Source organism: Streptomyces sp. NPDC051133 (genome assembly GCF_040682635.1).
Classification (GTDB): domain Bacteria; phylum Actinomycetota; class Actinomycetes; order Streptomycetales; family Streptomycetaceae; genus Streptomyces.
Genome location: NZ_JBFBBK010000026.1, coordinates 31730 through 140715 on the forward strand (window position 1 = coordinate 31730; position 108986 = coordinate 140715).

The 108986-nt window shown below is 69.6% G+C and carries 98 protein-coding genes, 1 tRNA gene and 2 pseudogenes; 67 read left to right on the forward strand and 34 right to left on the reverse strand.

All coding sequences use genetic code 11. The features are described from left to right. The 5 genes and pseudogenes from AB0N17_RS25715 to sodN all read right to left on the reverse strand — a co-directional run. Positions 1-86, reverse strand: a pseudogene (locus tag AB0N17_RS25715) (VOC family protein); the annotation flags it as partial. 107 nt (positions 87-193) lie between these two features. After that, the gene (locus AB0N17_RS25720; RefSeq protein ID WP_366013836.1) at positions 194-949 is read right to left on the reverse strand and encodes a VOC family protein; all 756 of its coding nucleotides are present in this window, start codon (positions 947-949) and stop codon (positions 194-196) included. A 43-nt stretch (positions 950-992) separates the two neighbouring features. Further along, a complete protein-coding gene (locus AB0N17_RS25725; protein ID WP_366013837.1) occupies positions 993-1409 on the reverse strand; it encodes a VOC family protein in 417 nt (138 codons plus the stop codon). A 66-nt stretch (positions 1410-1475) separates the two neighbouring features. Beyond that, positions 1476-1874, reverse strand: a complete 399-nt coding sequence (locus tag AB0N17_RS25730) for a helix-turn-helix transcriptional regulator (protein ID WP_366013838.1) — start codon at positions 1872-1874, stop codon at positions 1476-1478. Between the two features lie 131 nt (positions 1875-2005). Further along, positions 2006-2401: a superoxide dismutase, Ni gene (gene sodN, locus AB0N17_RS25735; protein ID WP_023546844.1), complete on the reverse strand. Its 396-nt coding sequence runs from the start codon at positions 2399-2401 to the stop codon at positions 2006-2008. 145 nt (positions 2402-2546) lie between these two features. On the opposite strand from sodN, the gene sodX reads away from it, so the two are divergent. Then, positions 2547-2981 (forward strand): nickel-type superoxide dismutase maturation protease, encoded by a 435-nt coding sequence (sodX, locus tag AB0N17_RS25740; RefSeq protein WP_366013934.1) that lies wholly within the window; start codon positions 2547-2549, stop codon positions 2979-2981. On the opposite strand, the gene AB0N17_RS25745 is transcribed toward sodX, so the two are convergent. Further along, positions 2885-3514: a CGNR zinc finger domain-containing protein gene (locus AB0N17_RS25745; RefSeq protein ID WP_366013839.1), complete on the reverse strand. Its 630-nt coding sequence runs from the start codon at positions 3512-3514 to the stop codon at positions 2885-2887. The genes sodX and AB0N17_RS25745 overlap by 97 nt on opposite strands. A 99-nt stretch (positions 3515-3613) precedes the next feature. Between AB0N17_RS25745 and AB0N17_RS25750 the strand changes: the two genes are divergently transcribed. Continuing rightward, on the forward strand, positions 3614-4372 hold the full coding sequence (locus tag AB0N17_RS25750) for a class I SAM-dependent methyltransferase (RefSeq protein ID WP_366013840.1): 759 nt from the start codon (positions 3614-3616) through the stop codon (positions 4370-4372). A 104-nt stretch (positions 4373-4476) separates the two neighbouring features. On the opposite strand, the gene AB0N17_RS25755 is transcribed toward AB0N17_RS25750, so the two are convergent. The 3 genes from AB0N17_RS25755 to AB0N17_RS25765 are packed head-to-tail and all read right to left on the reverse strand — an operon-like array spanning position 4477 to position 7210. Continuing rightward, on the reverse strand, positions 4477-5229 hold the full coding sequence (locus AB0N17_RS25755) for an amino acid ABC transporter ATP-binding protein (RefSeq protein ID WP_366013935.1): 753 nt from the start codon (positions 5227-5229) through the stop codon (positions 4477-4479). A 50-nt stretch (positions 5230-5279) separates the two neighbouring features. Further along, complete coding sequence (locus tag AB0N17_RS25760; RefSeq protein WP_366013841.1) at positions 5280-6212, reverse strand: amino acid ABC transporter permease; 933 nt, start codon at positions 6210-6212, stop codon at positions 5280-5282. A 38-nt stretch (positions 6213-6250) separates the two neighbouring features. Next, positions 6251-7210, reverse strand: coding sequence for an ABC transporter substrate-binding protein (locus tag AB0N17_RS25765; protein ID WP_366013842.1), 960 nt, complete (start codon positions 7208-7210; stop codon positions 6251-6253). A 567-nt stretch (positions 7211-7777) separates the two neighbouring features. Here AB0N17_RS25765 and AB0N17_RS25770 point away from each other — a divergent pair. Next, the gene (locus tag AB0N17_RS25770) at positions 7778-9001 is read left to right on the forward strand and encodes an NADP-dependent malic enzyme (RefSeq protein WP_366013844.1); all 1224 of its coding nucleotides are present in this window, start codon (positions 7778-7780) and stop codon (positions 8999-9001) included. A 192-nt stretch (positions 9002-9193) separates the two neighbouring features. Then, the gene (locus tag AB0N17_RS25775) at positions 9194-10159 is read left to right on the forward strand and encodes a zinc-binding dehydrogenase (RefSeq protein ID WP_366013845.1); all 966 of its coding nucleotides are present in this window, start codon (positions 9194-9196) and stop codon (positions 10157-10159) included. Positions 10160-10394: 235 nt separating this feature from the next. Here AB0N17_RS25775 and AB0N17_RS25780 read toward each other — a convergent pair whose 3' ends face one another. Together AB0N17_RS25780 and AB0N17_RS25785 are read right to left on the reverse strand one after the other, a co-directional pair. Next, positions 10395-11420 (reverse strand): helix-turn-helix transcriptional regulator, encoded by a 1026-nt coding sequence (locus AB0N17_RS25780; protein ID WP_366013846.1) that lies wholly within the window; start codon positions 11418-11420, stop codon positions 10395-10397. 1 nt (position 11421) lies between these two features. Further along, positions 11422-12348: a DUF4097 family beta strand repeat-containing protein gene (locus AB0N17_RS25785; RefSeq protein ID WP_366013847.1), complete on the reverse strand. Its 927-nt coding sequence runs from the start codon at positions 12346-12348 to the stop codon at positions 11422-11424. A 179-nt stretch (positions 12349-12527) separates the two neighbouring features. On the opposite strand from AB0N17_RS25785, the gene AB0N17_RS25790 reads away from it, so the two are divergent. Beyond that, a complete protein-coding gene (locus tag AB0N17_RS25790; RefSeq protein WP_073491365.1) occupies positions 12528-12707 on the forward strand; it encodes a DUF6104 family protein in 180 nt (59 codons plus the stop codon). A gap of 75 nt (positions 12708-12782) precedes the next feature. Here the strand turns inward: AB0N17_RS25790 and AB0N17_RS25795 are convergent, their stop codons facing one another. The 4 genes from AB0N17_RS25795 to AB0N17_RS25810 all read right to left on the reverse strand — a co-directional run bounded on the left by AB0N17_RS25795 (position 12783) and on the right by AB0N17_RS25810 (position 19574). Then, positions 12783-16592: a multifunctional oxoglutarate decarboxylase/oxoglutarate dehydrogenase thiamine pyrophosphate-binding subunit/dihydrolipoyllysine-residue succinyltransferase subunit gene (locus AB0N17_RS25795; protein WP_366013848.1), complete on the reverse strand. Its 3810-nt coding sequence runs from the start codon at positions 16590-16592 to the stop codon at positions 12783-12785. A 302-nt stretch (positions 16593-16894) separates the two neighbouring features. Next, positions 16895-18046, reverse strand: a complete 1152-nt coding sequence (locus tag AB0N17_RS25800; protein ID WP_366013850.1) for a HAMP domain-containing sensor histidine kinase — start codon at positions 18044-18046, stop codon at positions 16895-16897. Continuing rightward, positions 18043-18783, reverse strand: a complete 741-nt coding sequence (locus AB0N17_RS25805) for a response regulator transcription factor (protein WP_366013852.1) — start codon at positions 18781-18783, stop codon at positions 18043-18045. The genes AB0N17_RS25800 and AB0N17_RS25805 overlap by 4 nt, the downstream gene beginning before the upstream one ends. Positions 18784-18896: 113 nt before the next feature. Further along, positions 18897-19574: a spermidine synthase gene (locus AB0N17_RS25810; RefSeq protein WP_366013853.1), complete on the reverse strand. Its 678-nt coding sequence runs from the start codon at positions 19572-19574 to the stop codon at positions 18897-18899. Positions 19575-19929: 355 nt separating this feature from the next. Here AB0N17_RS25810 and AB0N17_RS25815 point away from each other — a divergent pair, with 355 nt between their 5' ends. The 3 genes from AB0N17_RS25815 (at position 19930) to AB0N17_RS25825 (ending at position 23789) form a co-directional block, all read left to right on the forward strand. Next, a complete protein-coding gene (locus tag AB0N17_RS25815) occupies positions 19930-20649 on the forward strand; it encodes a rhomboid-like protein (protein WP_366013936.1) in 720 nt (239 codons plus the stop codon). 464 nt (positions 20650-21113) lie between these two features. Next, positions 21114-23534: an endopeptidase La gene (lon, locus tag AB0N17_RS25820; protein WP_366013854.1), complete on the forward strand. Its 2421-nt coding sequence runs from the start codon at positions 21114-21116 to the stop codon at positions 23532-23534. A 123-nt stretch (positions 23535-23657) separates the two neighbouring features. Then, entirely contained in the window at positions 23658-23789 is a 132-nt protein-coding gene (locus AB0N17_RS25825; RefSeq protein ID WP_366013855.1) for a hypothetical protein, read from the forward strand. 202 nt (positions 23790-23991) lie between these two features. Here AB0N17_RS25825 and AB0N17_RS25830 read toward each other — a convergent pair whose 3' ends face one another. Continuing rightward, complete coding sequence (locus AB0N17_RS25830; protein WP_366013856.1) at positions 23992-26346, reverse strand: SpoIIE family protein phosphatase; 2355 nt, start codon at positions 26344-26346, stop codon at positions 23992-23994. 160 nt (positions 26347-26506) lie between these two features. Further along, positions 26507-27331: a lysozyme gene (locus AB0N17_RS25835; protein WP_366013857.1), complete on the reverse strand. Its 825-nt coding sequence runs from the start codon at positions 27329-27331 to the stop codon at positions 26507-26509. A gap of 240 nt (positions 27332-27571) precedes the next feature. On the opposite strand from AB0N17_RS25835, the gene AB0N17_RS25840 reads away from it, so the two are divergent. Next, positions 27572-28063 (forward strand): MarR family transcriptional regulator, encoded by a 492-nt coding sequence (locus tag AB0N17_RS25840; RefSeq protein WP_366013858.1) that lies wholly within the window; start codon positions 27572-27574, stop codon positions 28061-28063. A 714-nt stretch (positions 28064-28777) separates the two neighbouring features. On the opposite strand, the gene AB0N17_RS25845 is transcribed toward AB0N17_RS25840, so the two are convergent. Further along, complete coding sequence (locus AB0N17_RS25845) at positions 28778-29566, reverse strand: protein phosphatase 2C domain-containing protein (protein ID WP_366013859.1); 789 nt, start codon at positions 29564-29566, stop codon at positions 28778-28780. A gap of 385 nt (positions 29567-29951) precedes the next feature. On the opposite strand from AB0N17_RS25845, the gene AB0N17_RS25850 reads away from it, so the two are divergent. The 5 genes from AB0N17_RS25850 to AB0N17_RS25870 are packed head-to-tail and all read left to right on the forward strand — an operon-like array spanning position 29952 to position 35626. Next, a complete protein-coding gene (locus AB0N17_RS25850; protein WP_366013860.1) occupies positions 29952-32852 on the forward strand; it encodes a nitrate- and nitrite sensing domain-containing protein in 2901 nt (966 codons plus the stop codon). Beyond that, complete coding sequence (locus AB0N17_RS25855) at positions 32849-33352, forward strand: roadblock/LC7 domain-containing protein (RefSeq protein ID WP_366013862.1); 504 nt, start codon at positions 32849-32851, stop codon at positions 33350-33352. The genes AB0N17_RS25850 and AB0N17_RS25855 overlap by 4 nt, the downstream gene beginning before the upstream one ends. After that, a complete protein-coding gene (locus AB0N17_RS25860) occupies positions 33349-33756 on the forward strand; it encodes a DUF742 domain-containing protein (protein ID WP_366013863.1) in 408 nt (135 codons plus the stop codon). Before AB0N17_RS25855 ends, AB0N17_RS25860 begins: the two co-directional genes overlap by 4 nt. Then, complete coding sequence (locus tag AB0N17_RS25865) at positions 33737-34348, forward strand: ATP/GTP-binding protein (RefSeq protein WP_366013865.1); 612 nt, start codon at positions 33737-33739, stop codon at positions 34346-34348. The genes AB0N17_RS25860 and AB0N17_RS25865 overlap by 20 nt, the downstream gene beginning before the upstream one ends. 24 nt (positions 34349-34372) lie before the next feature. Then, on the forward strand, positions 34373-35626 hold the full coding sequence (locus AB0N17_RS25870; RefSeq protein ID WP_366013866.1) for a styrene monooxygenase/indole monooxygenase family protein: 1254 nt from the start codon (positions 34373-34375) through the stop codon (positions 35624-35626). 1123 nt (positions 35627-36749) lie between these two features. On the opposite strand, the gene AB0N17_RS25875 is transcribed toward AB0N17_RS25870, so the two are convergent. From AB0N17_RS25875 to AB0N17_RS25890, 4 genes are all read right to left on the reverse strand, one after another. After that, positions 36750-37802: an NlpC/P60 family protein gene (locus tag AB0N17_RS25875; RefSeq protein WP_366013867.1), complete on the reverse strand. Its 1053-nt coding sequence runs from the start codon at positions 37800-37802 to the stop codon at positions 36750-36752. Positions 37803-37914: 112 nt separating this feature from the next. Further along, the gene (locus tag AB0N17_RS25880; RefSeq protein ID WP_366013868.1) at positions 37915-38217 is read right to left on the reverse strand and encodes a hypothetical protein; all 303 of its coding nucleotides are present in this window, start codon (positions 38215-38217) and stop codon (positions 37915-37917) included. A gap of 10 nt (positions 38218-38227) precedes the next feature. Next, a complete protein-coding gene (locus AB0N17_RS25885) occupies positions 38228-38878 on the reverse strand; it encodes a TetR/AcrR family transcriptional regulator (RefSeq protein WP_366013869.1) in 651 nt (216 codons plus the stop codon). Between the two features lie 393 nt (positions 38879-39271). Then, a complete protein-coding gene (locus tag AB0N17_RS25890; protein ID WP_366013870.1) occupies positions 39272-40210 on the reverse strand; it encodes a diiron oxygenase in 939 nt (312 codons plus the stop codon). 122 nt (positions 40211-40332) lie between these two features. Between AB0N17_RS25890 and AB0N17_RS25895 the strand changes: the two genes are divergently transcribed. Further along, on the forward strand, positions 40333-41484 hold the full coding sequence (locus AB0N17_RS25895) for a ferritin-like domain-containing protein (RefSeq protein ID WP_366013871.1): 1152 nt from the start codon (positions 40333-40335) through the stop codon (positions 41482-41484). Positions 41485-41628: 144 nt separating this feature from the next. Further along, positions 41629-42483 (forward strand): hypothetical protein, encoded by an 855-nt coding sequence (locus AB0N17_RS25900; RefSeq protein ID WP_366013937.1) that lies wholly within the window; start codon positions 41629-41631, stop codon positions 42481-42483. An 83-nt stretch (positions 42484-42566) separates the two neighbouring features. On the opposite strand, the gene AB0N17_RS25905 is transcribed toward AB0N17_RS25900, so the two are convergent. The 5 genes from AB0N17_RS25905 to AB0N17_RS25925 form a co-directional block, all read right to left on the reverse strand. Then, complete coding sequence (locus tag AB0N17_RS25905) at positions 42567-44024, reverse strand: penicillin-binding transpeptidase domain-containing protein (protein ID WP_366013938.1); 1458 nt, start codon at positions 44022-44024, stop codon at positions 42567-42569. Positions 44025-44059: 35 nt separating this feature from the next. Beyond that, entirely contained in the window at positions 44060-45421 is a 1362-nt protein-coding gene (locus tag AB0N17_RS25910; RefSeq protein WP_366013872.1) for an FtsW/RodA/SpoVE family cell cycle protein, read from the reverse strand. Between the two features lie 150 nt (positions 45422-45571). Further along, positions 45572-46816 carry a HAMP domain-containing sensor histidine kinase gene (locus AB0N17_RS25915; RefSeq protein ID WP_366013874.1) on the reverse strand — a complete coding sequence of 415 codons (1245 nt, stop codon included), beginning with the start codon at positions 46814-46816 and terminating at the stop codon, positions 45572-45574. Further along, on the reverse strand, positions 46813-47673 hold the full coding sequence (locus AB0N17_RS25920) for a hypothetical protein (RefSeq protein WP_366013875.1): 861 nt from the start codon (positions 47671-47673) through the stop codon (positions 46813-46815). The genes AB0N17_RS25915 and AB0N17_RS25920 overlap by 4 nt, the downstream gene beginning before the upstream one ends. Positions 47674-47792: 119 nt before the next feature. Beyond that, positions 47793-48302, reverse strand: a complete 510-nt coding sequence (locus tag AB0N17_RS25925) for a protein phosphatase (protein ID WP_366013877.1) — start codon at positions 48300-48302, stop codon at positions 47793-47795. Between the two features lie 99 nt (positions 48303-48401). On the opposite strand from AB0N17_RS25925, the gene AB0N17_RS25930 reads away from it, so the two are divergent. Beyond that, positions 48402-49208, forward strand: coding sequence for a nuclease-related domain-containing protein (locus AB0N17_RS25930; RefSeq protein WP_366013878.1), 807 nt, complete (start codon positions 48402-48404; stop codon positions 49206-49208). A gap of 147 nt (positions 49209-49355) precedes the next feature. Here AB0N17_RS25930 and ligD read toward each other — a convergent pair whose 3' ends face one another. Then, complete coding sequence (ligD, locus tag AB0N17_RS25935) at positions 49356-50243, reverse strand: non-homologous end-joining DNA ligase (protein WP_366013879.1); 888 nt, start codon at positions 50241-50243, stop codon at positions 49356-49358. A gap of 72 nt (positions 50244-50315) precedes the next feature. Between ligD and AB0N17_RS25940 the strand changes: the two genes are divergently transcribed. From AB0N17_RS25940 to AB0N17_RS25970, 7 genes are all read left to right on the forward strand, one after another. Further along, positions 50316-51404, forward strand: coding sequence for a Ku protein (locus tag AB0N17_RS25940; protein WP_366013880.1), 1089 nt, complete (start codon positions 50316-50318; stop codon positions 51402-51404). A gap of 415 nt (positions 51405-51819) precedes the next feature. Then, positions 51820-52305, forward strand: coding sequence for a hypothetical protein (locus AB0N17_RS25945; protein WP_366013881.1), 486 nt, complete (start codon positions 51820-51822; stop codon positions 52303-52305). 152 nt (positions 52306-52457) lie between these two features. Next, complete coding sequence (locus tag AB0N17_RS25950; protein ID WP_366013882.1) at positions 52458-54980, forward strand: DUF4132 domain-containing protein; 2523 nt, start codon at positions 52458-52460, stop codon at positions 54978-54980. After that, positions 54980-57325 (forward strand): DUF4132 domain-containing protein, encoded by a 2346-nt coding sequence (locus AB0N17_RS25955; protein ID WP_366013883.1) that lies wholly within the window; start codon positions 54980-54982, stop codon positions 57323-57325. Before AB0N17_RS25950 ends, AB0N17_RS25955 begins: the two co-directional genes overlap by 1 nt. Further along, complete coding sequence (locus AB0N17_RS25960) at positions 57325-57717, forward strand: hypothetical protein (protein WP_366013884.1); 393 nt, start codon at positions 57325-57327, stop codon at positions 57715-57717. The genes AB0N17_RS25955 and AB0N17_RS25960 overlap by 1 nt, the downstream gene beginning before the upstream one ends. Before the next feature lie 282 nt (positions 57718-57999). Next, complete coding sequence (locus tag AB0N17_RS25965; protein WP_366013885.1) at positions 58000-58932, forward strand: exonuclease domain-containing protein; 933 nt, start codon at positions 58000-58002, stop codon at positions 58930-58932. A 214-nt stretch (positions 58933-59146) separates the two neighbouring features. Continuing rightward, positions 59147-60763: a serine/threonine-protein kinase gene (locus AB0N17_RS25970; RefSeq protein ID WP_366013939.1), complete on the forward strand. Its 1617-nt coding sequence runs from the start codon at positions 59147-59149 to the stop codon at positions 60761-60763. Between the two features lie 322 nt (positions 60764-61085). Here AB0N17_RS25970 and AB0N17_RS25975 read toward each other — a convergent pair whose 3' ends face one another. After that, positions 61086-61415 carry a hypothetical protein gene (locus AB0N17_RS25975; RefSeq protein ID WP_366013886.1) on the reverse strand — a complete coding sequence of 110 codons (330 nt, stop codon included), beginning with the start codon at positions 61413-61415 and terminating at the stop codon, positions 61086-61088. Between the two features lie 404 nt (positions 61416-61819). Next, positions 61820-62620 (reverse strand): hypothetical protein, encoded by an 801-nt coding sequence (locus AB0N17_RS25980; protein ID WP_366013887.1) that lies wholly within the window; start codon positions 62618-62620, stop codon positions 61820-61822. A 313-nt stretch (positions 62621-62933) separates the two neighbouring features. Between AB0N17_RS25980 and AB0N17_RS25985 the strand changes: the two genes are divergently transcribed. From AB0N17_RS25985 to AB0N17_RS25995, 3 genes are all read left to right on the forward strand, one after another. Next, entirely contained in the window at positions 62934-64718 is a 1785-nt protein-coding gene (locus AB0N17_RS25985; RefSeq protein WP_366013888.1) for an N-6 DNA methylase, read from the forward strand. Positions 64719-64839: 121 nt separating this feature from the next. Continuing rightward, on the forward strand, positions 64840-65538 hold the full coding sequence (locus AB0N17_RS25990) for a hypothetical protein (protein ID WP_366013889.1): 699 nt from the start codon (positions 64840-64842) through the stop codon (positions 65536-65538). 346 nt (positions 65539-65884) lie between these two features. Next, on the forward strand, positions 65885-66400 hold the full coding sequence (locus tag AB0N17_RS25995; protein WP_366013890.1) for a hypothetical protein: 516 nt from the start codon (positions 65885-65887) through the stop codon (positions 66398-66400). 94 nt (positions 66401-66494) lie between these two features. Here the strand turns inward: AB0N17_RS25995 and AB0N17_RS26000 are convergent, their stop codons facing one another. Further along, the gene (locus AB0N17_RS26000; RefSeq protein WP_366013891.1) at positions 66495-66809 is read right to left on the reverse strand and encodes an endonuclease domain-containing protein; all 315 of its coding nucleotides are present in this window, start codon (positions 66807-66809) and stop codon (positions 66495-66497) included. 944 nt (positions 66810-67753) lie between these two features. Further along, positions 67754-68851 (reverse strand): DUF1152 domain-containing protein, encoded by a 1098-nt coding sequence (locus AB0N17_RS26005; RefSeq protein ID WP_366013892.1) that lies wholly within the window; start codon positions 68849-68851, stop codon positions 67754-67756. Positions 68852-68931: 80 nt separating this feature from the next. Between AB0N17_RS26005 and AB0N17_RS26010 the strand changes: the two genes are divergently transcribed. The 14 genes from AB0N17_RS26010 to AB0N17_RS26075 all read left to right on the forward strand — a co-directional run bounded on the left by AB0N17_RS26010 (position 68932) and on the right by AB0N17_RS26075 (position 79464). Then, positions 68932-69672 carry a GntR family transcriptional regulator gene (locus tag AB0N17_RS26010; protein WP_366013893.1) on the forward strand — a complete coding sequence of 247 codons (741 nt, stop codon included), beginning with the start codon at positions 68932-68934 and terminating at the stop codon, positions 69670-69672. Positions 69673-69949: 277 nt separating this feature from the next. Next, a complete protein-coding gene (locus AB0N17_RS26015; RefSeq protein WP_366013894.1) occupies positions 69950-70387 on the forward strand; it encodes an ATP-binding protein in 438 nt (145 codons plus the stop codon). 88 nt (positions 70388-70475) lie between these two features. Continuing rightward, on the forward strand, positions 70476-71204 hold the full coding sequence (locus tag AB0N17_RS26020; RefSeq protein ID WP_366013895.1) for a GntR family transcriptional regulator: 729 nt from the start codon (positions 70476-70478) through the stop codon (positions 71202-71204). Positions 71205-71328: 124 nt separating this feature from the next. Continuing rightward, the gene (locus tag AB0N17_RS26025; RefSeq protein WP_366013896.1) at positions 71329-71679 is read left to right on the forward strand and encodes a hypothetical protein; all 351 of its coding nucleotides are present in this window, start codon (positions 71329-71331) and stop codon (positions 71677-71679) included. Positions 71680-71683: 4 nt separating this feature from the next. After that, positions 71684-72994 carry an FtsK/SpoIIIE domain-containing protein gene (locus AB0N17_RS26030; RefSeq protein WP_366013897.1) on the forward strand — a complete coding sequence of 437 codons (1311 nt, stop codon included), beginning with the start codon at positions 71684-71686 and terminating at the stop codon, positions 72992-72994. A 195-nt stretch (positions 72995-73189) separates the two neighbouring features. Further along, positions 73190-73807: a DUF2637 domain-containing protein gene (locus AB0N17_RS26035; protein ID WP_366013898.1), complete on the forward strand. Its 618-nt coding sequence runs from the start codon at positions 73190-73192 to the stop codon at positions 73805-73807. Between the two features lie 19 nt (positions 73808-73826). Next, entirely contained in the window at positions 73827-74018 is a 192-nt protein-coding gene (locus tag AB0N17_RS26040; RefSeq protein WP_366013899.1) for a hypothetical protein, read from the forward strand. Then, positions 74018-74209, forward strand: a complete 192-nt coding sequence (locus AB0N17_RS26045) for a mobile element transfer protein (RefSeq protein WP_366013900.1) — start codon at positions 74018-74020, stop codon at positions 74207-74209. Before AB0N17_RS26040 ends, AB0N17_RS26045 begins: the two co-directional genes overlap by 1 nt. 9 nt (positions 74210-74218) lie before the next feature. Next, entirely contained in the window at positions 74219-74413 is a 195-nt protein-coding gene (locus AB0N17_RS26050; RefSeq protein WP_154823309.1) for a hypothetical protein, read from the forward strand. A gap of 14 nt (positions 74414-74427) precedes the next feature. Then, complete coding sequence (locus AB0N17_RS26055) at positions 74428-74685, forward strand: SpdD protein (RefSeq protein ID WP_366013901.1); 258 nt, start codon at positions 74428-74430, stop codon at positions 74683-74685. A gap of 133 nt (positions 74686-74818) precedes the next feature. Further along, positions 74819-76138, forward strand: coding sequence for a replication initiator (locus tag AB0N17_RS26060; RefSeq protein WP_366013902.1), 1320 nt, complete (start codon positions 74819-74821; stop codon positions 76136-76138). After that, positions 76114-76308 (forward strand): helix-turn-helix domain-containing protein, encoded by a 195-nt coding sequence (locus AB0N17_RS26065; RefSeq protein ID WP_366013903.1) that lies wholly within the window; start codon positions 76114-76116, stop codon positions 76306-76308. Before AB0N17_RS26060 ends, AB0N17_RS26065 begins: the two co-directional genes overlap by 25 nt. Next, the gene (locus tag AB0N17_RS26070; protein ID WP_366013904.1) at positions 76305-77678 is read left to right on the forward strand and encodes a site-specific integrase; all 1374 of its coding nucleotides are present in this window, start codon (positions 76305-76307) and stop codon (positions 77676-77678) included. The genes AB0N17_RS26065 and AB0N17_RS26070 overlap by 4 nt, the downstream gene beginning before the upstream one ends. 508 nt (positions 77679-78186) lie before the next feature. Next, on the forward strand, positions 78187-79464 hold the full coding sequence (locus tag AB0N17_RS26075; protein ID WP_366013905.1) for a hypothetical protein: 1278 nt from the start codon (positions 78187-78189) through the stop codon (positions 79462-79464). A gap of 172 nt (positions 79465-79636) precedes the next feature. On the opposite strand, the gene AB0N17_RS26080 is transcribed toward AB0N17_RS26075, so the two are convergent. After that, complete coding sequence (locus tag AB0N17_RS26080) at positions 79637-80368, reverse strand: hypothetical protein (protein ID WP_366013906.1); 732 nt, start codon at positions 80366-80368, stop codon at positions 79637-79639. Between the two features lie 557 nt (positions 80369-80925). On the opposite strand from AB0N17_RS26080, the gene AB0N17_RS26085 reads away from it, so the two are divergent. Both AB0N17_RS26085 and AB0N17_RS26090 read left to right on the forward strand, forming a co-directional pair. Beyond that, positions 80926-81831 carry a nuclease-related domain-containing protein gene (locus AB0N17_RS26085; protein ID WP_366013907.1) on the forward strand — a complete coding sequence of 302 codons (906 nt, stop codon included), beginning with the start codon at positions 80926-80928 and terminating at the stop codon, positions 81829-81831. 181 nt (positions 81832-82012) lie between these two features. Then, positions 82013-82390 carry a hypothetical protein gene (locus tag AB0N17_RS26090; protein ID WP_366013908.1) on the forward strand — a complete coding sequence of 126 codons (378 nt, stop codon included), beginning with the start codon at positions 82013-82015 and terminating at the stop codon, positions 82388-82390. Positions 82391-82612: 222 nt separating this feature from the next. Here AB0N17_RS26090 and AB0N17_RS26095 read toward each other — a convergent pair. After that, a tRNA-Arg gene (locus tag AB0N17_RS26095) sits at positions 82613-82684 on the reverse strand. A gap of 166 nt (positions 82685-82850) precedes the next feature. Here AB0N17_RS26095 and AB0N17_RS26100 point away from each other — a divergent pair. The 24 genes and pseudogenes from AB0N17_RS26100 to AB0N17_RS26215 all read left to right on the forward strand — a co-directional run. Then, a complete protein-coding gene (locus AB0N17_RS26100; protein WP_366013909.1) occupies positions 82851-83405 on the forward strand; it encodes a response regulator in 555 nt (184 codons plus the stop codon). 222 nt (positions 83406-83627) lie between these two features. Then, positions 83628-84833: an ArgS-related anticodon-binding protein NrtL gene (gene nrtL / locus AB0N17_RS26105; RefSeq protein ID WP_366013910.1), complete on the forward strand. Its 1206-nt coding sequence runs from the start codon at positions 83628-83630 to the stop codon at positions 84831-84833. A 52-nt stretch (positions 84834-84885) separates the two neighbouring features. After that, entirely contained in the window at positions 84886-86277 is a 1392-nt protein-coding gene (gene lysA / locus AB0N17_RS26110) for a diaminopimelate decarboxylase (protein WP_366013911.1), read from the forward strand. A 156-nt stretch (positions 86278-86433) separates the two neighbouring features. Then, entirely contained in the window at positions 86434-87726 is a 1293-nt protein-coding gene (locus AB0N17_RS26115) for a homoserine dehydrogenase (protein ID WP_366013912.1), read from the forward strand. Between the two features lie 6 nt (positions 87727-87732). Continuing rightward, positions 87733-88791, forward strand: a complete 1059-nt coding sequence (gene thrC, locus AB0N17_RS26120; RefSeq protein WP_366013914.1) for a threonine synthase — start codon at positions 87733-87735, stop codon at positions 88789-88791. A 236-nt stretch (positions 88792-89027) separates the two neighbouring features. Next, positions 89028-89945 carry a homoserine kinase gene (thrB, locus tag AB0N17_RS26125; protein WP_366013916.1) on the forward strand — a complete coding sequence of 306 codons (918 nt, stop codon included), beginning with the start codon at positions 89028-89030 and terminating at the stop codon, positions 89943-89945. A 404-nt stretch (positions 89946-90349) separates the two neighbouring features. Beyond that, positions 90350-92356: a transcription termination factor Rho gene (rho, locus tag AB0N17_RS26130; RefSeq protein WP_366013917.1), complete on the forward strand. Its 2007-nt coding sequence runs from the start codon at positions 90350-90352 to the stop codon at positions 92354-92356. A 156-nt stretch (positions 92357-92512) separates the two neighbouring features. Further along, complete coding sequence (locus tag AB0N17_RS26135) at positions 92513-94273, forward strand: trypsin-like serine protease (protein WP_366013940.1); 1761 nt, start codon at positions 92513-92515, stop codon at positions 94271-94273. 199 nt (positions 94274-94472) lie between these two features. Then, on the forward strand, positions 94473-95609 hold the full coding sequence (locus AB0N17_RS26140; protein WP_366013918.1) for an LCP family protein: 1137 nt from the start codon (positions 94473-94475) through the stop codon (positions 95607-95609). 150 nt (positions 95610-95759) lie between these two features. After that, positions 95760-95981 (forward strand): 50S ribosomal protein L31, encoded by a 222-nt coding sequence (gene rpmE / locus AB0N17_RS26145; protein WP_030740744.1) that lies wholly within the window; start codon positions 95760-95762, stop codon positions 95979-95981. Between the two features lie 108 nt (positions 95982-96089). Next, positions 96090-97157: a peptide chain release factor 1 gene (gene prfA, locus AB0N17_RS26150; RefSeq protein WP_366013919.1), complete on the forward strand. Its 1068-nt coding sequence runs from the start codon at positions 96090-96092 to the stop codon at positions 97155-97157. A 63-nt stretch (positions 97158-97220) separates the two neighbouring features. Continuing rightward, positions 97221-98066 (forward strand): peptide chain release factor N(5)-glutamine methyltransferase, encoded by an 846-nt coding sequence (prmC, locus tag AB0N17_RS26155; protein ID WP_366013920.1) that lies wholly within the window; start codon positions 97221-97223, stop codon positions 98064-98066. A gap of 52 nt (positions 98067-98118) precedes the next feature. Further along, positions 98119-98766 carry an L-threonylcarbamoyladenylate synthase gene (locus AB0N17_RS26160; protein WP_366013921.1) on the forward strand — a complete coding sequence of 216 codons (648 nt, stop codon included), beginning with the start codon at positions 98119-98121 and terminating at the stop codon, positions 98764-98766. Next, positions 98763-99440: a protein-tyrosine-phosphatase gene (locus AB0N17_RS26165; RefSeq protein ID WP_366013922.1), complete on the forward strand. Its 678-nt coding sequence runs from the start codon at positions 98763-98765 to the stop codon at positions 99438-99440. The genes AB0N17_RS26160 and AB0N17_RS26165 overlap by 4 nt, the downstream gene beginning before the upstream one ends. 107 nt (positions 99441-99547) lie before the next feature. Then, positions 99548-100786: a serine hydroxymethyltransferase gene (glyA, locus tag AB0N17_RS26170; protein ID WP_366013923.1), complete on the forward strand. Its 1239-nt coding sequence runs from the start codon at positions 99548-99550 to the stop codon at positions 100784-100786. A 151-nt stretch (positions 100787-100937) separates the two neighbouring features. Continuing rightward, a complete protein-coding gene (locus AB0N17_RS26175) occupies positions 100938-102272 on the forward strand; it encodes an MraY family glycosyltransferase (RefSeq protein ID WP_366013924.1) in 1335 nt (444 codons plus the stop codon). Positions 102273-102573: 301 nt separating this feature from the next. Beyond that, the gene (locus AB0N17_RS26180) at positions 102574-103011 is read left to right on the forward strand and encodes a hypothetical protein (RefSeq protein ID WP_366013941.1); all 438 of its coding nucleotides are present in this window, start codon (positions 102574-102576) and stop codon (positions 103009-103011) included. 273 nt (positions 103012-103284) lie between these two features. Further along, positions 103285-104055 carry a F0F1 ATP synthase subunit A gene (atpB, locus tag AB0N17_RS26185; RefSeq protein ID WP_366013925.1) on the forward strand — a complete coding sequence of 257 codons (771 nt, stop codon included), beginning with the start codon at positions 103285-103287 and terminating at the stop codon, positions 104053-104055. A 76-nt stretch (positions 104056-104131) separates the two neighbouring features. Next, complete coding sequence (gene atpE / locus AB0N17_RS26190; RefSeq protein ID WP_366013926.1) at positions 104132-104377, forward strand: ATP synthase F0 subunit C; 246 nt, start codon at positions 104132-104134, stop codon at positions 104375-104377. Between the two features lie 39 nt (positions 104378-104416). Beyond that, complete coding sequence (locus AB0N17_RS26195) at positions 104417-104968, forward strand: F0F1 ATP synthase subunit B (protein ID WP_366013927.1); 552 nt, start codon at positions 104417-104419, stop codon at positions 104966-104968. Next, a complete protein-coding gene (locus tag AB0N17_RS26200) occupies positions 104965-105780 on the forward strand; it encodes a F0F1 ATP synthase subunit delta (RefSeq protein ID WP_366013928.1) in 816 nt (271 codons plus the stop codon). Before AB0N17_RS26195 ends, AB0N17_RS26200 begins: the two co-directional genes overlap by 4 nt. A gap of 133 nt (positions 105781-105913) precedes the next feature. Further along, positions 105914-107506, forward strand: coding sequence for a F0F1 ATP synthase subunit alpha (gene atpA, locus AB0N17_RS26205; RefSeq protein ID WP_366013930.1), 1593 nt, complete (start codon positions 105914-105916; stop codon positions 107504-107506). A 21-nt stretch (positions 107507-107527) separates the two neighbouring features. Continuing rightward, on the forward strand, positions 107528-108445 hold the full coding sequence (locus AB0N17_RS26210; RefSeq protein WP_366013931.1) for a F0F1 ATP synthase subunit gamma: 918 nt from the start codon (positions 107528-107530) through the stop codon (positions 108443-108445). Next, a pseudogene (locus AB0N17_RS26215) lies at positions 108446-108986 on the forward strand (F0F1 ATP synthase subunit beta); the annotation flags it as partial.

Here is a 108986-nt window from a genome sequence, read left to right on the forward strand (position 1 = left end):
CCACCCGTCTCCGGGTCCCGCCCGGTGAGGCAGTACGTGCCGCCGGCCGGATCGCGCATCACCGCCCAGTGGGCGCCCTCCCGGAGGAGGACGGCCCGCGGCACGGCTGCCCGCCGGAGTTCGCGGCCGCTTCGGCCCCTGGGTCTGCCACCGGTTCGGCCGCGGAGCCGTACGGCACCCCGCTCGTGTGCGTCTACGCCGGCACGGACCGCTGACCGCCGGCCGGCAGGCCACCCGTCTCCGGGTCCCGCCCGGTGAGGCAGTACGTGCCGCCGGCCGGATCGCGCATCACCGCCCAGTGGGCGCCCTCCCGGAGGAGGACGGCCCCCTGCCGCTCGTGCCGGGCACGGACCGCGGCGATGTCCGCGCAGGCCAGGTCCAGGTGGGCGGAGGCGGGGCGCTCGTCGTCGAGCCGCTGGAGCAGGATCCGGACGGGCAGCCCCGCGGGGGGCACGAGCGTGACGAACTCGGGCCGGGAGCCCGCGCGTCGCTCCCAGCCGGTGAGCCGGGCCCAGAAGGCGGACTCGGTGCCGTACGCGGACGGCGGGATGTCGAGGCACACCTGGTCCAGCCGGCTGCCCGCCACGACGGGCGGCCGTACCGACTCCCCGTGCCAGGGCACGGCGCAGAACAACTGCCCGGCGGGTGACCGCAGCACGGCCCACGCGCCGTGGTCGGCCACGACCTCCGCGCCGAGGTCACGGGCCGTGCCGACCAGCTCCCGGACGTCCTCGGCACACAGGTCGAGGTGGGCGCCGCCGTCCGCGTCGGCGACGCCCTGGAGCTTGCCGCAGGCGTCCGCGCCCTCGGGCAGCAGGGTCATGAACTCGCCCTGCGCGCCGCGCGGTTCGGACAGCCGGGTACCGGTGACGGCCGTCCAGAAGGCGCCGGCCTCGGGCAGGCGGGCGGCGGGGCGGTCGGCGAAGACGTAGGTCCAGCGGATGATCATGGAGGGGAGTGTAGGGGCCGGCTCCCCGGCCCGCCGGGGTGATTCAGCCCGCCGGGCGCTGCAGGAAGCGGAGCTGGTTGCCGGCCGGGTCCCTGAAGGCGCAGTCGCGCACCCCGTACGGCTGGTCCGTCGGCTCCTGCAGCACATCGGCGCCGGACTCCCGCACCCGCTCGTACAGCGCGTCGCAGTCCTCGGTGGTGAAGATCACCCCGCGCAGCATGCCCTTGGCGAGCAGCTCGGCGAGTGCCTGCCGGTCGGCGGGGGAGGCGTCCGGGTTGGCGCCCGGCGGCTCCAGCACGATCTCGACGTCCGGCTGGAGCGGCGAACCCAGGGTGACCCAGCGCATGTTCTCGAAGCCGACGTCGTTACGGATCTCCAGGCCGAGCACGTCACAGTAGAAGGCGAGGGCCTTGTCGTGGTCGTCCACGGCGATGAAGCACTGCTTGAGTTTCACGTCCATGACGTCACGCTAGGCCTCTTCGGGCCGCGATGCGCGGGTGTCGGGACGCGAGGACTCGGTGCGGCCTCAGTAGGGCCGCCGGCGCGGGCGGGTGAAGGTACGGGCCACGCAGGACGGGATCACCGCGCTCTCCTGATGGTCGCGGGCCCGGTAGGCGCTCGGCGTCTCGCCGACCAGCTCGGTGAACCGGGAGCTGAAGGAGCCCAGCGAGGTGCAGCCGACGGCGAGGCACACGTCGGTCACGCTGAGGTCGCCCCGGCGCAGCAGCGCCTTGGCCCGCTCGATCCGCCGGGTCATCAGGTAGCTGTACGGCGTCTCCCCGAAGGCCTTGCGGAAGCTGCGCTGGAAGTGACCGGGGGACATCAGGGCGTCGCGGGCCAGCGCGGCCATGTCGAGGGGCTCGGCGTACTCGCGGTCCATGCGGTCGCGCACCCGGCGCAGCCGTCTGAGGTCCTCCAGGGTCATGCCCTTCAGCTTGGCACAGACGGCTCTCCGCGAGGACCGGCCGAGGTTGAACGCCGCCCACACAGGCAAGCACACAGGCAAGGGGCCCGACCGGAGAACCGGTCGGGCCCCTTTCAGGGGAGGAGAGGGCCTCAGGCCTTCTTGGTCTCCCAGAAGATCTTGTCGATCTGGGCGATGTAGTCCAGCGCCTTCTGGCCCGTCGCCGGGTCGGTCGACGCCTTGGCGGCCGAGAGGGCCTTCAGGGCGTCGTTGACCAGCTGGTGCAGCTCCGGGTACTTCTCGAAGTGCGGGGGCTTGAAGTAGTCGCTCCAGAGGACGGAGACGTGGTGCTTCGCGAGCTCCGCGCGCTGCTCCTTGATGACAGTGGCGCGCGCCTGGAAGTGGGGGTCGTCGTTGCCGGCCATCTTCTCCTGGACGGCCTTCACCGACTCCGCCTCGATGCGGGCCTGGGCCGGGTCGTACACGCCGCAGGGCAGGTCGCAGTGGGCGCTGACCTTGACCTTGGGGGCAAACAGGCGGGAAAGCATGGAGCATTCCTTCCTCGTGATCGTCTTCTCAGGTGCGACATTACTCCCTGAGGGACCGGTTTTCGTGAGTGCCCCCTAGGGCTTAGGACAAAAGTCCAGGGTGAGACTGAGACTGGTGGAGGAACGGACCGGGGAGGTGCCGGGGATGCCGGAGCTGTCGCAGGAGACCGAGCGGGGGAGGGCCGCTGCGCCGTTCGGGCTGGCCGAGGTCACGGGGCCGTCCATGGTGCCCACGCTCCGGCACGGGGACCAGCTGGTGGTGCGGTACGGGGGCGTGGTCCGGGCCGGCGACATCGTGGTCCTTCGGCACCCGTTCCAGCAGGACCTGCTGGTCGTCAAGCGGGCCGTGGAGCGGCGCGACGGCGGCTGGTGGGTGCTCGGGGACAACCCCTACGCGGGCGGGGACAGCACCGACTACGGCGTCGTACCGGAGGAGCTGATCCTGGGCCGGGCCTGGTTCCGGTACCGGCCGCTGCGGGCCGGTCAGCGCTCGCCGCTGGCGCTGGCGCGCTGGGCGCTCTCGGCCGCCAGGCCGCTGCTGCCCGACCGGTCGGCCTCCAGGCGCTTGCGGGCGCGGTAGGCGGCCACGTTGGCGCGGGTGGCGCAGCGGTCGGAGCAGTAGCGCCGGGAGCGGTTGGTGGAGGTGTCCAGGTAGGCGTTGCGGCAGGGGGTCGCCTCGCAGACGCCGAGGCGGTCCACGCCGTACTCGGTCAGATGGAAGGCGAGACCCATCGCCGCGATCGCCGCGTACCCGGCGGTGGCGTTGGACGGGTGGTCGGCCAGGTGCATGTGCCACAGAGGGCGGCCGTCCTCGTCCCGGAAGTCGTGCCCGGAGATCTGGGGGCTCACCGGGAACTCCAGCAGCAGCGAGTTCAGCAGGTCCACGGCGAGCGTCTCGTCGCCCTGGTCGGCCGCCTCGAAGACCGAGCGCAGCCGGGACCGCACCGACCGGAAGCGTGTGACGTCGGCGTCGGTGGCACGGCGGGCCGCCGACGCGTTGCCGCCGAAGAGGTCGCGGACGGCCTCGACCGAGGTCAGGGAGTCCTTGCCCCGGGCCGGCTCCTCGCTGTTGACGAGACGGACGGCGTAATCCGAGTAATAGGCCAGTTCCACTTGTTGTCCTTACGAGGGCGCTTTATGGTCGAGTCTGCGGTCGGGTAACAGCCGGTCGTGTATCCAGGGTATTACGCGCTCCGGAGGAGAGAGGGTTCCATGGCCACGAGTACCGGAACCGACTGGCAGGCCTGGCAGCGGAGCTGGGACCGCCAACAGGAGTGGTACATGCCGGACCGTGAGGATCGCTTCAGAATCATGCTCGACCTGGTCGAGGCGCTCGTCGGTACCGCTCCACGCGTGCTCGACCTCGCGTGCGGCACCGGCAGCATCACGGCCCGGCTGCTCACCCGCTTCCCCCAGGCCACCAGCACCGGCGTCGACCTCGACCCGGCCCTGCTCGCCATCGCGCGCGGCACCTTCGAGGGCGACGACCGGGTCTCCTTCGTCACCGCCGACCTCAAGGAGCCCGAGTGGCCCGCGAGGCTGCCGTACGACTCCTACGACGCCGTCCTGACCGCCACGGCCCTGCACTGGCTGCACAGCGAACCCCTCGCGGCCCTCTACGGTCAGGTCGCGGGGCTGGTCCGCGACGGCGGTGTCTTCATGAACGCGGATCACATGATCGACGAGAGCACGCCCCGGATCAACGCGGCGGAGCGGAGCCGGCGGCACACGCGCATGGATCAGGCCAAGAAGGAGGGTGTCCTGGACTGGGCCGAGTGGTGGCAGCTGGCGGCGCAGGACCCGGTCCTCGCCGAGCCGACCGCGCGCCGCTTCGAGATCTACGGCGAGCACGCCGACGGGGACACGCCGTCGCCGGCCTGGCACGCCCGCGCCCTGCTGGCGCGGGGCTTCGGCGAGGCCCGGCCGGTGTGGTGCTCGCCGTCGGACACGCTGCTCCTCGCCCTGAAGTAGACCGCCGTACGACCGCCGTACGACGAAAAGGGGCGGTACGCGTACGCGTACCGCCCCTTTTCAGCAACCGCTCTTCCAGCACCGCACGCCGTCCCGGCGCGGCGTCACAGCACCTTGGACAGGAACGACTGCGTCCGCTCGTGCTGCGGGTTCGTCAGGACCTCCCGCGGATGGCCCGACTCGACCACCACGCCCTCGTCCATGAACACCAGGCTGTCGCCCACCTCGCGGGCGAAGCCCATCTCGTGGGTGACGACGACCATGGTCATGCCCGACTCGGCGAGGTCCCGCATGACGTCCAGGACGTCACCGACCAGCTCCGGGTCCAGGGCCGACGTCGGCTCGTCGAACAGCATCAGCTTCGGGTCCATCGCGAGCGCCCGGGCGATCGCCACGCGCTGCTGCTGGCCGCCGGAGAGCTGCGAGGGGTAGTGCCCGGCCCGGTCGGCCAGGCCCACCCGCTCCAGCAGCTGCATCGCCCGGTCCCGGGCCTGCGTCCTGGTCACGCCCTTGACCTGGACCGGCGCCTCCATGACGTTCTCCACGGCCGTCATGTGCGGGAACAGGTTGAAGCGCTGGAAGACCATGCCGATGTCCCGGCGCTTCAGGGCGACCTCGCGGTCGCGCAGCTCGTAGAGCTTGTCGCCCTGCTGGCGGTAGCCGACCAGCTCGCCGTCGACGTACAGCCGGCCCGCGTTGATCTTCTCCAGGTGGTTGATGCACCGCAGGAAGGTCGACTTGCCGGAGCCGGAGGGGCCGATGAGGCAGAAGACCTCGCCCGGCTTCACCTCCAGGTCGATGCCCTTGAGCACCTCGACCTGGCCGAAGGACTTGTGCACGCCCTCGGCCCTGACCATCGGGACGCCGGCCTTCGGCGGGGTGTCCTGGGTCTTGCTCAGCTTGTCGGTCATGCCGTGACCTTCCTGCTGGAGAAGGTCGTCAGATGCGCCCGGACCTTCTGCCACGGGGTGGGCGGGAGGCTGCGGCTGGAGCCGCGGGCGTAGTAGCGCTCGATGTAGTACTGGCCGACGCTCAGGATCGAGGTCATGATCAGATACCAGGCGGCGGCGAGGAAGTACATCTCCACCGGGGCGCCCGAGTTCTGGCCGATGTCCTGGGCGTAGCGGAACAGTTCGGGGTACTGGACGGCCGCCACGAGCGAGGTCGTCTTCAGCATGTTGATGACCTCGTTGCCCGTGGGCGGCACGATCACGCGCATCGCCTGCGGGATGATCACCCGGCGCAGCGTCTTGCTGTGGCTCATGCCGAGCGCGTGGGCCGCCTCGGTCTGGCCCTCGTCCACCGCGAGCAGACCCGCCCGGCAGATCTCGGCCATGTACGCCGCCTCGTTCAGACCCAGGCCGAGCAGCGCCGTCAGCAACGGCGTCATGAAGTTCGACCACTCGTCCTTGTAGAGCGGCATCAGGTTGATGTACTTGAAGACCAGGCCCAGGTTGAACCACAGGAACAGCTGGACCAGGACCGGTGTGCCGCGGAAGAACCAGATGTAGAACCAGGCGATCGCCGAGGTCACCGGGTTCTTCGACAGCCGCATCACCGCGAGGAGGATGCCGCCGGCGATGCCGATCAGCATCGACAGGACCGTCAGCAGGAGGGTCTTGTAGACACCGGTCATGATCCGGTGGTCGAAGAAGTAGTCCGGCACCGCGTGCCAGTTGATGTCGCCCTGGCCGAACGCGTAGACGATCGCGACGAGGAGTGCGATGGCGACAACGGCGGAAACGTATCGCCCGTAGTGCCGGACCGGGATGGCTCTGATGGCCTCCGGGCCGGCCGGGGGAGTGCCCTGCGCCCCGGCCGTCTTCTCGATGTCAGTCACGGATGTTGCCTCTCAGTGGCCGCTCGTCGTGCCGCGGGTCACTTGCCGCCGTTGATCGCGGACTGCTTGACGGCGCCGTCCTGGGCGCCCCACTTCTGGAGGATCTTCGCGTACTCGCCGTTCTTGATGATCGCGTCCATCGCGGCCTTGAGGGCGTCGCGCAGCTGGGTGTCCTTCTTGGCCACGGCGATGCCGTACGGAGCCGCCTCGACCTGGTCGCCGACGACCTGGAAGTCCTTGCCGCCGCCGGAGGTCTTCACCGCGTACGCCGCCACCGGGAAGTCGGAGGAGGCCGCGTCCACGCCGCCCGAGCGCAGGCGGGTCTGGGACTGCTGGTCGTCGTCGAAGGGCTCGATGGTGAGCTTCTTGCCGCCCTTACACTTCTTGGCCTCCTGCTTGGCCAGGTCCTCCGAGACGGTGCCGCGCTCGACGGCGATCTTCTTGCCGCACAGGTCCGACCAGCTCGTGATGCCGTTGGTGTCGCCCTTGCGGGTGTAGATCGAGACACCGGCAGTCAGGTAGTCGACGAAGTCGACGCCCTCGCCGACCTTCTTGCCGGTGTCCGGGTCGACACCCTCCTGGCGGTTCTTGTTGTCCGTCATCGCCGACATCGCGATGTCGTAGCGGCCGGAGCGCAGACCGGTGAGCAGGCCGTCGAAGGTGCCGTTCTGGAACTCCAGCGTCACGCCGAGCTGCTTGCCCAGGGCCGCGGCGAGGTCCGGGTCCAGGCCGGAGACGTTGCCGGAGGAGTCCTTGAACTCCACCGGGGCGTAGGCGATGTCCGAGCCGACCTCGATCTTGCCCTTGTCCCGGATCTCCTTGGGGAGCTTGTCGGCCAGCGGGGCGGTGTTCGCGGCCGCGCTGCCGGAGTGCTTGTTCTTGTCCTTGGTCTGGTCACCGCAGCCGGTGAGCAGCAGGGCGCCTGCGACCGCTATCGCACCGGCCGCGGCCAGATGAGAGCGCGCGGCGGTCGTACGACGGGTGGAGCTTGCGGTCATCGTGGTTCCTCCGGCGGATGGGAAGAGGGCCGATGGGTCGAATCAGACACACACCTTCGGGTGTCGCGACCTCGTGGGTTTACCGCATCTTGCCATTCGGACTACGCCGTTCAGGTGCGTCGCTATGTCAAAATCGGATAACGGGTCACCCCCGAACCCCGTCAGCGCGGTGCACCCCCGGCAGTTGACCCCGCACCATCTGCGGGAATCCCGTCCCGTGGCCGGAAAATCTTCGCCCCGTCTCAGGATGTGGTCGAACGCAGCCGTGGCCTTTCCCACCACGCAAGACCCTTGCCGACGCGCGTTGTCGTCCTGTCAGACGCATGTCATGCGCTCGTGGCATTCCGGTCCAGTGATGTGACCTTGCACCTATTGGACTCGTCGCGGGCACCGTCCGTCCGGTAAGAAGGTTCTTTACACCCCTCATCCGGGGCTCAGGGCGCGTGTGCGGCGCGCCCGTCGCGTATGACCCGTACGTATCCGCAATCGGGCCGTGCGCGGTGCCCGCCCACCCCTCACCAGGAGTGGTCGACCCTCAAACCATGCATAGCTAAGGGGTAATACAAAGTGGCAGCGGAGATCGTCAATCCTCGCAGCGACAGCAATACGGATCAGGACGGCGGGGCCGAGCCCCTCGATTCCTTCGATCCGGCGTTCGCGCTGCACCGCGGTGGCAAGATGGCCGTGCAGGCCACCGTGCCGGTCCGCGACAAGGACGACCTTTCCCTCGCGTACACGCCCGGCGTCGCGCGCGTGTGCACCGCGATCGCGGAGCAGCCGGAGCTGGTCAACGACTACACGTGGAAGTCCTCGGTGGTCGCCGTCGTGACCGACGGTACGGCCGTGCTCGGACTCGGGGACATCGGTCCCCAGGCCTCCCTCCCCGTGATGGAGGGCAAAGCGATCCTGTTCAAGCAGTTCGGCGGGGTCGACGCGGTCCCGATCGCGCTCGACTGCACCGGCGTGGACGAGATCGTCGAGACCGTCGTCCGGCTCGCCCCGTCCTTCGGCGGAGTGAACCTGGAGGACATCTCGGCGCCCCGGTGCTTCGAGATCGAGCGCCGGCTCCAGGAAGCCCTCGACATTCCGGTCTTCCACGACGACCAGCACGGCACGGCCGTCGTGACGCTGGCGGCGCTCCGTAACGCGGCCCGGCTCAGCAGGCGCGAGATCGGGCAGCTGCGGGCCGTCATCTCGGGCGCCGGCGCGGCCGGTGTCGCCATCGCCAAGATGCTGATCGAGGCCGGCATCGGGGACGTCGCGGTGACGGACCGCAAGGGCGTCGTCTCGGCCGAGCGGGAGGACCTGACGCCGGTCAAGCGCGAGCTGGCGGGGTTCACCAACAAGGCCGGCATCACCGGCTCGCTGGAGGACGCCCTCGCGGGCGCCGACGTCTTCATCGGCGTCTCCGGCGGTACGGTCCCGGAGGAGGCCGTGGCCTCCATGGCGAAGGGCGCCTTCGTGTTCGCGATGGCCAACCCGAACCCCGAGGTGCACCCGGACGTCGCCCACAAGTACGCGGCGGTCGTCGCGACCGGGCGGTCGGACTTCCCGAACCAGATCAACAACGTGCTGGCCTTCCCGGGCATCTTCGCGGGCGCGCTGCAGGTCCGGGCGACCCGGATCACCGAGGGCATGAAGATCGCCGCCGCCGAGGCACTGGCCGCGGTGGTCGGTGACGACCTCGCCGCCGACTACGTGATTCCTTCGCCGTTCGACGAGCGGGTCGCTCCCGCCGTCACGGCCGCGGTGGCCGCGGCCGCCCGCGCCGAGGGCGTCGCGCGTCGCTGACGTCGCGCCTCGCCGGCGTCGGGTGTCACCGGCGTCGCGCGGAAAGGGCCCCGTCCGGTCGGACGGGGCCCTTTTCCTGTCCCGTTCCTCCCGCCTGCCGGGCTGCGCTGGACGGGTGCCCCTGCGCAAGAGGGCATGTGTCACAGCCCCGCGCCGTTCCGTCGGTTGATCAGTACCCCTATCGTCGGCTGCATGTTCGCTGCCTACGCCGCCCGCATCGACCGCGACCAGCCGCTCAGCGGCCTCGAGTTGGGGGAGCGTCCGGCTCCCGAGGCCCGCCCCGGCTGGAGCACCGTCACGGTGCGCGCCGCCTCCCTCAACCACCACGACCTCTGGTCCCTGCGGGGCGTCGGCCTCCCGGAGGGCCGGCTGCCGATGATCCTCGGCTGCGACGCCGCGGGGATCGACGAGGACGGCAACGAGGTCGTCCTGCACTCCGTCATCGGCCAGACCGGCCACGGCGTCGGCCCGGACGAGCCGCGCTCCATCCTCACCGAGCGCTACCAGGGCACCTTCGCCGAGCAGGTCGCCGTGCCGACCTGGAACATCCTGCCCAAGCCCAAGGAGCTGTCCTTCGCCGAGGCCGCCTGTCTGCCGACGGCCTGGCTGACGGCGTACCGGATGCTCTTCACCAACGCCGGCGTACGCCCCGGGGACTCGGTCCTCGTGCAGGGCGCGGGCGGCGGTGTCGCCACGGCCGCGATCGTGCTCGGCAAGGCGGCGGGGCTCCGTGTCTTCGCCACCAGCCGGGACGAGGCCAAGCGCAAGCGGGCGCTGGAGCTGGGGGCCGTCGAGGCGGTGGAGCCGGGGGCCCGGCTGCCGCAGCGGGTGGACGCCGTGATCGAGACCGTCGGCGCCGCCACCTGGTCCCACTCGGTGAAGTCGCTGCGGCCCGGCGGGACCGTCGTCATCTCCGGCGCCACCAGCGGGGACCGGCCCTCGCACGCCGAGCTGACCCGGATCTTCTTCCTGGAGCTGAAGGTCGTCGGCTCCACCATGGGCACCAAGGACGAGCTGGAGGACCTGCTCTCCTTCTGCGCCGCGACCGGTGTACGGCCCGTCATCGACGAGGAGCTGCCGCTGGACCGGGCCCGCGAGGGCTTCGAGCGGCTCGCGTCGGGGGAGCAGTTCGGGAAGATCGTGCTGACCAACTCCTGAGGTGGCGTCAGGGGTGGACCGCTGAGGCGGGTCCGGTCACCGGGCCCGCCTTTTCCGTACTCTCGATGTCAACACAGGTTGACGGGGTGCGGAGCGCCGGGAGGCGGTACGGCAGGCCCTGGGCGAGGCGCGCCGACGCGCGGGACTGCCCGCTGCCTCCCGCCCTGCCCTTCCGGCTCATCCCTTCAGGCTCGCCCCCCTTCCGTCTCACCCCTTCCGGCTCGCCCCTCCCGGCTCACCCCTTCCGTGTTCGCAGGAGTGCGCCGATGCGGGCCGCCGCTGTCGACAGGTGGTGGCGGGCCTCCTGGAGTTCGTCGGAGGTGACTCCGTGGTCGCGGGCCGCGTCGCGGATGTCGTCGCGGAAGCGGTCCAGGAGGCGGTCCAGGTCGCGGGCCGGGTCGCCGGTGGGCTCCTCGTGGGACCAGGAGGGTTCGTACGCGGCCGGGAAGTCCTCCGGGGTGGCGGAGTACTGCGGTGCCGCCGGCTCCGCCGCGGGAGTGCGGCCGAAGGCCCAGTCCTTGCCGAACTCGCCGAACTCCTTGGCCATCTCGGTCAGGCCCTCGCGGACACCGGTCGGCCAGTCGCCGCGGGCGAAGTGGTCCTGGACGCGGTCCTGGACCCGCCGGGCGATGCGCTGCATCTCCTCCTGCGCCTGGACCCGCGCCCGCGCCTGCGCCTCCTGGGCCTGCCGACGGGCCCGCTGGGCCTCCTCACGGGCCCGGCGGCTCTCGTCCTTGGCCCGCCGCGCCTGTTCCTTCCACTCCTGCTTGACCCGGCGCATCTCCTCCTTGGCAGCCTGCCAGGCCTCCTTGTCGCCCAGGTCGCCGTACTCCCCTTGGGTGCCCGGCGCGCCCCGGCCGTTCTTCGCGCCCCGGCGTGCCTCGGTGGCGGCCGCACGCATCTCACGGCGCAGATCACCGGCCGCGCCGCGCACGTCGGCCCGGATCTCGGCGGCAAGTTCCGCGACCGACTCCCGGATCTCCAGCTCCAGGTCCGCCAGCTCACCACTGCGGTCGGCCAGCTCGGCCCGGCCCGCCTCCGTGATGGCGTACACCTTGCGGCCGCCCTCGGTGGTGTGCGTGACCAGACCCTCGGCCTCCAGCTTGGCCAGGCGGGGGTAGACCGTGCCCGCCGAGGGGGCGTACAGCCCCTGGAAGCGCTCCTCGAGGAGCCTGATCACCTCGTAGCCGTGGCGCGGAGCCTCGTCGAGCAGCTTCAGCAGATACAGGCGGAGGCGGCCGTGGGCGAAGACGGGAGGCATGTCAGAGCACCTTCTTGTCGGTCGTGCCGTCGGCCGGGGCGCCGGTGGCGTCGGAGCCCTTGCCGGAGGCGGAATTGTCCCCCGAGGCGGTCTCCCGCCCGGTCGCCGGGTCCTCCTCGTCCTCCCGGGGCGGACGGCGCAGCAGGGCAATCGAGCCGGAGACAGTGGTGGCGCGGAGTCTGCCGGTGCCGGCGCCCAGGCGGCCGGTGATCTTGTGCGCGCCCCAGTGGCCGTGCACGCGCAGTCCGTCGAAGGCGTTGGAGATCGTGCCGCTCGCCGTGTTCGCCTCCACCTCGGCGTCCGCCGGGTGCGGCAGGCGGATGGCGATCTCGCCGGAGACGCTGGTGAGGCCGACCTCCGTGGGACCGTCCGGGTCCAGGTCGACGATCATGGAGCCGCTGACGGAGTCGGCGCGGACGGAGGGGCCGGAGCCGTCGACCACGGTCAGGTCGCCCGAGACCGAGTTGAACCGCAGGTCGCCGGTGACCGCCTGGGCTTCCACGTTCCCGGAGACGGTGTCCGCGCGGACCGGGCCCGAGATGCCGACGAGGGTGGTGTCGCCGGTCACTCCCTTGACCACGGCGGGGCCGCGGATGCCGGAGACGACCGCGGCGGCGCCGACCACACCCACCTCCACACGGGTGCCGGCGGGGACCGCCAGGGAGACGACCGCGCTGCGGCGCCAGCCCTTGCGGTCGAGCCACTTGAGGAAGCCCTTCCAGGGGAGGTCCTCGTAGGCGACGGTGAGGGTGCCGGACTCGTGAGTGACCACGAGGGGTGGGCCCTCGATGTCGGAGACCTCCAGGCGGGGGGTGGGGTCGTCCGTGCCCACCACGTTGACCGCGCCGTTGACCACGCGGACGTGGAGCTCGTGCACGGGGGTGTCGAAGCTGAGCTTGCGGGGCTCGGTGACGGACCACTCGGACATCGGGGCCTCCTCGGCACGGGCACAGGGACACGCCATATCGCGTCCCCGGGAAACACGATATATCGTGGCGAGGGGAAGTCAAGGTCCCGTGAGGGTGAATGACCGCGGGGGCGGCGCGTTGCATAGGCTGGTGGGGAAGCCATCACCGGCCTGGATGTATACGCAGGAGACGCAACCCCATGTACTTCACCGACCGTGGTATCGAGGAGTTGGAGAAGCGGCGTGGCGCGGAAGAGGTCACCTTCGAGTGGCTTGCCGAGCAGCTGCGCACGTTCGTGGATCTGAATCCGGACTTCGAGGTGCCCGTCGAGCGGCTGGCCACCTGGCTCGCCCGCCTCGACGACGAGGACGACGAATAAGCAGGCAGGCGAAGGGCCCGGCACCGAGTGAGAACTCGGTGCCGGGCCCTTGGTGTCGGCGGAACCGCCGGAGGCCTACGCCTCGAACACCTCACGCACCAGCTGCTCCTGCTCGGCCTGGTGGCGCTTGGCGGAGCCCACCGCCGGGGACGAGCCGTGCGGGCGCGAGATGCGCCGCAGCCGCTCGCCGGCCGGGATGTCCGCGCCGACCGCCAGGTCCAGGTGGTCGATCAGGTTGAGCGCGATGAACGGCCAGGCACCCTGGTTCGCCGGCTCCTCCTGCGCCCACAGGTACTTCTCGGCGTTCGGGTACTTGTTGACCTCCGCCTGGAGCTCGGCACCCGGCAGCGGGTACAGGCGCTCGATGCGGATGATCGCCGTGTCCGTGACGCCCCGCTTCTGCCGCTCGGCCTCGAGGTCGTAGTACAGCTTGCCGGCCACGAAGACGACCTTGCGGACCGCAGCCGGGTCCACGGTGGCGTCGCCGATGACGGGGCGGAACTGACCCGACGTGAACTCCTCCGTCTTCGACGCGGCGGCCTTCAGGCGCAGCATCGACTTCGGGGTGAAGACCACCAGCGGCTTGTGGTGCGGGTTGTGCACCTGCCACCGCAGGAGGTGGAAGTAGTTCGACGGGAGGGTCGGCATGGCGACCGTCATGTTGTTCTGGGCGCAGAGCTGGAGGAACCGCTCGACGCGGGCCGAGGAGTGGTCCGGGCCCTGGCCCTCGTAGCCGTGCGGGAGGAGGAGGGTGACGCCGGACGTCTGGCCCCACTTCTGCTCCGCCGCCGAGATGTACTCGTCGACCACGGTCTGCGCGCCGTTGACGAAGTCGCCGAACTGCGCCTCCCACATGACGAGCGCGTCCGGGCGGGCCAGCGAGTAGCCGTACTCGAAGCCCATGACGGCGTACTCGGACAGCAGCGAGTTGTAGACGTTGTAGCGCGCCTGCTCCTCGGCGAGGTACATCAGCGGCGTGAACTCCTCGCCCGACTCGCGGTCGATGAGGACCGCGTGACGCTGGCCGAAGGTGCCGCGCTGGGAGTCCTGGCCGGACAGACGGACCGGGGTGCCCTCCAGCAGGAGGGAGCCGACCGCGAGGGTCTCGCCCATGCCCCAGTCGATCGTGCCGTCCTCGACCATCGTCGCCCGGCGCTGCAGCTGCGGCAGCAGACGCGGGTGGACGTGGAAGGAGTCGGGGATGTTGACCTGGGACTCGGCGATCCGCTTGACGATCTCCGTGGAGATCGCGGTGTTCACGGCGACCGGGAAGTCCGCCTGCGGGTCCGGCACCGGGCCGTCGGCCGGCTGGGAGGTGGCCTCGCGGACCTCCGTGAAGACCTTCTCCAGCTGGCCCTGGTAGTCCTGCAGGGCCTGCTCGGCCTCTTCCAGGGTGATGTCGCCGCGACCGATCAGGGACTCGGTGTAGAGCTTGCGCACCGAGCGCTTCTTGTCGATCAGGTCGTACATCAGCGGCTGGGTGAAGGCCGGGTTGTCCGACTCGTTGTGACCGCGGCGGCGGTAGCAGATGAGGTCGATCACCACGTCCTTGTTGAACGCCTGGCGGAACTCGAAGGCCAGCCGCGCGACGCGGACCACGGCCTCCGGGTCGTCGCCGTTCACGTGGAAGATCGGGGCCTCGATCATGCGGGCCACGTCCGTCGCGTACATGGAGGAACGCGAGGACTCGGGGGCCGCGGTGAAGCCGACCTGGTTGTTGATGACGATGTGGACCGTGCCGCCGGTGCGGTAGCCGCGCAGCTGCGACATGTTCAGGGTCTCGGCCACCACGCCCTGGCCCGCGAAGGCCGCGTCACCGTGCAGCGCGACGGGCAGGACCGTGAAGTCCGTGCCGCCCTTGTTGATGATGTCCTGCTTGGCGCGGGCGATGCCCTCGATGACCGGGTCGACCGTCTCCAGGTGGGACGGGTTGGCGGCCAGCGAGACCGTGATCTGCTCGCCGTCCAGGCCGGTGAAGGTGCCCTGGGCGCCCAGGTGGTACTTCACGTCGCCGGAGCCGTGCATCGACTTCGGGTCGAGGTTGCCCTCGAACTCGCGGAAGATCTGCGCGTACGACTTGCCGACGATGTTGGCGAGGACGTTCAGGCGGCCGCGGTGGGCCATGCCGATGACGACCTCGTCCAGGCGGGACTCGGCGGCCGAGTCGATCACCGCGTCGAGCAGCGGGATGACGGACTCGCCGCCTTCCAGCGAGAAGCGCTTCTGGCCGACGTACTTCGTCTGCAGGAAGGTCTCGAAGGCCTCCGCCGCGTTCAGCCGGCGCAGGATCCGCAGCTGCTCCTCGCGCTCCATCTTGGAGTGCGGGCGCTCCACGCGGTCCTGGATCCACTTGCGCTGCTTGGGGTCCTGGATGTGCATGAACTCGATGCCGGTGGTGCGGCAGTACGAGTCGCGCAGCACGCCGAGGATGTCGCGCAGCTTCATCATCGACTTGCCGGCGAAGCCGCCGACCGCGAAGTCGCGCTCCAGGTCCCACAGGGTGAGCCCGTGCTCGGTGATGTCCAGGTCGGGGTGCTTGCGCTGCTTGTACTCCAGCGGGTCGGTGTCGGCCATGACGTGGCCGCGGACCCGGTAGGAGTGGATCAGCTCGAAGACGCGGGCGGCCTTGGTGACGTCGTCGTCGTGGCTGGCGTCGATGTCCTTGAGCCAGCGGACCGGCTCGTAGGGGATGCGCAGCGCCTCGAAGACGTCGTCGTAGAAGCCGTTCTCGCCCAGCAGCAGGTTGGCGACCTGGCGCAGGAACTCGCCGGAGGCGGCGCCCTGGATGACGCGGTGGTCGTAGGTCGACGTGAGCGTCATGACCTTGGAGACACCGAGCTTGTTCAGGGTGTCCTGGCTGGTGCCCTGGAACTCGGCCGGGTAGTCCATGGAGCCGACGCCCATGATCACGGACTGGCCGGGCATCAGGCGCGGTACCGAGTGGACGGTGCCGAGGCCGCCGGGGTTGGTCAGGGACACCGTGACACCGGTGAAGTCGTCCATCGTCAGCTTGCCCTCGCGGGCGCGGCGGACGATGTCCTCGTAGGCCTGCCAGAACTCGAAGAAGTTCAGCGTCTCGGCCTTCTTGATGGCGGCCACGACGAGCTGGCGGTCACCGTTCGGCTTGACCAGGTCGATGGCCAGGCCGAGGTTGACGTGCGCCGGCTTGATCAGGGTCGGCTTGCCGTCCTTCTCGCCGAACGACCAGTTCATCGACGGCATGGCCTTGATGGCCTGCACCATCGCGTACCCGATGATGTGCGTGAAGGAGATCTTCCCGCCGCGGGCGCGCTTGAGGTGGTTGTTGATGACGATGCGGTTGTCGAACAGCAGCTTCACCGGGACCGCGCGGACCGAGGTGGCGGTCGGCAGCTCCAGCGAGGCGTTCATGTTCTTCGCGACGGCGGCGGCCGGTCCGCGCAGCGTGATCAGCTCGGGGCCCCCGGGGGCTTCCTGCGCGGGGGCGGCGGCCTTGGACTTCGGCTGAGCGGGCGCCTGTGCGGGTTGCGCCGGCTTGGCCGGGGTCGGGGCCGCGGCCTTCGCCGCGGGAGCGGGTGCCGGAGCGGCAGCCGGAGCAGGGGCCGCGGCGGGCTTCGGGGCCGCGGGAGCAGGCGCGGGTGCGGCCTGGGCCTGAGGGGCCGGGGAGGTGGTCTCTGCGGCCCCCGCGGCCGCAGTACCCGCCGGAGCCGGCGTGGCAGGAGCCCCCGGCTTGTAATCGGCGAAGAAGTCCCACCAGGCACGGTCTACCGAATTGGGGTCCTGGAGGTACTGCTGATAGATCTCGTCGACGAGCCACTCGTTCGGACCGAACGCGGCCGCGGGGTTCTTCCCGGCCTGGTCGTCGGTGGAGACGCTCGTTGAGTTACTGGGGGACTGTGGCGACACGGCGGCAACCGCCCTCTTCCGCTTCACAAGGTGATGGACAGCGGAAATAAAGGCTACGCCCCCAAGACCGTGAAGGTCAGGTCGGGCCCGTTCATCGTCGCGTAAGTCACATCAGAAATCTTGTTTCAGGGCTTGATATGGCGGGAAACAAGCGTGGTTCCGGATGCGGAAGGGTGTGCCGACCGGAGCCCGTCGCACCCACGTGCGACGTGCTGCTCGGGCCTGCCGCTGATCACACGTGTCCAGCTGCGCGGAACGGCGCGGACGCTCGTGGATCTTGGGCTTCCGGTTCGAACCTTACGTCAACTTGACGAGGAAGACAGTCCCGGAAGAGTGACGATGATCCGGCAGCCCCGCTCGGATTCGGCCACACCGATCCGGCCGCCGTGCAGATCCACCGCCCACCGGGCGATCGCCAGCCCGAGCCCCGTACCGCCGTCGCTGCCGGGGCCGTGCGGCCGGGTGGCCGCGCCCCGGTTGAACCGCTCGAAGACCCGGTGCCACTCCGAGCGCGGGATGCCGGGGCCCTCGTCCAGGACCTCCAGCTCCAGCGACTCCGGCTGCGCGCCGCGCCGCGCCTTCACGGTCACCCGGCCGTGCGGCGGGCTGTGCTTGACCGCGTTGTCGATCAGGTTCGCGACGACCTGGTGGATGCGCTCGGGATCCGCGTGCGCGGTCAGCTCCGGCGGGGAGACGTCCAGGTGCAGATGGACGTCCGTACGCGTGTGGCTCCCGGACCCGGAGGCGATGCCCGCGCGCGCGGAGGCGACCATGTTGGCCTCCTTCAGCACGCCCGACAGGTAGGGCCACACCTCGAACCGGCGCATCTTCAGCGGTACGACGCCGTTGTCGAGCCGGGAGAGGTCCAGCAGGGTCTCCACCAGCCGGCCGAGCCGCTCGGTCTGTTTCAGGGCCGTCCGCATGGTCTCCGGGTCGGCCTCGGTGACCCCGTCGACGATGTTCTCCAGCACCGCGCGCAGCCCGGCGATGGGGGTGCGCAGCTCGTGCGAGACGTTCGCCACCAGCTCCTTGCGCTGGCTGTCCTGCGCCTCCAGCTCGTCCGCCATGACGTTGATCGTCTGGGCCAGATCGCCCAGCTCGTCCCGGCGGCCATCCCGGACCCGGCGCGTGTAGTCGCCCTGCGAGATGGACCGGGCCACCGTGTTCATCTCGTCCAGCGGCATGGTGAGCGAGTGCGCCACGAACTGCGTGATGAGCAGGGTGGCGATCATCGAGAAGACCGTGATGAAGCGCAGCTCCGTCTTGGTGTGCACCGCGACGATCGACAGGCCGGTGGTGATCAGCACCGCGATGACGACCAGCGCACCCAGCTTGGTCTTGATCGAGAACGGGCGTACGCCGCCCCAGGGGTCCCCTCCGGCGGCCTTGAAGGCTCCGGAGTGTCCGGGGAGCCCGGGGCTCCTCCGTGCGGCCTGGCGCCCGTCACTGCTCATGGCGTCGGCGTCTCCAACGCGTATCCGACGCCGTGCACCGTGCGGATCCGCTCGGCGCCGATCTTCCGGCGCAGCGCCTTGATGTGGCTGTCGACCGTACGGGTGCCGGAGGCGTCCGCCCAGTCCCACACCTCGGCCAGCAGCTGCTCCCGGGAGAGCACCGCGCGCGGGGTGTTCGCCAGGCACACCAGCAGGTCGAACTCGGTGGGCGTCAGGTGGACGTCCTCGGACTTCACCCGGACCCGGCGCTGGGCGTGGTCGATCTCAAGCTCGCCGAGCCGCAGGATGCCGGAGCGGGGCGTGGTCGCGGCGACGGCCGCCCGCTCCACCCGGCGCAGCAGCACGTGCACGCGTGCCGCCAGCTCCCGCATCGAGAACGGCTTGGTCATGTAGTCGTCCGCGCCGACCCCGAGCCCGACCAGCATGTCCGTCTCGTCGTCCCGCGCGGTCAGCATCAGGACCGGCACCGGCCGCTGGGCCTGCACGCGCCGGCAGACCTCCAGACCGTCGAAGCCCGGCAGCATGATGTCGAGGATCAGCAGGTCGGGCTGCCAGGCCTCGGCCGTGTCGACGGCCGCCGGGCCGTCCGACGCGGTTTGCACGAGAAATCCCTCGGCACGCAGCCGGGCCGCGATGGCGTCGACGATCGTGGGGTCGTCCTCGACGACCAGCACCCGGCGCTGTGCGCCCTGGGTGGTCGCCGCCGCGCCGCTCTGGGAGGTGTGTGTCTGCTCCATCGCCCGCCCCTGCTTGTTGCTTTCCGGAACCCGTGGGGTGATCCCATGTCTGCGATTGACGCTTGAATGATCCGCGTCAGGGCAGCACCCTACGGGGATCGACCGCGCTGTCGCTATCCAGGGCGGACGCCGAGGTGCACGGCGTCCGGAACGCCCCGGGCAACGGGCACCTCTTCGGTACGCACCTGCTGGAACCCGGCATTCCGCAAGCTTCCTTCAAATTCCGGAGAGGGCGTCGCCGACCACACCGCCAGCACGCCGCCCGGTCTCAACACCCTTGCGCAGGCGGCGAGTCCGGTGGGTGAGTAGAGGCTGTCGTTGTCCCCGGTCACGGTCCAGCCCGGGCCGTTGTCGATGTCGAGGCACAGGGCGTCGAACGTGTCCGATGTCTCATTGACGTACCCCACCAGATCGGTCTGAACGATCGCGGTCCGGGCGTCGGCGAGGGCACCGGCGGTCAGCTCCGCCAGCGGTCCGCCGCGGTGCCAGTCGACCACGGCGGGCTCCCGCTCCACGACGGTGATCCGGCCCCACCGCGCGTCGCTCACCGCGTGCGCCAGCGAGAACCCCACTCCCAGCCCGCCGATCAGCACCTCCGGCTCCGGCCGCCCGTCCAGCGCGTCGTACGCGGCGTCGACCAGAAGCCGCTCGGAGCGGCCGTCGGAGGTGTCCATCAGGAAACAGCCGTTGGCGATGATCTGCAGCAGCGAACCGTGTCTGCGCAGCACCACTTCGCCGTACGGGCCGTCGCGCCGGTCCAGGACCACGGGAGAGTCGTACGCGGCAGTCATGAGCCCATCCTGCTTGAACGCGGCTTGGCGTACACGGCAATTACCGATGACGGGCCGCCGACGCGCGGACGGCCGGGGTGCGATGCACTCGTTCGTGGGACACCCGTGCGCCGGGCGGCGCCCCGCCCCGACGCAGCCGCGATGTAGGAGGTTGCTGTGAAACCGCTCTCGCGTGGCGTCGGTCATAGACACGGGGCCGCCGAGGACGAAGGGTGGGGCGCGACGGAAGGAGCGCCTCACCGTGGAACGGACCGCGACGGGCCCCGCGGGGGCCGCGTCCGTGCCCCTCGCGGGCACGCCCCTTCCCGACGGCACGCCCGCCGACGTCCCGGGGATCGCCGAACTGCTGGACGGCATGCCACGCCAGCGCGGCACCGCGGCTGCCGAGGCCGTCCCCCTCCAGGCCTCTCCCGCCGCATCCCGCCCGTGGCCCCGGCGCCTCCTGCCGACGCCCACCGGCACTCCTTTCACCTTCGCCTACGCGGCCGTCCTGGCCGTCACCTCCGTGTTCGCGGCCCTGGCCGACCCGGGCCTGGTGCACAGCCTCTACCAGGGCTCCAGCACCGACGTGGCCCACCTGCTGCGCACGCCGGCGCTGGTGCTCCTGGCGAGCGCGCTGTGGATCGCGGGCGGGATCGTCTCGCCGTACGCCGCGGCGTTCGTGCTGGTGCTCACCGGGCTGGAGCGGCGGATAGGCGGGGCGCGGGCGGCCTGTGTGTTCCTGACCGGGCATGTCCTGGCCACGCTCGCCACCGAGGTCCCGGTGGGTCTCGCCGTCCTGTTCGGCCACCTCCCGGCCAGCTCGCTGCACCGCCTCGACTACGGCATCAGCTTCGGCGTGGCCGCCAGCACCGGCGCTCTGGCCGGTCTCCTCGCCCCCTGGCTGCGCTGGCCGCTGCTCACCCTGGTCGCCGGCATGCTCCTGGAGGACCTGGCCGCCTTCCAGGACCCGATGACCAACTGGGGCCACCTGATCGCCCTGACGACCGGCGTCGCCTGCTGGCCCCTGGTCCGGCGCTGGCAGCGGACGGCTTCGGCGGCTTCCCGGGCGCACCCGGTGGTCAGCACGGGCTGAGCCGTTCCCCCGGCGCCCGGGGCAGGAGCGTTTGCCGCATCCGCTCCACGCCCGCACGCCAGGAGGCGCCGACGGACCCCTCCCACAGCTCCAGGAGTTCGGAGGGCTCCTGCGTGAGCCGGTCCAGCGCCCAACGACACGGCGGCGGACTGGTGCGACGACCTGGACGAGGCCGCCGACGGCCGAGCGGGAGGGCATCGTGCGCCGCACGCTCGCGCGGGTGGCCGGCAGCGCGGGTCGAAAAGGCCCGTCCCCCAGGTGCCCCATGCGTCCTCCCCGTGCGGTCGGTCCACCCGTGTGCCGATCCACCGGTCATGCTGACAGCCCCCACTGACAACGCCTCCCACCTGCAAGGACGTTCGCGCCGCCCGGTGATCGCTCACAGCGAACAGGGCGCCGGGAACATTCGCCGACCGCCGTGCATTGAGTCGGCATAGCTCAAGTTGACTGCCTAAGGGGAGATCATGGCTGCTGAGTCCACGGCGTTCACGCTCGTCCTGCCCGTGCTGCCGCTCGACGACGAGGTCGTGCTGCCCGGCATGGTGGTCCCGCTGGACCTGAGCGACGCCGAGGTTCGGGCCGCGGTGGAGGCCGCCCAGGCCGCCGCCCGGTCGGCGCCCGGCAAGCCCAAGGTGCTGCTGGTGCCACGCGTCGACGGCACGTACGCCAGGACCGGCGTCCTGGGCACGGTCGAGCAGGTCGGCCGGCTGGCCGACGGCGATCCCGGGGCCCTGATCCGCGGCCGGAGCCGGGTCCGCATCGGCGCCGGCACCACCGGACCGGGCGCCGCGCTCTGGGTCGAGGGCGCCCGGATCGACGAGAGCGTGCCCGACCCGCTGCCGGGCCACGTCGCGGACCTCGTCAAGGAGTACAAGGCGCTCGCCACCACCTGGCTGAAGAAGCGCGGCGCCTGGCAGGTCGTGGACCGCGTCCAGGCCATCGACGGCGTCTCCGCGCTCGCCGACAACTCCGGCTACTCGCCCTTCCTCACCATCGAGCAGAAGGTCGAACTGCTGGAGACCGCCGACCCGGTGGCCCGTCTGAAGCTCGCCACGCAAGCGCTCCGCGACCACCTCGCCGAGCAGGACGTGGCCGAGACCATCGCCAAGGACGTCCAGGAGGGCGTCGACAAGCAGCAGCGGGAGTTCCTGCTGCGGCGTCAGCTCGAAGCGGTCCGCAAGGAGTTGCGCGAGCTGAACGGCGCGCAGGACGGCGAGGAGTCCGACGACTACCGCACGCGCGTGGAGGCCGCCGACCTGCCCGAGAAGGTCCGCGAGGCCGCCCTCAAGGAGGTCGACAAGCTGGAGCGGGCCTCCGACCAGTCGCCCGAGGGCTCCTGGATCCGCACCTGGCTGGACACCGTCCTGGAGATGCCGTGGAACGCGCGCACCGAGGACGCGTACGACATCCAGGGCGCCAAGGCGATCCTGGACGCCGAGCACGCCGGCCTGGAGGACGTGAAGGCGCGCATCACCGAGTACCTGGCCGTGCGCAAGCGGCGCACCGACCGCGGCCTGGGCGTCATCGGCGGCCGGCGCGGCGGTGCCGTGCTCGCCCTGGTGGGCCCGCCCGGTGTCGGCAAGACCAGCCTGGGGGAGTCCGTCGCGCACGCCATGGGCCGCAAGTTCGTCCGCGTCGCCCTCGGCGGCGTCCGCGACGAGGCCGAGGTCCGCGGTCACCGCCGTACGTACGTCGGCGCGCTGCCCGGCCGGATCGTGCGCGCGATCAAGGAGGCCGGGTCCATGAACCCGGTCGTGCTGCTCGACGAGATCGACAAGGTGGGCTCCGACTTCCGCGGCGACCCGGCCGCGGCCCTGCTGGAGGTCCTCGACCCCGCCCAGAACCACACCTTCCGTGACCACTACCTGGAGGTCGAACTCGACCTGTCGGACGTGGTCTTCCTCGCCACCGCCAACGTCCTGGAGGCCATCCCGGAGGCCCTCGCCGACCGTATGGAGATCGTCCGCCTGGACGGCTACACCGAGGACGAGAAGGTCGTCATCGCCCGGGACCACCTGCTCCCGCGCCAGCTGGAGCGGGCCGGCCTCGGCGAGGACGAGGTCGCGATCGACGAGAGCGCGCTGCGCAGGCTCGCCGGCGAGTACACGCGCGAGGCCGGCGTGCGCACCCTGGAGCGGTCCATCGCGCGGCTGCTGCGCAAGGTCGCTGCCCAGCACGAACTGGGCGAGCGGAAGCTGCCGTTCACCGTCACCGACGGCGACCTGCGCGGACTGATCGGACGCCCGCACCACGTGCCCGAGTCCGCCCAGGACCCGGCCGAGCGCCGTACGGCCGTCCCGGGTGTGGCGACCGGCCTCGCGGTGACCGGTGCCGGCGGCGACGTCCTCTTCGTGGAGGCGTCCCTCGCCGACCCGGAGACCGGCGCGGCGGGCCTGAACCTGACCGGCCAGCTCGGCGACGTGATGAAGGAGTCGGCGCAGATCGCGCTGAGCTTCCTGCGCAGCCACGGCGCCGAACTGGAGCTGCCGGTCGCCGACCTGAAGGACCGGGGCGTGCACATCCACTTCCCGGCGGGCGCGGTCCCCAAGGACGGCCCGAGCGCGGGCATCACCATGACCACCGCGCTGGCCTCGCTGCTCTCGGGGCGGCTGGTCCGCACGGACGTGGCGATGACCGGAGAGGTCTCGCTGACCGGCCGGGTGCTGCCCATCGGCGGGGTGAAGCAGAAGCTGCTCGCCGCCCACCGCGCCGGGGTGACCACCGTGATCATCCCCAAGCGCAACGAGCCCGACCTGGACGACGTCCCGGCCGAGGTGCTGGACAAGCTCGACGTCCACACCGTGACCGACGTCCGCCAGGTCCTGGAGCTGGCGCTCGCGCCCGCCGCGAACGGCGCGACGCCGGAGGTTCCGGTAGCGGCGTGACGGACGCTGCCGGATGAGCGAAGGCCCGGGTTCCGTGAGGGAGACCCGGGCCCTCGCCATGGGTGGGCACCGGGATCACCCGATGGAAGCCGGGCGTGCGTTGCCCCCCCGGCGAGCCCCTCGGTGCTGATCGCAGCCGAGAGCGCGACGGCGCATTCCGGCGCGGTCCGAGGCGACACGATCCGCGCGGGCGCCTGCAACGGCGCCCTGAACGGCACCGCCGAATCCGCCGGCGGCAGCCGAGCCGGGCTGTGACGGCGCCGAGGGCGGCAGGGGTGGGCGTCTGCGTCGACTCTGCGGCGGCAGTGGTGGCGTCCGGGGTGGCTTTGCGGCGGCAGTGGTGGCGTCTGGGGTGGCTTTGCGGCGGCAGCGTGAAGGGCGGCGACGGTGGGAACGGCCGCGACGCGGTGAGCACCGCAGAAGGCGGGAGGCCGTGGTCGCGGCGGCGGCGGTGGGCTCACCCGCCGGTTCCGGCGACCGACTGCTCCGCCCACACCGTCTTGCCGATCCGGTCGTGCCGGGTGCCCCAGCGCTCGGCGAGCTGGGCGACCAGCAGCAGGCCCCGGCCGCCCTCGTCGAAGATCCGGGCGCGCCGCATGTGCGGGGTGGTGCCGCTGGCGTCGTAGACCTCGCAGATCAGGGTGCTGTCCTGGTGGATCAGCCGGAGCCGGATGGGCGGGCGGCCGTAGCGGATGGCGTTGGTGACCAGCTCGCTGACCATCAGCTCGGTGGTGAAGGCGGCCTCGTCCAGGCCCCAGGTGGTGAGCTGGTCGGCGGCGAGGTGGCGGGCGCGGGCGACCACGGTGGGCTCGTTCTCCAGCTCCCAGGCGGCCACCCGGTCCCGGTGCAGCACCCGGGTGCGGGCCACCAGCAGCGCGATGTCGTCGTCGGGGCGGTGGGTCAGCAGCTCGGTGAGCACCCGGTCGCACACGGAGTCCAGCGAGGTGGCGGGGCGCCCGAGCGCGGCGAACATCTTGTCCAGCGCCTCGTCGATGTCGTGCTCGCGGGCCTCGAACAGCCCGTCGGTGTACAGCGCGAGCAGGCTGCCCTCGGGCAGCTCGGTCTCCACGGCCTCGAAGGGCAGTCCGCCGAGCCCGAGCGGCGGGCCCGCGGGCACGTCGAGGAAGCGGACCGTGCCGTCCGGGGTGACCACGGCGGGCGGCGGATGCCCGGCCCGGGCCAGGGTGCAGTGGCGCGAGACCGGGTCGTAGACGGCATAGAGGCAGGTGGTGCCGATGCCTCCGGCGGTCTCGGCGGACGGGTCGGCGCTGCCCTCGTCCGCGGCGAGCCGCAGGACCAGGTCGTCGAGGTGGGTGAGGAGTTCGTCGGCCGGCAGGTCGACGTCGGCCAGGGTGCGCACCGCCGTCCGCAGCCGGCCCATGGTGGCCGAGGCGCGGATGCCGTGCCCGACCACGTCACCGACGACGAGCGCCACCCGGGTCCCGGACAGCGGGATCACGTCGAACCAGTCGCCGCCCACGCCGGCCCGGGTCTCGGCGGGCAGATAGCGGGTGGCTATCTCCAGGGCCGCCTGCTCGGGCAGCGTGTGCGGGAGCAGGCTCTGCTGCAGGGCCATCGTGGTGGTGCGGGTCCGGGAGGAGGCACGGGCCCGGTCGATGCCGTCGGCCGCCTTGGCCGCGAACTCCTCGGCGAGCCGCAGGTCCTCCGGGCCGAACGGCTCCCGGTCGCGGTGCCGGCCGAAGAGGGCCACTCCGAGCGTGTCGTCCTGGGCGTGCAGCGGCACCGCGAGCAGCGCGCGTGCCTCGAAGGCGCGCAGCCAGGCGGCGCACGGGTCCAGCCCCGTCCACGCGGCGATGCCCGGGTCCGCGGTGTCGTACAGCAGCGGACGGCCCGCCGTCAGGCACCGGGCGGGCGGTGAGTCCGGCGGGCAGACGACCGCCTCGCCCACCGCGCTTCCGGGCGCCGGCCCGCTGTCCGGGACCGGGCGCAGGGCGGCCCGGCGCAGGACGAGCGGGCCCCGCTGCCGGTCGGACCCGGTGCCGGTCCAGGGCGTGTCGAGCAGGTCGACGGCCATGACGTCGGCGAGCCGGGGGACCGTGACCTCGGCGAGTTCCTGCGCGGCGCGGGCCTGGTCCGCGGCCATGCCGACGCGCGAGCCGGCCTCGCCCGGCTGCTGCTGCGGGGCGCTGGTGTCCGGGGCGGGGCGCTGCGTGGACAGACACACGGCCCGTACCCGGCCGTCGGCGTCCTTCAGCGGGGTGAGTACGGCGGTGTCGCCGAGGTCCGGGCCGAGGCGGGCCCGCACCTCCTGCGGCCGGCCGGCCTCCAGCGCCTGCCGCATCGACCGGTCGGTCTCCTCGCTCGCCGCTCCGGGCACGATGTGGACGACGCGCAGCCCGCGCATCACCGCCTCGGGCAGGGCGAGGGCGTGTTCCATCCGGCGGTTGGCGCGCACCAGGCGCAGGTCGGCGTCGAAGATGGCCAGCGGGAAGGGGGACTGGAGGAAGGTCCACTCCTCCAGCGGCTCGCCGCGGGGCGGCTGCGTGCGGGTCGTCACGGCGCTCACCACGAGCCAGTCCGCGGCCCCGGCCCGCGGGGCCCGGCGGTGGGCGAGCACGCCCAGCTCCAGGGACCGGCCGTCCTGGTGGCGCAGGGGGAGGGTGCCGTTCCAGCGCCGGCGGCCGGCCAGCACCCGGCGGATGGTCGCGTGGTCGGCGGCGAGCAGGGTGGCGGCGGGCCGTCCGACGACGGCGGAGGAGTCGTAGCCGAGCAGTCGCTGCGCGCCGTCGCTCCAGCTGGTGAGGATGCCCTGCTCATCGATGGTGGCCGTGTACGTGGACTGTCGCTCCATCGCCGCTCATCTCGCCCTTGCTCGGCAGGCTCTCCTGACCAGCATGATCCGGGGCGGCAATGAGCACCAACGCAGGGCGGGCCCGGCTCAGCCGTGCCCGTGCCGGTGCGTGGGGCTGTGACCCCTGCGCGGCGGGGCAGGGGTCACAGGTGTGCGGCGGTCAGCCGTTGGCCAGCGCCTGTACGCGGTCCAGGGCGCCGTTGAACTTGTCGTGGTCACCGACGGTCGGACCGGAGGAGGTGTACTGCCACATCGTGTAGTACGACCAGCCGGCCGGCAGGGTGCCCGGGTCGGAGGCGTACCGGGCGATCCACAGGGGGTTGTTCGCGGCGAAGCCGCCGTAGTTGCCGGTGCACTGGGTCCACCAGCTGGTGGCCGTGTAGATCACGGGGTAGCGGCTGGTGAGCGACTTGTAGGTGTTGATGAAGTCGGCGATCCAGCTGACCATCTGGCCGGTGGTCTTGCCGTAGCAGGCGGCGCCGTAGGGGTTCCACTCGATGTCGAGCGCGCCGGGCAGGGTCTTGCCGTCCCTGGACCAGCCGCCGCCGTGGCTGACGAAGTAGCTCGCCTGGGCGGCGCCGCTGGTGGTGTCCGGGGTCGCGAAGTGGTACGAGCCGCGGATCATGCCGACGTCGTACGAGCCGTTGTACTGCTGGGCGAAGTACGGGTTCGTGTAGTACGTGCCCTCCGTGGCCTTGGTGTAGGCCCAGCGCACTCCGCTGCCCCACAGTGTGGACCAGGCGACGTTGCCCTGGTAGCCGGCGACGTCCACGCCCTCGGTCTGGGTGGCGTCACCGGTGGTGGGCGTGCCGTGCTGTCCGTCGTGGGCGAGGACGCCCATGCCCATGTGGGCGGAGCCGCGGCTGGGGGTGGTCGCGGCCTGGGCGGAGGTGAGGGGGAGGGCGAGGGAGAGCGCCGCGAGCAGGGCCGTGACCAGGACGGCGAGGGCGCGCGGGCGGATGGAGCCGGGTCTGTGCACGGGCATGACGTGCCTCCGGAGGAGAGGTGGGGGGAACCGTTGCGGTGGCCGTGGGGCAGAGCTGTCCCGACTGGCGTGGGCATGCCATTGATTGCCTGATAAAGAAGCTACGCACGTAGACGACGGCGTGGGAAGGGGGTCCGGACTCCGCCGTTGGTCTACGCCTGCGAAATACTGGCAGAGCTGCGGCAATGACGGACTTTGACGGAAACTTTCACGAGTGCGAAACCGAGCAGGGGTGCTGACGTGCACGAGGACGGAAACGGCGACGCACAGCGCGTCGGCGGGCGAGTGACGCCCAGTGGTGCAGACCAGGAATTCCTGGCGCTGGAGCGCGAGTTGACCGTGTTGCTGCGGCGCGCCCGGGCCAACCAGGGCGAGATGGCCCGGGAGGTCCATCCCGACCTTGAGTCCTCCGCGTACGGCCTGCTCATCCGGCTGGACGAGCTGGGCGGCCAGCGGGCCACGGAACTCGCCGCCTACATCGGCGTCGGCAAGGCCACCATGTCCCGCCAGCTGCGGGCCCTGGAGGAGCTCGGCCTGATCACCCGTGAGCCGGACCCGGCCGACGGCCGCGCCTGGCTCGTGACCCTCACCGACGAGGGCCGCCGGCGCGTCGGCACGGTCCGCGAGGCCCGCCGCGCCCGCTACGTGCGGCAACTCGCCCACTGGGACCGCACCGAGGTGGCGGAACTGGCCCGACTGCTCCACCAGCTCAACGGCGTCATGGAGAAGTGAGCCACCGACGACACGGCGACCCGTCGGAGCGAGCGTCTTCCCTCGTCGTTGCCGTGGGGCAGTGACGCGTGGTCGTCGTGGGACAGTGAGGCGTCGGTGCCGTGGGGCGGTGACGCGTCGGCCGGACCGGCTGAGTTGCCGTGGCACCTGGGGCGCAGTGATCCGGCGGCGCGATCGGCACGGCTGCCGTTGGCTCGTGGGCCGGTGACTCGTCGGCCGGACCGACCGAGTGGTGTTGGGATCCGGGCCGGTCGGCGGGATGGGCACGGTTGCCGTGGGCCCGTGAGGTACCGGCGCGATCGCCACATCCGCCGTGAGCTCGCGGTCAGGGCTGCCATGGGACCCGTGGGGCGGGGCCGTGGCTCTCCGACGGGACCGCCACGGCCCCGACGGACCCCGGTGGGCAGTGGCCCGTCGGCACGACCGCCACGGCCCCGACGGACCCCGGTGGGCAGTGGCCCGTCGACACGACCGCCACGGCCCCGACGGACTCCGGTGGGCAGTGGCCCGTCGGCACGACCGCCACGGCCCCGACGGACCCCGGTGGGCAGTGGCCCGTCGGCACGACCGCCACACCCCCCTTCGGCCCGTGGGGCGGCGGCCGGCGGGCAGGACCGGCGCAGTCCACGCGGGCTGACCGCACCCCCGGACACCACCCGGCGCCGTAGAAGACCTGCCGTGGAACCAGTGGCGCGACGCCCCTCGCCCCGGCCCTCACAGCTCCACGTGGACCACCGTCGCGTCGTCGTGCGTCTTGCCCCGGCCCAGGAACGTCCGCTTCTCGCGGTCCGCCGTCTCCAGCTTCCGCACCCGGTCCACCAGGGACCGGGCGCCCTCCTCGACGACGAGGTCGCACAGGTCCGTCCAGTCGCCCTCGCGGAACGTCTCCGTCCAGCGGGCCGCCCCGTCCGTCAGCGCGGCCAGCGCGCGGACCTCCCGCCGGGGCAGGCTGCCGGTGACCGCGCGGGCCGCGACCGAGGGATCGGCGGCGGCCGTGAAGAAGCCGCCCTCCTTGTTGCGCAGGCGGGTGTCGACCAGGGCGTCGGTGGCCAGCGCGGAGCGGGGCAGCCGGGCGAGCCGGTCGTCCAGCACCGGAGTGACCGTGCCGGCCGCGCCTCGCAGCAACAGCACCGCGTCGGAGAGCACCAGGTACTCGACCAGGTCGGCTGACCAGCGGGTCAGGGCGACGGTTGCCTGAGGGGTTCTCGGGTGAGAAAGGTCACAGGTCTCCGCGTGTGCCTCGGCGGTGCGCCGGATGGCCCGCGAGAGAATCTCCGGGAGCGTCAGATCTCCACAGGAAACGGTCAGTTCGGTCAGCGCGCCGCCGAGCCGGGCGGTGAACCAGTGAACGGAATGCAGACAGCCCGCCCCGTCGCGGGGCGGCGTCACCCCGTCCAGGACGATCACGCAACCTCCCTGTCCGGAGGCGGGTAGTCCGACACCGGCGAAGTCCTCGTTGGGGCGGGTCGCGTCGCCGGGTTCCGAAACGAGATCAGTTCGCATCCAGCCAGTCTGCACGAGGCCTTCACAGGCTCCGCCAAAGGCTGGCAACGGTCGGCGAACACGCACGACCCCGCAGGTCAGGCGCCTGATTTGGGCAGGAATGAGGCGCTCCGGGAAGGCGTGGTGGCGAATACTGTCAAAGGCTGCCGCGCCACGTCCAACCGGCCCGCCGTGGACACGCCCCGCACGGGCCACAGGAACTTGCCCGCCAACTCTCCTCCGATGTTCACTCCTTCGGGTGGCGGGTCAGGTGATGCACGACCCCTGCCCACCGGCGCTGGGAGGGTCGGGAACCGTACGAACCGGGTGCAGGAACCACTTGGCACCGAGATGACGGGGCGCCACCCGGGCCCTTGGGTAGACGAGTTCAGGAATGCGAGCACCGGTGCAGATGAAGCGGCCTCGGCGCACAGGCAGGCAGACGGCCCCCGCGGGGACCGACCCGCAGAACCCCGTGGGCACCGGCCGACCCACCCATGTCCGTACGCGGCTGATCGTGGCCGTCGCCGTGGTGGCCGCGGCCGTCGCAGGGGCCGGGGCACCCGCGCTGCTCAGCGCCTCCCAGGACGTCAGTGACTCCCAGGATCTGGTGACGCTGGCCTCCCGTACCGAGGACGCGCTCGCCCTCGCCCACTCGCTCGCCGACGAGCGCGACGAGGTCACCTCCTACATCGCGGCCGGCCGGGCCAAGTCCAAGGCGCCCGCCGAGGACCGCAGCGCCCGTGTCGACCGCCAGGTCGAGGACCTGCGGGCGAACACCGACACCCCGGCGAGCCTGCGCGCCGACCTCGACGGCATCGCCGCCGTCCGGCGCGCCGCCCTCACCGGCAAGTCCACGGCGCTCCAGGCCCACCAGGCCTACTCGGCCACCATCGCCGAGCTGCACCGGGTGGCCGAGCAGCTGGCCGACCAGATGCCCCCCAGGGCCGGTTCCGGCGCCCACGCGCTCGCCGAACTGGACTCCGCCGTCCAGCAGTCCGCCGCCGCCCGCGGCCTGCTGCTGGCCGCGCTGAACGTGCCGTCCACCACCCGCACGGTGATCAACCCGGTCACCGGTCTGCCCACCACGACCTCCACCACCGGCGAGGCGGACCGCAAGCAGCGCGACGCGCTGACCGCCGCCGCCCAGCAGGCCCGGCTGCGCGCCGACACGGCCCTCGCCGATTTCCGTGAGACGGCCCCCAAGGCGTCCGTGGACTCCTACGACTCCACGGTCACCGGCCCCGAGGTCAACTCGGCCGAGAAGTACCTGGCCACGCTCACCGACCAGCCGACCCTGGCCGACGGCGACCTGACCACCAGCACCAAGAAGCTGGACGCGGCCCTGTCCGCCCGCGTCGACCTGATGCGCGGCGCGGAGTCGGCCCTCTACGACCACCGCACCAAGGATCTCGAAGGGCTCCGGGACGACGACGTCACGGCCCTGGAGATCCGCGTCGCCGTGCTCGGCGCGCTGATGCTGGTGGCCGTGGGCATCGCCACGGCCATGGCCCGCACCCTCACCCGCCCGCTGTCGGTGCTGCGCCGCGGCTCGGCCCGCCTGGCGGAGTCCGAGGACCCCGCGGCCCAGGAGCCGATCGCCTTCACCGGCCGCAACGACGAGTTCGCCCAGGTGGTCCGCTCGGTCAACGCCCTGCACGCGCACGCGGTGGGCCTGCACGAGCGGGTCGGCACCCTGGAGACCGACCGCAAGCACCTGGTCGGCCAGCGGCAGAAGATGGCCGACGCCCGCGAGGCGCTGCGGGCCGAGCTGGCCGAGGCCGAGGCCCAGTTGGGGCGCCTGCGCACGAGCATCGGCGGTACGTTCGTCAACCTCGCCCTGCGCACGCTCGGCCTGGTCGAGCGCCAGCTCGCGGTCATCGAGGGCCTGGAGGACCGCGAGCAGGACCCCGAGCGCCTCGCCACCCTCTTCAAGCTGGACCACTTCGCCACGGTCATGCGCCGGCACAGCGAGAACCTCCTGGTCCTCGCCGGCACCGAGCACGTCCAGCAGAGCCACGGTCCGGTCCCGCTGGTCGACGTGGTCCGCGCGGCGGTCAGCGAGATCGAGCGCTACGAGCGGGTCCGTATCGCCGCGCTCCCGCCGCACGCGCACGTCGCGGGCTTCGCCGCGGACGACCTCTCCCACCTGCTGGCCGAACTGATGGAGAACGCCACCGCCTTCTCCCCGCCGGACCTGCCGATCGAGGTCTCCGGCTGGCTCCTGGAGTCCGGCGAGGTCATGCTCTCGGTCCAGGACGAGGGCATCGGCATGGCGGGGGACCGCCTGGACCGGCTGAACTCCCGCCTGGCCGACTTCGACCCCGAGTCCCCCTACGAGAAGGAGGGCGAGGACGGCCTCGGGCTCGGCCTGTACGTCGTCGCGCGCCTCGCCCAGCGGCACGGCGTCCGGGTGCAGTTGCGCGAGCAGAAGCAGGGCGGCGTCGCGGCGGTCGTGGTGCTGCCCGCGACGCTCCTCGCCGAGGCCCCGCCGGCCGGACTGCCCCCGCAGACCGCGTCCATGACCGGCACCGGCACCTTCTCCCTCCCCGGCGCCGACGCCGAGGTCAACTCCAACGTCCTGTACGGCCGTGCCGCGGACGCGGACCCGCTGGTGGCACTGGCGGAGAAGGCGGCCCGGGACGCGCAGGAGCAGCCCCCCGGCGGTCCGGTGCAGCCGCAGCCGCAGTCGCAGCCGCAGTCGCAGTCGCAGTCGCGGCCGCTCGAGCCGCGGGCCGAGGACACGAAGGGCCACCGGCCGCACGGGCAGACCGACCCGGGCGCCGAACCTCCGGAGACGCACGCACGGGCGGAACTCCCCGGACAGCGGGCCGCCCAGCGGGAGCCGGCGCGCCCGAAGGCGCCGGCGGAGACCCTCGCCGAGACGACGATGGAGCTGCTGCTCCCCGAGCTGTCGGCGGAGGGGGGCCTGTCGCAGGAGGGGAATCCGGCGACGCGTCCCGCGGAGCCGCACGTACCCGCGGCCGCCGACGCCGGGGACGACCCACTGGGGTCGCCCGCACCCGGCGGCGAGCGCCGCACGCAGGGTGTGGACGGGGCCCGGACCGCCGCGGACGACGAGGCCGAGGCGGTCACCAGCAAGGGCCTTCCGAAGCGCACACCGAAGATCACCGCGCCCGCCGCGGCACCCCGCCGCCGCACCGCGAGCGTGGACGCCGACGCCCTGCGCCGCAGGCTCGGCGGCTTCCGCCAAGGGGCCCAGGCCGGCTACCGGGACGTGGAGGCGGAGATCGCCGCACACACCACTGAAGCCACGGGGGGCACAGCCGAGGAGGCAAGCAGTTGACCGCGCCCAGTACCTACGGACTGAGCAGTGAAGCCCGCAACCTGCACTGGCTGCTGACCAATCTGGTCGAGGAAGTGCCCGGCATCCAGTCCGTCGCCGTGGTCTCCTCCGACGGCCTGCTGCTGCTCTCGTCCGACCCGGGTCACACGGAGGAGGCCCGCCAGGCCCGGGGGGCCCAGCGCAGCGGCCCCCGAGGCTCCTCCGCCGACCTCGCCACCATCGTCTCCGGCATCGGCAGCCTCACCGTCGGCGCCGCCAAGCTGATGGACTCCGGCGGGGTCAAGCACACGATGGTCGCGATGGAGGAGGGCAGCCTGTTCGTGATGTCGATCAGCGACGGCTCGCTGCTCGGCGTGCATGGCTCCGCCGAGTGCGACATGAGCGTGGTGGCGTACCACATGGCCCTGTTCGTCGGCCGCGCCGGCCACGTCCTCACCCCTGAACTGCGCTCGGAGCTGAGGCAGTCACTGGAGGCCCAGTCGACCGGGAGCGCCCGATGAGCGGTACATCGAAACTTCCTGTGCGCGGCGGCGACCGCAAACCCGCCCGCGTCCGCCCCTACTCGCTCACCGGCGGCCGAACCCGCTTCGGACACGTGCTCCTCGTGGAGACGTTCGTCGCGGCTCTGGAGGCCCCCGAGGAGCGCAAGGAACTGACAAGTGCGCCGCTCTCCGCCCGGGTCATGCCGGAGATGCGGGCCATCGTCGAACTGTGCCGCCGTATGCGCACGGTGGCCGAGATCGCCGCGCTGCTGAAGATGCCGCTCGGCGTGGTCCGCGTCCTCCTGAGCGACCTCGCGGACCAGGGAAAGATCCGTGTGTACGGCACCGGAACCGGTCACGGCACCGGCCGCCCGGAGCGCGCGCTGCTGGAAAGGGTGCTGAGTGGACTCCGTCGTCTTTGAGGACACCGACGAGGACGTGAGGTCCTGGCAGACGGACCGCGCCCGGGCCCCCATCGCCACGAAGATCGTGGTGGCCGGGGGCTTCGGCGTCGGCAAGACCACGCTGGTCACCTCCGTCTCGGAGATCACGCCCCTGCAGACCGAGGCGCTGATGACCGAGGCGAGCGAGGAGACCGACGACCTCACCGCCACGCCCGGCAAGCTCACCACGACCGTGGCCATGGACTTCGGCCGCATCACGCTCGACGACGACCTGGTGCTCTACCTGTTCGGCACGCCGGGCCAGCAGCGGTTCTGGTTCATGTGGGACGACCTGGTGCGCGGCGCGATCGGTGCCGTCGTCCTGGCCGACACCCGCCGGCTGAAGGACTGTTTCCCGGCGCTGGACTACTTCGAGAGCTGCGGACTGCCGTACGTCGTCGCCGTCAACCACTTCGACGGCAGTGAGCGCTTCGAGCCCGAGGACGTGCGGGAGGCGTTGACGATACCCCCGCACGTGCCTGTCATGATCATGGACGCGCGGCGGCGGATCTCGGTGATCGAGACCCTCCTGGCCCTGGTGGGCCACGCGCTGGACGAAACCCCCGAGTAGTCCTGATTGAGGAGCACCACCCGCATGCGGAAGATACTCGTCGTTGGAGCCGGCCAGTCCGGACTCCAGCTCGCCCTCGGCCTGCTGTCACACGGCTACGAGGTCACCCTGATGTCGAACCGGACCGCGGACGAGATCCGTTCCGGCCGGGTCATGTCGACGCAGTGCATGTTCGACACGGCACTGCAGCACGAGCGCGATCTGCAGCTGAACTTCTGGGAGTCCCAGGCCCCGAAGATCGAGGGACTCGGCGTGTCCGTGGCGGCCCCCGGCTCGCACGACCCGGGCCCCACCCAGCGGGCCATCGACTGGGTGGGCAAGCTCGACGGGTACGCCCAGTCCGTGGACCAGCGGGTGAAGATGGCCGGCTGGATGGAGACCTTCGCCCAGCGCGGCGGGCAGCTGGTCATCCACGGCGCGGCCGTCGGCGACCTCGACTACTTCTCCCGCACCTACGACCTCGTCCTGGTCGCGGCCGGCAAGGGCGAACTGGTGTCCATGTTCGGCCGGGACGCCGAGCGCTCGCCGTACAGCGAGCCGCAGCGCGCCCTCGCGGTGGCGTACGTGCACGGGCTCGGGCCGCGCCCGGAGCACCCGGAGTTCGACGCCGTCCGCTGCAACCTGGTCCCGGGCGTCGGCGAGTTGTTCATCATGCCGACGTTCACCACGTCCGGCCGCGCCGACATCCTGTTCTGGGAGGGCATACCCGGCGGCCCGCTCGACGTCTTCAACGGCGTCAAGGACCCGGCGGAGCACCTCTCCCTGACCCTGGAACTCATGGAGAAGTTCACTCCGTGGGAGTACGCGCGGGCCACCAAGGTCGAACTGACCGACGCCGGCGGCACACTGGCCGGCCGTTACGCCCCGACCGTCCGCAACCCCATCGGCCGCCTCCCCTCCGGCGGCCTGGTCCTCGGAGTCGCCGACGTGGTCGTCGCCAACGACCCGATCACCGGCCAGGGCTCCAACTCCGCGTCCAAGTGCGCGGCCGCCTACCTCGCCTCGATCCTGGAGCGCGACGACAAGCCGTTCGACGAGGAGTGGATGCGGGCCACCTTCGACCGCTACTGGGCCACGGCCCAGCACGTCACCAAGTGGACGAACGCGATGCTGGCCCCGCCGCCGGAGCACATCCTGAACCTCATCGGCGCGGCGGGCCAGCTCCAGCCGGTGGCGAACCGTTTCGCCAACGCCTTCAACGACCCGGCGGACTTCGAGAACTTCTTCTACGACCCGGAGAAGACGGGCGCCTACCTGGCGTCGGTCGCGGGGGCCTGACGAGCCTCTGCCCTGCACTCCGACAGTCGTCGTCTGTCGTCGCCTGTCGTTGTCGGTCGACGTCGGCCGCCCTCGGACGGCCCACGGGCGGCCCACGGACGGCCCCGGTTCTGCTGCCGGGGCCGTTGGCGTTTCACCGGGAGCGGGCCTTCGAAGCGAACCACGGGCGGGTGATCCGGCGGCCGTCCGTCGTCGTTGCCGTCAGCGCCGCCGTCACCGCAGTCGGCCGCACCTTCTGTGAGCGCCGTTCAGATCCGGCCGCCGGTCAGACGGGTGATCGGACCGTGCGTGCGGCGTCCCGCCCGGCGACCTGCCAGGTATGACGTGGCACCCAGCGCTGACAAGCCCGCGCCCACACCGGCGGCCAGGAGCTTTCGATGGGCGACCAACGTCCATGCCGTCCTGGTGAGGGACACGGCCTGCCCGGACGCGGCGACGACGGCCCTGCGGCCGGCCTGGACACGCTCGGCCGCACGGTGTACGACCGCGGTACCCGTCCCGGCCGTACGCTCGGCCGCGGCCGACGCAGTTGACGAGGCGTCAGTTGACATGTCGGCCGCCTTGTCCGCTGCCTGCGACGCGGGAGCAGTCGCCTTCGACGTGGCCTGCCTTGCCTTGGCGGACGCATTCCGTTTGGTTGCGGAATTTTGATGAGTGCCGCTGTTCGATTGACTCATGGACTTCGCGTTGCCGCTCGTGTCTTCGGCAAACACAAGCCGCGAGAGCGGCGCGGGCCCTCGCGCTCGCAGCGGCGGTGGAGGCGTCGGCAGCCGGCCGTCCAGGACACGGTTCCCTCCACGGCCCAGCACGGTACCGGGCGGGTGCGCCGTGCGCCGTGCGCAGGCGCCCTGGAAAGCGGGGTTCGGAGGGCGACACCTTCAGGGGCGATACCCACATACCCGGGCGCCACGGTGACCAGCCACACCGACGGGACAGGTCGGTTCAGTGCCAACATCGTCGCCAAGCGGGACAAGGACGGGGTTACCGTCCAGGTCGGTCCGACCGGATCAGGCACCTCGATAACCATCTCGAAGTACCCGGTGGGCTGAGGAGCGCTGCTCGATCCGTGCGGGCCCGGGCAAGGCACAGCCTGGTGACCTGCCGGCCCGGAGAGGACGGCCGCCTACCCGGGCTCGGTGGCCGGGGCCTGAGGATCCGGTCGTACCGCGCCGAGGATCGGGAAGGACGCCAGGGGTGAGACCGTGACGCGGCCTCCGGGGCGCGGTGCCTGGACGACCCTGCCCGCGCCCACGTACATCGCCACGTGCGTGGCCTCGGGGAAGTAGATCACCAGGTCGCCCGGGCGGAGCCGGTTCAGCGGGACCTTCTTCAGCCGGGCCCACTGCTCCTGGCTCGTCCGGGGGATCGGGGTGCCCGCGTGGGACCACGCCTGTGAGGTCAGGCCCGAGCAGTCGTAGGCGTTCGGGCCCTGGGCGCCCCACCGGTACGGCTTGCCGAGCTGGTCCATGGCGTAGCGGACCGCCCGGGCGCCCGCGGGGGAGGCGGAGCGGTTGTCGGGCAGGGCGCCGGCGGTGGTGAGCCTGTCCTGGGCCTCGGTGACGCCCTGCTGCTCCAGCCGGGCGATCGCGGCCAGCTGGTCCGGGGTGAGGGAGGCCAGCAGGCGCTCCACGGCGCCGAGTCTGCCCTGGACGTCGTCGCGCTGCCTGCGCTGCCGGTCGGCGAGGGTGAGCTGGGTGTCGAGGGCCTCGCGGGCCGCCCGGGCCAGGGTGTCCTGGCGCTTCTCCGCGGCGGCCAGCCGGTTCACCGTCCGGGCTCGCTCGCGCGCGAGTTCGCCGATGACATGGCCCTCGTCCAGCGCGTGCTGCGGGTCGGGGGCGAGGAGCACACGGACGTAGGGGTCGAGTTCGGTGCTGCCCTGGTACTGCCGGCGGGCCAGCCGGCCGGCGTCGGTGCGGCTGTCCTGGAGGGCGAGGCGGGCGCGGGTCAGTTCGCCCTCCAGCCGGGACACCTCGGCGCGCTGCCGCTTCAGCTTGTCGGCCGTCGCGTTGTAGCTCTCGGTGGCCTGTTCGGTCTGCCGGTACAGCTGTTGAAGGTCCGTCAGCAGCTGGGAGACGGGCCGCTGCGGGTTCGGTGCGGCCACGCAGGGCACGGGTGCGAGGGCGGCCTGGGCCGCCACCGCCGCCGTACAGGCCAGGCGCAGGAACGTTCCTGACACGACATCACCTCGGGTGCGGGGAGGGCGGGCTGTTCGCCTCCTATCGCACCGCGATAATCAGATGTATCCGCGCGGGGCGCGCGCTCGGCGTGCGCGGTTCGGCGCAACCCTGTCACCCGGTCGTGTCACCCGGCTTGCCGGGCGGCGGGACGTCCGGTTTCGACCAGGGCCACCTGAGCCGTCCGCCGGACCGGTCGTCGGGGTCGTACCGGTACTTCCAGCCCGTGATCAGCCCGAGCCTCTTGCTGTGCCCGCGTGGCACGCGGCGGTAGACGAGCACCGCGGGCGGCCCGCCGTCCGGGTCGGGCACGGGGATGCGGTACGTCTTCGGAGGGTGCCCGGTGGGGCCGCACAGGACGGGCAGCACGCGGCCGTCCATGGGGCCGCCCTCGAAGGGGGTTTCCTGACTCTTCACGGCTTCAGTCTCAGACATCCTCGGCGAGCGCGCCGACGATCTCGGCCGTCTGCGGATCACGGCCGGCGGTGACCGTGAGGACGGCCACGAACTGCTCCACCAGCCAGGCGCGCAGCTCCTCGACCGGGGGCTCCTTGCCCTCGTCCAGCCAGATCAGGGAGGCCGCCTCGACGGCCGTGATCCACGTGCGGACGGTCATGCGCAGCCGGGGGCCGGGGTCGGCGACGCCGAGGTGGTGGTAGATGTGCTCCGCCGCCGCCCGGCGCACGCCGTCCACCGTCGCGGTCGTCCTGGAGGTCTCCACCACGCTGCCGCCCTGGAGCAGCGCGCTGAAGCCGGTGTCGTGCTCGTCCACGAAGGTCAGGTAGCGCTCCAGGGCGCGCGAGAGGCGGGGCATCAGCGGGCCCTCGCGGGGCTCGTCGAAGCACTGCCGCAGCTCGTCGGCGGCCGACCTCAGCGCGGCCTCGTACAGCTGCTGCTTGCCGCCGGGGAAGTACCGGTACACCAGCGGCCGCGAGACACCGGCGGCCTCCGCCACGTCGTCCAGTGACACGTCCTCCGGTGCGCGGTGGGCGAAGAGGGAGAGCGCGGCGTCGAGAAGCTGATTTCGTCGCTCCTCGACGCTCAGGCGACGGTAGGCGGGGGTGGCGGCCGGGGTCATGCCCGTCAGCCTAATCGCCACGCCCCTCCGGACAGGGCCACACGCCTCTCCGGGCAGGGCCACGCGACTCTGCGGACAGGGCCACGCGACTCTGCGGACAGGGCCACGCGGCCAACCTGGAGGGGCACGACCAGCCACGACCACCCGCTGCCCGGTCAGGCCGGCAGTCCCGACGACCTCCACAGGCGTCGTCCCACGCCCCGCAGGACGCCGATGTCGTCCAGGCTGTGTCGATGTGCGGCTTCGCCGCGGGGCGGTCAGTCGCTTCGTGGTCGGGGCGCGGCCGGTCGTGGCAGGCCCGCTGTCCTTCGTGGTCGGGGCGCGGCCGGTCGCGGTGGGCCCGCTGTCCTTCGCGGTCGGGGGGCGACCAGCCACGACGCACCCGCCGCCCGGTCAGGCCAGCAGTCCCGACGACCTCCACAGGCGTCGTCCCACGCCCCGCAGGACGCCGATGTCGTCCAGGAAGTCGGTCAGGCGCTTGGCGCCGGTCTGCATGACCTCCCGCCGGTGGCCGCTCGCCTTCACCTGCGCCATGGCCTCCCGCTTGTCGAGCCCGACGTTCGTGTAGACGTCGGGGTTCACGAAGGCGACCGAGAAGACGCGGGCGAACTCACCGGAGGTGACCCGGGTGAACTCCTGGGACCACTTCGGCGCGGTGACCATCTGGCGGCGCAGCTCCTCGCGGGCGTACCGCACGTGCCGGGCCTCCTCGACCACGTGGATGCGCGTGACGCCCCGGATGAGGGACTGCACCCGCTCGTCCGGGAAGGTCAGCCGCTGCATCCAGTCCAGCACCTCCTCGCCGAGGAGCGTGGCGGTGAAGGAGCCGGGGGTCGTGGAGATCGTCTTGAAGAGGCGGCCGAGGTTCTGGTGCGCCCGGCTCACCGGGTACCAGGGCGTCCCGCCGTGCGAGATCAGCCGCGCGAACATCTTCGAGTGCCGGCACTCGTCCTCGATCTCGGTGAGCGCGTAGCGGACGTGCGCGCTCGTCGCCGCCTTGTCGTAGATGTGCCGGACGAGCAGCTGCATCAGGATGATCTCGAACCAGATGCCGAGCGAGGCCAGCGCCGCCGCCTCGTGCTGGGAGAGCAGGATCCGCTGTTCCTCGCTCATCCGCTTCCACATCGGCGTGTCGTACAGCGACACCAGCTCCGGCGGCCAGAACCACTTGCCCTCCTCGAAGGGCGCGTCCCAGTCCAGCTCCTTGTCCGGGTCGAAGGAGTGCTTGGCGGAGGAGACCAGCAGCCGTTCGGCCACCTGCTCCCGGTCCTTGAGCAGGCCGAGCGCGTCGCGCAGACCGTCCAGCGCGTCCGCTTCCGTCAGGGTCGTCATGGCTCCCTCACCTCGTTACCCGGGGGTACGTCGTCCACTCTTATGAGACTGCTTGTCAGCAAGGCCGTCAATCCCCCGCGCATGACTTGTTGACTCCGCGTCTACGTGTGAGCCTGCGAGGTATGCCGACCCATGACCTGTACGCCAACCCGCCGTCGAACTCCCCCTGGGAGGTGCCCGCGACCGGATCCGCCCGGTTCAGCTGGGAGTACGACGACGGCCGCGACCGCCTCCTCGCCCTGTACCAGCGGGGCAAGGACAAGCAGTGGGACGGACAGACCCGTATCGACTGGGACCTGGAGGTCGACCCGTACGACGCGCTCGGCACGCCCGAGGAGGCGATGTCCCTCTACGGCACCAAGTACTGGGACAAGCTCTCCGACAAGGACAAGGGCGAGCTGCGCCGGCACTACGCCTCCTGGCAGTTCAGCCAGTTCCTGCACGGCGAGCAGGGCGCGATGATCTGCGCGGCGCGGATCGTGGAGTCGGTGCCCGACCTGGACGCCAAGTTCTACTCGGCGACCCAGACCATGGACGAGGCCCGGCACGCCGAGATCTACGGCCGCTTCCTGCACGAGAAGATCGGGCTCGTCTACCCGATCAACGACAATCTGCAGTCGCTCCTCGGCGACACGCTGCGCGACAGCCGCTGGGACATGCCGTACCTGGGCATGCAGGTGCTCATCGAAGGACTGGCGCTGGCCGCCTTCGGGATGATCCGGGACACCACGAACAAGCCGCTGCCCAAGCAGATCCTCACCTACGTCATGCAGGACGAGGCCCGGCACGTGGCCTTCGGCCGGATGGCGCTGCGCGACTACTACAAGCAGCTCACCGACGCCGAACTGCGCGAGCGCGAGGAGTTCGTCATCGAGGGCTGCTACCTGATGCGCGACCGGCTGCGCGGGGTCGAGGTGCTGGAGAACTTCGGCATCCCCAGGGCGGAGGCGGAGGCGCTGAGCGAGCGGTCGGAGTTCCTCCAGCTGTTCCGCAAGCTGCTGTTCAGCCGGATCGTGCCCTGCGTCAAGGACATCGGCCTGTGGGGCAAGCGGCTGCAGCAGGCCTACGTCGACATGGGCGTCCTGGAGATGGGCGACGCCAACCTGGACCTGCTGATGGCCCAGGACGAGGAACTCGCCGAGCAGTTGGACGCGGAGCGCTTCGCCGCCGAGGAGCGGGAGCGGGTGGCCGAGGTGGCGGCGGCGGTCCGGTCGGGCTCGGGGGAGCACGAAGGGGAAGGGGAAGGGGAAGGGGAAGGGGAAGGGGAAGGGTAGGGGGAGCGGGAAGGGGCGGGGGTGAGCTGACGCGCGGCGGGCGCCGCCGGGGACCGGCCGGTACGCGGGCCCCGCCGGGTACCGGCCGGTGCCAGGTGCGGTGCCGTACCGGTCACCCGCGTGCAGTAGCGTGCTGGCGTGTCCATGCCTCCGCCGCCGCAGCAGCCGCAGTCTCCCTACGGCCAGCAGCCCCCGCAGAACCCGTACGGCCAGCAGCCCCCGCAGCCGCAGGCCCCGTACGGCCGGCAGCCTCCGGGCCCCGGCCCCTACGGCTCCCCCTACCCCCAGCAGCAGCCGTCCCCTCAAGCGCCGTACCCGCCGCAGCCGTACCCCGCCTGGGGTGCGCCGCCCATGGCTCCGCCGCCGAAGAAGCGGCGGCTCGGGCTGATCCTGGGGATCGTCGGCGGTGTCGTCGTGCTCCTCGTGGGCGGTCTGGTCGCGCTCGGCGCGATCGGGGCCGGCCTGAAGAGCGGCTTCCCCGAGGCGAAGAACAAGCTCACCCTGCCCGAGACCCTGGTCGACGGGAAGTACCACCTCGCCAAGGACCTCTCCGACACCGAGGGCAAGAAGATCGAGAGCGAGGCCGACGGCGCCTGGGACGCCAAGGACACCCACGGCGTGGTCGGCAGCTACGACGTGGGCGGCGACGCGACCAAGGGCACCATGGTGGTGTCCGGCATGTACGGCCGGTTCAAGAACGCCGACGCGGCCCGCAAGAACATGATGAAGGGCGCCGCCGAGAGCGACGGCGCCAAGGTCGCCGTACCGGCCAAGGACTTCCACCTCGGTGTCACCATCACCTGTGAGGTGGTGACCCAGGAGCAGATGGGCACGAAGATCACCCTGCCCATGTGCGCCTGGGCCGACGGCAACACGGGCGCCACCGTCGCCGTCGTGAACACGCCGCTGCTGTCGCAGAACCCGTCGGAGGTCGACCTCGAGGCGCTCGCGCAGCAGACCGTCAAGGTCCGCACCGAGGCGGTCAAGCCGATCGGCTGACCGCTCTTCCACCTCAGGCTCCACCTCCGTGTACCGCCCCAGCCTCCCCCGCCGCCCTCAGGGCCGTGGGGGAGGCCCGTTTCTCACCGCTTGAGCACCGCCCGCATCACGTCCCGCGCGATCGGTGCCGCGTCCCCGCCGCCGCTGATCTCGCCCCGGTTCGCCGCCGCGTCCTCCACCACCACGGCGACCGCCACCCCCGGCTCCAGCGCGTCCTCGTTCTGCGCCCAGGAGACGAACCAGGCGTACGGCACGCCCGTGTTGCCGACCCCGTGCTGGGCGGTGCCCGTCTTGCCGCCGACGATCGCGCCGGGGATGGCCGCCCGGGTGCCGGTGCCCCTGCGGACCACGTCGGTCATCAGCTCCCGCAGCCGGTTCGCCGTCGCCGGGCTCATCACCTGGCGCACGGGATGCGTCCCGCTCCCGGCGACCGTCTCGCCGCCCCGCCGGGTGGTCTGCTCCACGAGGTACGGCGAGCGCAGCTGCCCGCCGTCGGCGACGGCCGCCGCGACCATCGCCATCTGCAGCGGGGTGGCCCGGGTGTTGTACTGGCCGATCGAGGACAGCGCCAGCTGCGCCCGGTCCACGTGCGTGTCGAAGGTGCTGGGCGCGGCGGCGAACGGCACGCGCAGCCCGCTGTCGTTGAACCCGAACGCCCGGGCCGTGGCCCCCATGGCGTCCACCCCGACGTCCACACCCAGCTTGGCGAACACCGTGTTGCAGGACCAGGTGAAGGCCGCCCGCAGCGACGCGTTGCCGCAGCCGTCGCTCTCGTTGGTCAGCCGGGTGGTGGTGCCCGGCAGCCGGTAGGGGTCGGGGGAGTGCGTCCGCGCGTCCAGGTCCGTGATCACCCCCGCGTCCAGCGCCGCCGCCGCGGTGACCACCTTGAACGTCGACCCCGGCGGATACGTCTGCCGCACCGCCCGGTTGAGCATCGGCTTCTCCGGGTCGTGGTTGAGCCGCGACCACGCCGAGGCCACCGCCTCCCCGTTGCCGGACAGCACGGCCGGGTCGTACGACGGGCTCGACACCAGGGCCAGGATCCGGCCCGTGTCCGGCTCGATCGCCGCCACCGCGCCCTTGCGCCCGTCCAGCCCCCGGTACGCCGCCTCCTGCGCCTTCCGGTTCAGGGTGGTGACGACGTCCCCGCCCGGACTCCGCCGGCGCGTCACGTCGCTCCACAGCGCGAGCGGCGCCAGCAGCGGGTCGGTGCCCGAGAGCACCCCGTCCTCGGAGTGCTCCAGGAACGTGGTGCCGTACGTCTGCGAGGCGAAACCGGTGATCGGGGCGTACAACGGGCCGTCGCGGTAGGCGCGTTCGTAGCGCAACTGCTCCCCGGTGTCCACGGACCCGGTGACCGGCCGGCCGCCGACCAGGATGTTCCCGCGCGGCTGTGCGTAACGGGCGATCGTGGCACGCCGGTTGGCCGGGTTGTCGGAGTAGGCGCGGGACTGCACGATCTGCACCCGGGTGGCGTTGACCAGCAGCGCCACGAGCAGCAGCACGCAGAACGCGCAGGCGTGCCGGATGTACCGGGTCATCGGCTGCCCGCCCTCGGGGAATCCGCCGTACTCGGTCACGGGGCCTCCTGCCCGTCGTAGTGCCGGCGCGCGGAGTGGCTCACCCGGATCAGCAGCGCCACGATCGCCCAGTTGGTGACCACCGAGGAGCCGCCCTGGGCGAGGAACGGCATCGCCATGCCGGTCAGCGGGATCAGGCCGGTGACCCCGCCCGCGATCACGAACACCTGGAGCGCCACGATCGAGGCGAGCCCCACCGCGAGCAGCCGCCCGAACGGCTCGCGCAGGGCGAGGCCCGCCCGGTAGCCGCGCTCCACCAGCAGCGCGTACAGCAGGAAGATCGCGCCGAGACCCGCCAGGCCCAGCTCCTCGCCGGCCGTGGCCAGGATGAAGTCGGACTTGGTGGCGAAACCGATCAGCGTGGAGTGGCCGAGCCCGAGCCCGGTGCCGAGGAACCCGCCGGCCGCGAAGGCGAACAGCGACTGGGACAGCTGGTTGGGGCCGAGCCCGGCCTCGATCGTGCCGAACGGATCCAGCCAGTCCTCGATCCGGCCCCCCACGTGCGGCTCGAACCGGCTGACGGCGAACGACCCCGCCACGGCCAGCAGCAGGCCGACCGCGATCCAGCCGGTGCGGCCGGTCGCCACGTACAGCAGCACCACGAACAGCCCGAAGAACAGCAACGAGGTGCCGAGGTCGCGCTCCAGGACCAGCACGCCGACGCTCAGCAGCCAGATCGTCACGATCGGCCCGAGCACCCGCCCGGTCGGGAACCGCAGCCGCCACACGCGGCGGCCCGCGTACGCGAGCGCGTTGCGGTTGTCGGCGAGGTACGCGGCGAAGAACACCGCGAGCAGCACCTTGGCGAACTCGCCCGGCTGGATGGAGAACCCCGAGATCCGGATCCAGATGCGCGCCCCGTTGACCGCCGGGAAGAGGATCGGCAGCCCGAGCAGTCCCAGCGCGGCGACCACGCAGACGTAGGAGTAGCGCTGGAGCATCCGGTGGTCGCGCAGCAGCAGGACGACGACGATGAACAGGCCCACCCCGAGCGTCGACCACACCAGTTGGGCCGGGGCCGCCCGGTCGCCCGGGGTGTCCAGGTCCAGCCGGTAGATGAGCACCAGGCCGAGCCCGTTGAGCAGCACCGCGATCGGCAGCGGCAGCGGATCGGCGTACGGCGCCCGGATGCGGACCGCGAGATGCGCGCACAGGGCGAGCACCCCGAGCCCGGCGCCGTACACGGCGGCACCGGGCGGGACGCTGCCGGTCCGCGCCACCCCCACCGCGCAGTACCCGTACACGGACAGCCCGACGGCCACCACGATCAGGGAGAGTTCGATGCCACGGCGCCGGGGGAGTCGTACGGCGGGTGCGGGAGCCTTGGCCGCCGCCAGGGTGGTTCCGGGCTTCGTCATGCCCGGAACCTACCCAAATGGGATGTCTTGTGCGCGATACGTGCAAAGAGGCGTACGAAGAGACGTACAAAGAGACGTACAAAGAGACGTACAAAGAGACGTACAAAGAGACGTACAAAGAGACGTACAGAGTGACTGTTCGCGTCGGTGCTACTCGGCGGCGGGCAGCTGCAGCGTGGCCACCGCCCCGCCGTCCACCGCGTTCGCGAACGTCAGCCGCGCGCCCAGCACCTCCGCCTGACCGACCGCGATGGTCAGACCCAGCCCGTGCCCCTTGGCCCCGCCCTCGGTGCGGAACCGCTGCGGGCCGTGCGCGACCAGGTACTCCGGATATCCCGCCCCGTGGTCGCGCACGGTCACCACGGGCCCGTCCACGGTCAGCACCACCGGCGGGCCCCCGTGCTTGTGCGCGTTGGCCACCAGATTCCCCAGCACCCGCTCCAGCCGCCGCCGGTCCGTCTCCACCCACGCGTCGGCGACGACCCGCACCTCCGTGTCCGTGCCCGACGCCCGCACCACCCGCCGGGCCAGCGCCCCCAGCTCCTCGCTGTCCACCTCCAGCCGCTCCCGCCCGGTGTCCAGCCGGGAGATCTCCAGCAGGTCCTCGGTCAGCGTGCGCAGCGCCGCCACGCGGTCACGTACCAGCTCCGTCGGCCGGCCCGCCGGCAGCAGCTCCGCCGCCGCGTGCAGCCCGGTCAGCGGGGTGCGCAGCTCGTGCGCCACGTCCGCGGTGAAGCGCTGCTCGCTCAGCAGCTTGCTCTGCAGCGACGAGGCCATGATGTCCAGGGCGGCGGCCACCACGGCCACCTCGTCCTGCGGACGGGTCGGATCCTTCGTTCGGGGGTCGTCCACCCGCGCGTCCAGATCCCCCGCGCTGATCCGCCGGGCCACCCGCGCGGTGCCGTGCAGCCGCCGGGTCACCCGGGTCACGGCGAACACCGCGAGCAGCACCGTCACCCCGATCGCGACCCCCGAGGACCACAGGATCGAGGTGTCGAGTCCGGCGATGGTGCGGGACTGCTGCGAGTAGTCGACCTCCACGGCCAGCGCCCGGTGCCCGGCCGCCGGGCCCGCCGCCCACATGATCGGGCGCCCCCGGTGCGTGGCCACCATGGTGCCGCGCTCCCCGGCCGCCGCCAGCGTCCGCAGCGGCGAGGGCAGCCCCTCCGGGTCCACCCCGGCGCCCGGCAGCAGCGCGTCCCCGGCCTCGTACGCCTGCGTGGCGTCCGCCAGCCGGGACAGCGCCAGGTCGCGGGCCTGGCCGACGGTCTGGTTCGTCACCGAGACGTGCACCAGGACACCGAGCAGCGCGGCCAGGGCACAGCACATCACCGTGATGAACGCGGCCGCCTTCACCGCGAGCGTCCCCGCCCACTGCGGCATGCCCAGCCTCATCGCGCGCTCACGGACGGAGCGACGGACGGAGAGACGGACAGAGCGACCGACGGAGAGACGGACAGAGCGACCGACGGAGAGACGGACGGGGAGGCGGAAGGGGACGGGGCCGGGGCCGGGGCCGCGGCGATGGACGGGGACGGGGACGGGGACCGGGAGCCGGAGGGCTTCTTGCCGTGCCGGCGGCCCCCCGTGTGCAGGAACTCGTCCCGCGAGAACACCATCGCGCGCTGCTGCGGGTCCCACACCCAGGTCGTGCGGTACTCGTACCCCGAGATGTCGGCGGGCGAGCGCTCGATCAGCGCCCGGCCGGCCAGCTCCACGCCGATGATCGCGTCGTTGTCGGCCAGCACCTGCACCAGCTTGTGCTTCTCGACGGTGTACACCCGCACCGCCGTCTGGTTGGTCGGATACAGCCGGAAGCCGAGCGTCATGTCGTTCCGGCCGTCGCCGGTCAGGTCCCGGTAGTACGGCTTCAGCAGCGGACAGCGCGCACGGTTCCCGCCCGGCCGGCACTCCTTCAGCCGGTCCACCGTCGCGTGGTAGGCGCCCTTGGACCCGTAGTCGTCGGGATGCGCCTCGACCTCCGCCTCGACCACGTCCACCGGATCCACCCGCCGGATGTCGTCACCGGGGACCGTGATCCCCTTCACGGTCTCGCGCGCCGCCACGTCGTACGGGAAGGCCGGGCTGGACGCCGGCCTGAGGTCGGGCCAGAGCTTGGCGGGGCTGACGGCGGTCGCGGTCGGACCGGCGGCCTGCAGTTCGCCCCTGTCCCCGCAGCCGGTCGCCGTCGCCGACAGCAGGGCGACGACGGCCACGGCGAGGGCGGCGCGCACGGGACGACGGGTGCGCACGGGACGACGGGTGCGCACGGGACGACGGGTGCGCACGGGACGGCGGGCTGGCACGGTGCTCCTGGAGAGGTCCGGAGAGGTCCTTTTCGTGCACCTGGCGGCGGGTGCTGCAAGAGAGGCTACTCGGCGAGCTCCTCCAGCAGCCGCACCGTGGACAGGCCCGCCCGCAGATACTCCACGAACAGCTCGTTGTGCAGCGCCCACGCCGAGCGCCGGGCGCGAATCAGCCGGACCGCCTCCTCGGCGCCGCGCTCCCGCAGCACGAGGGCCTGCGCGACGACCAGCCCCGAACGGTTGTACCCGAGATCACCGCGCACCAGCACCCGGCGGCCGGCGTCCAGCGCCTCGTTCACCGCGCGCGCCAGCCGCATCACCCCGGCGAGCTGCGTGCCGTCCAGCGGACCGTCCGGGACCGGCCACACATGGTGCTCCACACCCGGATCGGGCCCGTACCCGGGCCGCCGCACCAGTGACTGCACCAGATCGAACTCGTCGTGCACGACGGCGAGCCGCACCCGCCCCGAAGCACGCTCCCGGAACTCGTGTCCGCCCAGCCACAGGCCGGGCACGATCTCGTTCCACGGGCTCTCCGCGGCCGGTGGGCCGGGCTGCTCTGAGCGGTTCCGCACGGCGCCTCCCCAACTCCCCCTCGCCGGGCCGTCATCCAAGGTAACCGGTCTTGCCCCGGGCGCACCCCGCCTGTTCCCATGGACGAGGGGTGATGGCGCATGAGCGGACTGCGCGTGGTGCCGGCCTACCGGCACGGCCGGGAGCGGCTGTACGTCTGCCGGCCGGACGGCAGCAATGTCGCCTGGTACGACCGCGAGACGGGCCGGGTCAACCTGCTCGGCGAGGACGTCAGGGACGAGATACTCCAGGCCCTGAAACCCTTCCTGACCGGCCCGGTGACCGTGGGCCCACCCCCGGTCCCGACCCCCGCCGAACTGGCCCGGCTGACCCTCCACCCGGACGACGACCTGGCCCCCAACCGCCCCGGCGAGGCCCTGCTCGTCGCCCTCGACCGCGACCCCGGCCCCGCCCACCGGCTCCGCCCCGACCCGCGCCGGCGCGCCCTGACCGCCGAGCAGACCGTCGGCGCGGCCCTGGACGGTCTTGAGGGCGCGGGCTGGCACACCCTGCACTCGATCCCGCTCCCGGGCGGCGACCGCATCCACCACCTGCTGATCGGCCCCGGCGGCCTGTTCGCCGTACACGCCCTGTACGCCCGCAAGGCCAAGGTCCTGGTCGCCGACCCCATGGTCACCGTGGGCCGCCGCGACCCCGAGCGCCTGCTGCGCCGCCTGCGCACCGACGCCGACCGCGCGTCCTACGCCCTGACCGCCGAGGTCCACCCGGTACTGGCCCTGGCCGGCGGCCCGGCCGAGGTGACCGTGAGCCTCCAGCCCCGGGGGGTACGAATCCTGCGGGACACGGAGCTGTCGGGCCTGGCACGGCTGGGCGGGGTACTGAAGCCGGCCGATGTGGAGGCACTGCACGGGATGGCACGGGACCGGGGGACGTGGGGGAGGCTGTAGCCGGGTCCTGCCCCTTTTACCAGGACCTGCCCCTTTTCTCTGAGCCTGCCCCTTTTTCCCCAGGCACTTCGCCTTCTCTCAGGCACTTCCCCTTCTCCCAGGCACTTCCCCTTCTCCCAGGCGCTTCGCCTTCTCCCAGGCACTTCGTCAGGGCAAGGGGGCGGCCGCCGCCGGGTCCAGCAGGGGCGCCAGCAGATCGCCGTGGTCCCGCAGCCGCGCCGCGACGTCCACCGCCTCGAACGCCAGCTGCCCGGGGTCCCGGCAGTCCGCGACCTCCTCCCACGTCACCGGCGCGGACACCAGCGGGACCCGGCGGGCGCGCAGCGTGTACGGCGTGGCGGTGGTCTTGCGGGCCGCGTTCTGGCTCCAGTCGACGAACACCTTCCCCGGCCGCAGGCTCTTCGTCATCCGGTGCACCACCAGCCGGGGCATGGCCCGCTCGGCCTCCACGGCGAGCGCCTTCGCGTACTCGCTCGTCCGCTCGGAGGAGCTTCCGCGCACGGCCGCCAGCAGGTGCAGCCCCTTCGACCCGGCCGTCTTCGGGTACGCCTCGATCCCGTCCGCCGCGAGCCGCTCGCGCAGCCACAGGGCGACCTGGCAGCAGTGGACGACGGTCGCGGGCGCGCCCGGGTCCAGGTCGAAGACCAGCCGGTCGGCCTCGTCCGGTGACTGCACCAGCCACTGATGGGTGTGGAACTCGGTGACCAGGTTCGCCGCCCAGACCAGACTCGGCAGGTCCTGCACCACCACCATCCGGGCCGGACTGTCCGCGGACGACCGCGGAACCCCGGCGGTCATGACCCACTCGGGCGTACCAGGCGGCACGTTCTTGGTGAAGAACAGCTGCCCGCCGGGGCCGTCCGGATAGCGCAGGAAGGACACGGCACGGTCGCGGAGATGCGGCAGCAGGGCGCCGGCGGTGGTCGCGTAGTAGTGCAGCAGCTCTCCCTTGGTGAAGCCGGTCTCCGGATAGAGCACCTTCTCCAGGTTGCTGAGCGGGAGCCGCCGCCCCTCCACCTCTGTGATAGGCGTCATAGGATGACAATCCCAGAAAACCCGTCCTATACCTCCACCTAACACAGCAAACCGTAAGGAAGGGTGCGGCACGTGCGATCGATCTGGAACGGCGCCATCTCCTTCGGCCTCGTCAGCATCCCGATCAAGCTGGTGAACGCCACGGAGAGCCATGCGATCTCCTTCCGCCAGATCCACACCGAGGACAACGGGCGCATCCGCTACCGCAAGGTGTGCGAACTGGAGGAACGCGAGGTCACCCAGGGAGAGATCGGCAAGGCCTACGAGGACGCGGACGGCTCGATCATCCCGATCACCGACGAGGACCTCTCCCACCTGCCGATCCCGACGGCCCGCACCATCGAGATCGTGGCCTTCGTGCCGGCCGACCGCATCGACCCGCTCCAGATGGGCGCGGCCTACTACCTGGCGGCGAGCGGAGCCCCCGCGGCCAAGCCGTACACCCTGCTCCGGGAGGCCCTCAAGCGCAGCAACAAGGTCGCGATCGCCAAGTACGCCCTGCGCGGCCGGGAACGTCTCGGCATGCTCCGGGTGGTCGGCGACGCCATCGCCATGCACGGCCTCCTCTGGCCGGACGAGGTCCGCGCCCCCGAGGGTGTCGCCCCGGACACCTCCGTCACCATCCGTGACAAGGAACTCGACCTCGCGGACGCCCTGATGGACACCCTCGGCGAGGTGGACCTGGAGGATCTGCACGACGAGTACCGGGAGGCACTGGAGGAGGTCATCGCGGCCAAGGCCTCCGGCGAGGCCCCACCGGAGGCCCCCGCCCCGGCGGCCGGCGGCAAGGTCCTGGACCTGATGGCGGCCCTGGAGAACAGCGTGCGGGCGGCCCGCGAATCCCGCGGCGAGGCCCCGGCCGAGGCCGTCGGGGAGGCCGAGGTCAGACCCCTCCCCGGCCGCCGCGCCGCCCCCAAGGAGACGGGCGGCAAGAAGTCGACGTCCACGGCGAAGAAGACGGCTGCCGCCAAGAAGACGCAGCCGGCCCGCAAGTCGACGTCCAAGGCGGCGGAGGGCAAGAAGCCAGCGGCTTCGGCCTCGGCTTCGGCCTCGGCTTCGGCTTCGGCGTCGAAGCGGACGGCTGCGAAGAAGACGGCGACGAAGGCGACGCCGACGAAGACGACGGCGAAGAAGGCGGGCTCCCGCAAGCGGACGGCGTGAGGGGGCCAAGAAGGCAGTGTCCCGCAAGCGGACGGCATGAGGGGGCCCAGTTCATGAGGGGGGCCCGGTTTCGGTTGTCCAGACCACCATGCAAAAGGGGCCTTCCGTTTTCGCCCCCGGCGGCGTACTTTCCGTGTACCCCGCGACGGCGCCTCCCGAGACGCCGGCCCGCCGATTCCGGAACGGCGGGCCGCGCGGGGTCCAAACACGTACGTGAGGCCGGCCACCGAAGCTCCGCGATGCGACGAGTCGCAGTGCCTTCCCGCACGGCATGAGACCGCGGGCATGCCACCTACCCCGAACCCGCTGAGTACGGCAGTGTGGCACCAACTGTCAGCGCTCAACGGGGGTAATGGCGTTGTGGGATCAGTTGCCTGCCTTGGCCGGCGTTCTCGTAGGAGCCGTCGCTTCCTACATGGCGACGAGCCTCACGGAACGCAGCCGGTGGAGAAGAGCCAGAGCCGAACGCTGGGACCAGAAGAGGCTGGACACCTACGCGTCCTACGCCAACGCCCTGAAGCACCAGATCAACATCGCGCAGCGCATGGCGGCAGCGCGGGCCTTCCAGCACGCTGTGGACCCCCTGGACCCGGAGCAGGGCCTCGCGCAGCTCGCGGAGGCGGAGGCGCGGCGTGCAGCCGAGTGGGAATCGGTGCTGCTCATCGGGGATGCCGAGACCATAGCGGCGGCTCGTAAGTGGCACGAAGCCGTGTGGAACGTCGAACTCTATGCCCGCGGCCTGAAGGACGACAGTGCCGGCTGGGAGAGGGCGGTCCGGCACATGAGTGAAGCACGTGACGCCTTCTACGCCCTCGCACGGCGTGACCTGGGCATCACGGGGCCGCCTCCACCGTCCGGCAACTGGCCCCGAGTCTGGCAGCGGCAGGACGAAGCGGACTGACGGCGTGCGCTGACGACGTTCACCACCCGGCCCCCCCGCGAACGCACGGCTGCGCCGGGCGGATGATGGCCCCTGGCCATGCGCCGGATTCAACGGGCGCGGTGCCCCTTCAGGTTGGTCGCATTGTCAGTGCCCCCTGCCATCATCCCGCCATGTTCTACGAAGCCTTGGTGGCCGAATCCCGTAGGAACGACTCGCTCGACGACGTGAGGTCCGCCGCCCTCGACCGCGTCCGCTGGCTCGTCGACCTCATGGAACGTCAGCGGACGGAGCCCCGGTGGGACGCCGCCACGGCGTTGCGGGGACCGCAGGAATTCGAGCGGATCCAAGCGATACGCGCGGCGACCCAGGCCGAGATCGACGGGCGGCTTGCGGCCGCCTCGGACGAGGAGGGCAGGGCCGCAGCCCTGTGCCTGACGCTGGCCTCCCGCTTCGACGACACCGCATCCCGGCGGTACGACTCCGAGATCGAAACCGTGATCTCACGCGTGGACGGCTGGACGCCGGACGAGGTCGCGGTGCTGCTGATCCGCGTCACCGAGTTCGACTTCGGCTTCTGGGCCGCCGGTCCCCTCGGGCTGGCGCTGGATGCCGCCGAGCGGCTCGACGTCGACGGCTGCCGTGCGGTCGCCCCCTGGCTGCGGCACGCTCACGCGAAACTCATGAGCGGCGATGCTCCCGCGCACCTGCACGGGCCGCTCGCCAAACGCCTCCGCGCGTTGCTCGCGAGCGTGGACGAGGCGCACCTCCCCGAGGGGCTCATCCCGCCCCACGCCCCCTGGGCCGCCGCGCTGCGCGATCGTGCGAACACGGTGCCGACGCCGGAGCTGGCCGACTTCGTCCGGCACCTGGGGGGCCTGTCCGGGCCGCGTCCCTCACAGCGGTGGAGGCGCACGTGCCGCACGCTCATGGACGCCGCATCGGCGCGGGACCTGGCGGCCGAGGTCCTGCGGGCGCTGGCCGAGGACGATCCGCTGTGCAGTCGGGAAAGCGGCCCGCCCACCTGTTGGAGTTCCAGCGCGTACCACCACCACTACCTCGTTCACCAGAACGACGGGGACCTGGCGCGTGGCGCCGTCTGGGCGGGCGCACTGACCGGCGGGCCGACAGCCGTGCCGTATCTCGGCGCGCTCGCGCTGCGAGCCGGCGGCCCCAGAGCCGACGTGGTCGAGGACCTCAAGCTCGCGGGCGCGGCGATCAACGCGCTGGCCGAGATCGACGATCCGGCCGCGCTGGAGACGCTGTGGCGGCTGCAATCGCAGATCAGGCACCGGGCTCTGCTCAAGCAGCTCGACACCGCGCTGGTGACCGCCGCCGCAAGGCAGGGGGTCACGGCGGGCCAGCTGATCGAGCGCAGCGTGCCCGGCCACGGTCTGCAGCCGGACGGTTCGCTCGAGCGGGAGCTGGGTGGATACCGGGCGCGCGTGACGGTAGAGGACGCGATGACGGTGCGGCTCACCTACACGGGCCCCGACGGCCGGACTTCCCGTACGGCTCCGGCGGCGGTGAAGAACGGCTTCCCGGACGAGCTCAAGGAGTTGAAGGCCCTGGCCAAGGAGGTGCGGGGCACACTGTCGGCGGAGCGGGTCCGTGTCGAGGCGCTGATGTCGGCCGGGCGCGAGTGGCCGTATGACGAGTGGTGCCGCTACTACCGTGACCATCCGGTCACCGGAACTCTCGTCCGCGGCCTGATCTGGGAGTACCGGAACGTCGAGGACGCGGACGGCGAGTGGCGTGCGACGGCACCGATGGCCGAGCCGCCCGGCGAACCCGAGCGCGTCCGGTTGTGGCATCCGATCCGGGCGACGGCGGATGACATCAGGACATGGCGGGAGCGGCTCGTCGCCGAGCAGCTGCGGCAGCCGTTCAAACAGGCCTTCCGGGAGATCTACCTCCTCACCCCGGCGGAGGAGGAGACCGGCGTCTACTCCAACCGGTTCGCCGCCCACATCGTCCACTACCGGCAGCTCTACGCGCTGTTCAAGGAACGCGGCTGGCAGGCCAACTTCCTCGGCCGGTACGACGGCGGCCACGACGGGAAGGCGCGGGCCGAGTTCGGCGACGGCGAGTGGCGGGCCTGCTTCCACCACGAGCCCGCCGCGGACGACGACGGCGGCTACGCGCCCGAGCACGCCGCGACGGACCAGGTCCGCTTCGAACGGCGGGCCGGCCGGCGCTGGCGGGAGGTTCCGCTATCGCAGGTGCCCCCGCTGGTGTTCAGCGAGGCGATGCGGGACGTCGATCTGTTCGTGGGCGTGACCTCGATCGCCGCCGACCCCGACTGGACCGACCGGGGCGAGGACCGCTATGCCGGGTACTGGCGGACGGCCACGTTCGGTGCGCTGACGGCGAGTGCCGAGGTCCGCCGCGAGACGCTGGAACGCATTCTGCCGCGCCTGAAGATCGCCGGCCGGTGCACGCTCGACGGCCGCTTCCTGGTGGTCCGGGGGGACCTGGGCACGTACAAGATCCATCTGGGTTCGGCCAACATCCTCATGGAACCGGACGACGCCTACCTGTGCATCGTTTCCGCGCCCGGCAAGGGCGACGGCAGGGTCTTCCTGCCGTTCGAGGACGAACGGCTCTCCCTGATCCTCAGCAAGGCGTTCCTGCTCGCCGCCGACACGAAGATCACCGACAAGACGATCCTCCGACAGATCAAGAGAGGCGCCTGATGGACCTCGCCGCCCGGCTGATGCGCGCGCTGACCGACCCGGACTTCCCCCTTCAGGACCAGGACAGGCACCCGGATCTGTCGCAGGTCTCCGACGAGGAGCTCGGCAGCCTGCTCGTGGCGGCCTACCGGGTGGACGCCTCGGCCGCACCCGCGACGAAGGCGGTCCGCTTCGCGGTGGAGAACACGGCTGGGGAACGTCAGCCGCGCTATACGCCCGACGCCTGCCGCCGGATGTTCGAGGCACTCGTCGAAAGGTACGAGGAGCGCGGCTGGGCGGACCTCACCGTTGGCCTCGGCGCGCTCGAGCGCTGCACAGGGCCGCTGCCCGACGTCTCCGAACCGGCCCGCACCCTGGTCGGGTTCTGGCTGGAGAAGGACACCGTGCGTCAGCCGTACGCGCTCCTCGCGATCGCGGGCCACGCCGGCGAGGAGACACTGCGCGCGGCCGTGGAGCACCTCTCCCGGGCCATGGGCCCCATCGTCGCCGACGAGATGGCCGTCATCGCCGGCCTCGCCCCGGCCGAACGGGCACTGCTGTCCGAGATCGACCGGGAACACAGGTTCGTCTCGCCGCTCTCGCACGCGTGGCGCAGGTCGGCCGGCAACTCCGCGTACGTGGCGTTCGCCCGCCGCGCGCTGGAAGCGGCGGCCGACCGCACCGACGCGATCCGGGCGGGCTGGATCCCCTACCGGGCGGACAAGGCGTTCACGGACCGGGAGATCACCACGCTCGGACAGGCCCTGCGGGTGGCGCTGCTGCGCGACGAGCCCTGGCTGCCGGAGCTGTTCGAGCGGCTGCTGCCCGGCGTCGCCCTCGCCCCGACGGCCGCGAAGACGCTCCCCTCCCAGGCCCTGCTGTACGAGGTGGTCCGCGCGGCGCAGGACTTCCCGACGCCCGAGCTGGTGACCGCGATCCGCACCGTGCGCCGGACCGTCCGGCATGCCGGGGTTCCCAAGCAACTCGACAAGATGCTCAAGAAGGCCGACGCGGCTCTGGCCGCACGCACCGACGTGGCACTGCGGTTGCCGAGACTGGGCTTCGACACCGTGTCCCTCCGCGGCTCCGCCGTGGGCGGCGTCCTGCGCCGGACGGCCGGCGACTACCAGGCCGTCGTCACGGTCACCGAGACCGCCACGCTGACCTGGGAGAAGGACGACCACCCGCTGCGCAGTGTCCCCGCTCCGGTCCGCCGCGACCACGCGACCCTGGTCAAGGAGCTGCGCGAGCTGGTGAAGCGAGTGAACGCACAACTCGCCACCCTGGTCCGCGCTTTGGAAGGCGGATTCACCGTCGATGCCGTCCACCCGTACGGCTGGTGGCGCACCGAGCTGGCCGGTCACCCCCTCGCCCGGACCCTCGTACGCCGGCTGATCTGGGAGATCGAGGTCGCACCGGGTGAGTGGCGGGCCGTACTGCCCGAGACGGAGGAGCACCTTCCCGACGCACCCGACGACGCCTCCGTACGGCTCTGGCACCCGATTCGCTCCGAGCTGAGCACTGTGCGCGCCTGGCGGGACCTGCTCACCGAGCGGTGCATACGGCAGCCCTTCAAGCAGGCGTTCCGCGAGATCTACCGCGTCACCCCGGCCGAGCAGCAGACCCGCGTCTACTCCAACCGCTTCGCCGCGCATCTCGTCCACTACCGCACGATGTTCGCCCTTTTCCGGGCCCGGGGATGGAGGAGCGACCGGCTCGGCCCCTGGGACGGCGGGGAAGGCGACGCGGCCGAGCGCACCCTCGCGGCGGGGGAGTGGCGGGCCCGCTTCTTCCACAGCTGGGCCGACTGGGCGGGCGACGACGAACTGGCCTCGACCGACCAGGTGCGGTTCGACCGCAGGGTGGAGGGCACCTGGCGCGAGGCACCGCTCGCCGACGTGCCCCCCCTGGTGTTCAGCGAGGCCATGCGCGACGTGGACCTCTTCGTCGGCGTGACCTCGATCGCCGCCGATCCCGACTGGACCGACGGCGGCCCCGAGCGCGCCTACTGGGAGCGGGCCTCCTTCGCCGAGCTGACCGAGACCGCCGAAGCGCGCCGCGACGCCCTCGAACGGATCCTGCCGCGCCTGAAGATCGCCGACCGGTGCACGCTCGACGGCCGCTTCCTGACCGTCCGCGGCGATCTGCGCACCTACAAGATCCATCTGGGCTCGGCCAACATCCTGATGGAACCGGACGACAGCTACCTGTGCATCGTCCCGGCACGCCGCTCGGGGGACGGCAAGGTGTTCCTGCCGTTCGAGGACGAACGGCTCTCCCTGATCCTCAGCAAGGCGTTCCTGCTGGCCGCCGACACCGACATCACCGACGAGTCCATCCTCATACAGATCAAGCGAGGTGCCTGATGGCCACCGTGACGTTCCGGGACGAGACCGCGACGGGCAAGCCGCTCAGCGAGTGGGAGGTCACCGGACTGCCGGAACGGATGACCGTACGGCAGCTGATCAGGCTCCGGGTCCGCGAGGAGGTCGCCCGGCACAACGCCCGCCCGTCCAACCGCTTCAACGGCCTCGTCCGCCCCGACGACGCCGAGACCGACCTGAACGGCTACCGACTCCGCGAGCCACGCCGCATCGACTGGGAACGCCAGGCCGAAATCGCCGAGCGCGCCTTCCTGACCAACGGATTCTTCATACTGGCCGGCGACCGCCAGGCCGAGTCCCTCGACGAAGTCGTGGATCTCGCAGCCGATCCCGACCTGATCTTCATCAGGCTGGTCGCGCTTGTTGGGGGCTGACGGAGGGGCCCTTGAGGACTAACTGCCGCGTACTGCAGGCGGAGCACATGGGCTGACAGCGCACGCGGCTCCGGAGGCCCTTTTGCCTCACAGACAACATGCTGGTCAGAGACTTGATCGAAGCGAACCAGCTGGTGTCTGTCCACGGATGGTCCACGGGGGTAGTGCTCCTCCGATGGGCCCTCAGGAAGCCCTGATACGCGTTTTTATCGCCCCGTTGCTCAAAGCAACCGCCCGCACGTTACTCTCACAGAACCCACACATGTCAGGGGAGAGCATGCCGTGAGCGACACCTGGGTTGCCATCGACTTCGAGACTGCCAATGCGCACCGCGGAAGCCCGTGCGCAGTTGGTCTTACGGCCGTCGGCCAGGGCCGCATCACCGACCGGATGTATACCCTCATCCGGCCCCCTGCTGCGTACAGGCACTTCGATCCGCACAACACTCGCATACACGGCATCGGGGCTTCCGATGTCGAGAGCGCACCCAGCTGGGCTGAAGCCCTCCAGCAAATCTTGAAGTTCACTGCCGGCAGGACCCTCGTCGCCCACAACGCGGCCTTCGACTTGGGGGTGCTCCGCGATGCCTGTACAGCGGAAGGTAGCCCCTGGCCGACGTTGCGCTATGCCTGCTCCCTCGTCGTTGCCCGGAGGACCTGGCGGCTGATCTCCTACGCGCTGCCCGAGGTCGCCCGACACATTGAGGTGCCGTTGAAGGAGCATCACCAGGCAGGTGCCGATGCAGACGCCGCCGCGCACATCGTGCTCGCGGCCATGCGGCACCACAGAGCCATGAGCCTAGAGCAACTTCTCGCAGAGTTGAGCGTGGTTCACGGCAACGTAGCACCCAACGCATGGTCTGGCTCGCGGAGCACTGGCGCAGGCAAGGGAAAGCCTTCCAGCCCGGTTCCTTGTGCGAACCCGGATGCCGACCCGCACGGCGCGTTCTACGGCAAGACTGTCTGCATCACAGGAACCCTCAGCAGGATGAAGCGGGCTGAGGCTCAGGCTGCCCTCGCTGTTGTAGGCGCCACCCCGGTGGCGAAAGTCAGCGGTAAGACGGACATTCTCGTGGTGGCCACGCCCGACCCGCGGCGGTTCGCTATCGGCTCGGAAAAGAGCGAGAAGCATGGGACGGCCGAGAGGCTGCTGGAGGGCGGACACGACATCGAGATTATCGGTGAGGCAGATTTCTTCGAACGGCTGAACAGCTGACCGTGCGGACGGCCCTACCGTCTGGGCCGTGGGCATCTACGGCCCCCTGTGACGCCGTCCGCTGCTGCAGAGGTTGGCAGGCTTGTTGCAGACCAGCACGGATGCGTCTTGCCGTCGACAATCCTGAGACCGGCCGCTCCACCGGTCCCCTCCGGTTACGCCACCATGTCCGCGAGGGGGCCGGGTGGGCTCCCGGCTCTTCCTGGGGGTGGAAATGCACGAGTTGAAGGAGAACGATCCGCGCGAGTGCGGGGGTTACCAGTTGCTCGGGCGGCTGGGAGCCGGGGGCATGGGGGTCGTGTACCTGGGTCGACAGGTCGATGGGCAGCAGGCAGCGGTCAAGATCATGCGACCTGAGCTGGCCGATGATGCCGCTTTCGTGGAGCGATTCCGCCGTGAGGGGCGGGCGCTGGCTGCATTGCGTAGCCCTTATGTCGTCACGGTTCTCAGGCACTCCGGCGAGAACGAGCGCTCTTATCTGGTAACGGAGTACGTGCCGGGTTCGTCATTGGCCGAACGGCTCGACGCGGGACCCATCCCGCCGGGTGAACTACGGTCCCTTGCAAAGGCATTGGCGCAGGCATTGGAGGCGATTCACGCAGCAGGGATCGTACATCGCGATCTGAAGCCATCGAACGTGCTGTTGGGGCCGAATGGGCCGAAGGTGATCGACTTCGGTATTGCGCAGCTTTTCGATGCCACAGCTGTTACACGCACCGGCTGGCGCCTCGGCACACCCGGGTACCTTGCTCCGGAGCAGCTCACGACAGGGGTCGCTGGAACGGCCGCTGATGTTTTCGCCTGGGGGCTCGTGGTCGCCTCCGCGGCACTGGGGCACCATCCCTTCGGTGCAGGGCCCGCTGAGGGGCTCGCTTACCGCATTCAGCACCATGAGCCTGACTTGCGAGGGTTGCCTTCAGAGCTCGTACCAGCAGTACGCAGTGCCTTGCAGAAGGACCCTCAACAGCGACCCGATAGCGCACAGCTGATCCAGCTCCTGTGGGATCCTCCACCTCTCACGGCGCCTTACACGCTTGCCGTTCCTCCCAGCGGCCCGGCGGTACGGACGCAGTGGACCTTCCTACAGAAGGCTCTTCTCACCGCGTCGCTGGCAGCTGTGGTCTCCGTCGGTTTGGTCGTGTGGCTGCTGACGCAGGGGAAGGCCACAGGATCCGTCACCGCGTCGTCCGATGGCCGATCGGGTCACGTACGCATGACCTCTTCAACGAGTGTTGCGCCCCTGGCAGTTGGCGGTCGCACAGCTACGACAAGTACGCCGTCGATGACGGCAAAGGCGGATGAGACGCCCAAGGTTGCACCCTCGGCGCCCGCCGCGACCCAAGTGCTTACGTTCACGCCCTGGACATTTGGCGAGCCGGCCGCCGACATCGACGTTGTCTCCACTGTGCGCGGTAGCTGTTTCGGCCAGTCATTGGCCATCGTCCGTTCCGACGCATACCGGTGCGTCGTTGGGCAGGAGATCAAGGACCCGTGCTTCAGCCCGCCGAATGATCTGGCTCCGGCCGTTCTCTGTCCGGAAGCCGGGCCGATCGGAAAGGTGATCCGCGTCGACCTCACAGAGGCACTCCCTGACGATGCTGGCATGGAGGATCAGCCGTTTCCCTTCAAAATCACGCTTGCAGACGGGCAAGTCTGCGACTCGTATGAGGGATCAGGTATCGCCATCGCAGGTAAGACGATGACTTTCGCCTGCCCGGACGGCGACCTCTTCGGAGGACCGGACTCCGCAGGAAGCACGTGGACTATCGACTATCGGCCGAAAGGCGCGAGCAGCTTCCAGCCCGTCGATGTTGCCGCCGTGTACGAGTAGCAGTCAGCGGACGGATGTGGCACGGAAGTCTGGTGACCACGGTGAGCCTCTCCGGCAGATCTTGACTGACGCACCTGCCGAACCGGCGTGTCCGGTGACCCCTGAAACAGGGAAGGCTGACCCAGAGGGAACCTCCTGAGCCGGCCCTTCTCTCTTGTGTCCCGGGCCGAGTCCGAACCTGGTGACACCGCTTTAGGAATTCGGTCCGTGCCCGCCCCTGGTGCCATCGTCCGCTGTTCCGACGGTCGCCCAGGGGCACCGTCGTGTGCCGCTGTCCGCCCTCATTGATGGCGGCCGCGGATGCCAGAAGTTGCGCGGGGCCTTACCGCTCATCGAGCGACGACAGCATGGTGCTGAGAAGCCACGCGGCACCGTTCGCTTGCTCACCATCACCATGGGCTGCTTCTACCATCGCCATCAGCGCAGCACCCCTGCCAGTACCGAGGCGGTACACCAGAACTACCCGATCTTGGCGCTTCGGTATCTCGAACGGTGCATGACCGAATCCTGCTGCCCGTAGGCCAGCAGAGATCTCCGCTACCACGTTCTTCTTCGCTCGGGCTGCCCCCACAGCGTTACGAAGCGTCTTGACGCTGACAGCTGCGTAGCCTCTGCCGTCGTCTACGGCCTTCTCAACCTCACTGAGGTCCAACGTTCCCTCCCCTGTAGCAGGCTGTGACCTTACCCGGGGCACCGTGGCCTTATTCATCTCTGGGTGATCGACGGCGAGCCGGCGGGGATGCGGTCGGGTAACGCTCCGAGGGCGCTTGAGTCTTGGAGAAGACCGCTGGTAGTCGTCATGGCCACGCTCCGGTGACTGAGGTCCGTCCACAAATGGTCCACACACAACCGGCCTAACCACAGTTTCTGGGAGAGGGAGTACGCCCGAGCGGCGGTCGTGACACACGGGGTGCTGGTCCGATGGTTTCGTACACGCGTGTGCGTCAGCGCGCCCGGGTCGATCCAGCAGGTGATCGGACGCCACGAAGTCATGCTGCAAGGGCAAGACCAAGCTCGACGGGCCACGCTGGTGGAGCCTCTGCCCGGGCAAGCCCATCAGGGCCCGACGGAGGAGTCGTCTGCATGCCGGGGCGGAGGGACGGGCGACTGCGGCTCGGACGAGGTCAGATTGACGACGGTGTAGGCCGTATCGACGAATGATTGAAGGAGGCGATTCATTTCACGGACCGCCTCTTGCCATTCTCTGAGCGTCTCGCTGCGCTCGTTCCGCCTGGCGGCACGGAACCGCTCGCTGCTGAAGGTGACGTAGTCCGTCATGGTGTTGCCTAGGCTCTTTGCATACTCGGCGACGTCGTCAGGCCCCGTCAGCCGAACGACCTGGGCCCGCTGGAACGCCTCCTCATATAGGCTGACGATGTTTGTTTCGAGGCGTTGCAGCTCGCTCAAGTCAGTTTCCGAGAGCGGTTCGGGTAGGGGCCATGTGCCGGCGAGCAGACGACCAGCGGTGGCGATCGTGTCGCGCAACTTCTCGACAGCAACGACGAAGTCGACGTAGGTCTCGCGCCGGGTCTCTAGCTGCCACTTTCGCAGCTCGGATTTTTGTCCCTCCCGGTCCCTCACGTGATTGGCCTCGTTATTCATTCCGGCGACCTCAAGCTGAGTGTTCAACTGCTCCGTCACTTGCTCTCGCTGGGCGTCGAGCTGCTGCTTGAGCATTGCTTGTTGAGCCGCAAGCTGTTTGTCTAGCTGCTTGCGGCTGGCGCGGTTGTTGATGTAGGAGACAGCCGCTGTGACGACACCGGCGCCGAGCGCTCCGACACCGGCGCCCAGGGCGGCCCCCCACCAAGGGGCTGCGGCGGCAGTGGCAGTGGTCGCATGGGCGAGCTCGAGGAACATGGGGACAGTCTGCAGCGGGGCTCCCCTGTCCGTCAGGCGAACGGATACGTCAAGGAGGGGCGCCGGCGCGAGGGCACTCACACCCCCGCTCGCTCAGCCATCCGCGGTCGACTCAGCCACCCGATACCCTTGTCTGACTCAACTTCGCAGGCAGGGGATGGTGGGTCGCTGGCTCTCGCCGCACCGGGCGTTGCGCAGGGCGGTGGACAACTGCGGGGTGCACGTGAGGTACATTAAGCGATTTGAGATGGCTACTGGCGCGTCGGGCGGCCAGCCTTCTATCGTTCGCTAAGGTGCCAATCGGAGGAAGCCCGTGACTGAGGTTCATGGTTTTCGCAGCAACATGTTCTGTGAGCGGGCAGTGTTGGGGAACGAGGCCAGCGTCGAGCAGTTCTTCGTGAACCGGCTTATCTCCGCCCTCGACTATGCGGACAGCCAGGTGCGCCCGAAAGAATCCCTGGATGAGTTGATGGTCAACCAGGGGCGCAGTCGCAAGAGGTATCGCCCGGACTATGCGCTGGAAGTCGACGGCACCGTGCGTTGGGTCATCGAGGCTAAGGCAGTCAGCGAGAGCCTTGAGCCCTTCGTTGGGCAAGCGGCCAGCTACTGCCATCAACTAAATGCCTCGCATCATGATGGTAACCCTGTCACTCATTTCCTCATGACGAATGGGCTCATGACGGAGCTCTATGAGTGGGATCGACAGGACCCGATCTTGAGGCTGTCATTTACCGACTTCGATGAGAGCAATCCGAAGTGGAAGCAGCTCAAGGAGACGCTGAGTCCCGATAGCCTTTCATCGCGACGTTGGGCGGTTCAACCCTCGCTCTTCGAATCCTCGTTCATCATCAAACAGGCTTCCATCTCTGATATTAATGCCGCCTTCGCATGGTGTCATAAACTCATCTATCGGCGAGAAAACTACAGTTACTCGGCTGCCTTCATGGAGTTCGTGAAGGTTGTCTTTCTGAAATTGTTGAGCGACAAAGCGGTCCACAATAACAGCAAGGCCGTTTTTGCTGGCGACGGAACGATTGAGATTCCAGCCTCTGAGGTGAAGTTCTCCCTGTCCTGGATCGAAAGGATGGAGGAGGATAGCCCGAACCCGGTGGCCGATATCCGCTTCCGCAATCTCGTCCGAGATCTCGAAGAAGAGATCAGGCAGCGCAAGAAGAAGCGTATTTTCAGCCCCGAGGAGATCCTCGACCTCTCGCCTGAGACTATAAAGGGCGTCGTAGGTAAGCTGGAAAAGATCGATCTTTACAGCATGGATTCAGACCTCAATGGTCGTTTGTTTGAGACGTTCCTCAACGCGACTCTCCGAGGTAAGGACCTGGGGCAGTTCTTTACGCCCCGTAGCGTCGTAAAACTGGCCACACGGCTGGCGGATCTTAAGGTGAGCCGCGAACACGTCGACACGGTTATTGACGCGTGCTGTGGAACCGGTGGATTCCTTATTGAATCCCTTTCGGACATGTGGGCTAAGGTTGACTCTAATCACGCCATCTCTCCCTCGGAGAAGTCTCGTATCCGAGATGAGATCGCGACGGAGCACATCTTCGGCATTGACGTAGCTAAAGAGCCTGCCTTGGCGCGTATTGCTCGAATCAACATGTATCTTCACGGCGACGGAGGGAGCCGTGTTTATCAGGTAGATGCGCTCGATAAGCGTTTCCACAGCCATGCAGCTGAAAGCCAAGAGGCGCGTAGCGAAAAGGAAGAGTTCAAGCGTATCGCTGCCAAGCAGGTCTTCGACGTTGCGCTTACGAATCCTCCCTTTGCGAAGGAGTATGCGCGGAAGACGGACGCTGAGCGCCAGATCCTTGAACAGTACGAACTGGCTTATCAAACCACCGCCCGACGCCGTACTCCGGTCGCCAGGTTGAAGTCCAGCATGATGTTCATCGAGCGCTATCACGATTTGTTGAAGCCTGGTGGTCGCCTGGTGACCGTGATCGACGATTCAATTCTGGGCGGAGATCGCGAGGAAAGGGTGCGCTCTTTCATCCGCGAAAAATTCATTGTGGTAGCCGTTGTGTCTCTTCCGGGAGACGCGTTTCAGAGGTCGCAGGCTCGAGTAAAGACTTCCATTCGATGAAGTAAATCGGAAAGCGGCAGAGGAAGAGACGGACAAGGTCGCTACGCTCTATCGAGCTTTCCTGAGTGGCGATAGTGCGGCTAGTGACTGGATCGTCCCCGCTGACGCCATCAGCGAGCGTATGGACGTGAAGGCCTGCCTGCCAAGCGCAGGTAGGAACGTGGAGAAGTGGAAGAGGGAAGGTCATAGGGTTGCTGAAGTGCGAGAGCTGCTTCGTCCCGCCTTCCTCGATCCCGAAGACGTAACTGCGCTGAGTTCCGAGCGGTCCGAAGACGTGATTCTGGCCGCAGACAGCGATGAGATGGTCACCCTTCTCAGGGTGCGGTATGACGGGACCGCCGAATCGGGCGAGACTATCGCCGCTTCAGATTCCACATATGACACTCTCTACAGAGTGCGGGCCGGCGACATCGTCATCAGCCATATCAACGCCGTCCATGGCGCCATTGCAGTAATCCCGGATCAGTTGGACGGTCTGGTTGCGACGAAGGAATACACAGTCTGTCGGCCACACGTGGGATACCACCCGTTCCTGATTTGGCAGATGCTGCGGACGCCCGAGGCTAGAGCCGATCTCCTGCTTTCCTCAACCGGCATGGGACGGACCCGCGTTGACTGGAATATCGTGTCCAAGCTCCAGTTGCCCGTGCCCTCAGAGGAAGTAAGCAAGGCGACCGTCGACGCGATTCAGAAAGCGCGAGATTTGGAGCAGCAAGCACGCGAGTTGTACCAATCGGCGGGCACGTCTATCGGTACGGCTTTGAACTTGGATAACCAAGAGGCGCGAGCTCTGCTTGCAGCTTTCAAGCCCCCTAGGTAGTACAGCGCCGGCAACCTGGTGCGACGACGCGTGCCTGGTCGCTGAGACCTCATGGGACGGTTGGCGCCGACCGCTGGGTTGCTGTACTTCGCTGCTGCACTGCCGTGGTCCGGGGTGCCGGCAGAGCAGCCCACGGGCAGATCTCGGTCGCCAAGCTTTCAGTACCGAAGAATCGACGGGCCGGTCTCTGACCGGCGGTCGTGTGATTGACCAACGCTGCGACCTGTGATTTAGCTGACGGCGGTTGTCAGCGTTAGTCATCGTTGAGCACCCACTGCCTGTCCGGAGACGGCCCAGTTTTTCTGAACACCGTGAGTGGGTGATGGGCCGTTGGTACGGTCCTCCCGTGACGGATCTGATGGGGGTGCTTCAGCTCCTCGGGGCGGGCAGTGCTGGCGCAGTCGTTGCCCAATATGTCAGCGCCGCGCCGGAGCGCCGTCAGGCTCGAGCTGCTGCTCGGACCGCCATGACGGCTTTGGAAGAAGCGATTTGGTCACAAGGCGATCCGCAAGAGTGGTCAAGGCTGCGTAGAGCGGTACATGCTTTTGAGTCAGCCGCCATGATCGCCGGTGTGCCGCGTGAAATCTCCGAGTGGTACGTGACGACGCGGGTGGCCTTTTTTAAGGAGAGTCGTCGCAGCTTTGAGAGACATCCCGATCCGGAGTATGGTGGAGGTGTAGATGGGCGCCATTTCCGTGGCTTGAACACGGCTACTGAGATCGTTTACCGAGCTCTTTGGCATCCACAACGTTCACGGCTCTTCTGGAGGCCGCACCTCAAACGGGCTAGAGCGGATGCCCTAACTGCTACAGAAGACTCACCCGATCTCCTTCGCAACTTGAACGAGCGCCGAAGTATTTGAGTGTCCACACCCTTCTGTGCGCGGCCCTGGTCCAGCACTCGACGTTTCTTCGGTGACAGGCAAGCGGCCGGTAGTTTGGTTCCCTGAGTGTTCCCTAGTGAGCAAATTTCTCAAGGTATCGTATCGCTGCACGCAGCCTGTCGATACTGTCATTCGCGTGTCCGATGATGAGGTTGCAACTGTGACAGAGTGCCCCTCGTACGCACTTTCCACATGAGCGTGAGCTATTGCCGACTCTGGGGCAGCATTTATGGTCGTGGTCTATGTGGAGGTTTCTGGCGGAGCCGGATTCTCCCGATCCACACATGTGACACCCTTTAGAAATGATCTCCTTAAGTTCCGGGACTGTCAAAGAAAATCGGCGGGCTTGCTCGTATAGATTTCTGCACTCCTTGCAGCGCGATGCCACTATTGAAATGCTTCCGCGTGCATAGCTATCGAATTCTGTCGTGGGCTTCTGCTCCTCACAGACATAGCATTGTTTATATTTGCCGCATTTCGAAAGGCGCGGAATGTTGTCTCGAAGGGGGGCTAGTTGCTTTCCCTCCCATTTCTGACGGTAGTGTCCTTGACATAGGCCGTCAGAATGGCTGGGTTTTTGGCAGGACTCAAAGCGGCATGCGGCGTTGGCGTCTCTTCGGGACTTCCGTGCACATTCAGGGTCGCAGTATTTCTTCGTTCTTCGTCGCGCTTCAACCCGGGCGCCACAGTATCCGCATGCAAGAACAAACTTGACGCTTTCTCTGCTCAATTTGGACCTTTCGTGGCCAAGGTGCTAGCTCGGCTTCACGGTGTCTTCTTTGGATGAGGCATCGTGGAGAGCTTCTAGCAGGACGTTGTAACGCGGATGTGCTCACGGCTCGGCCGTCCGGGCCGGGTGTGAACGTCGTGTGTCATGTAGCAGACAGTAGTGTTCCACGCATCTCGACCACGCCCCCTAGCTCCCATCCCGTACGCCGTCGACCCACACACCGTGGAGCGGGCGTGGTTCCTGGCGTCCAGGTGGAGCGCGCTACTGTACGAACGACCTGGACGCCAGGGGCCGCGTCTGCTCGGCTCTGCCTGGGTCGGCGGCGTACGGGATGGGAGCCCCCCGCTCCCGCCACTACGGGCCCGCAGCCGAGAACGGCGCCCCCTCCATCCCGGTGCCGGCCGATCCCCCGCCGGAGGCACAGTTCTGGCCGGGGCCGCTTCCATGCTGCAGTCAACTGATGGCCTCCGGATCGTTGCTATGCGCGCGGCACGGGCGCCGGCCGGGCTGGAGCGGGGCGGAGACTGGAGCGCAGGCCCGGCCGGGGGCCGGGCCGCGCGCGGTGAGCGGAGCGAGCCGCCTTGAACCCGTAGAGAAAGTTGTTACTCAGGCTTCGTCGTGATGCGCCACAGGGGCGCGTCGTACTGCTCCGGCCGGCTGTCGATGAGTAGCTGGCGCAGGGCGTGGCGCTGAGAGCCGTTGAGGTTCAGGGCCTCGGTGATGCGGCGGAACGTCGTGTGGGTGACTCCGCGGCGGCGAGCCTCCTCCTCGAACTGGTCGAGCTGCGGGAGTACTGCTTCGCTGTCGAGCTTCAAGGGCGGCTGGTCCTTCAGCCACGCGGCCTTGTTGCGCTCGTAGTCGATCTCGGAGAAGCCGCAGATCTCGCGGCTGTATGCCTCGACCTCGTCTAGGAGGGCGGTTGTCATGATGGCTCGGGCCAAGCTGTTGCGGTTCACCGCCTCGTCCAGGTCGACTTCGTGGACCCTTGGGCCCTCGTCGGTGAGTGCCACGGGTAGGCCGGCATCGCGTACCTCACAGGTGCCCCGCACTCCTCGTGCCGTGGCGGCGAGCATCGCGGTTGCTTCGGACGGGTGCCACTCGAGGACCGTGCTGATCCGCTCTACGTCGGCCGCGGTGAGGGTGTGGACGAGAGAAGCGAGTATCGGGCGTAGGTCGTCCGGGGAGAGTTCGCCGTCCAGGCCGGGACCGGCGACCAGCAGGCGAATCGACGCGTTCACCTGGCAGGCGGCGGCCAAGGTGACGGCGTCGGCGAGTGGGCTCTTCAGTGTGGGCTCGTCGCCTCGCGCAAGGATGTCGCCGCCGACGTCCAGGAGATCAATCGACTCCGGCTCGAAGTGACTGATCAGCTCCTCCAGTTGGCGCGTGACGCCTTCGACGCCTTGGTGCGGGTCGAGCAAAGCAAAGGTGTGCGGGAGTTCCGCTGCGAGTCGCGGGAGTGTGGATCCTGCGGGAGCGATCGCGTGGGCATCGGCCGGCACTGCCGAGACTGCTGGGGTGATCCGCTCGAGGCCGGTGAAGTCGCGGGCTCCTCGTGGCCCCGGCACTGGATCGATGAGGAGGCGATCCCATGCGTACGTCAGGATCACCGCCTGGTCCTCGTCGCCGTACAGGGCGGCGCTGAGCATTGCGGCGGCGACTGCGTCGCCACCTCCTCCTGCTGCGACGATCAACCGCGTCATGTCATCAGCGTACGGGTTTCAATGTTGGCCACTCACCCTATAGTGGCTGGAGGCCATAGCCAGTTGAATAGGGAGGGAGCATGCCTCAGATCGAGGAGGCTCAGCCGAAGTATCTCCAGATCGCACACTTCATCCGTGACCAGATCCTTCGAGGGGACCTGCGACCGGGGGACGAGGTTCCCTCGGAACGGCAACTCGCGGCGGACTGGAAGGTGTCCAGGCCGACCGCTGCCCGCTCGTTGGAGGCGCTGAGTCATCAGGGCCTGGTCGAGAAGAGGCAGGGATCGGGTACGTACGTCCGGAGCTTGGAAGTCAACCGGAGGGCGCGAGAGCTGTACGGGCGCGCTCGTCAGACCGGGAAGATCTACACCTCGGGTGAGTACGCGGTCATCACGTCAGCCGGCTGGCTGGAGGCGCCGGACCACGTCGCTGAGGCGCTGGGGCTGACCAAGGACCGGCGGGCCGTGCACCGGCGGCGCGTCACGAACGACCAGGACGGCCCCATCACGCTGTCCACCTCGTGGTTCGCTCCCGAGGTCGGGCAGAAGGCGCCCAAGCTCATGGATCCTGAGCGGATCCAGGAGGGCACCCTCATGTACGTCGAGAACATGACGGGACGTCAAGGCAGCTACGCCGAAGACCGCATGTGCGCCCGCACCGCGACTGACGAGGAAGCGGCTGATCTCCAGCTGGAGCATGGATCCGCCGTCCTGATCGTCCATCACGTCGTCTTCGACCTGCAGGACCGTCCCCTGGAGTTCGCCGAAGCGACGTACCCGCCTCACCGCTGGGCGTTCGAACAGGGCTACCCGCTCACCTGACGGTCGGTCTGATTGCGTCGAACCGCTTGCACCGCGCGAGTGGCTAATGCCACTATCCAGTAAGTGGCTAAGGCCACTTACTGGAAGGGGGCACGGCGTGACGAGTCGGCGGCCTGAACAGGACGCGCACTTAGCTTGCCGGAGTTGCCGGGGGCGCGGTTGGAAGCGCGTCAGCTCGCGTACGACGCTGGCGCTCTCCACCGTCAACGACCGTGCTCGTGCCACATCGAAGCGACGGTGCCTCGACTGCGACGGCACCGGCAAGGAGTGAGCACGGATGGCCTACACGCTGGACCGTGACCCATGCCCGGAGTCACCCCGTCTCGGAGCGATGACCTTGCACCCGACCCCCGAGTCGGTGCCCCGGGCGCGACGCTGGTTCAAGAAATTCATCGCCCCGTACGACCCGGCCTGTTCGGTTGACGACTGCCTGCTGATGATCTCGGAGTTGGTGACCAACGCCATCTTCTACGGCCGGTCGGATGAGCCCTGGCTCGTCCGGGTGGAGTGGTTCCGTGATGGGACCTCGCTTCGGGTCGAAGTCCACAACCCCGGTTTCCCGGCGCACGTGCGGCTGCGCCGGCCGGACGCCACCGAAGCCCACGGACGTGGTCTGCTTCTGGTCGACTCCATCGCCGACTCGTGGCGGTCCGGTCCGAGTGGCTTCGGCGGGACGGTCGTGTCGTTCACGATGGCCGATGCCTGGCCGTCGTGAGAGATGCCCGCCCCTGTCTGTCCTGGCACGGGGAGTGTCGCTAGTCTGGTTGACCAGTTGACTTGGCCAATTTCGATGGGCGGCGTTCATGGCGTATGAGGTGGAGGCACCCAAGTACGTACGCCTCGCGCAGACCATCCAGCGTCGCATCGAGGACGGTACGTATCCGCCCGGCACCCGGGTCCCCAGTGAGAACCAGCTGGTGCAGGCCTTCGGGATGTCCCGCCCGACCGTCGTTCGGGCGCTGGAGCTGCTGAAGCGGGACGGTTGGCTGGAGTCTCGCCAGGGCTACGGCACGATCGTGCGCGGCCGCCCGGCCGCCGTCGAACGGAAGGACCGTAGAGGGCGGGACGTGTTGGAGCGCGACGAGTCGCGCGCTACGGGTCGCCTCGTAGAGGTCGGCGAAGTCTCTGTTCCTGCCCGCGTCGCTTCCGTGCTTGGCCTGCCGAAGCGCGCCAAGGTGCTCATGCGTCGCTTCCTCGTCGAAGAGGACGGCGAAGCCGTCGAGTTGGTCTCGTCCTACTTCCCCGCTGACCTGGTCGACGGCACCGACCTGGCGAGTAGTGACGTCCTGGGCGGCAGTCTCCGTGAGTACGTGGAGGCGCGGAAGAAGGTCCGCTTCGACCATGTGACGGAACGGGTATCGGCCCGACTTCCCGAAGAGGGGGAGGCCGGCCTTCTCGACCTCCCCGAAGGCGTGCCCGTCCTCAGTGTCCTGGTCATCGCCTGTGATGCCTCGGGGCAGGCGTTGCAGGTCTCTGACGTGCTGCTTCCTGCGGACCGGCAGGAACTCGAAGACACCTATCGCTTGAACTGAGCCCGGACGGGGGCTACTTGGCCCCCGTTCTCACTTGACAAGTCAACCTGGCATCCCTAGCTTCGAGCTTGCTAAGTCAACTTGTCAGGTGGCAGGTTGATCGACTTCGAAGGAGAGATTCTCTGTGCGTGTGATCCGCATCGACGCTTCGTCCGCCACGATCCTGCTGACAGAATCCCCCGCGCCGAAGGTGCGCGACCGGCAGACAGGTGAGGTCGCCAAGGACGCCCTTACGAGGGAGGCGCTGATGACCGTCGGCGTCGTCTACATCGACGAGGGCGAGTCGTCACTGATCCAGGTCACCATCCCCGAGAGCGGCGTGACGGATGGCCTGACCGTCGGCGCTCCCGTCGCACTCCCGGGGCTGGTGGCCCGACCCTGGGAAAGTGTGTTCAACGGCCAGCAGCGGCACGGCATCGCCTACCGGGCCACCGCCGTCACGTCGGGCGCCTTCCCGATGGCTCAGGCGGGCTGATCGAGTGACCACGCTGGTGACGGTGTCCGAGCTGGGCGGGTCGCTCGCCACGATAGGCGGTGCGGCCTACGTCCGGCACGCTCATCCGGCGGCGTACTGGTCCACAGTCGGGTTGCCGGTCTCGGTAGCCCGGCTGGTGGCCTCGTACTCCTCGACCATGGACGCGTGCGGTCTGACGGTTGAGCCACCCCGGTGGCGGGCGCTTGCCCTCAAGGCGACCACTCGACGTGAGATCCGGCCCGTCCCGCCCCGCCGGGGCCTGATCCGGCCCACTGCGACCGGTTTGCGGATTCGGCTGCGGCTGGCTCCGGGGCAGGAGCCGGCGGACGTCGCGGCCTCGGCTGAACGGCTCCGGCACGCCTGGGGCGTCCACGCTGTGTACGTCCGCGACATCAAGCCCGGCGTCGTCGAACTCCGGCTCGTCGGCTTTGACGTCCTGCGGAAGGTGCGGATGCCTCGCCGGATCGACGCCGGGTTTCTGCGGGTGCCGGTGGCTCTGCGGGAGGACGCGACAGCGTTCTTACGCGACTACCGAGCCGTACCGCATGAACTCGTCCTCGGGGCCACGCTGTCGGGCAAGTCCATGTTCCTGCGTAACTTGCTCACTGGGTTGGCGACTCAGCACGTGGTCCTGGTCGGCATCGACTGTAAGCGCGGGGTCGAGCTGGCGCCGTTCGCCTCTCGGCTCTCCGCTCTGGCAACCGACCCGGGGCAGGCGGCCGATCTGCTGCCTGTGCTCGTGAAGGAAATGGAGGACCGTTACGACCTGATCAAAGCGCGGCAGGGCATCGCGCCCGGCACTCCGGATGAGTTGATCACGTCGGACGTCTGGGGTCTGCCCGAGAGCGAACGTCCCGCTCCCATAGTCCTGTTCATCGATGAGGTGGCCGAACTCTTCCTCGTCGCCACGCGGAGGGAGGAGGAACGACGGGACGAGATGGTCACTCAGCTCATCCGCCTCGCCCAGCTCGGCCGTGCTGCCGGGATCTATCTGGAGGTGTGCGGACAGCGTTTCGGCGCCGAGTTGGGCAAGGGCGCGACCATGCTCCGCGCGCAGCTCTCCGGGCGCGTCTGCCACCGAGTCAATGACGAAGCCTCCGCCAAGATGGCGTTGGGCGACATCGCCCCTGAGGCACCCATCGCCGCCTGCGCCATCGCCGCAGAAAGCCCCGGCCTGGCCGTCGCCGGAGACACCTCGGGCGGCTGGTCCCGCATCCGTACCCCGTACCTGTCTCTCGCCGATGCTGCGGCCGCATGCCGCAAGTCGGCGCACCTCGTCCCTGACGTACCTGCGCTGACGTCCTTCCGGCCGTAGGTCCCGCTCACACCCGTAGCGGCCTCTGGCCGACCACCGCCCCTCATTCGGTCCCGAGAAGCCCACGCACCCCACGGCCGGCGCGGCCGTCCCGCGCCAGGTCCCTACCCCCGCCATGCCTGAAGAAGGGAGAGCAACCGACATGCGCCCCCTGTGCGAGGACGACGACCGCGACTACTCCGGAAAGGCGCCCTGATGGCCCGGTTCGCTCTACGCGTTGACGCGGTCTTGGTCCAGGCCGTCATCGCCGGTGCCCTGTCCTTCGCCCATCTCCATGACCTCGCTGCCGCCGCCGGACAGGCCGGGTGGAAGGCCTGGGCCTACCCGATCAGCGTTGACCTGCTCCTGGTCGCCGCCTGGCGGCGGCTCCGGTCCGGCGGGACGAAAGCGGCGGCCTGGTGCTGGTTCGTCGTCGCGCTGACCGCGTCGCTCGGCGCCAATGTCGCCACGGCCGGACTCCTCGACCTGGCGGTCGTACCGGCCTGGCTGCGCATCCTCGTCGCCGGATGGCCGGCCGTCGCCTTCCTCGGCGGCACCCTGCTCGTCCACGGCTCCCCGAAGCCCGAAGAGACACCGGGCCAGGGCGAGAGCACGGTCCCGGCTGCTTCCTCGGCCCCTGAACTGCCCGCTGCGGAACCCGTACCGGCTCCGCCCTCGACAGCTGCCGTCCCGCCCGCCCTCGTCCCCCTGGCCCGCAAGGTCGCCGACGAACACCGCGCACGGACCGGTACCGCAATCGACACCTCGACCCTTCGCGCCCGGCTCGGCGTCCCGCTGCCACTGGCCGAAGCCATTGCATCCCAACTCGCCTGACTCGGAGGAACCCCCCTTCATGCGTCCGTCCACGCTCCGCGCGCTGCAACGCGCCGCCGAGCTGACCCGCCAGAACCGACTCACCGAAGCCGTCCTGATCGCCGAGCCAGTGATCCTCACCGCCGACAGCTACGAGGGCGACGAGATCTTGCACTGGCTTGCCGAGCACGTCACTGACTTCACCGGCGAGACCGACGAGGAGATCCGCTAATGCCGCCCAACCGCCGTTTCCGCAAGGTCGTCCGCATCGGCCCCGTCCAAGTCGCCACGTACTACGACGGCCGCGGTCGCGAGAAGCACACCGCCGCCTGCACTGCTCCGCGCTGTGGCTTCTCAACCGACTACGACAGCCGCGCCGCCGCCGAGCTGGCCGCCCGCACGCACCGCTGCGCCGTCCGCTGAGGAGAGCCCGTGACCGTCTCACTGCCGCTCGTCTTCGTCCTCGGCGTCATCGCCTGGGCGGCGATCAAGTTCCTCGGCGTCCGCCTCTGGGTCGCCGTCGTGATCGCCCTGTTCGGCTTCTGGCTCTCCCACACCTTCCTCGCCCCTGCCATCGAGTCCGGCACCCGTTCCGGGGTCGGCGTCGTCAATGGCACCCACAAGTGACAAGGAGGTCCGCCATGCTCCGCCCCAAGCTGCCCGACATTCCGACACTGCCGACCACGACGGTCACGCCTCAGCAAGTACAGGCTCCGGCTCCCTCCGCCAGCCGTCCCGTGGCCCCGTACGTGGGCGTCGGTGTCGGCGCGGTCGCCGCCGTGGTCGTCGTCGGCATCGTGCTGACCGCGCTCCTGGCCGCGGTCGCGATCTCCGCCGTGTCCGTGGCCATCGCCGCCGTGGTCCTGCGCTCTCTCGTCGCCAACGCGCACAAGCACTGACCGGCCTCCGGGGCGGCAGCAACGCCGCCAAGCATCCCGTCGCCCCGGGGCCGTCCCTTCCCGACCGCAGAAACAGCCGAAAGGAACTCCCATCATCACCCGGCAGACTCCGCCACCGCTGGCGGAACTCTCCATGCTGGCTTCGCTCGGCACCATGCCCGAGCTGGGCCGCCAACTCTCCGGACTGGGTGGCTGCACCAACCCCGTACGCCTCGACGGCCACCGCACCGAATACGAGGTCAATCCGACCACTGGCGAGATCGGCCGAGTCCTGCATCACCTCGACTCCGGCTCGCTCCCCGCCGGCCAGCTCCTCGTCCGCTGCAACAACCGCCGCGCGACCCGCTGCGCGGCCTGTGCCGAAACCTACCGCCGCGACACCTACCACCTGATCACTGCCGGACTCCGCGGCGGCAAGGGCACGCCGGAACAGGTCGGAACTCACCCACGGGTCTTCGCCACCTTCACCGCCCCCAGCTTTGGCCCGGTCCACAACCGCCCCTCCGGTGGGCGGGACTGCCGCTGCGGCATCCGGCATGCCGAGACGGACCCGGCCCTGGGTTCGCCGCTCGACCACGACACCTACGACTACGAAGCGGCCGTGCTCTGGAACGCGCACGCCGGGGCCCTGTGGCAGCGCTTCTCGATCTACCTCCGCCGCGAGGTCGCCAGGCGGGCCGGGCTCACTCAACGCGCCTTCCGTCACCATGCGCGCATCTCGTTCGCCAAGGTCGCGGAGTACCAGAAGCGGGGAGCCGTCCATTTCCATGCGGTCATCCGCCTCGACGGTCCGGAGGGCGGCGACACGGCCCCGCCGGCCTGGGCTACCAGCGAGCTGCTGACTGACGCCATCCGTGCGGCGGCCTCTGCTGCACACATCGACGGACCGAGGATGGACGGCCGGTCGCACGCGTTCGTCTTCGGCCGTCAGCTCGACGTCCGCCCCATCCGTTCCGCCGACTTCGACGACGGCCAGGAGCTGACGGAGCGGGCCGTAGCGGCGTACATCGCGAAGTACGCCACTAAGGGCGCCGAGACGGCGACCGGCACCCTGGACCGGCCGCTCAGGTTCCTCGCCGAGCTGGCCCAAGCCCGAATCACGGACCACGCCCGACGCCTCATCCGTACGGCCTGGACCCTCGGCGCGCGGCCCGATCTGGCCGACCTCCGCCTGCGGGCCTGGGCACACATGCTCGGCTTCCGCGGCCATTTCTCCACCAAGTCCCGGCGCTACTCCACCACCCTCGGTGCACTCCGTGACGCGCGCGCCGACTGGCGCCGGGCGCAAGCGGCTCCACCAGTCCCGCAGGACGGCGAGACCACGCTCGTCCTCGCTCACTGGGTCTTCGCCGGTACCGGCCTGTCCAGCGCCGAAGCCTGGCTCGCCGCATCCCTCGAACCTGCTCCCGGAACGGAAGGAGAGCCGACATGGAAGGTCGTCGCGACGAGCTGATGACTGTGCGCCAGGTCTTGGACGAGCTGGGCGGCGTTTCTCGCCGGACGTTCTATCGCTGGCGTGAGCTGGGGGAGGGGCCGGCCGCGTTCAAGCTCCCCAACGGTGAGCTGCGTATCTGGCGCAGCGATTTCGCCTCGTGGCTTCGGGAATTGGAGGCGGCTGCGTGAAGTCTCTCGACGTCAAGGTCTGGGGTGTACGCAAGCGGGACACCAAGACACCCTCGTACGGAGTCCGCTGGTCTGTCGGGGGGAACGTCTTCTCGGACTCATTCCGTACCAAGGCACTCGCTGATCACTACCGAGCGAAGCTCATGAGTGCTATGCGGGGCGGCGAAGAGTTCGATACGGAGACTGGTCTCCCGGCCTCGATGGAGCAGAAGAAGTCCCCTCTGTCGTGGTACGCCTTTGCGCTCAAGTACATGGCGATGAAGTGGCCCCATGCTGCACCGAATACGCGATATGGGATCAACGAATCTCTGACGAGCGTGACCATGGAACTACTCATGGAGCGCGCTGGACGGCCGTCCGACGAGGAGATCCGCAGGGCGTTACGCAATTGGGCCTTCGTGCTGCCGGGGCCGAACGATCGAGAAGTCCCGGATGACATCCAGAACGTTCTTCACTGGGTGGCGAAGGCGTCCCGGCCGCTGGCGGACCTCGCTGAACCGGCAACGGCCCGTGCCGTGCTCGATGGGCTGAAGCTCAAGCTCGACGGGGCCGCGGCAGCCGCTGAGACCGTACGGCGGAAGCGGCGGACCCTCGTCAACGCTGCGAACTACGCGGTCGACCTGGGGGAGCTGCGTGAGAACCCGATCACGGCCGTCCGCTGGCAGAAGCCCAAGGTCTCGAACCAGGTCGATCCGCGCGTCGTCGCCAACCCGGAGCAGGCTCGCAATCTCCTGGCGGCGGTGAGCTACGTGGGCGGCTACCGCCGTGCTCGCGGCCGGCGCCTCGTCGGGCTGTTCGCGGCAATGTACTTCGGTGGTCTGCGCCCTGCTGAGGCGGTCGGCCTGGTGGAGACGGACCTCGTTCTCCCCGGACAGGGCTGGGGAACGGCACTACTCCACCGGACTCGCCCGTCGGTCGGCAAGCGGTGGACCGACTCGGGGGAGACCCACGACGACCGCGGGCTCAAGAATCGACCGACCGAGGATGTTCGGCGTGTGCCCATTCCGCCCCAGCTCGTCGCAGTACTGCGCGATCACCTGGACACATTCGGCACGGCGGAAGACGGGCGGCTCTTCTTCAGCGAGAAAGGCTCGGTCGTCCCGTCCTCGACGTACTACCGGGTGTGGCAGGAGGCCCGGCTTATGGCGCTCCCGCCGGCCGTCGCGGCCTCGCCGCTCGCGAGTAGGCCGTACGACCTTCGGCACTCGGCGCTGTCGACGTGGCTGAATGCCGGAGTGGATCCCACCGAAGTTGCCGAGCGCGCCGGCAACAGCGTTGAGGTCCTGCTGACCCGCTACGCGAAGTGCCTCGACGGACGGCAGGACGTCGCCAACCGGCGCATCGAGGATCTGCTCCGCGAGTACGAGTGAGACAACCTGCACCCAACACCGAGGCCCTAGGCATGCTGCCTGGGGCCTCCCTCGTTGCCTGCCTTAACTGCGGCGACGCGTCAACCAGAAAGTGCGAGCTGAGCCCCGCCGCTCGCCCTGCGGTCCTTTGGCTGTCTATGGGCTGCCCCGTAACCCTCCTGGGTAGGGAGGTTTCGTTGGATTTGGTGACCCGGCGTTGGTCACGGCGCTGCGTGCCGGAGGCCTCCAGCCACTCGTCCACCACACCCTGGGACTCGTTCAGAGCCGGATCGCTAGATAGGGCCTGTCCGGCCGATCATGTGCAGAGTCACATGGCCGTCGCTGCTGCGATGGCGGTGATGGATGTGTGGACGGTTAGGGAACGCGGTATGTCGCGTTTCCCTGCAGGAATCGCGCACGGGAACAGCTGTTCCTAGACTGATTGACGTGGTCAGCAGGCAAGGATTGCCGAACGACTGGCCATTACAGGAATTTTTTGATCCGCAGAGTATCAACGAGGCGATCAGGCATGACCTATGACATGCAAGTTTCGGGAATCGATACGTGGGACGAGCTCGTGCGAAAGGACTTGGGAATTGTGATTGATCCGCTTGTCTTCCGTCTCGGGCAGTTCTTCCTCGCAGGCAAACCAAATGACGACTCCGTGGCGGCTGAGCGCTGGGGAGCGATTGAGGCCGACATCGGCGCTCTGGTGAGCTTCTTCGACCTGGTCGTGATGCACAAACAAATGCCAGCGTTCAACTACTATGCAACGTTCGACCAATGGAGCGACCTCCGCGACTCTCTGGGGGAGCTCCTTAACACGCATGGCGATAAGACCCTGGTACATGTGGACGTCGAGTTTGGCATGTACCGGGAAGTGAAGAAAGCTGCTATCTATCAGCTCAGCAACCGGCTTGCTGCAGGGCCCTTGGTGCATGAGTCGGTCGGCCAAGAGATCCTCTCCACGCTTGCGGCGGTCCAGTACGAGTGGGAGCCCAGTCTGGAGGAATTGGAGGAGCAGCTAGCCAGCGACGCCGATCAGGTCAAGATCGCGCGGTTCTTGATCGGACAGTTGGTCTTCGCGGGTTACGCGCAGCTGACGGGGGCACCTCAGGTCCTCGCCCCGAAGCGCAGCAGGATGTTGACCGCTGTCGGTCTCGGATCCGAGGATGCGAGGCCGTCCGCGGAGGCTGCGATCTATGACGAGCTGAGTCGGCGATTCCGCGAAGCGGGGGAAGGCTGGCGTGACACAGAGTTGCCTTGGACGCCGTCGTTCCTGCCCTTCCTGCTGAAGGACATAAAGCGGTTTGAGGAAGGCCCGGACGTCCTGCTTGATCACGCCAAGGAACTGCGGGACAAGAAGGCGATCCAGCGCTACCGCAGGCTCCGGGAGACGGTTTCCGAGGAGGCGGAGGACTCCGCCGACGCACGCAAGGAGCTGAGCGCCGCGGCCGACGCAGTGGCGAAGTCGTTGGACTCGACGCGTGAGGAGATGCACCTCCTGCAACACATTGCGGTCGATGTGTTGCCACAGGCCGTGGGAGGCGCGGTGGGAGGCGTGACGGCGGGTCCGCTGGGCGCCGTTGCTGGCGGGCTTGTTGGGCTCGTCGGTAAAGAGGTGCTCAAGGGGGTGAACGGCCGGCTGTGGGGGTGGGTCATCGACCAGTTGCCGTATAGCAGCGCGCGCAAGTTGCTGGCCCGGTCGGCGAAAGCGGAGCATGACTTGGGGGCACAGTTGGTGCCACAGCTCAGAACGGTATGGGAGACGGGGCGGGGGCGAGCTGAGCTTCGCACGCGGCAGTAACGGCAACGGACTGTGCCGTGAATCAAGGTCTTGCCCGGTGGATTCACGCGACTACTTCGCCGGATCTTTGATGTGGACGTGGGGCGGGGCCCCGTGCAGCAGCAACGATCCGAGCGCAGGGCAGTCACACGATGGGCCGGACAGGCCCTAGCAGACTGAGGCCCGGACTCGTTCAAGAAATGTGTGAAATCCCCACTGGCGCCTTACCAGGGCCGGTATTGGCGCATTCGCCGGTACCAAGCGCGTTGGCGATGCTGTACGCGGTCTGCATGTCGGCGTTGAGGTGGTCGATGGCCTTGTTCGTGGTGGTGATCGCGGTGGTGATGTGTGCTTCCGCTGTGGCAATGACGGTGCCGGCACCGGACAGCGTGGGTAGTCCGTCAGCAGTGAGGGCTGTCTGCGCGTTCTTGAGAGCGGTGATCTGAGATCGGAGCCCAGTGATTGCCTGCTTCTCTTGATCTACGTCATAGCTGCCCGTGACAGTCACGTCGTACCCGACGACGTTCTCGGCGTCGTAGCCGACTACGTTCTCCACGTTGTAGCAGTCTTCGCCATTTCCGCCCTTGGCGTCTTTCCGTTCCTGCGCGAGGTCCTTGTCGGCTGTCCCGACGTCGCTGCGCACCGACTTGGCGTTGGTGAATGAGCTGTTGGAGCCCTGAAGCGCTGTGAGCGCGTCCTGCGCCGTTTGCTGGTCCGCCGCCTGCGCACTGGCCTGAGCGCTTGCACGAACCGTCGCCTGGTCCTGCTGCTGCGCGGTCCGCTCCGCCTGCGCGTTTTCAGTCCAGCCGCCTTGGAGTAGGGCGCTACACACGCTCTGCCCGAATATCTGGCCGTTGGTGTCGCGGACCACAACCACGACGTCGTTCTTCTGCGCAGCGCAGACCGCGGGTACGAGACCCTGCACGGCAACGGCTTGCCTGGTCCAGAACTCTCCACCCGTGGACAGGGAAGAGGCGAGGCTGCCGCACTCGGCCGCCGGATTGGACCCCCCGCTGCTGTGTACCTCGGCACGGGCGGCGTGCCCGTATAGGTAGATCGTGCAGACACCACCACCGTCACCTGCTGCTGTCGGCGTTGCGCTGCTCGTGGCTGACGGCGGTGAGGGGGCCGATCGGACGCCAGGCGCAGCAGATGGCTTGTGAGGAGACGCGCAGGCGGCGAGAGGTAGACAGGAGAGTAGAGCGATGGCCGAGACGGTGCGGCGCACGATTCCCCTCAGGAGTGGCAGGAGTTGGTGGGGATACTGTGACAGTCGTGCGGGGCATGTGTGCTGTTGTTGCCGGAACGCGAGGAAGCCCGCCCTACCGATGGAAGGGGCGGGCCCCGAGTACGTCGACCACCTGGGACGACTGAGGAAGCACTGCAGTGTCTCGGACGCGCAGCCGGTCGCGCTCACTACCTCGACTCAATACGGCACGGACAACCGGGCACTATGCCGGGATCCTGTCCAAGCGGACGCCGATGAGGTCCATAGTCGGCAAGGGCGAGAGGCGAGAGCACAGGGGGGGCTTTGTGGAGCTGCACATCACGCGCTGGAAGCGGTACGGACATGATCGTCTGTACGCCAATCTGCCGGACGGCACCGCGGTCGGCTGGGCGGACGTCAGGACAGGGGACATCACGGTCATGAGGGCCGAGTATCACCACGACGTGCTCGCCGTGCTGAAGCAGCACTTACAGGACCTCACCGAGACGGTTCCGCCAGATAGGACGCCCGAGGCTGAAGTGCGTCCGATACTGCCGCCTCTGACGCCGGCCGACGACCTGGCCGTCAACCCTCCCGGGCAGTCCTTGCGTGATCTGCTCGATGAATCCGGCCCGGGGCTATTGGAGCGAGTGGTCTCACGGCTTCTTCGGCGACCCACGGAGTGGGACTCCTGGCGAAAAGGATTAGCGGGGGAGCGGCGAGTGGGAGTCGAGTTGAACCGCTTAGGGCGCCGCGGTTGGCACGTCTTGCACTCCATCCCCTTGGCTAACAAAGTGGACATCGATCACTTACTCATCGGGCTTGGTGGGGTGTTTAGCATCAACACGAAGTACCACCACAAGAGGGCCGTATGGGTCGGGGATGATTCCGTGAAAGTCGATCACGGAAAACCGGCGCCCTACGCGCGCAAGAGCCGGGCGGAGGCCAAGCGAGTAATGCGAGTACTTGAGCACTACTGCGGCTTTCCCGTGCCAGTGGAGCCAGTGCTCGTCTTTGTCGGCGTAACTGATCTGAAGGTGGTCGCCACACAGCTCAGCGTGCGCGTGTACCAGGAGCGTCAGGTGGCGGCACTGGCGCCGCTCTCGGGGGTGCTGACGGCTGAGCAGGTTGAGCAGGTGTACGCCGTCGCTCGCCATCGCCAGGCTTGGAGTCGGGCCTAAGCCGGTGCGTCTCAGCAAAGTGCCGGCCTCCCCGGTGGCCTCCAGGCTGTGACCGTTGTCGGGGCGGGGTGCCCTGTCAGTGCCGTCTCCTACGCTCCGCTCTTGAACATGCAGTTCGAATGGAGAGGGGACGCGGATGGGTGGCAATGCATGGACTCATACGGGCCCGTATCAGCGTGATTTGGCGGCCGCGTTCCGGCAGGAGCAGGAAGACGAGCTGGCGCGGGACAACCACGGCTTCGAGGGGCGGTCCGTCGAGGAACTGTGGCACCACCCGGAGTGGCAGGAGTACATCTTCACCGGCGGCACGGGCTCCGTGCTGGACTTCCCTTGCGTGATCGAGGCCGCGGACACCGATGACGGTCCGTTCATGCGGCCGCTGACCGATGACGAGGTGCGCGCGTGGGCTCCTCACGGCCGGCCCACTTACGAGGAGTGGGACGCCGCACTCGACTCCGAGCGGCTGGACTTCCCAGACCGTGCCCGGGGGAACTGCACAGTGCTCTACCGCGACGGTAGGCCCGCGCAGATCGCCTACTGGGGCGTCACCGCCGACTAGGGGGAGTCGGCACCGCCTTGCGATGTGGCCCATACCTGTCCCGGGGCCGGGGCCACATCGTTTTGCGAGGCTCACCTGCGGTAACGCCTCAAGATCCCGTCCACGCCTCGTCCACAGACCCCGGCATACGGCCGCTTCGGCCCGCACACGCCTGCACATACGCGAAGACCCCGTCCTCAGCGTTCTCGCTGGTGGCGGGGTCTTTGGGCACCTTCTTCGAGGTGCCCCCGGCAGGATTCGAACCTGCGCACACGGCTCCGGAGGCCGTTGCTCTATCCCCTGAGCTACGGGGGCGTGTCGGTGGGGGGCTCTGCGCTCCCTGGCGACGGGTAGAACACTAGCAGGTCCGGCGTGGTGATCAGGAATCCGTTTCCCCGGGTCGGGTGGGGTGGGTCCCCTGTAGGGGGCGGAAGTGGGGAAAACCCGGACGCGGTGGCCGGTGCGCGCCTACTCTCGAGTTGTGCCAGGCGCTTCGGGCCGGGTGCTTGTTGTGGACGACAACAAGGTCATCCGGCAGTTGATCAGGGTCAACCTCGAGCTGGAAGGGCTTGAGGTCGTGACCGCGGCCGATGGTGCCGAGTGTCTGGATGTCGTGCACCAGGTGCGGCCCGACGTCGTGACGCTCGACGTGGTCATGCCGCGGCTCGACGGGCTGCGTACCGCCGCGCGGCTCCGCGCCGACCCCCGTACGCACCATCTGCCCCTCGCCATCATCAGCGCGTGCACGCAGTTCGAGGTCGAGACCGGCCTCGACGTCGGCGTAGACGCCTTCCTCGCCAAGCCCTTCGAACCCGCCGAACTCGTCCAGCTCGTCAAGCACTTGATCGAGCGTGGGGGAGAGGGAAGGGAGCAGCACGGGCAGAGGGCGCGTGGGGAGTCCGGTGGTGAGCCGGGTGGTCAGCCGGGTGGTGAGAGCGACGGGGATGACGACCCCGTCGCTGATGAGATCGCCGGCCCCGTCGCCGATGAGATCGCCGACGGTGTCTCCGGTGGGATCAGCTCCTTCAATAATTAGGTTCGGCGGTCAGGTGCGGTGGGCAGGTCCGTCCCGTGGTGCTGGCGTGGCCGTATCGAGGTCATGGGTGAGGTGACCCGCCTCCGTGCCGGCTGTCTCCGCCCAGCCCGCGGTTCGCAGCCCCGGCCCGCAACCCCCGACCCCCCACCCAAACGCCCCCACCCGTCCCACAACCCGAAACCGCCTCGCATACCCACCCCCCTCCTCCCCTACGCTTGTCCCGTGACCCCCGTCGAGCTCTCCCGCACCGTGTTGCACGCGGTGCGTCGTGCTGTCGATGAGGGGGAGCTGAATGTGAGCGTGCCCGAGCGGGTCGTGGTGGGTGAGCCGGGGCCCGGAGGGTGTGGGGACTACGCCACCACCGTCGCCCTGCAGCTCGCCCGGCCGGCCGGGGTGCCGCCGCTCCGGGTCGCCGAGATTCTGCGGAGCCGTCTCGTCGACGCCGAAGGCGTCCGGGACGTCGTCGTCACCGGGCCCGGGTTCCTCAACATCAGTCTTGACGTGCAGGCCGACCCCGTCACCGGGCTCGTCCGCGAGATCCGCGCCCGGGGTGCCGAGTACGGGCACGGTGACGCCCTCGCCGGGCAGGTCGTCGAGCTCCGGGTGCCGTACGAGGTCCGGGCCGAGGTCGTCGCGGACGCCGTCGTACGGATCGTCGCCACACAGGGTGGGCGTGCCACCGTCGAGCACGGTGAGCCGGTCAATCTGCGGCCCGTGCCCGCTGCCGAGGACCCCGCCCCGCTCGGGCCCGACGCCGCCCGGTGGGCCCTGCTCCATCCCGCGCCGCACGACCGGCCCCGGATCACCGCCGACCATCTCGTGCAGCGGGAGGGCAATCCGCTGTTCCGGGTCCGGTACGCCCACGCCCGCATCCGGTCCGTCAGTCGCAACGCCGCCCGGCTGGGCTTCGCCGCCGAGCCCGGTCCCGTGGAAGCCTGCGATTCCGAGTCCCTGGCGGGTGTGGCCTCCGTGACGGCTGTGGGCTCCGTGGCGGGTATGGCCTCCGTGGCGGCTGTGGGCTCCGTGACGGCTGTGGGCTCCGTGGCGGCTCCGGAACCCGTTACCACGGAGGCTCCGAGGCTCGCTTCCGTGAAGCCCCGGACCCCCGGCCCCGCCGAGATCCCGAGCCCCACTCCCGGGCCCCTGCGACCCCCCGCCCCCGCCCAGGCCCGCCCCCTCCTCACCCCCCTCGCCGACCACCCCCGCATTCTCGCCGCGGCCGCCACCCACCGTGCCCCGGATCGGCTTGCCCGGCATCTCGTCACCGTTGCCGATGCCGTGCTGCCCCTGCTGCCTTCCGTGCTGCCCTGCGGTGAGGAGAAACCCTCGGCCGCCCACCGTGCCCGGCTCGCTCTTGCCGAAGCCGCCGGGACGGTGCTGGCCGGTGGCCTGTCCCTGCTCGGCATCGACGCACCCGAACATCTCTGAGGGCGCCTGAGCAGATGCGCCCCGGAGAGACAGAGAGTCTGAGAGTCACGTCATGAGCCGTTCCGCCCATCCCGCCGGGCCCCGTCACGCCGACGTCCTGCCCGAGGGGCACTACTCCGCGCCGCCCACCGACCTCAACGCCCTCGACGCCAAGGTGTGGGCCCAGACCGTCAGCCGGAACGACGAGGGGGTCGTCACCGTCGGCGGCCTCGACGTGAACGCGATCGCCGAGGAGTACGGGACCCCCGCCTACGTCCTCGACGAGGCCGACTTCCGCGCCCGTGCGCGGGCCTGGCGCACCGCCTTCGGCGCCGACGCCGACGTCTTCTACGCGGGCAAGGCGTTCCTCTCCCGGGCCGTCGTGCGGTGGCTGGAGGAGGAGGGGCTCAATCTGGACGTGTGCTCCGGTGGTGAGCTGGTGACCGCGCTGTCCGCCGGCATGCCCGCCGAGCGCATCGCCTTCCACGGCAACAACAAGTCCGTGGCGGAGATCACCCGGGCCGTCGAGAGCGGTGTCGGGCGGATCGTGCTCGACTCCTTCCAGGAGATCGTGCGGGTCGCCCATGTCGCGCAGTCGCTCGGCAAGCGGCAGAAGGTGCAGATCCGGATCACCGTCGGCGTCGAGGCCCACACGCACGAGTTCATCGCGACCGCCCATGAGGACCAGAAGTTCGGGATCCCGCTGGCCGGCGGGCAGGCCGCCGAGGCCGTGCGGCGGGCGCTGCAGCTCGACGGGCTGGAGCTGATCGGGATCCACTCGCACATCGGGTCGCAGATCTTCGACATGTCCGGGTTCGAGGTCGCCGCCCACCGGGTCGTCGGACTGCTCAAGGACATCCGGGACGAGCACGGGGTCGAGCTGCCCGAGATCGACCTCGGGGGCGGGCTCGGGATCGCGTACACCAGCGACGACGATCCGCGTGAGCCGCACGAGATCGCCAAGGCGCTCAACGAGATCGTCACCCGGGAGTGCGAGGCCGCCCGGCTCCGGACGCCGCGTATCTCCGTCGAACCGGGGCGCGCGATCGTCGGGCCGACCGCCTTCACCCTGTACGAGGTCGGCACCGTCAAGCCGCTGGAGGGGCTGCGGACGTACGTCTCCGTCGACGGGGGCATGTCCGACAACATCCGGACGGCCCTGTACGACGCCGAGTACAGCGTCGCACTGGTCTCCCGGACGAGTGACGCCGACGCCATGCTCGTCCGCGTCGTCGGCAAGCACTGCGAGAGCGGGGACATCGTGGTCAAGGACGCGTTCCTGCCCGCCGACCTGGCGCCGGGCGACCTGATCGCCGTACCGGCCACCGGGGCGTACTGCCGGTCCATGGCCAGCAACTACAACCATGTGCTCCGGCCGCCCGTCGTCGCCGTGAAGGACGGCGAGGCCCGGGTGATCGTGCGGCGCGAGACGGAGGAGGACCTCCTGCGGCTCGACGTCGGGTGACCCCCACGACGGGACCAAAACAGGGACGGGAAGATCTTCGGTCTTCCCGTCCCGGCAAAATGAAATAGACGTCTCACGATCCGGACGAAGGGTAGAAACTCCCGTCCGGTGAGTGAGACTGGTTCAACCGTAGACGGTATGAGGAAACGAGGTCGGATGATGCGTACGCGTCCGCTGAAGGTGGCGCTGCTGGGCTGTGGAGTGGTCGGCTCAGAGGTGGCGCGCATCATGACGACGCACGCCGACGACCTCGCCGCCCGGATCGGGGCGCCCGTGGAGCTGGCGGGGGTCGCGGTCCGGCGTCCGAGCAAGGTGCGCGAGGGTATCGACCCGAGCCTCATCACCACCGACGCCACCGCCCTCGTCAAACGCGGCGACATCGACGTGGTGGTCGAGGTCATCGGGGGCATCGAGCCCGCCCGGTCCCTCATCACCACCGCCTTCGAGCACGGGGCGTCGGTCGTCTCCGCCAACAAGGCGCTGCTCGCCCAGGACGGCGCCGCGCTGCACGCCGCGGCCGGGGAGCACGGCAAGGACCTGTACTACGAGGCCGCCGTCGCCGGTGCCATTCCGCTGATCCGGCCGCTGCGCGAGTCCCTCGCCGGCGACAAGGTCAACCGGGTGCTGGGGATCGTCAACGGGACGACCAACTTCATTCTCGACAAGATGGACTCCACGGGTGCCGGCTACCAGGAGGCGCTCGACGAGGCCACCGCGCTCGGGTACGCGGAAGCCGACCCGACCGCCGACGTCGAGGGGTTCGACGCCGCCGCCAAGGCCGCCATCCTCGCCGGGATCGCGTTCCACACGCGCGTGCGTCTCGACGACGTCTACCGCGAGGGCATGACCGAGGTCACCTCCGCCGACTTCCGCTCGGCGAAGGAGATGGGCTGCACCATCAAGCTGCTCGCCATCTGCGAGCGGTCGGCGGACGGCGGCTCCGTCACCGCGCGCGTGCACCCGGCGATGATCCCGCTGACCCACCCGCTCGCCTCCGTGCGCGGCGCGTACAACGCCGTCTTCGTGGAGTCCGACGCGGCCGGGCAGCTGATGTTCTACGGTCCCGGCGCCGGCGGCTCCCCGACCGCCTCCGCCGTCCTCGGCGACATCGTGGCCGTCTGCCGCAACCGGCTCGGCGGCTCGACCGGACCCGGCGAGTCCGCCTACGCCGCGCTGACCGTCTCCCCGATGGGCGACGTCGTCACGCGGTACCACATCAGCCTCGACGTCGCGGACAAGCCGGGCGTGCTCGCCCAGGTGGCGACCGTGTTCGCCGAGCACGGGGTGTCCATCGACACCGTCCGTCAGCAGGGCAAGGACGGCGAGGCCTCCCTCGTCGTCGTCACCCACCGGGCCTCCGACGCCTCCCTCACCGGGACCGTCGAGGCACTGCGCAAGCTCGACACCGTGCGGGGTGTCGCCAGCATCATGCGGGTTGAAGGAGAGTAACCAGCAATGACCCACCAGTGGCGCGGAATCATCGAGGAGTACCGGGACAGGCTGCCGGTATCCGACACCACGCCGGTCGTGACGCTCCGTGAGGGCGGCACGCCCCTCGTGCCCGCGCAGGTGCTCTCCGAGCGCACCGGCTGCGAGGTCCACCTCAAGGTCGAGGGCGCGAACCCGACGGGGTCCTTCAAGGACCGCGGCATGACCATGGCCATCAGCAAGGCCAAGGAGGAAGGTGCCAAGGCGGTCATCTGCGCCTCCACCGGCAACACTTCCGCCAGCGCGGCCGCGTACGGCGTCCGGGCCGGCATGGTCTCCGCCGTGCTCGTGCCGCAGGGCAAGATCGCCCTCGGCAAGATGGGCCAGGCCCTCGTGCACGGCGCGAAGATCCTCCAGGTCGACGGCAACTTCGACGACTGCCTCACGCTCGCCCGCGCGCTGAGCGAGAACTACCCGGTGGCGCTGGTCAATTCGGTGAACCCGGTGCGGATCGAGGGCCAGAAGACGGCCGCCTTCGAGATCGTGGACATGCTCGGCGACGCGCCCGACATCCACGTCCTCCCGGTCGGCAACGCGGGCAACATCACCGCCTACTGGAAGGGCTACAAGGAGTACGCCGCCGACGGCGTCTCCACGAGGACCCCGCGCATGTGGGGCTTCCAGGCCTCCGGCAGCGCCCCGATCGTGCGCGGCGAGATCGTCAAGGACCCCTCGACCATCGCCACCGCGATCCGCATCGGCAACCCCGCCTCCTGGCAGTACGCCCTCGCCGCGCGCGACGAGTCGGGCGGTGCCATCGACGAGGTGACGGACCGTGAGATCCTGCGCGCCTACCGGCTGTTGGCCGCGCAGGAGGGCGTCTTCGTGGAGCCCGCCTCCGCCGCCTCCGTGGCCGGTCTGCTCAAGGCCGCCGAGCAGGGCAAGGTCGACCCGGGCCAGCGCATCGTGTGCACCGTCACCGGCAACGGCCTGAAGGACCCCGACTGGGCCGTCGCCGGCGCCCCGCAGCCGGTCACCGTCCCGGTCGACGCGGCCACCGCGGCCGAGCGCCTCGGGCTGGCCTGACCGGGTATTCCCTGTGAGGGGTGCACAGGGGGCTTACGACACGCATCGTGCGCCTCCTGTGCGCCCTATGTCGCCACAGAACCTTCCTTCGATAGGCTGTACCTAACCCGCCCCGCATATGCCCGCGCATGAAGGGCGACGCCGCGCCGTCTGCGCGGCCCGAGGGTCTCCACGTACGTATCGAATGTCATCGAATGTCTTCGACAATCACGCAGCTCAAGGAGAGTCAACGAGCGATGGCCGGTCCAGCGTTCCGCGCCGCCGCCGTCCGGGTGCGCGTTCCCGCCACCAGCGCCAATCTCGGCCCGGGCTTCGACGCCCTCGGCCTCGCGCTGGGGCTGTACGACGACGTCGTCGTCCGGGTGGCCGACTCCGGGCTGCACATCGACATCGCGGGCGAGGGCAGCGAGACCCTGCCGCGTGACGAGAGCCACCTTCTCGTCCGCTCCCTGCGCACCGCCTTCGACCTGCTGGGCGGGCAGCCCCGCGGCCTGGAGATCGTCTGCGCCAACCGCATCCCGCACGGCCGGGGCCTGGGCTCCTCCTCCGCCGCCATCTGCGCCGGCATCGTCGCCGCCCGCGCCGTGACCATAGGCGGTGAGGCCCGCCTCGACGACGCCGCCCTGCTGGAGCTGGCCACCGAGATCGAGGGCCATCCGGACAACGTGGCCGCCTGTCTGCTCGGCGGCTTCACCCTCTCCTGGATGGAGGCCGGCACCGCCCGCGCCATCAGGATGGAGCCGGACGATTCCATCGTTCCGGTGGTTTTCGTGCCCGGAAAGCCGGTCCTGACCGAGACCGCGCGCGGCCTGCTGCCGCGCACCGTGCCGCACGTCGACGCCGCCACCAACGCGGGCCGTGCCGCCCTGCTCGTCGAGGCCCTCACCCGGCGCCCCGAGCTGCTGCTGCCCGCCACCGAGGACCGCCTGCACCAGGAGTACCGCGCCCCGGCGATGCCGGAGAGCGCCGCGCTGGTGGAGCGGCTGCGCGCCGACGGGATCCCGGCCGTGATCTCCGGCGCCGGGCCCACCGTCATGGCCCTGGCCGACGCCGACAGCGCCGACAAGGTCTCTCACCTCGCGGGTGAGGGCTGGGCCGCCAACCGGCTGGACCTCGACATGCAGGGAGCGAGCGTGCTGCCGCTTGCGACCTGACACACGGTTGCCGGATTTGGAGAGGGGGAATGTTTGTTGGATCCGGTAGTGTTAACCTCAAGTCTGCACCCGACCCCACCATGGCGAGGTGCTTCGTGTCCCAGTCCGGGACAGACATTCTTCCGGGAGTCTCCCGCGCCACTCCGTGTCCCTTGCGCCGTACCTGGGCAGTACGTCGTACGCGGGCATTGAGCGGGCCGCCGGGCACGCTTCGGAACAGGTGCTACCACGCCAAGTGACACAGGGTGCCACGGCTCGCGGAAGCGCCATCACCGCACATCTCTTCCGCCGCTTTGGCGGACCACCGCCCCGGCACGGTTCACCGAAGACAAGGACCGTAGCCGGACAGCACAACCGGTCGCCGAGCCAGACAGGCCGACGTCCGCTCCAGGGAAGGACCCTTCGTGAGCGACACCACCGATCTGATGGGCGCACGTGTCGAGGAGACCGCTGCCGCGCCCGCCACGGACGCCTCCGCGCCTGCCAGCGGTGCCGGCTCCCGGCGGCGCCGCGGTACCGGCCTCGAGGGCATGGTGCTGGCCGAGCTGCAGCAGGTCGCCTCGGGCCTCGGCATCAGGGGCACCGCGCGTATGCGCAAGAGCCAGCTGATCGAGGTCATCAAGGAGGCGCAGGCCGCAGGGGGCGCCGCCAAGGCCGCGTCCTCCCCCGCCTCGGACGCCACCGAGACCAAGCCGAAGCGCCGGGCCACCTCCAAGGCCCGCACCGGCGAGGGCGCCGCCGAGAAGAAGGCGGAGGCGAAGGCCGAGGCCCCCGCCGAGAAGGCCGTGGCCCAGCAGCAGATCGAGATCCCCGGCCAGCCGGCCTCCGACGACGCCCCGACCGAGCGTCGTCGCCGCCGTGCCACCGCCGACGCCGGCAGCCCCGCCGCGGGCAGCGCCGAGACCGTCGCCGCCGAGGCGAAGAGCGAGCCGAAGGCCGAGACCCCGGCCCAGTCCGGCCAGCAGCCGCAGCAGCAGGGCGACGCCCGGGGCGACGCGGGTGACGGCGAGGGCCGTGGCCGCCGTGACCGCCGCGAGCGCGGCCGGGACCGCGACCGCCGCGGCAAGGGCGACGACCAGCAGGGCGGCGGCCGTCAGGACCGCCAGCAGCAGGGCCAGCAGCAGGGCGGCGGCCGTCAGGACCGCAACGCCGGCCCGCAGGACGACGACGACTTCGACGGCGGCCGTCGTGGCCGGCGCGGCCGCTACCGCGACCGCCGTGGCCGTCGCGGCCGTGACGACATGGCCCCCGAGCCGCAGCTCGCCGAGGACGACGTCCTGATCCCGGTCGCGGGCATCCTGGACATCCTCGACAACTACGCCTTCATCCGGACCTCCGGCTACCTGCCGGGCCCGAACGACGTGTACGTCTCCCTCGCCCAGGTCCGCAAGAACGGCCTGCGCAAGGGTGACCACGTCACCGGTGCGGTCCGTCAGCCGAAGGACGGCGAGCGCCGCGAGAAGTTCAACGCGCTGGTCCGCCTCGACTCCGTCAACGGCATGGCGCCCGAACACGGCCGTGGCCGCCCGGAGTTCAACAAGCTGACCCCGCTCTACCCGCAGGACCGCCTCCGCCTGGAGACGGACCCGGGCGTGCTCACCACCCGCATCATCGACCTCGTGTCGCCGATCGGTAAGGGCCAGCGTGGTCTGATCGTGGCCCCGCCGAAGACCGGCAAGACCATGATCATGCAGGCGATCGCCAACGCGATCACGCACAACAACCCCGAGTGCCACCTGATGGTCGTCCTCGTCGACGAGCGTCCGGAAGAGGTCACCGACATGCAGCGGTCGGTCAAGGGCGAGGTCATCTCCTCGACCTTCGACCGCCCGGCCGAGGACCACACCACGGTCGCCGAGCTGGCCATCGAGCGCGCCAAGCGACTCGTCGAGCTGGGTCACGACGTGGTCGTCCTGCTGGACTCCATCACGCGTCTGGGCCGCGCCTACAACCTGGCGGCGCCGGCCTCCGGCCGCATCCTGTCCGGTGGTGTCGACTCGACCGCGCTGTACCCGCCGAAGCGGTTCTTCGGTGCGGCGCGCAACATCGAGGACGGCGGTTCGCTGACCATCCTGGCCACGGCTCTCGTGGACACCGGGTCCCGCATGGACGAGGTGATCTTCGAGGAGTTCAAGGGCACGGGCAACATGGAGCTCAAGCTCGACCGCAAGCTCGCCGACAAGCGCATCTTCCCGGCGGTGGACGTGGACGCGTCCGGTACCCGTAAGGAAGAGATCCTGCTCGGCAACGAGGAGCTGGCCGTCGTCTGGAAGCTCCGTCGGGTGCTGCACGCGCTGGACCAGCAGCAGGCGATCGAGCTGCTGCTGGACAAGATGAAGCAGACCAAGTCGAACGTCGAGTTCCTGATGCAGATTCAGAAGACGACGCCGACCCCGGGCAACGGCGACTGAGCGCAAGGAAGCCAGGGCCGCCCCCCGTCACGAAAGTGACGGGGGGCGGCCTTTTGGCGCTGAGGGGAGTGGGACGCACCATGCGCCCCCTCCTTCTCATCTCTCCCTGGGGGACCTCCCTTGCCCAAGCCCCTGTCCGGGCGGCACAGACGTCGGATACGCGTCGGCCTGCCCCTCGCCGCCGCGGGCGTCGCCGCCGCCGTCGCCGCCGCGCTCGTGACGACGTCCGCCGGTGCGGCCACCGCGCAGCCGAAGCCGACCGCCCGGCCGGCCCTCGACCAGCCCTCGCAGGCCACCCTGGAGAAGCGCATCGCGAGTGCCGCCGGCACCTCCGCGCCGACGACGTCCAGCAGCCCCTCCGCCGTCTCGCCGAAGATCATCGGTGGTAACGAGACCACCATCTCCTCGGCGCCCTGGATGGCCCAGCTCTGGTACGACAACGGCAGCGACAGCTTCTTCTGCGGTGGCTCGGTCATCGCGCCGACGAAGATCCTCACCGCCGCGCACTGCGTGAAGGACGAGAACGGCACGAGCTACAACTGGAAGGCCTACGGCGCCGTCGTCACCGGCACCGACCAGCTGCCCACCACCGACTCGACCGGCGCCACGAACCTGCACGGCGGCCAGGCCACCGCCGTCTCGCGCCAGTGGAACCACCCCTCGTACAACCCGAGGGCGATCGACAACGACATCGCCGTGCTCACCCTGGCCGCCCCGGTCAAGGCCACGCCGATCCGCATGGTCACCTCCGGCGACACGGCCTCCTACGCCTCCGGCACCAGCGCCAAGGTCTACGGCTGGGGCCGCACCAGCTCCACCAGCGACAACATCTCGCAGACGCTGAAGACGGCCACGCTGCCCCTGCAGTCCGACAGCACCTGCGCGGGCGCCTACGGCAGCGACTACGTCAAGGGCCACATGGTGTGCGCGGGCAAGCCCGCCACCGGCAGCGACAGCGGCACCACCTCCGCCTGCAACGGCGACTCCGGCGGCCCGCTCGTGGTGAACGGCCGTATCGCCGGCGTGGTCTCCTGGGGCGTGCAGGACTGCGTGGAGAAGGGCGCCTACAGCGTCTTCAGCAAGGTCACCACGTACGTCGGCGCGGTCTACCCGCAGCTCGACGACACCAACCTGAGCCTGTTCGACAACAAGGCCGACAACAAGGCCGACCTGTTCGTGCGGGCCTCCTCCACGAAGACCGGCTACGAGAAGGACTCCAGCGGCAGCTCCTTCGGCTCCCGGGTCTCCTGGGGCGACTGGGGCGGCGCCAACGTCATCCTGCAGACCGACCTGAACCGGGACGGCTTCCAGGACCTGATCTACCGGGTCGGCTCCAGCGGTGACGTGTACTGGGAGCACTTCGTGCCGAACAGCGCGCGGACCGGCGGCTCCTGGACCGACACGAAGATCTTCACCGGCTGGAAGACCCGCACCCGGATCGTCGCCCCGGGCGACGTCACCGGTGACTACGTGCCCGACATCCTGTCCGTCGACTCCGGCGGCACCCTGTGGATCTACCCGGGCAAGGGCAACGGCACCTTCGGCTCGCGCGTCTCGGTGGGCACGGGCTGGAACCAGTACAACAGCCTGCGCGGCCACGGCGACTTCACCGGCGACGGCAGGGCCGACCTGCTCGCCCGCAAGTCCGGCAGCGACGACCTGTACCTGTACAAGGGCACCGGCAAGTCCGGCACCGGCGCCTTCTCCGCGCGGATCAAGGTGCGCAGCGGCTGGACCGGCTACAACGCCTTCGACGCGGTCGGTGACGTGAGCGGCGACGGCAAGGCCGACTTCCTGGCCCGCACCCCCGGCGGCACCCTGTACCTGTACAAGGGCACCGGAAAGGCCACAAGCGAGATCTTTGCCACAAGGGTCTCGGCGGGCACCGGTTTCCAGGCGTACGACATCTGGGGCTGAAGCCGCAGGTGAGCAGGGGCCACCCTTGCGTAACCGACTACACGGAGTGCCCACCGCCGCACGCGGTGGGCACTCTGCGTTGTGCAACCCTGTCCCGAGTTTCTCCGTCTGACCGGGCGGGGCGACGATGGAGCGGTGGATACCGCGCCTGACCCTGAAAGCAGGGGGTAACCGACCGACGACGAGACCTAGGAGCGATGTGTCCGCCCAGAGCATGCCGGAGCCCGTGATACCCGAGCCGGATGCGACCGGTACCGGCCGCGGGGGCAAGGGGCGCCGCCGCAAGGCGCGCACGACGAGCCGCAAGGCGCTGCTCGCCACGGCCTGGACGGCGGCGGGCGTGGTGGTGCTGGGAGGCGTCGGCGCGGGTTTCGTCTACTTCAAGCTCAACGGCAACCTCAAGAGCATCGACATCAACCAGGCCCTCGGCAACGACCGCCCCTCGAAGGTCGACAACGGCTCCGAGAACATCCTGGTCCTCGGCTCGGACACGCGCGCCGGCGGCAACAAGAAGCTCGGCGGCGGCACGGACGACGGCAGCGCCCGGTCCGACACCGCGATGATCGTGCACGTCTACGAGGGCCACAAGAAGGCCAGTGTGGTCTCCATCCCTCGGGACACCCTGATCGACCGCCCCGCCTGCACCGACACCAAGGGCACCGCGCACCCGGCGCAGAGCGGCGTGATGTTCAACGAGGCCTACTCCACGGGCGGCGCGGCCTGCGCGGTCAAGACCGTCGAGTCCCTCACCGGCATCCGCATGGACCACTACCTGGAGGTCGACTTCGCGGGCTTCCAGAAGCTCATCGACGACCTCGGCGGCGTCCCGGTCACCACCTCGAAGAACATCGACGACCCGCAGAGCCATCTGCGGCTCAAGGCCGGCACCCACACCCTGAACGGGCAGCAGGCCCTCGGCCTGGTCCGCACCCGGCACGGCGTCGGCGACGGCTCCGACCTGGGCCGCATCCAGCTCCAGCAGGCATTCGTCAAGGCACTGATCGGGCAGGTCGAGCACGTCGGCGTCCTCAGCAGCCCGAAGAAGCTGTACAACCTCGCCGACACCGCCACCAAGGCCGTCACCACCGACTCCGACATCGGTTCGGTGAACTCCCTGATCGATTTCGCGGACGGCCTCAAGGGCATCAGCGCGAAGCACATGAGCATGGTCACCATGCCGGTGCGGTACGACCCGGCGGACCCCAACCGCGTCCTGATGGAGAAGTCCAAGGCACAGCAGGTCTGGGACGCCCTGAAGAACGACCGCCCGATCCCGGGGTCGGCCACGAAGGGCACGGCGACCGGCGAGGCCAGGGGCGTGGTGAGCGCTCCCTGAGGGGGGCGGGCCTCCCTCCAGGAATAGAACAACCGCACCCCCGGTTTGGGTGGATGGCCCCAGTCCTGGCAGACTGGTACGTCGGCTCCGGTTCACGCTCCCGCACCCCGCGGCGGCGACCCGGCGCCCTCCCGAAACCTAGGAGACACCTTGAAGCGCGACATCCACCCCGCGTACGTCGAGACGCAGGTCAGCTGCACCTGCGGCGCGTCGTTCACCACCCGCAGCACCATCGAGTCCGGCACCATCCGGGCCGAGGTCTGCTCCGAGTGCCACCCGTTCTACACGGGCAAGCAGAAGATCCTCGACACCGGTGGCCGTGTGGCCCGCTTCGAGGCCCGCTTCGGCAAGGCTGCCGGCTCCAAGAAGTAGCGAGCCCCATTTCGCCGGTCCACGGCCGTACGCCCCACGCGGGCGTGCGCCGGGACCGGCGTTTTTGGTCGCCCGCCCTTCCCTTCATCGCAGTACAGGAGCCGAAAGATGTTCGAGGCAGTCGAGGAACTCGTCGCCGAGCACGCCGACCTGGAGCAGAAGCTCGCCGACCCGTCGGTCCACGCCGACCAGGCGAACGCGCGCAAGCTGAACAAGCGCTACGCCGAGCTGACCCCGATCGTCGCCACGTTCCGCTCCTGGAAGCAGACCGGCGACGACATCGACACCGCGCGCGAGCTGGCCGCCGACGACCCCGACTTCGCCGCCGAGGTCAAGGACCTGGAGAAGCAGCGCGAGGAGCTGACCGAGAAGCTGCGCCTGCTGCTGGTCCCGCGCGACCCGAGTGACGACAAGGACGTCATTCTGGAGATCAAGGCGGGCGCGGGCGGCGACGAGTCCGCGCTGTTCGCCGGTGACCTGCTGCGCATGTACCTGCGCTACGCCGAGCGCGTCGGGTGGAAGACCGAGATCATCGACTCCACCGAGTCCGAGCTGGGCGGCTACAAGGACGTCCAGGTCGCGGTGAAGGCCCGCGGGCAGCTCGAGCCCGGCCAGGGCGTGTGGGCGCGGCTGAAGTACGAGGGCGGTGTGCACCGTGTCCAGCGCGTGCCGGCCACCGAGTCGCAGGGCCGTATCCACACCTCCGCCGCCGGTGTGCTCGTCACCCCGGAGGCCGAGGAGGTCGACGTCGAGATCAACGCGAACGACCTGCGGATCGACGTCTACCGGTCCTCCGGCCCGGGCGGCCAGTCCGTGAACACCACCGACTCCGCCGTGCGCATCACGCACCTTCCCACCGGGGTCGTCGCCTCCTGCCAGAACGAGAAGAGCCAGCTCCAGAACAAGGAGCAGGCCATGCGTATCCTGCGCTCCAGGCTGCTCGCGGCGGCGCAGGAGGAGGCGGAGCGGGAGGCCGCGGACGCCCGCCGCAGCCAGGTCCGCACCGTCGACCGCTCCGAGAAGATCCGCACCTACAACTTCCCGGAGAACCGCCTGTCCGACCACCGCGTCGGCTTCAAGGCGTACAACCTGGACCAGGTACTGGACGGCGACCTCGACGCGGTGATCCAGGCCTGCGTCGACGCCGACTCGGCGGCGAAGCTGGCGGCCGCCTGAGAGCCGCGTACGACACGTACGCACGTACCAGCACGAAGTACGAGCACGACACGGAGGACTCGCGTGAACCTGCTGCTCGCGGAGGTGGCCCAGGCCACCCAGCGGCTGGCCGACGCCGGCGTGCCCTCGCCGCGCAACGACGCGGAGGAACTGGCCGCGTTCGTGCACGGGGTGAAGCGCGGCGCCCTGCACTCCGTGAAGGATGCGGACTTCGACGCCCGGTACTGGGAGGTCATCGCCCGGCGCGAGCAGCGCGAGCCGCTGCAGCACATCACCGGGCGGGCCTACTTCCGGTACCTGGAGCTGCAGGTCGGGCCGGGCGTCTTCGTGCCCCGGCCGGAGACCGAGTCCGTGGTCGGCTGGGCCATAGACGCCGTGCGCGCCATGGACGTGGTCGAGCCGTGCATCGTCGACCTGTGCACCGGATCGGGCGCGATCGCGCTCGCCCTCGCCCAGGAGGTCCCGCGCTCGCGCGTGCACGCCGTGGAGCTCTCCGAAGAGGCCCTGGTGTGGACCCGCAAGAACGTGTCCGGGTCCAGGGTCGACCTGCGCCAGGGCGACGCCCTGACCGCCTTCCCGGACCTCGACGGCCAGGTCGACCTGGTCATCTCCAACCCGCCGTACATCCCGCTGACCGAGTGGGAGTACGTCGCCCCCGAGGCCCGCGACTACGACCCCGAGCTGGCGCTGTTCTCCGGTGAGGACGGCCTCGACCTGATCCGGGGCATCGAGCGCACCGCACACCGTCTGCTGCGCCCCGGCGGCGTCGTCGTGATCGAGCACGCCGACACCCAGGGCGGACAGGTGCCGTGGATCTTCACCGAGGAGCGGGGCTGGGCCGACGCGGCCGACCACCCCGACCTCAACAACCGCCCCCGGTTCGCGACCGCCCGCAAGGCGCTGCCGTGACCACCCCCGAGACTTCATCCCCGCAGTACGTGTACGAGGAGGCCCGCTAGACATGGCACGGCGATACGACACCAATGACGCGACCGACCGTGTGACGGGTCTGCGCGAGGCCGCGTCCGCCGTCCGCCGGGGCGAGCTGGTGGTGCTGCCGACCGACACGGTGTACGGCATCGGCGCCGACGCGTTCTCCTCGGAGGCCGTCGCCGACCTGCTCGCCGCCAAGGGCCGGGGCCGCAACATGCCCACGCCCGTCCTCATCGGTTCCCCGAACACGCTGCACGGCCTGGTCACGGACTTCTCCGAGCTGGCCTGGGAGCTGGTCGACGCGTTCTGGCCGGGCGCCCTGACGATCGTCGCCAAGCACCAGCCGTCGCTGCAGTGGGACCTCGGTGACACCCGGGGCACGGTGGCCGTCCGGATGCCGCTGCACCCGGTCGCGATCGAGCTGCTCACCGAGGTCGGTCCGATGGCCGTGTCCTCCGCCAACCTCACCGGCCACCCCGCGCCGGAGAACTGCGACGCCGCCCAGGAGATGCTCGCCGACTCGGTCTCCGTCTACCTCGACGGCGGCCCCACCCCGGGCAACGTGCCGTCGTCGATCGTCGACGTCAGCCGTGAGGTGCCGGTGCTGCTGCGCGAGGGCGCGATCTCCCCGGAGGAGCTGCGCAAGGTCGTACCCGACCTCGAGGTGGCGAATTGACGGCCCCTGAGGCGGGGCGTGGCATAGGCATCGGGGAGCGTGTCGCGGAGGAGACGACCACCTTCGGATTTCCGCGCGACACCTTCCGCATCCTCCACGTCAGCACCGGCAACGTGTGCCGCTCACCCATCACCGAGCGGCTGACCCGGCATTTCGTCACGGAGCGCCTCGGCGTGCTCGGCGGCGGGCTGATCGTGGAGAGCGCGGGCACCTGGGGTCACGAGGGCGCGCCCATGGAGGCCAACGCGGAGACCGTGCTGGGCGAGTTCGGCGCGGACGCCTCCGGCTTCTTCGGCCGGGAGCTGCTCGACGAGCACGTGATCCGGGCCGACCTGGTGCTGACGGCCACCCGGGACCACCGGGCGCAGGTGATCTCGATGGGGCACTCGGCGGGCCTGCGCACCTTCACGCTGAAGGAGTTCACCCGCCTGGTCCGCGCCATAGACCCCGCCACGCTGCCGCCGCTGGAGGACGGCGTGGTCACGCGGGCGCGTGCGCTGGTGCGCGCCGCGGCGGCTCTACGCGGGTGGCTGCTGGCGCCCACGGCGGAGGCGGACGAGGTGTACGACCCGTACGGGGCGCCGCTGACGTTCTTCCGGTCGATCGGGGACGAGATACATCAGGCGCTGGACCCGGTGGTGACGGCGCTGACCGGCGTGAACACCCGGGCGTAAGGCACGAAGGACCCATAAGGCGCACAAGCGGGCGCAACGGTCGCGCGTCCGGTGCGGCCCCGGCCTACATTGGTCCTACGTCACCACCGACCGTCCGGGAGCCCGCCATGTCGGTCACCCATACCCTCGAGACCGACGTCCTGCGGCGGCAGGACCCGGCGATGGCCGAGATCCTGCTCGGGGAGCTGGACCGGCAGTCCACGACGCTGCAGCTGATCGCCGCCGAGAACTTCTGCTCGCCGGCCGTGCTGGCCGCCCTCGGCTCGCCGCTCGCCAACAAGTACGCCGAGGGCTATCCGGGCGCCCGGCACCACGGCGGCTGCGAGATCGTCGACGTCGCCGAACGCGCGGCCGTCGACCGCGCCAAGGAGCTGTTCGGCGCCGAGCACGCCAACGTCCAGTCCCACTCGGGTTCCTCGGCCGTCCTGGCCGCCTACGCCGCCCTGCTGCGCCCCGGCGACACCGTCCTCGCCCTGGGCCTGCCCTACGGCGGCCATCTCACCCACGGCTCGCCCGCGAACTTCTCCGGCCGCTGGTTCGACTTCGTGGGGTACGGGGTGGACGCGGAGACCGGGCTCATCGATCACGACCAGGTGCGGCACCTGGCCCGCAATCACCGGCCGAAGGCGATCGTGTGCGGCTCGATCGCCTATCCCCGGCACATCGACTACGCCTTCTTCCGTGAGGTCGCCGACGAGGTCGGGGCGTATCTGATCGCCGACGCCGCGCATCCCATCGGGCTGGTCGCCGGGGGAGCGGCGCCGAACCCGGTGCCGTGGGCGGACATCGTGTGCGCGACCACCCACAAGGTGCTGCGCGGCCCGCGCGGCGGGATGATCCTGTGCGGCGGCGAGCTGGCCGAGCGCGTCGACCGGGCGGTGTTCCCCTTCACCCAGGGCGGCGCCCAGATGCACACCATCGCCGCCAAGGCCGTCGCGTTCGGCGAGGCGGCGACACCGGCGTTCGCCGCGTACGCCCATCAGGTGGTCGCCAACGCGAGGGTTCTCGCCGGTCACCTGGCCGCCGAGGGCCTCGCCGTCACCACCGGAGGCACCGACACCCATCTGATCACCGCCGACCCGGCCCCGCTCGGCGTGGAGGGCCGCACCGCGCGCGGCCGGCTGCTGGCGGCGGGGCTGGTGCTGGACTGCTGCGCGCTGCCGCACGGCGACGGCCGCGGGCTGCGCCTGGGGACGGCGGCGGTGACCACGCAGGGCATGGGCGAGCCGGAGATGGTGCGGATCGCGGCACTGCTGGCGGGCGTGCTGCGCGGTGCGCCGGAGCCGGCGGCGGCGCGGGAGGAGGTGCGCGCACTGGCCGGTGATTTTCCGCCGTATCCCGGCTGAACCGGGGTAGGCGGTGGACCGTACACCCTGATGTGCGCCATGGCCCACAGCCACCCATGCAACCATCGTCGCTACCCGGAAGTCCCCATCCATATGCGTGCCTCGCTAGGGTGTGGGGCTGTGATGGCCAGCGAGACCTGTGGGGAAGCCCGTGCGTGAATACCTGCTGACGCTCTGCATCACGGCCGCGGTGACGTACCTGCTGACGGGGCCGGTGCGGAAGTTCGCGATCGTGGCCGGGGCGATGCCGGAGATCCGGGCACGTGACGTGCACCGGGAACCCACTCCGCGCCTCGGCGGTATCGCCATGTTCTTCGGACTGTGCGCGGGCCTGCTGGTCGCGGACCACCTGACCAACCTCAACGAGGTCTTCGCGAAGTCGAACGAGCCGCGGGCGCTGCTCTCCGGCGCCGCCCTGATCTGGCTGATCGGCGTCCTGGACGACAAGTTCGAGATCGACGCGCTGATCAAGCTGGGCGGTCAGATGATCGCCGCGGGCGTCATGGTCATGCAGGGTCTGACGATCCTGTGGCTGCCCATCCCCGGCGTCGGCAACGTGGCACTGACCCAGTGGCAGGGCACGCTGCTGACGGTGGCGCTCGTCGTCATCACGATCAACGCGGTGAACTTCGTTGACGGCCTGGACGGACTCGCGGCCGGCATGGTGTGCATCGCGGCCGGCGCGTTCTTCCTCTACGCCTACCGGATCTGGTACTCGTACGGCATCGAGGCCGCCGCGCCCGGCACCCTGTTCGCGGCGATCCTGATGGGCATGTGCCTGGGCTTCCTGCCGCACAACATGCATCCCGCGCGGATCTTCATGGGCGACTCGGGCTCGATGCTGATCGGCCTGGTGCTGGCGGCGGGCGCGATCTCCATCACGGGGCAGGTCGACCCGGACGCGCTGAAGCTGTTCGTCGGATCGGAGAAGGCGGCCGTGCACCAGACGGTGCCGGTCTACATCCCGCTGCTGCTGCCCCTGACCATCATCGCGGTGCCGGCCGCCGACCTGGTGCTGGCGATCGTCCGCCGTACCTGGCGCGGCCAGTCGCCGTTCGCCGCCGACCGTGGGCATCTGCACCACCGCCTGCTGGAGATCGGCCACTCGCACAGCCGGGCCGTGCTGATCATGTACTTCTGGTCGGCCCTGATCGCGTTCGGCGCGCTGGCGTACTCGGTCAACTCGGCGTCCATGTGGATCGTGCTGGGCGTCGTCTTCCTCAGCGCGGTCGGTCTGGTCCTGCTGCTGCTCCCGCGCTTCACGCCGCGGGTGCCGGTCTGGGCGCAGCGGTTCGTGCCGCCCCGGTACCGGAGGGGGCGCGGAGCTGCCGGGGCGGAGGCCGCCGGGGCCGGTGCCGAGTCCGCCGCGCGGGAGTGCCCGGACGACGTGGCGGCCGGGGAACGGACCCCCGTGCCGGCCGGTGCCCCGGGCGTCAACGGGGCGACGGCGATCGGCGCCCGGTCGCATTTCCTTGACCGTAGGTGACCCCGGCAAGGTAAGAATCTGACTAGAGCATTGCCAACTCGTGGGGGAGCAAAGTCCCCCAATACCAGACAAGTGGGCGCTGTTTTTGCACAGACGCGCACTGTCACTCTCATGTGTGACAGCAAGCACACCAACCAGGTAAAGACCTCATCAAATAGTTTGTGATACGGTTCACGAGAACCCGGGATAGAGCCGAAGGATCTGAGTACGACGGTCCGCCGGCGCGAGGTCTCGATCACTCGGCCCGGGACTACGCTCGTCCATGACGACACCTGCCCCCTGTGAAAGCGGAGTTGCCGCCATGCCGTCCAATGACGCCCGGAACCTTCTGCAGACAGCCGTGCCCACGGCGGCTGCAGGCGTGATCGCCGTCGCCGTGAGCGCCGCGGTCGCGGGGGGCGAGGGTGCGCTCGGCGCGGCCGTCGGCACGGTGCTGGCCATCCTGTTCATGGGAATCGGCCTCTATGTGCTGCAGTGGACGGCAAAAACGCTCCCGCAGCTGTTTCAGGCGATGGGGCTGATGCTCTACGTCGCCCAGTTGCTGCTCCTCCTGATCTTCCTCGCTGTTTTCAAGGACACCTCTCTCTTCAACCCGAAGACGTTCGCCGTGTCGCTGGTCGTCGCGACCGTGGTGTGGATGGCCGCGCAGGCTCGTGCGCACATGAAGGCCAAGATCTTCTACATCGACCCGGACCCCGAGAAGAGCGAGAAGCCCGAGAAGACAGGGCGGAAGTCGTGAGGGGTAGGGGCGGGATAAAGGCTTGTGAGATCTCCTGCTATCGTCCGGTGCCAACTGCGGCATCGCCGGCGCGGGCATCTGAGCTGACGCCTGCTCAATCGCGAGGCTCGATGCCCCTCAGCCGCCCCCACATCCGTAACACCAGTCCGGTGCCGATCCGCGGCCGTGCGCCGCGCCGACACAACGAGGTTGCCGTACCCATGCGTCACGCCGAAGGAGCCCGTGGTGAGTGCTGACCAGACCCAGCTCGCCTTTGACTGGAGTTGTCGGATCATGTCCGACAACGGGTGCGGCTTCCCGGCCCCGGGCCTGAACTCCTTCCTGTTCAAGCCGCTCGCCACGGTCGGGGGCTTCGAGTTCAACAAGGTGATGCTGCTCGCGCTCGTCACCACCGTGGTGATCGTCGCCTTCTTCTGGGCCGCCTTCGGCAAGGCCAAGGTCGTGCCGGGCAAGCTGCAGATGGTCGGCGAGGCCGGCTACGACTTCGTGCGCCGCGGCATCGTGTACGAGACGCTCGGCAAGCGTGAGGGCGAGAAGTACGTCCCGCTCATGGTCTCGCTGTTCTTCTTCGTGTGGATCATGAACGTCTGGTCCGTGATCCCGCTGGCCCAGTTCCCGGTGTCCTCGGTCATCGCCTTCCCGGCCGTGCTCGCCGCGATCGTCTACATCACCTGGGTCGTGCTGACCTTCAAGAAGCACGGCTTCGTCGGCTTCTTCAAGAACGTCACGGGCTACGACAAGTCGCTCGGCGCCGTTCTGCCGCTGGTCATGGTCATCGAGTTCTTCTCGAACCTGCTGGTCCGCCCGTTCACGCACGCGGTGCGACTCTTCGCCAACATGTTCGCCGGCCACCTGATGCTGGTCATGTTCACCGTCGCCTCCTGGTACCTGCTGAACAGCTGGCTGATCGTCGGCGCCGGTGTCTCCTTCGTGATGACGCTGGCCATGATCCTCTTCGAGCTCTTCGTCCAGGCCGTCCAGGCGTACGTCTTCGTGCTGCTGGCCTGCTCCTACGTTCAGGGCGCTCTCGCCGAGCACCACTGAGTCGTACCACCCCCGCCAATCCCAGACGTCCGGTGGCCAACCCCCACCGGTCCAGTAAAGAGAAGGAAGAACCGGCATGTCCGCTCTTGAGACCCTCGCCGCCACCGCTGGTGTCCACGGCTCCGTCGGCTCGATCGGCTACGGCCTCGCTGCGATCGGCCCCGGCATCGGCGTCGGCTACATCTTCGGTAACGGCACCCAGGCCCTGGCCCGCCAGCCCGAGGCCGCCGGTCTGATCCGCGCCAACCAGATCCTCGGCTTCGCCTTCTGTGAGGCGCTCGCCCTCATCGGCATCGTTATGCCGTTCGTGTTCGGTCGGTAATCAGCCACCCACCGACACGTTTCGACGAAAGGCACTGATGTGATCGCCAACCTGGCACAGCTGGCGGCCGAGGAGACGGAGCAGAACCCGCTCGTCCCCGCCGGTCCCGAGCTGCTCATCGGCTTCATCGCCTTCGCCATCGTGTTCTTCTTCTTCTGGAAGAAGCTGCTTCCGAACATCAACAAGGTTCTGGAGGAGCGCCGCGGGGCGATCGAAGGCGGTATCGAAGAGGCCGAGGCCATGAAGGTCGAGGCCCAGAGCGTCCTTGAGCAGTACAAGGCTCAGCTCGCCGAGGCCCGGCACGAGGCCGCGCGCCTGCGCCAGGAGGCGCAGGAGCAGGGTGCCGCGCTGATCGCCGAGATGCGGGCCGAGGGCCAGCGGCAGCGCGAGGAGATCGTCGCCGCCGGTCACTCGCAGATCGACGCCGACCGCAAGGCCGCCGCGTCCTCGCTGCGTCAGGACGTCGGCAAGCTCGCCACCGACCTGGCCGGCAAGCTCGTCGGCGAGTCCCTCGAGGACCACGCCCGCCAGAGCCGTGTGATCGACCGCTTCCTCGACGAGCTCGAGGAGAAGGCCGAGGCCACGCGATGAACGGAGCGAGCCGCGAGGCCCTGGCAGCCGCACGGGAGCGTCTCGACGCGCTGACGGACGCCACGTCCGCCGACGCCGCATCGCTCGCCGACGAGCTGGCGGCCGTCACCGCGCTGCTCGACCGCGAGGCCGGCCTGCGCCGGGTTCTCACCGACCCGGCGCAGCCCGGGGAGGCCAAGGCGCAGCTGGTCCAGCGTCTGATCGGCGCCCAGGTCAGCGGCTCCACCGCCGACCTGGTGTCCGGCATGGCCCGCTCCCGCTGGTCCCAGCCGCGCGACCTGGTCGACGCGCTGGAGCAGCTGGCCGACATCGCCGACCTCACCGCCGCCGAGAAGCGGGGCACCCTCGACGAGGTCGAGGACGAGCTGTTCCGGTTCGGCCGGATCATCTCCTCGAGCACCGAGCTGCGCGCGGCGCTGACCGACCGCACCGTCGGCGGCCAGGCCAAGACCGAGCTGCTGCACCGGCTGCTGGGCGGACGGGCCAAGCCCGCCACCGAGCGTCTGGTCGCGCGCCTCGTGACCGCGCCGCGGGGACGTAGCCTGGAAGCGGGACTGGAGTCCCTGTCCAAGCTCGCCGCCGAGCGCCGGGACCGGCTGGTGGCGGTCGTCACCTCCGCGGTGCCGCTGAGCGACCGGCAGAAGCAGCGCCTGGGCGACGCCCTGGCGAAGCTCTACGGCCGCCGGATGCACCTCAACCTGGACGTGGACCCCGACGTGATCGGCGGGATCCGGGTGCAGGTCGGTGACGAGGTCATCAACGGCTCCCTCGCGGACCGGCTGGACGAGGCCGCCCGCCGCATGGCGAGCTGAGCCACGCTCGGTATTCGAGAACAGCAGTAGTACTCACGACGGCCCTGGTTGGGCCGTGCAGAAGAATCCTGGGGGTCGCCCCCAGACCCCCAAAGTGAAACTTCGGGCCCAACAAGGAGAGCAGGGAACCCAGATGGCGGAGCTCACGATCCGGCCGGAGGAGATCCGGGACGCGCTGGAGAACTTCGTCCAGTCGTACAAGCCGGACGCGGCCTCGCGCGAGGAGGTCGGTACGGTCACCCTTGCCGGCGACGGCATCGCGAAGATCGAGGGTCTTCCCTCGGCCATGGCCAACGAACTGCTGAAGTTCGAGGACGGCACCCTCGGCCTCGCCCTCAACCTCGAGGAGCGCGAGATCGGTGCCATCGTCCTCGGTGAGTTCAGCGGCATCGAGGAGGGTCAGCCGGTCACCCGTACCGGTGAGGTCCTCTCCGTGGCGGTCGGCGAGGGCTACCTCGGCCGTGTCGTCGACCCGCTCGGCAACCCGATCGACGGCCTCGGCGAGATCGAGACGTCCGGCCGCCGTGCGCTGGAGCTGCAGGCCCCCACGGTCATGCAGCGCAAGTCGGTGCACGAGCCGATGGAGACCGGCTACAAGGCCGTCGACGCGATGACCCCGATCGGCCGTGGTCAGCGTCAGCTGATCATCGGTGACCGCCAGACCGGCAAGACCGCCCTGGCCGTCGACACGATCATCAACCAGCGTGACAACTGGCGCTCGGGCGACCCGAAGAAGCAGGTCCGCTGCATCTACGTCGCCATCGGCCAGAAGGGCTCCACCATCGCCGGCGTGCGCCGCGCGCTGGAGGAGAACGGCGCGCTGGAGTACACGACCATCGTCGCCGCCCCGGCGTCCGACCCGGCCGGCTTCAAGTACCTGGCGCCGTACACCGGTTCGGCCATCGGTCAGCAGTGGATGTACGAGGGCAAGCACGTCCTCATCATCTTCGACGACCTGTCGAAGCAGGCCGACGCCTACCGCGCCGTGTCGCTGCTGCTGCGCCGTCCGCCGGGCCGTGAGGCCTACCCGGGTGACGTCTTCTACCTGCACTCCCGCCTGCTGGAGCGCTGCGCCAAGCTCTCCGACGACATGGGCGCCGGCTCGATGACCGGTCTGCCGATCGTCGAGACCAAGGCCAACGACGTCTCGGCGTTCATCCCGACCAACGTCATCTCCATCACCGACGGCCAGTGCTTCCTGGAGTCGGACCTGTTCAACGCCGGTCAGCGCCCCGCGCTGAACGTCGGTATCTCCGTCTCCCGAGTCGGTGGTTCCGCGCAGCACAAGGCGATGCGCCAGGTCTCCGGCCGTCTGCGTGTCGACCTCGCCCAGTTCCGTGAGCTGGAGGCGTTCGCCGCCTTCGGTTCCGACCTGGACGCGGCCTCGAAGGCCCAGCTGGAGCGCGGTTCGCGCATGGTCGAGCTGCTGAAGCAGAACCAGTACCAGCCGATGGCCACCGAGGACCAGGTCGTCTCCGTCTGGGCCGGCACCAACGGCCGCATGGACGACGTCCCGGTCGCCGACATCCGCCGCTTCGAGAAGGAACTGATCGACTTCCTGCACCGGAAGCACCAGGGCCTGATGACCTCCATCAAGGAGGGCGCGAAGATGTCGAACGACACCATCCAGGCGATCGACGACGCCGTGGCGGAGTTCAAGAAGCAGTTCGAGACGAGCGACGGCAAGCTGCTCGGCGAGGACGTTCCTGCCGCTGCCGCCAAGTGACGTAAGGAAGGGACCTGACTCATGGGAGCCCAGCTCCGGGTCTACAAGCGTCGCATCCGATCCGTCAGCGCGACCAAGAAGATCACCAAGGCGATGGAGATGATCGCTGCCTCGCGCGTCGTCAAGGCGCAGCGCAAGGTGGCGGCCTCCACGCCGTACGCGCAGGAGCTCACCCGCGCGGTCACGGCGGTCGGTACGGGTTCGAACACCAAGCACCCGCTCACCACGGAGACGGAGAACCCGACCCGTGCCGCGGTCCTGCTCCTCACGAGCGACCGCGGTCTGGCCGGCGCCTTCAACTCCAACGCCATCAAGGCGGCGGAGCAGCTGACCGAGCGCCTGGAGCGCGAGGGCAAGCAGGTCGACACGTACATCGTCGGCCGGCGCGGTGTCGCCCACTACAACTTCCGTGAGCGCGTGATCGCGGAGTCGTGGACCGGCTTCACCGACGAGCCGTCGTACGCGGACGCCAAGAAGGTCGCGGCGCCCCTGATCGAGGCGATCGAGAAGGACACGGCCGAGGGTGGTGTGGACGAGCTCCACATCGTCTTCACCGAGTTCGTCTCGATGATGACGCAGACGGCGCTGGACGCCCGGCTGCTGCCGCTGCGCCTCGAAGAGGTCGCCGAGGAGGCTCACCCCAAGGGCGAGATCCTCCCGCTGTACGACTTCGAGCCGTCGGCGGAGGACGTCCTCGACGCCCTGCTGCCGCGCTACGTGGAGAGCCGGATCTACAACGCGCTGCTCCAGTCGGCCGCTTCGAAGCACGCCGCCACGCGGCGCGCGATGAAGTCGGCCACCGACAACGCGGGCGAGCTGATCAACACGCTCTCCCGTCTTGCCAACGCGGCCCGCCAGGCCGAAATCACCCAGGAAATCAGCGAGATCGTCGGTGGCGCGAGCGCCCTGGCCGACGCGACCGCGGGGAGTGACCGATAAATGACCACCACTGTTGAGACCGCGACGGCTACGGGCCGCGTCGCCCGGGTCATCGGCCCGGTCGTCGACGTGGAGTTCCCCGTCGACGCGATGCCGGACATCTACAACGCTCTGCACGTCGAGGTCTCCGACCCGGCGAACGAGGGCGAGAAGAAGACGCTGACCCTGGAGGTCGCCCAGCACCTGGGTGACGGCCTGGTCCGCACCATCTCCATGCAGCCCACCGACGGCCTGGTCCGCCAGGCCCCGGTGACGGACACCGGCAACTCCATCACGGTGCCCGTCGGCGACTTCACCAAGGGCAAGGTGTTCAACACCCTCGGTGAGGTGCTGAACGTCGACGAGCAGTACGAGGGCGAGCGCTGGGGCATCCACCGCAAGGCGCCGAACTTCGACGAGCTCGAGTCGAAGACCGAGATGTTCGAGACCGGCGTCAAGGTCATCGACCTGCTGACCCCGTACGTCAAGGGCGGCAAGATCGGTCTGTTCGGTGGTGCCGGCGTCGGCAAGACGGTGCTCATCCAGGAGATGATCTACCGCG

What these genes read in the sequence shown, in the direction of transcription:
- AB0N17_RS26010 (WP_366013893.1), top strand. Translation starts at nt 68,932, where the DNA reads ATGCCTCAGATCGAGGAGGCTCAGCCGAAGTATCTCCAGATCGCACAC.
- thrB (WP_366013916.1), top strand. Translation starts at nt 89,028, where the DNA reads ATGGCCGGTCCAGCGTTCCGCGCCGCCGCCGTCCGGGTGCGCGTTCCC.
- AB0N17_RS26045 (WP_366013900.1), top strand. Translation starts at nt 74,018, where the DNA reads ATGCCGCCCAACCGCCGTTTCCGCAAGGTCGTCCGCATCGGCCCCGTC.
- AB0N17_RS25725 (WP_366013837.1), bottom strand. Translation starts at nt 1,409, where the DNA reads ATGGACGTGAAACTCAAGCAGTGCTTCATCGCCGTGGACGACCACGAC.
- ligD (WP_366013879.1), bottom strand. Translation starts at nt 50,243, where the DNA reads ATGACGCCTATCACAGAGGTGGAGGGGCGGCGGCTCCCGCTCAGCAAC.
- AB0N17_RS26020 (WP_366013895.1), top strand. Translation starts at nt 70,476, where the DNA reads ATGGCGTATGAGGTGGAGGCACCCAAGTACGTACGCCTCGCGCAGACC.
- AB0N17_RS26055 (WP_366013901.1), top strand. Translation starts at nt 74,428, where the DNA reads ATGCTCCGCCCCAAGCTGCCCGACATTCCGACACTGCCGACCACGACG.
- AB0N17_RS25910 (WP_366013872.1), bottom strand. Translation starts at nt 45,421, where the DNA reads ATGACGAAGCCCGGAACCACCCTGGCGGCGGCCAAGGCTCCCGCACCC.
- AB0N17_RS26060 (WP_366013902.1), top strand. Translation starts at nt 74,819, where the DNA reads ATGCTGGCTTCGCTCGGCACCATGCCCGAGCTGGGCCGCCAACTCTCC.
- AB0N17_RS25845 (WP_366013859.1), bottom strand. Translation starts at nt 29,566, where the DNA reads ATGCGAACTGATCTCGTTTCGGAACCCGGCGACGCGACCCGCCCCAAC.
- AB0N17_RS25915 (WP_366013874.1), bottom strand. Translation starts at nt 46,816, where the DNA reads ATGAGGCTGGGCATGCCGCAGTGGGCGGGGACGCTCGCGGTGAAGGCG.
- AB0N17_RS25785 (WP_366013847.1), bottom strand. Translation starts at nt 12,348, where the DNA reads ATGTCCGAGTGGTCCGTCACCGAGCCCCGCAAGCTCAGCTTCGACACC.
- AB0N17_RS25950 (WP_366013882.1), top strand. Translation starts at nt 52,458, where the DNA reads ATGTTCTACGAAGCCTTGGTGGCCGAATCCCGTAGGAACGACTCGCTC.
- AB0N17_RS25730 (WP_366013838.1), bottom strand. Translation starts at nt 1,874, where the DNA reads ATGACCCTGGAGGACCTCAGACGGCTGCGCCGGGTGCGCGACCGCATG.
- AB0N17_RS25815 (WP_366013936.1), top strand. Translation starts at nt 19,930, where the DNA reads ATGCCACGCCAGCGCGGCACCGCGGCTGCCGAGGCCGTCCCCCTCCAG.
- AB0N17_RS25970 (WP_366013939.1), top strand. Translation starts at nt 59,147, where the DNA reads ATGCACGAGTTGAAGGAGAACGATCCGCGCGAGTGCGGGGGTTACCAG.
- AB0N17_RS25780 (WP_366013846.1), bottom strand. Translation starts at nt 11,420, where the DNA reads ATGCCTCCCGTCTTCGCCCACGGCCGCCTCCGCCTGTATCTGCTGAAG.
- sodX (WP_366013934.1), top strand. Translation starts at nt 2,547, where the DNA reads ATGCCGGAGCTGTCGCAGGAGACCGAGCGGGGGAGGGCCGCTGCGCCG.
- AB0N17_RS25800 (WP_366013850.1), bottom strand. Translation starts at nt 18,046, where the DNA reads ATGAGCAGTGACGGGCGCCAGGCCGCACGGAGGAGCCCCGGGCTCCCC.
- AB0N17_RS25955 (WP_366013883.1), top strand. Translation starts at nt 54,980, where the DNA reads ATGGACCTCGCCGCCCGGCTGATGCGCGCGCTGACCGACCCGGACTTC.
- lysA (WP_366013911.1), top strand. Translation starts at nt 84,886, where the DNA reads ATGAGCCGTTCCGCCCATCCCGCCGGGCCCCGTCACGCCGACGTCCTG.
- AB0N17_RS26210 (WP_366013931.1), top strand. Translation starts at nt 107,528, where the DNA reads ATGGGAGCCCAGCTCCGGGTCTACAAGCGTCGCATCCGATCCGTCAGC.
- AB0N17_RS25905 (WP_366013938.1), bottom strand. Translation starts at nt 44,024, where the DNA reads ATGACCCGGTACATCCGGCACGCCTGCGCGTTCTGCGTGCTGCTGCTC.
- atpE (WP_366013926.1), top strand. Translation starts at nt 104,132, where the DNA reads ATGTCCGCTCTTGAGACCCTCGCCGCCACCGCTGGTGTCCACGGCTCC.
- AB0N17_RS25860 (WP_366013863.1), top strand. Translation starts at nt 33,349, where the DNA reads ATGAGCGGTACATCGAAACTTCCTGTGCGCGGCGGCGACCGCAAACCC.
- AB0N17_RS25885 (WP_366013869.1), bottom strand. Translation starts at nt 38,878, where the DNA reads ATGACCCCGGCCGCCACCCCCGCCTACCGTCGCCTGAGCGTCGAGGAG.
- sodN (WP_023546844.1), bottom strand. Translation starts at nt 2,401, where the DNA reads ATGCTTTCCCGCCTGTTTGCCCCCAAGGTCAAGGTCAGCGCCCACTGC.
- AB0N17_RS26085 (WP_366013907.1), top strand. Translation starts at nt 80,926, where the DNA reads ATGAGGTCCATAGTCGGCAAGGGCGAGAGGCGAGAGCACAGGGGGGGC.
- AB0N17_RS26180 (WP_366013941.1), top strand. Translation starts at nt 102,574, where the DNA reads ATGCCGTCCAATGACGCCCGGAACCTTCTGCAGACAGCCGTGCCCACG.
- AB0N17_RS26015 (WP_366013894.1), top strand. Translation starts at nt 69,950, where the DNA reads ATGGCCTACACGCTGGACCGTGACCCATGCCCGGAGTCACCCCGTCTC.
- lon (WP_366013854.1), top strand. Translation starts at nt 21,114, where the DNA reads ATGGCTGCTGAGTCCACGGCGTTCACGCTCGTCCTGCCCGTGCTGCCG.
- AB0N17_RS26065 (WP_366013903.1), top strand. Translation starts at nt 76,114, where the DNA reads ATGGAAGGTCGTCGCGACGAGCTGATGACTGTGCGCCAGGTCTTGGAC.
- AB0N17_RS26200 (WP_366013928.1), top strand. Translation starts at nt 104,965, where the DNA reads ATGAACGGAGCGAGCCGCGAGGCCCTGGCAGCCGCACGGGAGCGTCTC.
- AB0N17_RS25870 (WP_366013866.1), top strand. Translation starts at nt 34,373, where the DNA reads ATGCGGAAGATACTCGTCGTTGGAGCCGGCCAGTCCGGACTCCAGCTC.
- AB0N17_RS25960 (WP_366013884.1), top strand. Translation starts at nt 57,325, where the DNA reads ATGGCCACCGTGACGTTCCGGGACGAGACCGCGACGGGCAAGCCGCTC.
- prfA (WP_366013919.1), top strand. Translation starts at nt 96,090, where the DNA reads ATGTTCGAGGCAGTCGAGGAACTCGTCGCCGAGCACGCCGACCTGGAG.
- AB0N17_RS26040 (WP_366013899.1), top strand. Translation starts at nt 73,827, where the DNA reads ATGCGTCCGTCCACGCTCCGCGCGCTGCAACGCGCCGCCGAGCTGACC.
- AB0N17_RS25720 (WP_366013836.1), bottom strand. Translation starts at nt 949, where the DNA reads ATGATCATCCGCTGGACCTACGTCTTCGCCGACCGCCCCGCCGCCCGC.
- AB0N17_RS25990 (WP_366013889.1), top strand. Translation starts at nt 64,840, where the DNA reads ATGGACGTGAAGGCCTGCCTGCCAAGCGCAGGTAGGAACGTGGAGAAG.
- AB0N17_RS25765 (WP_366013842.1), bottom strand. Translation starts at nt 7,210, where the DNA reads ATGACCGCAAGCTCCACCCGTCGTACGACCGCCGCGCGCTCTCATCTG.
- AB0N17_RS25755 (WP_366013935.1), bottom strand. Translation starts at nt 5,229, where the DNA reads ATGGTCAGGGCCGAGGGCGTGCACAAGTCCTTCGGCCAGGTCGAGGTG.
- AB0N17_RS25750 (WP_366013840.1), top strand. Translation starts at nt 3,614, where the DNA reads ATGGCCACGAGTACCGGAACCGACTGGCAGGCCTGGCAGCGGAGCTGG.
- AB0N17_RS25835 (WP_366013857.1), bottom strand. Translation starts at nt 27,331, where the DNA reads ATGCCCGTGCACAGACCCGGCTCCATCCGCCCGCGCGCCCTCGCCGTC.
- AB0N17_RS25790 (WP_073491365.1), top strand. Translation starts at nt 12,528, where the DNA reads ATGTACTTCACCGACCGTGGTATCGAGGAGTTGGAGAAGCGGCGTGGC.
- AB0N17_RS26075 (WP_366013905.1), top strand. Translation starts at nt 78,187, where the DNA reads ATGACCTATGACATGCAAGTTTCGGGAATCGATACGTGGGACGAGCTC.
- AB0N17_RS26035 (WP_366013898.1), top strand. Translation starts at nt 73,190, where the DNA reads ATGGCCCGGTTCGCTCTACGCGTTGACGCGGTCTTGGTCCAGGCCGTC.
- AB0N17_RS25930 (WP_366013878.1), top strand. Translation starts at nt 48,402, where the DNA reads ATGAGCGGACTGCGCGTGGTGCCGGCCTACCGGCACGGCCGGGAGCGG.
- atpA (WP_366013930.1), top strand. Translation starts at nt 105,914, where the DNA reads ATGGCGGAGCTCACGATCCGGCCGGAGGAGATCCGGGACGCGCTGGAG.
- AB0N17_RS25830 (WP_366013856.1), bottom strand. Translation starts at nt 26,346, where the DNA reads ATGGAGCGACAGTCCACGTACACGGCCACCATCGATGAGCAGGGCATC.
- AB0N17_RS26115 (WP_366013912.1), top strand. Translation starts at nt 86,434, where the DNA reads ATGATGCGTACGCGTCCGCTGAAGGTGGCGCTGCTGGGCTGTGGAGTG.
- atpB (WP_366013925.1), top strand. Translation starts at nt 103,285, where the DNA reads ATGTCCGACAACGGGTGCGGCTTCCCGGCCCCGGGCCTGAACTCCTTC.
- AB0N17_RS25895 (WP_366013871.1), top strand. Translation starts at nt 40,333, where the DNA reads ATGCCGACCCATGACCTGTACGCCAACCCGCCGTCGAACTCCCCCTGG.
- AB0N17_RS25805 (WP_366013852.1), bottom strand. Translation starts at nt 18,783, where the DNA reads ATGGAGCAGACACACACCTCCCAGAGCGGCGCGGCGGCGACCACCCAG.
- AB0N17_RS25890 (WP_366013870.1), bottom strand. Translation starts at nt 40,210, where the DNA reads ATGACGACCCTGACGGAAGCGGACGCGCTGGACGGTCTGCGCGACGCG.
- AB0N17_RS26005 (WP_366013892.1), bottom strand. Translation starts at nt 68,851, where the DNA reads ATGACGCGGTTGATCGTCGCAGCAGGAGGAGGTGGCGACGCAGTCGCC.
- AB0N17_RS26160 (WP_366013921.1), top strand. Translation starts at nt 98,119, where the DNA reads ATGGCACGGCGATACGACACCAATGACGCGACCGACCGTGTGACGGGT.
- AB0N17_RS25945 (WP_366013881.1), top strand. Translation starts at nt 51,820, where the DNA reads ATGGCGACGAGCCTCACGGAACGCAGCCGGTGGAGAAGAGCCAGAGCC.
- AB0N17_RS25810 (WP_366013853.1), bottom strand. Translation starts at nt 19,574, where the DNA reads ATGACTGCCGCGTACGACTCTCCCGTGGTCCTGGACCGGCGCGACGGC.
- thrC (WP_366013914.1), top strand. Translation starts at nt 87,733, where the DNA reads ATGACCCACCAGTGGCGCGGAATCATCGAGGAGTACCGGGACAGGCTG.
- AB0N17_RS25980 (WP_366013887.1), bottom strand. Translation starts at nt 62,620, where the DNA reads ATGTTCCTCGAGCTCGCCCATGCGACCACTGCCACTGCCGCCGCAGCC.
- AB0N17_RS25900 (WP_366013937.1), top strand. Translation starts at nt 41,629, where the DNA reads ATGCCTCCGCCGCCGCAGCAGCCGCAGTCTCCCTACGGCCAGCAGCCC.
- glyA (WP_366013923.1), top strand. Translation starts at nt 99,548, where the DNA reads ATGTCGGTCACCCATACCCTCGAGACCGACGTCCTGCGGCGGCAGGAC.
- AB0N17_RS25775 (WP_366013845.1), top strand. Translation starts at nt 9,194, where the DNA reads ATGTTCGCTGCCTACGCCGCCCGCATCGACCGCGACCAGCCGCTCAGC.